The 115343-nt window shown below is 65.8% G+C and carries 59 protein-coding genes and 1 pseudogene (2 of these 60 cut by a window edge); 36 read left to right on the top strand and 24 right to left on the bottom strand.

The annotated features are described in order from the left end of the window. The 3 genes in view from ACFVMC_RS29125 to ACFVMC_RS29115 are tightly spaced (at most 10 nt apart) and all read left to right on the top strand, a layout consistent with a single transcriptional unit that may run on beyond the window. On the top strand, window positions 1-1228 hold the 3' portion of the coding sequence (locus ACFVMC_RS29125) for a cytochrome P450 (RefSeq protein WP_379215520.1). 98 nt of this gene lie to the left of the window's left edge; only the last 1228 of its 1326 coding nucleotides appear in the window; the start codon falls outside the window, past its left edge; the stop codon is at window positions 1226-1228. 10 nt (window positions 1229-1238) lie between these two features. After that, window positions 1239-4379 (top strand): amino acid adenylation domain-containing protein, encoded by a 3141-nt coding sequence (locus tag ACFVMC_RS29120; RefSeq protein ID WP_379215518.1) that lies wholly within the window; start codon window positions 1239-1241, stop codon window positions 4377-4379. Then, on the top strand, window positions 4376-10813 hold the full coding sequence (locus ACFVMC_RS29115; RefSeq protein WP_379215516.1) for an amino acid adenylation domain-containing protein: 6438 nt from the start codon (window positions 4376-4378) through the stop codon (window positions 10811-10813). The genes ACFVMC_RS29120 and ACFVMC_RS29115 overlap by 4 nt, the downstream gene beginning before the upstream one ends. Here ACFVMC_RS29115 and ACFVMC_RS29110 read toward each other — a convergent pair. After that, window positions 10763-11353: a suppressor of fused domain protein gene (locus tag ACFVMC_RS29110; protein WP_379215514.1), complete on the bottom strand. Its 591-nt coding sequence runs from the start codon at window positions 11351-11353 to the stop codon at window positions 10763-10765. The two genes, ACFVMC_RS29115 and ACFVMC_RS29110, sit on opposite strands and share 51 nt — an antisense overlap. A 44-nt stretch (window positions 11354-11397) precedes the next feature. Then, window positions 11398-12603 carry an MFS transporter gene (locus ACFVMC_RS29105; RefSeq protein ID WP_379215512.1) on the bottom strand — a complete coding sequence of 402 codons (1206 nt, stop codon included), beginning with the start codon at window positions 12601-12603 and terminating at the stop codon, window positions 11398-11400. A gap of 135 nt (window positions 12604-12738) precedes the next feature. Here ACFVMC_RS29105 and ACFVMC_RS29100 point away from each other — a divergent pair, with 135 nt between their 5' ends. From ACFVMC_RS29100 to ACFVMC_RS29085, 4 genes are all read left to right on the top strand, one after another. Next, complete coding sequence (locus ACFVMC_RS29100; RefSeq protein WP_379215510.1) at window positions 12739-13755, top strand: FecCD family ABC transporter permease; 1017 nt, start codon at window positions 12739-12741, stop codon at window positions 13753-13755. A 115-nt stretch (window positions 13756-13870) separates the two neighbouring features. Further along, the gene (locus tag ACFVMC_RS29095) at window positions 13871-14962 is read left to right on the top strand and encodes a FecCD family ABC transporter permease (RefSeq protein ID WP_379215508.1); all 1092 of its coding nucleotides are present in this window, start codon (window positions 13871-13873) and stop codon (window positions 14960-14962) included. Beyond that, window positions 14959-15819 carry an ABC transporter ATP-binding protein gene (locus ACFVMC_RS29090; RefSeq protein WP_379215507.1) on the top strand — a complete coding sequence of 287 codons (861 nt, stop codon included), beginning with the start codon at window positions 14959-14961 and terminating at the stop codon, window positions 15817-15819. Before ACFVMC_RS29095 ends, ACFVMC_RS29090 begins: the two co-directional genes overlap by 4 nt. Window positions 15820-15841: 22 nt before the next feature. Then, a complete protein-coding gene (locus ACFVMC_RS29085; protein ID WP_379215505.1) occupies window positions 15842-16834 on the top strand; it encodes an ABC transporter substrate-binding protein in 993 nt (330 codons plus the stop codon). Window positions 16835-16893: 59 nt separating this feature from the next. On the opposite strand, the gene ACFVMC_RS29080 is transcribed toward ACFVMC_RS29085, so the two are convergent. Continuing rightward, window positions 16894-18351: an MFS transporter gene (locus tag ACFVMC_RS29080; RefSeq protein WP_379215503.1), complete on the bottom strand. Its 1458-nt coding sequence runs from the start codon at window positions 18349-18351 to the stop codon at window positions 16894-16896. A 77-nt stretch (window positions 18352-18428) separates the two neighbouring features. Continuing rightward, the gene (locus ACFVMC_RS29075; protein WP_379215502.1) at window positions 18429-20771 is read right to left on the bottom strand and encodes a hypothetical protein; all 2343 of its coding nucleotides are present in this window, start codon (window positions 20769-20771) and stop codon (window positions 18429-18431) included. Between the two features lie 165 nt (window positions 20772-20936). On the opposite strand from ACFVMC_RS29075, the gene ACFVMC_RS29070 reads away from it, so the two are divergent. Together ACFVMC_RS29070 and ACFVMC_RS29065 are read left to right on the top strand one after the other, a co-directional pair. Continuing rightward, on the top strand, window positions 20937-21758 hold the full coding sequence (locus ACFVMC_RS29070) for a hypothetical protein (RefSeq protein WP_379215500.1): 822 nt from the start codon (window positions 20937-20939) through the stop codon (window positions 21756-21758). Window positions 21759-21837: 79 nt separating this feature from the next. Continuing rightward, complete coding sequence (locus ACFVMC_RS29065; protein ID WP_379215498.1) at window positions 21838-22611, top strand: hypothetical protein; 774 nt, start codon at window positions 21838-21840, stop codon at window positions 22609-22611. Between the two features lie 77 nt (window positions 22612-22688). On the opposite strand, the gene ACFVMC_RS29060 is transcribed toward ACFVMC_RS29065, so the two are convergent. Beyond that, complete coding sequence (locus ACFVMC_RS29060) at window positions 22689-23072, bottom strand: hypothetical protein (protein ID WP_379215496.1); 384 nt, start codon at window positions 23070-23072, stop codon at window positions 22689-22691. Between the two features lie 93 nt (window positions 23073-23165). Further along, the gene (locus ACFVMC_RS29055; RefSeq protein ID WP_379215494.1) at window positions 23166-24068 is read right to left on the bottom strand and encodes a MurR/RpiR family transcriptional regulator; all 903 of its coding nucleotides are present in this window, start codon (window positions 24066-24068) and stop codon (window positions 23166-23168) included. Between the two features lie 121 nt (window positions 24069-24189). Here ACFVMC_RS29055 and ACFVMC_RS29050 point away from each other — a divergent pair, with 121 nt between their 5' ends. Genes ACFVMC_RS29050 through ACFVMC_RS29020 form a run of 7 tightly spaced genes read left to right on the top strand, consistent with a single transcriptional unit; the run spans window position 24190 to window position 31157 of the window. Further along, the gene (locus tag ACFVMC_RS29050; protein ID WP_379215492.1) at window positions 24190-24945 is read left to right on the top strand and encodes an amino acid ABC transporter ATP-binding protein; all 756 of its coding nucleotides are present in this window, start codon (window positions 24190-24192) and stop codon (window positions 24943-24945) included. 12 nt (window positions 24946-24957) lie between these two features. Then, window positions 24958-25851, top strand: coding sequence for a glutamate ABC transporter substrate-binding protein (locus ACFVMC_RS29045; protein WP_379215490.1), 894 nt, complete (start codon window positions 24958-24960; stop codon window positions 25849-25851). A gap of 26 nt (window positions 25852-25877) precedes the next feature. Continuing rightward, window positions 25878-26528 carry an amino acid ABC transporter permease gene (locus ACFVMC_RS29040; RefSeq protein ID WP_379215489.1) on the top strand — a complete coding sequence of 217 codons (651 nt, stop codon included), beginning with the start codon at window positions 25878-25880 and terminating at the stop codon, window positions 26526-26528. Further along, window positions 26525-27403, top strand: a complete 879-nt coding sequence (locus ACFVMC_RS29035) for an amino acid ABC transporter permease (RefSeq protein ID WP_379215487.1) — start codon at window positions 26525-26527, stop codon at window positions 27401-27403. Before ACFVMC_RS29040 ends, ACFVMC_RS29035 begins: the two co-directional genes overlap by 4 nt. Before the next feature lie 40 nt (window positions 27404-27443). After that, window positions 27444-28238, top strand: a complete 795-nt coding sequence (locus ACFVMC_RS29030) for an enoyl-CoA hydratase/isomerase family protein (protein ID WP_379215485.1) — start codon at window positions 27444-27446, stop codon at window positions 28236-28238. Between the two features lie 43 nt (window positions 28239-28281). Then, the gene (locus ACFVMC_RS29025; RefSeq protein ID WP_379215483.1) at window positions 28282-30378 is read left to right on the top strand and encodes an acetate--CoA ligase family protein; all 2097 of its coding nucleotides are present in this window, start codon (window positions 28282-28284) and stop codon (window positions 30376-30378) included. Further along, window positions 30375-31157, top strand: a complete 783-nt coding sequence (locus ACFVMC_RS29020; RefSeq protein ID WP_379215481.1) for a crotonase/enoyl-CoA hydratase family protein — start codon at window positions 30375-30377, stop codon at window positions 31155-31157. The genes ACFVMC_RS29025 and ACFVMC_RS29020 overlap by 4 nt, the downstream gene beginning before the upstream one ends. Before the next feature lie 9 nt (window positions 31158-31166). Here the strand turns inward: ACFVMC_RS29020 and ACFVMC_RS29015 are convergent, their stop codons facing one another. Beyond that, complete coding sequence (locus tag ACFVMC_RS29015) at window positions 31167-31799, bottom strand: hypothetical protein (protein WP_379215479.1); 633 nt, start codon at window positions 31797-31799, stop codon at window positions 31167-31169. A 329-nt stretch (window positions 31800-32128) separates the two neighbouring features. On the opposite strand from ACFVMC_RS29015, the gene ACFVMC_RS29010 reads away from it, so the two are divergent. The 4 genes from ACFVMC_RS29010 (at window position 32129) to ACFVMC_RS28995 (ending at window position 36199) form a co-directional block, all read left to right on the top strand. Next, the gene (locus tag ACFVMC_RS29010) at window positions 32129-32683 is read left to right on the top strand and encodes a hypothetical protein (RefSeq protein WP_379215477.1); all 555 of its coding nucleotides are present in this window, start codon (window positions 32129-32131) and stop codon (window positions 32681-32683) included. A gap of 617 nt (window positions 32684-33300) precedes the next feature. After that, complete coding sequence (locus tag ACFVMC_RS29005; RefSeq protein WP_379215475.1) at window positions 33301-34506, top strand: MFS transporter; 1206 nt, start codon at window positions 33301-33303, stop codon at window positions 34504-34506. Continuing rightward, window positions 34503-35699, top strand: a complete 1197-nt coding sequence (locus ACFVMC_RS29000; protein ID WP_379215473.1) for a type III PLP-dependent enzyme — start codon at window positions 34503-34505, stop codon at window positions 35697-35699. Before ACFVMC_RS29005 ends, ACFVMC_RS29000 begins: the two co-directional genes overlap by 4 nt. Next, on the top strand, window positions 35696-36199 hold the full coding sequence (locus tag ACFVMC_RS28995; protein ID WP_379215472.1) for a GNAT family N-acetyltransferase: 504 nt from the start codon (window positions 35696-35698) through the stop codon (window positions 36197-36199). Before ACFVMC_RS29000 ends, ACFVMC_RS28995 begins: the two co-directional genes overlap by 4 nt. A gap of 18 nt (window positions 36200-36217) precedes the next feature. Here ACFVMC_RS28995 and ACFVMC_RS28990 read toward each other — a convergent pair whose 3' ends face one another. Beyond that, the gene (locus ACFVMC_RS28990; protein ID WP_379215470.1) at window positions 36218-36898 is read right to left on the bottom strand and encodes a hypothetical protein; all 681 of its coding nucleotides are present in this window, start codon (window positions 36896-36898) and stop codon (window positions 36218-36220) included. A 294-nt stretch (window positions 36899-37192) separates the two neighbouring features. On the opposite strand from ACFVMC_RS28990, the gene ACFVMC_RS28985 reads away from it, so the two are divergent. Further along, window positions 37193-37639 (top strand): peptidoglycan-binding protein, encoded by a 447-nt coding sequence (locus ACFVMC_RS28985; protein ID WP_379215468.1) that lies wholly within the window; start codon window positions 37193-37195, stop codon window positions 37637-37639. A gap of 158 nt (window positions 37640-37797) precedes the next feature. Here the strand turns inward: ACFVMC_RS28985 and ACFVMC_RS28980 are convergent, their stop codons facing one another. The 10 genes from ACFVMC_RS28980 to ACFVMC_RS28935 all read right to left on the bottom strand — a co-directional run bounded on the left by ACFVMC_RS28980 (window position 37798) and on the right by ACFVMC_RS28935 (window position 46404). Then, window positions 37798-38646 carry an alpha/beta fold hydrolase gene (locus tag ACFVMC_RS28980; RefSeq protein ID WP_379215466.1) on the bottom strand — a complete coding sequence of 283 codons (849 nt, stop codon included), beginning with the start codon at window positions 38644-38646 and terminating at the stop codon, window positions 37798-37800. A 16-nt stretch (window positions 38647-38662) separates the two neighbouring features. Beyond that, window positions 38663-39361, bottom strand: a complete 699-nt coding sequence (locus ACFVMC_RS28975) for a GntR family transcriptional regulator (RefSeq protein ID WP_379215464.1) — start codon at window positions 39359-39361, stop codon at window positions 38663-38665. Then, window positions 39358-40230, bottom strand: coding sequence for an alpha/beta fold hydrolase (locus ACFVMC_RS28970; protein ID WP_379215462.1), 873 nt, complete (start codon window positions 40228-40230; stop codon window positions 39358-39360). Before ACFVMC_RS28970 ends, ACFVMC_RS28975 begins: the two co-directional genes overlap by 4 nt. Next, window positions 40227-41693: an NAD-dependent succinate-semialdehyde dehydrogenase gene (locus ACFVMC_RS28965; RefSeq protein WP_379215460.1), complete on the bottom strand. Its 1467-nt coding sequence runs from the start codon at window positions 41691-41693 to the stop codon at window positions 40227-40229. The genes ACFVMC_RS28970 and ACFVMC_RS28965 overlap by 4 nt, the downstream gene beginning before the upstream one ends. A gap of 18 nt (window positions 41694-41711) precedes the next feature. Next, window positions 41712-42128 (bottom strand): carboxymuconolactone decarboxylase family protein, encoded by a 417-nt coding sequence (locus tag ACFVMC_RS28960; RefSeq protein WP_379215458.1) that lies wholly within the window; start codon window positions 42126-42128, stop codon window positions 41712-41714. A 29-nt stretch (window positions 42129-42157) separates the two neighbouring features. Next, window positions 42158-43510, bottom strand: a complete 1353-nt coding sequence (locus ACFVMC_RS28955) for an MFS transporter (protein WP_379215456.1) — start codon at window positions 43508-43510, stop codon at window positions 42158-42160. Between the two features lie 156 nt (window positions 43511-43666). Beyond that, window positions 43667-44407, bottom strand: a complete 741-nt coding sequence (locus ACFVMC_RS28950; RefSeq protein WP_379215454.1) for a hypothetical protein — start codon at window positions 44405-44407, stop codon at window positions 43667-43669. Window positions 44408-44436: 29 nt separating this feature from the next. Beyond that, window positions 44437-44889 (bottom strand): MerR family transcriptional regulator, encoded by a 453-nt coding sequence (locus tag ACFVMC_RS28945; protein ID WP_379215452.1) that lies wholly within the window; start codon window positions 44887-44889, stop codon window positions 44437-44439. Between the two features lie 113 nt (window positions 44890-45002). Next, on the bottom strand, window positions 45003-45974 hold the full coding sequence (locus ACFVMC_RS28940; RefSeq protein ID WP_379215450.1) for an alpha/beta hydrolase: 972 nt from the start codon (window positions 45972-45974) through the stop codon (window positions 45003-45005). Window positions 45975-46179: 205 nt separating this feature from the next. After that, window positions 46180-46404 (bottom strand): hypothetical protein, encoded by a 225-nt coding sequence (locus tag ACFVMC_RS28935; RefSeq protein ID WP_379215448.1) that lies wholly within the window; start codon window positions 46402-46404, stop codon window positions 46180-46182. An 85-nt stretch (window positions 46405-46489) separates the two neighbouring features. Here ACFVMC_RS28935 and ACFVMC_RS28930 point away from each other — a divergent pair, with 85 nt between their 5' ends. Further along, window positions 46490-46732 (top strand): hypothetical protein, encoded by a 243-nt coding sequence (locus ACFVMC_RS28930; protein WP_379215446.1) that lies wholly within the window; start codon window positions 46490-46492, stop codon window positions 46730-46732. 329 nt (window positions 46733-47061) lie between these two features. Here the strand turns inward: ACFVMC_RS28930 and ACFVMC_RS28925 are convergent, their stop codons facing one another. Continuing rightward, window positions 47062-47886: an SMI1/KNR4 family protein gene (locus ACFVMC_RS28925; protein ID WP_379215444.1), complete on the bottom strand. Its 825-nt coding sequence runs from the start codon at window positions 47884-47886 to the stop codon at window positions 47062-47064. Window positions 47887-48055: 169 nt separating this feature from the next. Here ACFVMC_RS28925 and ACFVMC_RS28920 point away from each other — a divergent pair, with 169 nt between their 5' ends. Both ACFVMC_RS28920 and ACFVMC_RS28915 read left to right on the top strand, forming a co-directional pair. Then, window positions 48056-50950, top strand: a complete 2895-nt coding sequence (locus tag ACFVMC_RS28920; protein ID WP_379215442.1) for a hypothetical protein — start codon at window positions 48056-48058, stop codon at window positions 50948-50950. Window positions 50951-51273: 323 nt separating this feature from the next. Beyond that, entirely contained in the window at window positions 51274-51723 is a 450-nt protein-coding gene (locus tag ACFVMC_RS28915; RefSeq protein WP_379215441.1) for a peptidoglycan-binding protein, read from the top strand. A gap of 72 nt (window positions 51724-51795) precedes the next feature. Here ACFVMC_RS28915 and ACFVMC_RS28910 read toward each other — a convergent pair whose 3' ends face one another. Next, window positions 51796-53070 carry an MFS transporter gene (locus tag ACFVMC_RS28910; protein WP_379215439.1) on the bottom strand — a complete coding sequence of 425 codons (1275 nt, stop codon included), beginning with the start codon at window positions 53068-53070 and terminating at the stop codon, window positions 51796-51798. 183 nt (window positions 53071-53253) lie between these two features. On the opposite strand from ACFVMC_RS28910, the gene ACFVMC_RS28905 reads away from it, so the two are divergent. Both ACFVMC_RS28905 and ACFVMC_RS28900 read left to right on the top strand, forming a co-directional pair. Next, entirely contained in the window at window positions 53254-53526 is a 273-nt protein-coding gene (locus ACFVMC_RS28905; RefSeq protein WP_379215437.1) for a hypothetical protein, read from the top strand. Window positions 53527-53539: 13 nt separating this feature from the next. Beyond that, complete coding sequence (locus ACFVMC_RS28900; RefSeq protein ID WP_379215435.1) at window positions 53540-54535, top strand: aKG-HExxH-type peptide beta-hydroxylase; 996 nt, start codon at window positions 53540-53542, stop codon at window positions 54533-54535. A 33-nt stretch (window positions 54536-54568) separates the two neighbouring features. Here ACFVMC_RS28900 and ACFVMC_RS28895 read toward each other — a convergent pair whose 3' ends face one another. Further along, entirely contained in the window at window positions 54569-55498 is a 930-nt protein-coding gene (locus ACFVMC_RS28895) for an oxidoreductase (protein WP_379215433.1), read from the bottom strand. Between the two features lie 228 nt (window positions 55499-55726). After that, on the bottom strand, window positions 55727-57277 hold the full coding sequence (locus tag ACFVMC_RS28890; RefSeq protein ID WP_379215431.1) for an ATP-binding protein: 1551 nt from the start codon (window positions 57275-57277) through the stop codon (window positions 55727-55729). Window positions 57278-57752: 475 nt separating this feature from the next. On the opposite strand from ACFVMC_RS28890, the gene ACFVMC_RS28885 reads away from it, so the two are divergent. The 4 genes and pseudogenes from ACFVMC_RS28885 to ACFVMC_RS28870 all read left to right on the top strand — a co-directional run bounded on the left by ACFVMC_RS28885 (window position 57753) and on the right by ACFVMC_RS28870 (window position 63111). Further along, window positions 57753-58529, top strand: a complete 777-nt coding sequence (locus ACFVMC_RS28885; protein WP_379215429.1) for an SDR family oxidoreductase — start codon at window positions 57753-57755, stop codon at window positions 58527-58529. Between the two features lie 104 nt (window positions 58530-58633). Next, window positions 58634-59362, top strand: a pseudogene (locus ACFVMC_RS28880) (cytochrome P450); the annotation flags it as partial. A gap of 100 nt (window positions 59363-59462) precedes the next feature. Next, window positions 59463-60002, top strand: coding sequence for a cytochrome P450 (locus tag ACFVMC_RS28875; RefSeq protein ID WP_379215427.1), 540 nt, complete (start codon window positions 59463-59465; stop codon window positions 60000-60002). Between the two features lie 421 nt (window positions 60003-60423). Continuing rightward, complete coding sequence (locus ACFVMC_RS28870) at window positions 60424-63111, top strand: WD40 repeat domain-containing protein (protein WP_379215425.1); 2688 nt, start codon at window positions 60424-60426, stop codon at window positions 63109-63111. Window positions 63112-63409: 298 nt separating this feature from the next. On the opposite strand, the gene ACFVMC_RS28865 is transcribed toward ACFVMC_RS28870, so the two are convergent. Continuing rightward, a complete protein-coding gene (locus ACFVMC_RS28865) occupies window positions 63410-63832 on the bottom strand; it encodes a peptidoglycan-binding protein (RefSeq protein WP_379215424.1) in 423 nt (140 codons plus the stop codon). A gap of 335 nt (window positions 63833-64167) precedes the next feature. Here ACFVMC_RS28865 and ACFVMC_RS28860 point away from each other — a divergent pair, with 335 nt between their 5' ends. The 6 genes from ACFVMC_RS28860 (at window position 64168) to ACFVMC_RS28835 (ending at window position 69913) form a co-directional block, all read left to right on the top strand. Beyond that, on the top strand, window positions 64168-64854 hold the full coding sequence (locus ACFVMC_RS28860) for a GntR family transcriptional regulator (protein ID WP_379215422.1): 687 nt from the start codon (window positions 64168-64170) through the stop codon (window positions 64852-64854). 75 nt (window positions 64855-64929) lie between these two features. Next, window positions 64930-66387, top strand: a complete 1458-nt coding sequence (locus ACFVMC_RS28855; RefSeq protein ID WP_379215420.1) for an aldehyde dehydrogenase family protein — start codon at window positions 64930-64932, stop codon at window positions 66385-66387. Further along, the gene (locus tag ACFVMC_RS28850; RefSeq protein WP_379215419.1) at window positions 66387-67259 is read left to right on the top strand and encodes a hypothetical protein; all 873 of its coding nucleotides are present in this window, start codon (window positions 66387-66389) and stop codon (window positions 67257-67259) included. The genes ACFVMC_RS28855 and ACFVMC_RS28850 overlap by 1 nt, the downstream gene beginning before the upstream one ends. A 32-nt stretch (window positions 67260-67291) precedes the next feature. Continuing rightward, on the top strand, window positions 67292-67480 hold the full coding sequence (locus tag ACFVMC_RS28845) for a 4-oxalocrotonate tautomerase family protein (RefSeq protein ID WP_379215417.1): 189 nt from the start codon (window positions 67292-67294) through the stop codon (window positions 67478-67480). A 37-nt stretch (window positions 67481-67517) separates the two neighbouring features. Further along, a complete protein-coding gene (locus tag ACFVMC_RS28840; RefSeq protein ID WP_379215415.1) occupies window positions 67518-69113 on the top strand; it encodes an L-lactate permease in 1596 nt (531 codons plus the stop codon). Between the two features lie 17 nt (window positions 69114-69130). Beyond that, on the top strand, window positions 69131-69913 hold the full coding sequence (locus ACFVMC_RS28835) for an SDR family NAD(P)-dependent oxidoreductase (RefSeq protein ID WP_379215413.1): 783 nt from the start codon (window positions 69131-69133) through the stop codon (window positions 69911-69913). A 110-nt stretch (window positions 69914-70023) separates the two neighbouring features. On the opposite strand, the gene ACFVMC_RS28830 is transcribed toward ACFVMC_RS28835, so the two are convergent. Next, on the bottom strand, window positions 70024-115343 hold the 3' portion of the coding sequence (locus ACFVMC_RS28830) for a glycerophosphodiester phosphodiesterase family protein (RefSeq protein ID WP_379215411.1). It continues 70999 nt past the right edge of the window; the window shows 45320 of its 116319 coding nt (coding positions 71000-116319); its start codon lies beyond the right edge, outside the window; it ends in the stop codon at window positions 70024-70026.

Genomic DNA, 115343 nt, shown 5'->3' with positions numbered 1-115343 from the left:
CCGGCTCGGCCGCGGGCCACTCGGGGTCTATATCGTCAGCCATCCGGATTACATTCGGCGGATCCTGGTGACCCACAGCGGGAACTACATCAAGGGCCCCTTGATGAAGCCGTTTCGGACCGCACTGGGCAACGGCCTGGTCACCAGCGAAGGCGAGCTGTGGAAACGGCAGCGGCGACTCATGCAGCCGGCCTTCCATGTCCGCCAGCTCCAGCTGATGGAGTCGGTGATCGTGGCGGCGGTCGACCGCGCCGTCGACCGCTGGGCCGCGGCCGCCGAGACCGGCCGGCCCGTCGATTTCCTGGACGACTGCATCGAACTCAACGTCGAGATCGTGCTCGGCGCATTGTTCAGCACCTCGATCGATCCGGCCCGGGCCCAGCGACTACGCGAACTCACCTCCGAGGTCTTCGCGGGACTGGCCTCCAAGGTCTGGACCTTCTTCCTGCCGAGCTGGTTTCCGCTACCGGGGGTCATCCGCTACCGCCGGGCGGTCGCGGCGCTGGACGCCGAAGTGCACGCGCTCATCGCCGAACGGCGCGCGGCGGAATCCACACCCGAGGACCTGCTCGGCCTGCTGCTGGACACCGTGGACGCCGAGACCGGCGCACACATGAGCGATCAGCAGTTGCGCGACGAGATCTTCACTCTCTTCATGTCCGGATACGAGACCACCGCCACCGGATTGACGTGGGCCGCATACGAACTCGCGCGACATCCGGAGATCGCCGCGAAACTGGCGGCCGAACTGGACGGCGCGACGGCGAGGCCGCGGCCGACCTTCGCCGAACTGCGGTCGCTGGAATACGGCAAGCGAGTCATCGACGAGGTACTCCGGCTGCATCCACCGTTCCCGATCTGGTTCCGCAGCACCGTGGCCGCCGACGACCTGGGCCCCTACCACCTGCCGGCGAATGCCAAAATCGTCCTCAATCCGCATATGACACACCGCGATCCGGCCTACTGGTCGGATCCGGAGACCTTCGACCCGGATCGATTCACGGTGGGACGATTCGGCACCGAGCAACGCCACGCCTACTACCCCTTCGGGAAGGGCAGCCGGATGTGCATCGGGGAGCGTATGTCACAGACCATCACCCAGGTCGCGCTCAGTGCCTTCACCGGCACATTCGAATTCTCCGTCGCGCCCGGCTTCGAGGTCGTACCCCAATACGTCGTGACCTGCCAACCCAAAGGCGGCCTTCCGTTGATCCTCCGTCGACGCTGAAAGGGCAGGAATGTCATCGAGTCAGGGAACCTATCCACTGACCCGCGAGCAACTCGACATCTGGATCGCACACCAACTCTCCGACACCGAATCCTGGCTGGTCAGCCAATTCCTCGTGCTCGACGGCGAGATCGACGCAGACCTCGTCGAGGCCGCCGTGCGCCAGGTGACCGAGGAGGCCGAGCCGATCCGGGTGGCGCTCACCGAGTCGAACGGCCAGGTGAAGCAGACGCCGTCGGCGTACCCGGACTGGCGGCTGCGCCGATACGACCTGCGGTCGACCGCGAAGCCGGAGATCGAGGCGCACCGGATCGCGGACGCCGAACTGCGCGAACCGCTGCCACCGGAGGGACCACTGTTCCGGTTCGCGCTGCTGCGGGTCGCCGAGCAGCGATCCCTGCTGTTCATGGGCGGACACCACGCGGTACTCGACGGAACTACACTGTCGCTGCTCGGAAACCGGATCGCCGACATCTACTCGGCCTCGATAGCGGGTGTCGCACCGCGACCGCACGGCTTCGGGACGCTGAATGATCTGATCTCGATCGAGTCGGATTACGAACAGTCCGCCGACTACCGTGCGGACGAACACTATTGGTCTGCCTGCAATGCTTTCGAGGACACCGTCGATCCCCGGGCGGCGGACGCACGACCGGCCTTCTCGACACCGGAACCACTCGGCCCCGAGGTCGAAACCGCCCTCAGCGAGCTGTCGGCGACCAGGGGCATTCGCCGGGCAGCGATCCTCGTCGCCGCATGCGCCGTACTGGCGGCCCGCAGCTCTGGCAATACCGAAGTACGGCTGCACTTTCCGGTCTCCAAGCGGAACTATCCGGCTGCCGCGCGGATCCCCGGAATGCTCGCCGGTGTCGTTCCGGTGGCGCTGACCGTCCGGCCATCACAATCCTTCGCCGACCTCTGCGAGCATGCCGATCTGAGACTCCGAGAGGCCATCGAGCACGGCCGGTATCCGGTGCGCCGGAACGGCGGCCCGGGCGGCACCCGGTCGCGCATCGAAGTAAACCTGTTTCCCCCTTTCCCGACTCGGGACTTCGGCACTGCCACGGCACACCGAGTGCTGCTCTCGGCGGGCCCGGTCCCGAGATTCGGTTTCTATTTCTTCCGAGACGACGCGCTGACGCTACGCACCATCGGCACCGGGCCGCTCTTGCCCGGCTTCCATGTCGCACGCACCCGGCGGACGCTGGCGGCGATCGTGGCGCGCTTCGACGTACCCATCGGCACGATCGATGTCCTGACCGTGCTCGAGCGCCGAGAACTCGACCTGTGGGGCAATCGCGGTGTCCGCGCCCGCGATTCGAACCCGGGGAGATCGATCCCTGAGCTGTTCGCCGAGCAAGCGGCCGCGCATCCGGACGCTGTCGCGGTGGTCTTCGAGGACCGATCACTGACCTATCGCCAACTCGAAACGCGGGCAATCCAATTCGCGTACGACCTGCTGAACTCGGGGGTCGCGCCAGGGAACCGGGTCGCGCTTCTGCTACCCCGCTCACTCGACACCGTGGTGGCCGTCCTGGCGGTCCTCCGGACCGGTGCGGCGTACGTGCCGATCGATATCGCCTACCCGGACGATCGCCTACAGTTCATCCTCGGTGACTCTGCGCCCGCCGCCGTGGTGACTACCTCGCAGCACTCGGATCGCCTGGGCACCAACGATGTACCGGTGCTGACGTTCGACGAGCCGCGGTTCTCGGCCCATCCGGCAGGCCAGCTACCGCAACCGATCCCGCAGAGCCCGGCCTACCTGATCTATACCTCCGGCACCACCGGTACGCCGAAAGGCGTGACGATCACCCACGCCGATGTGGTCGCGGTGCTGCGGGCCATCGATGGCCGAATCGCCTTCGCTGGGCAGGTCTGGGCACAGTTCCACTCGTACGCCTTCGATGTCTCCGTCCGCGAGATCTGGGGTGCGCTGTTGTTCGGCGGACGTCTGGTCGTCGTTCCCGAAGCGGTGGTTCGCTCCCCCAAGGATCTGCTCGAACTACTCAGCGCCGAACACGTCACGATGCTCAGCCAGACACCGTCCGCGTTCTACACGTTGCAAGACGTGGCGTTGCAGGACAGCTCACCCGACCTGGCGGACCTGCGTGCGGTCCTGTTCGCCGGGGAAGCACTCGAACCACCGCGTCTGCGCGACTGGTTCGCCGACCGGCGGCACACGCCACGGTTCCTCAATCTGTACGGCACCACCGAAACCACCATCGACGCGTCGTTCCACGAGCTCACCGCCCACGACGTGGCCGGCTCGACCTGCACTGCCGGTGTGCCGCTGAGCAATTCGGCCTTCTTCGTCCTCGATCGGAATCTGCGGCACGCGCCGGTGGGGGTCGACGGCGAGCTGTACATCGCCGGTCGCAGCATCGGCCTGGGCTACCACAACCGCCCGGGGCTGACCGCCGGCCGGTTCGTCGCCGACCCCTTCCACCCCCGTGGTCGCCTGTACCGCACCGGGGACATCGTGCGGTGGAACGCCGAGGGTCTGCTCGAATATCGCGGGCGCGGCGACGAACAGGTCAAGATTCGCGGCTACCGCATCGAACTCGGCGAGGTACGGGCGGCACTCGCGGTCGCCGCGGATACCGAACACACCGCCGTCCTCGTGCGCGAGGACCGCCCCGGCGACCGGCGTCTCGTCGGCTATGTCGCCGGCGCGGCCGACGAGCGCGCGGTTCGCGACCACATGCGCGAACTGGTGCCGGAGTTCATGGTGCCCGCCGCGATCGTCTCGATCGACGCACTGCCGCTCACCGCCAACGGAAAGCTCGACAAGCGCGCACTGCCCGCACCCGAATTCGGCTCGAGCACACCCTATCGGGCGCCGTCGACACCGGTGCAGACCGCGCTCGCGGCGATCTACGCCCGCGTCCTGGGTGTACCGCGAGCCGGAGTCGACGACTCCTTCTTCGAGCGCGGCGGCAATTCGCTGCTGGCCATGCGCGTCATCGCCGCTATCGGTGCCGAGCTCGGGGTCGATGTCGATATCCACGCCATCTTCCGGACACCCACCGTCGCCGGCCTCGCCGAAGTCATCGCGACACCAACCGAAGGGACAGGTCGTTTGCCCAAACCCGCGCTCAGACGGTATTCCCGAGCCGTGCCGGCCGAGACCTCAGGGGGCAGGCAGTGATTCCGCTGTCTTTCGCGCAGGGGCGGTTGTGGTTCATCCATCGGCTGGAGGGACCTTCGGCAACCTACAATCTGCCGGTCGCGGTGCGGGTGCGAGGCGAGGTGGACATCGCGGCCCTGGGCACCGCGCTGCGTGATGTCCTCGGGCGTCATGCCACGCTGCGCACCCGCTTCACCGAAGCAGACGGTGTGCCCGAGCAGGTGATCATGCCCGCCGGGGGTATCGAATTCGATTGGCGGGTAATCGATGCGAGGTCATGGTCGGCGGCCGAACTGGGGCTGGCGATCGCCGCCGAAGCGCGGCACCCATTCGACCTGGCCACCGAGATCCCGTTTCGCGCTGGGCTTTTCGCGCTCGCACCGGACGAACACATCCTCGTGATCACCATGCACCATATCGCCACCGACGGCTGGTCGCTGCGCCCGCTGTGGCGCGACCTGGGCACCGCCTATTCGGCTCGCCGGACCGGCGACCCACCGGCGTGGCACGAATTGCCGGTGGAGTATCTGGATTACGCGCTGTGGCAACGTGATTACCTCGGCGATCCGGCAGACCCCGGCAGCGTCCTCGCCGAACAGGCCGCGTTCTGGGAGACCGAACTGGTGGGAGTCACCGAACACCTGGAACTACCGGTCGATCGCCCGTATCCGCCCATCGCCGACCATCGCGGTGCCACCGTACCGATCGAGTTGAGCGCCGAGATCCACCGCGGCATCCAGGATCTGGCCCGGGCGGGCAACGCGACCACCTTCATGGTCGTCCAGGCAGCCCTGGCGGTCCTGCTGGCACGGTGGAGTGGCAGCGACGACGTCGCGGTCGGCATACCGACCGCCGGGCGCACCGACGCGGCACTCGAGGATCTGATCGGATTCTTCGTCAATACGCTGGTACTGCGGACCGACACCTCGGGCAATCCCAGCTTCCGCACCCTGCTCGACCAGGTACGCCAACGCGGACTCGACGCCTACGCGCACCAGGACATCCCCTTCGACGTGCTGGTCGACCGGCTCCGTCCCGCCCGATCGCTGACCCGTAATCCGATCGTCGGGGTGCTGCTCGCCTGGCAGAACGCCGCCGATGCCGATTACGCCTTCGACGGCTTGGCTGTCGAGGCCGTCCCGATCCACACCGGCACCGCGCGAGCCGATCTCACGATCGATCTGACGGAGCGGCGCACCGGCTCCGGACAACCGGCGGGAATCATCGGCACCATCGAATATCGCACCGACGTCTTCGACGCGGCGACGATCGAGCGCTTCGCCCGGCTGCTGTGCCGAGTGTCGCGGGCGGCGGTCACCGCACCGGACGCCTCGATCGCCACCATCGACCTGCTCACCCCCGACGAGCACGCCGCGCTCGCCGAACAGTCCAATATTGCTGCGCTGACCGCGAATTCATCGGCTGCGACCATCACCGAACGGTTCGCCGAACAGGTCGCGCGAACTCCGGACGCGGTCGCCGTCACCTTCGAGGAACAGACCTGGACCTATCGCCGCCTGGACCAGGAGGCGCGCGCCCTCGCCCACCGGCTGGTACGCGCGGGCGTCGGCACCGGCGACACCGTCGCACTACTGCTCCCCCGCTCTGCCGAAGCGATCATGGCGATCCTGGCGGTCCTCCGGGCCGGAGCAGCATATGTGCCGATCGACATCCAGCACCCCGACGAACGCATCGCCTTCGTCCTCGCCGACGCCCGCCCCGCGGCCGCGATCACCACACCCGCCCAGGCCGCACGAGTAGCCGGTCGCTGCCCGATCGTGCTGGCCATCGCCGAGGTCACGGCGGCGCACGAGAACGCGTCCGAGCCGGGGTCGCCGCTCGCGGCTGCGCTGCCCCGGGTCGCCGCGCACGATCTGGCCTATCTCATCTACACATCCGGCACAACCGGCACGCCGAAGGGCGTCGCCGTCACCCACGCGAATGTCACGCAACTGTTCGAATCCGTTCGGGCCAGCGGATTTTCGGCTGACGCCGGTCAGGTGTGGACGCAGTTCCACTCCTACGCGTTCGACTTCTCGGTGTGGGAGATCTGGGGCGCGCTGCTGCACGGCGGACGGCTGGTCGTGGTGCCGGAAGCGATCACACGATCCGCCCCCGAGTTCTACGACCTGCTCGTCCGGGAACAGGTGACGGTCCTGAATCAGACACCGTCGGCGTTTCTCGCCCTTCAGGCGGCCGAAGAGCTGCGCGACGCACCGCCGGGTCTGCACCTCGAGACGCTGATCTTCGGCGGTGAAGCGCTGGATCCGACTCGGCTGCTGCCGTGGTGGCGCCACCACTCGGATCGGCCGCGATTGATCAATATGTACGGCACGACCGAGACGACCGTGCACGCGTCCTTCCGCCCGATCGAGGCGGCCGACGCGAGCCGGGGCGGCAGCCCGATCGGCGAACCGCTGTCGAATCTCGCACTGTGCATTCTAGATTCGACGCTGCACCCGGCTCCGGCCGGTGTCGCCGGGGAGCTCTACATCGCGGGCGGGGGCGTGGCCCGGGAATATCACCGCCGACCTGATTTGACCGCGTCACGGTTCGTGGCGTGCCCGTTCGGGCCACCCGGAACGCGTATGTATCGCACCGGAGACCTGGTCCGCCGCACGACATCCGGCGCACTCGAGTATCTCGGACGTCGGGACAAACAGGTCAAGATCCGGGGCTTCCGCATAGAACTGGGAGAGATCGAAGCCACGCTGGCAGCTGTCGACGGCGTCGACCAGGCTGTCGTCCTGGTGCGCGCGGATCTGCCGGGCACGCGGCAGCTGGTCGGCTACGTGACCGGCACGGTGTCCGGTGCCGACGCCCGGGCGGCCATCGCGCTGCGACTGCCGCCGTACATGGTGCCCGTCGCGATCGTGGTCCTGGCCGCATTCCCGTTGACGGTCAACGGCAAGCTCGATGAAAAGGCTTTGCCCGCACCGGAATTCGACTCCGGCCAGACCTACCGGGCGCCGTCGACGCCGACCGAGAAGACACTCGCCGAGATCTTCGCCCGGGTACTGGGGGTGGAGCTCGTCGGGCTCGACGAGTCGTTCTTCGACCTCGGCGGCCACTCGCTGCTCGCGATGCGCGTCGTGGCCGCCGCCGAACGCGACCTCGGCACTCCGATCGCCGTCGAGTCCCTGTTCCAGCACCCGACCGTAGCCGGGTTGGCTGCGATCGTCGCCGACCCGGCCGGGCATGACATCCGACGCGGCCCGTTCGAGCGGTCTGCCCGGGAAGAACTCGGCAACGATGCCTTGCCGCTGTCGGCCGCACAGCGCAGACTGTGGTTCGTCCATCGGATGGAAGGGCCGTCGGCCACCTACAACGTGCCGATCGCGGTCCGCCTGCACGGTGAGCTGGATCTCCCCGCCCTCGGCCTGGCCTGCCGGGATGTCGTCGCACGGCACGAGAGTCTGCGAACCACGTTCACCGAGTCCGGCGGTGTGCCGAAACAGGTGATCGTCGCCGCGGAGGACGTGGACCTCGGCTGGAAGATCACCGATGCGGCGAACTGGCCGCAGGACCGGCTGGCGACGGCGATCGCCGAGCACGCGCGCCACGAGTTCGATCTGACTTCCGAAATCCCCTTTCGGGCACAGCTTTTCACGGTCGCGACAGACGAGTACCTGCTGCTGATCACCATGCACCACATCGCCACGGACGGGTGGTCACTGCGTCCCCTGTGGCGGGATCTGAGCCGCGCGTATTCGGCTCGGCGCGCTGGCCGCCCGCCGGAGTCGGACTGGTTGCCGATGCAGTACGCCGACTACGCCCTGTGGCAGCACCGCTACCTGGGCACGATCGACGATCCCGGCAGCGCGGTCGCCGAACAGCTGGCCTACTGGCAGGACATGCTGGCCGGATTGCCCGAGCGCCTGGAACTTCCGGCCGATCGCCCCTACCCGCCGGTCGCCGACCATCGCGGCGCGACGGTCCCGGTCACCCTGCCCGCCCGGCTGCACACCGACATTCGGCGGATCGCCAAGGCGCACAACGCCACCGCGTTCATGGTGGTCCACGCGGCGCTGACCGTATTGCTGGCCAAGTCCAGCGGCACCGACGATATCGTCGTCGGCGTCCCGACCGCGGGCCGGATCGACGCCGCGCTCGACGAGCTGGTCGGCTGCTTCGTGAACACGCTGGTACTGCGCACCGATCTGTCCGGCAATCCCGGCTTCGGAACCTTGCTGGACCAGGTTCGTGCCCGCGGCCTCGACGCGCTGGTGCGCCAGGACATTCCCTTCGAAGTCCTCGTCGATCGCCTTCAGCCGACCCGGTCACTCACTCATCACCCGCTCGTCCAGGTCCTGCTCACCTGGCAGAGTCAAGCCGTAGCCGAGATCGGCCTGGACGGGATCGAGGTCAGCCCGGTCCCGATCGATGCGGGTGCCGCACGCGCGGATCTGACCTTCAGTCTCGAAGAGACCTTCACCGCCGCCGGAGCTCCCGCGGGCATCGAGGGCATCGTCGAATACCGGACCGATGTCTTCGATGCGGCGACCGTCGACCGCTTCGTCCGCCGCCTCGCGCGCGTCCTCGCGAGCGCGACCGCCGACCCGGACACGCCGATCAGCACGATCGACCTGCTCGACGAACCCGAACGCCGCGCACTCGCGGTCCACGGCAACCGTACGGCCCTGGTTCGGCAGCGCAGGCGGGAGCAGTCGATCCCGGAGCGGTTCGCCGACCAGGTGGCCAGGACCCCGGACGCCACCGCCGTAGTGTGCGCGACCGACTCGCTGACCTATCGGCAGCTCGCGGCACGCGCCGACCGGCTGGCCGGCTACCTGCGCGGGCACGGCGTCGGCTCGGGTGATCGAGTCGCCCTGCTGCTGCCGCGTTCCCTGGACGCGATCGTGGCCATCCTCGCCGTCCTCCGGGCCGGTGCGGCCTATGTGCCGATCGATGTCGGCTATCCCGATCTCCGCGTCGCCTTCATCCTGCGCGACGCCGCACCCGCAGCCGTGCTGACCACCGAGCAGCTTCGGACCCGCGCGGCCGGGCACGTCGGCACGATTCTCACCGTGGACCGCCACGAGGTCGAGACCTGCTCGAATACCCCACTGCCGCAGCTCATCCCGGATGCTCCCGCCTACCTGATCTACACCTCCGGAACCACCGGTACGCCGAAGGGGGTGATCATCACCCATGCCGATGTGGCGCGGATGCTACGGGCGGTCGGCGAACGCATGGAACTCGAAGGACAGGTGTGGACGCAGTTCCATTCCTACGCGTTCGATTTCTCGGTGTGGGAGATCTGGGGTCCGCTGCTGCACGCGGGACGTCTGGTAGTCGTCCCCGAGTCGGTGGTCCGCTCGCCGGTGGACTTCGCACGACTGCTGCACACCGAGCAGGTCTCGGTGCTCAGCCAGACACCGTCGGCCTTCTACGCGCTGCAGGACGCCGCACCGCGACATGATTTCCCCGACAGCCTCACGACCGTCGTCTTCGGTGGCGAGAAGCTCGAGCCGCATCGCCTGCGGCAGTGGTTCGACGGCGAAGCCCGTTCGCCGCGCTTCGTCAATATGTACGGCACCACCGAATCGACGGTCCACGCGTCCTTCCACGAAGTCACCGCGCACGATATCCACTGTGGCGCCGGCATTGTCGGCGCACCGCTGGACAATCTCGCCTTCTTCGTCCTCGACGCCGGTCTGCGATACGCGCCGACCGGGGTGACCGGCGAACTGTATGTCGCCGGGCAGAGCCTGGCACTCGGCTACCACGACCGTCCCGGGCTCACCGCGACCCGTTTCGTCGCCAACCCGTTCGATCCGAGCGGTCGACGGCTCTACCGCACCGGTGACCTGGCGCGCTGGATGGCCGACGGCGGGCTCGAATATCTCGGCCGCCGCGACGACCAGGTCAAGATTCGCGGCTATCGGATCGAACTCGGCGAGGTCCGGGCCGCACTGGCCGCGGCCGCGCGTACGGACCGGACCGTCGTCGTCGCCCGCGAGGACCGCCCCGGCGACAAACGCCTGGTCGGCTATGTGGTCGGTCCCGCCGACGAGCGTTCGATCCGGGCGGGCATGGGCGAACGCCTGCCGGAGTTCATGGTTCCCGCGGCGGTCGTGTCTCTGGACGCCTTGCCACTGACGCCGAACGGCAAACTCGACACCGCGGCACTGCCCGCGCCGGATTTCGCCTCCGGCAAGGCATTTCGTGCGCCGAGCTCGGTCCTCGAGGCGACGCTGGCCGAACTCTTCACCCGCGTTCTCGGTGTCCCCCGGATCGGCCTCGACGACTCGTTCTTCGATCTCGGCGGGCACTCGCTGCTCGCCGTGCGCCTGGCGAGTTCGGTGCGCTCGGAACTCGACCTCGACCTCCCGATCAGAACGATCTTCGAAGCGCCGACAGTCGCCGAACTGGCGCGGCGATTCGATGACGAACAGTGCGGATCAGGCCTCGAGATCGGGCCGGGCCTCGAAGATGTCGACCTCGGCCAGTAGCTTGCCGAGAAAATCCGCTGGCGAGCTCGAACGAGCTCGCCAGCGCTCGGTATCGGTGATCGGGACCACGGTGACCAGGCGCACGGGCTCCGCATCGACGTGGACGAAATCCGGGGTGTCCTGGGTGAACGGCCTGGTGCAGAAGATCGTCCGGCATCCTGCGAATGTTGGGAAGTCCCGGTCGATTCCGATCATGTGACCCCAATTCACCTGCTGCCCGGTGCGCCACGGGTGCACCGCGATATCGGCCAGTTGCGCCGCGATCGCATATTCCGCGGCGGGGCTGAGCGGGCCCCGGCGCGCGAACCGGAGTTCCACCCGGCCGCCGCCATGCGGCCCCGGCGCGTCGGGCATCGCCGCCGCGGCCATGCCGACCGTGACAAACGATGTCATCGGGTCGGTCCCGGTCGGCCGATATACCGCGACGTCGAGCCAGCCGATCGGTGCGGGGCCGTTCTCGAAGACATAACCGGAATCCTCGGTGCCCCAGTTCTCGCGCAGCTGATGGAACACGCCGCGCAGGATCGGCGATGAGCTCATTGAGAGTCCTTTGGTCGAAACGACAGTCGGGAAATGAACAGCGGTCAGGTGGACCGCATTCCGAGATACGCACACCCGGCAGCGGCCACCGCGAGCAACCCGCACAGCGGCCAGATCCCCGGGCCGATCGCCTGCCAGCCCGCGACGCCGAGCACGGGTCCCAGAGCCAAGCCGACGCCGTGAATCGCCTGGTGCGCACCGACATAGCGGGCCTGAACCGCCGGCGGGAACCGAGCTGGATGCGCGAACATGGTGGGCCCCTGGATCATCATGCCGATCACCAGTACGACAGTGGCCGCGACGATCGCCGCGAATCCATATCCCGCCAGGAGGAATCCGGTGAATCCGAGACCGAGGACGGCGGTGCCGACCGCCCCGGCGACCGACGCCGGCCACCGCCGGACATAGCTGGTGATCTTCAATTCGGTGAGAACCAGCAGGCCCGACCCGATCGTCAGCAGCGCGCTGTAGAACGCGGGCGAATACCCCGCCGCGGCCACCGAGAGCGGCAGGGCGACCAGATACTGCACCCAGACCAGGGCCGCGACCAAGGTAGCCAGGAGAAACAGGCGGAAGCCGCGATCGCGCAGAATCGCCCGGTAGGCCGACTCGGGCTGCGCCACACCGGCTTCGGAGCGTCGCGCGGCTCCGACATGCGGCAGCCGCAGCCAGGCCAGCAGGCCGCACAGCGCGGCGGTCACCGCGTCGATCCAGAACAGTAGATTCCAGTCGAACAGAATGACCGCCCCGGCCAGCAGAGGGCCCAGTGCCGCACCGGCATTCAAGGCGATCCGCATCATCGAGAACCCCATCACCCGGTGCGTTTCCGGCATGAGTTCGTTCACCATGATCGCGGCTGCCGGGCGGTAGCACTGGGCCGCCAGCCCCGCGCCGCCCACCACCACGGCCAGCGGCACGGACAGCCCCGAAGCACTCACCAGGGGTATGAGGCCCAGCGCGAGGGCCGATCCGGTCATAGCCGTCACAATCGTGGCGCGCGCGCCGATTCGATACGCGAGTTCACCGCCGACCAGGGTGCCGGCGATCGCACCGACGCTGTAGACAGTCAAGGCGAATCCGGCCTGACCGACCGGAAATCCCCGGTGCGTCAAATACAGCACCAGAAACGGCTGCACGAACGCACCGAGCTGATTGACCATCACCCCGACGAGCAGATTCCGGACCGCCGGCGGCGTTTCCCGGATCGTTGCGCGCACACCGGGCTGCGCACGCGTCTCCACGATTGCCATCGGCTCAACTACCCTGCCGAAAACCCGTGCCCCAAAACATTTTACGATGCTATTCAGGTGCCGGAACGGCGCTCTCGCCAGCGCTGGGGATAGCGATGAGCAGGTAGCCGCGCGGGCCCATAGGGTCGAAAAACCATGCTGGATCACAGAGTCCTTCATTCGCGCACCGGCACGGCGCGACGTGCGCTACTCCTCACCTGCGGTCTGGCCGCGCTCGGATTCGTCGCGCTGCTGAGCCTCGGGCTCGGGTCCCGCTCGGTGCCGCCGGGGACTGTCCTACAGGCGCTGCTCGGCACCGTGCACGACCGGGACGCCCTGGTCATCACCGAGATGCGATTGCCGCGCACTGTCGTCGGGCTTGTGGTCGGTGCGGCGCTCGGCCTGGCCGGAGCGCTCCTGCAAGGGGTCACCCGCAACCCGCTCACCTCACCGACCACCCTCGGCATCAATGCCGGCGCCGGGTTCGCGGTGGTCACCGCCATCTACACCCTGCACCTCACCCAGCCGATCCACTACGTGTGGTTCGCCTTCGCCGGTGCGACCGCGGCGGCACTGTTCGCGCAGGCGCTCGCCCGTGGCGCCGGTGATCTCGACCCGGTCCGGCTGGCGCTCGGCGGCACCGTGCTGCAATTGGTCCTGGTGTCGTGGACCTCGGCACTCATGCTGTTCAGCGAACGCACACTGGACGAGGCCCGATTCTGGCTGGCCGGTTCCCTCGCCGGCCGCGACCTCGCCGTGCTGACACCTGTGCTGCCGATGCTGGGCATCGGCGCGTCGGCCGGACTGCTGATCATGCCCGCGCTCAACACCCTGGCGCTCGGCGACGACGCAGCGCACGCGCTCGGCGTGCCGGTCGCGCGGATCCGGGTGACCGCTCTGGTCGCGGTCGTCCTGCTCGCCGGTTCGGCGGTAGCCGTCGCCGGCCCGATCTCGTTCATCGGACTCGCCGCGCCCCATCTCGTCCGCCTGACCGTGGGCACCGACCACCGCTGGGTACTCCCCGGCTGTCTGATCGCGGGCCCGCTGCTCCTGCTCGCCGCGGATCTCGCCGGCCGCCTGCTCGCCCGCCCCGGGGAAATCGAGGTGGGCATCATCACGGCGTTCGTCGGTGCTCCACTGCTGGCAGTGCTGGCTCGAAGGGCAACCCGATGAAGCCAGGTCCTCGTTCGGCCACCGTGACCGGCCACCGTCGAACCGCGCTACACCTGATCGCCTGTGCTGCCGTGACCGGCCGGGCAGTGCCAGATTCGGTCCGGAGGGGCACACGATGACCGGGGTGACGCCGAAGCCGAGCGAGCGCGACGAACAATCCGGTACGGAGCATGATCCGCGCGGATCTGCTCGGATCGGCTCGACTGTGTGGGCGCGTCGACATCGCACTGCGCTGCTGGTGCTCGCCTGCTCGATGCTGCTTCCGGGATTGTCGGTTCTCGCCCTGACTGTCGGGGAGATACCCATGTCCGTCCGGACGGCGATGCGCGCGCTGGCCGGTGCCGGGGATCCGGGCTATGTGTATGTGGTGCAGGAGTTCCGGGCTCCCCGAGTCGCTGCCGCGTTGATCGCGGGTGCCGGGTTGGCGGTGTCGGGGGCGGTCCTGCAACGGCTGTTCCGCAATCCGCTGGCCTCGCCGGATGTCATGGGCGTCACCGGTGGCGCCTCCTTCGGGGCGGTATCGGTGCTGGCACTGGGGGCGAGTCAATCGTTGATTCCGGTGGGCGCGCTCGGCGGGGGTGCGCTCGCCGCCCTGCTGCTTGCCGTAATCGGCTGGGGCACCGGACGTTCGGTGATACGACTGGTGCTGGTCGGCTTGGCCGTTCAAGCCGGGCTGTCGGCCGCGGTGAATCTGCTCGTGGTCAGGTTCCCGAGAGAACTGGCCGGCGCCGCGTTGCAGTGGACCGCGGGCTCACTGTACGGGCGGACCTGGACAGAGGTCGCCGGCGCCGCGGCTGCCGGAATACTCATGCTCAGCGCACTTTTCGCACAGTACAGAACGCTCGCCGTACTCGATCTGGGCGATGAGATGGCAAGCACCCTCGGCATCCGGGTCGGCCGCGCGAGGTTCTGCCTGCTCGGCACCGCGATCACCCTCGCGGCGCTGGCCGCGGCCATCGCCGGCCCGGTGTCGTTCGTGGCGCTGGCGATCCCCCACATTGTCCGGCTGATCGCCGGCCCGCCGACGGCGACCGGTCTCGCCGCAACCGGATTGACCGGTGCCGCACTGCTTCTAGGCTGCGATCTGGTCGTGCAGCACGCGCTGCCGGTATCCGGGCTACCCGTCGGCGTCATCACCGCGACCGTTGGCGCCCCGTGGCTGCTGGTCCTGATGTTGCGCGAGAACACACTACGGAGGTCGGCATGACAGCGACAGCGCCGGATGGTCCTGTCGGCAACGAATTATGCACGCGGGCAGTCGATCTGCACTACGGCGGTCGCCCGGTCATCAGCGGCCTGGACCTGGCGCTGCCCGGTGGCGTGATCACCGCCATCGTCGGGCCGAACGCCTGCGGCAAATCGACCCTGCTGCGCGGCCTGGCTCGGCTGCTGCGACCGACCACCGGCACCATCACCCTGGACGGCGCCGACATTCACCGAATGCCCGCGCGCGCCTTGGCCTTACGCATGGGCCTGCTGCCACAGCAGCCGATCACCCCCGATTCGATCACGGTGGAAGCTCTGGTGCGGCTGGGCCGCCACCCCCATCAACGGCTCCTGCGACCGTGGTCGAGCCGGGATCAGGCGGCGGTCGACGCGGCGCTACACCGCACCGGAATCACCGACCTGCGTGAACGATTCGTCGATCGGCTCTCGGGCGGCCAGCGCCAGCGGGCCTGGATCGCCCTGGCTCTCGCCCAGGACACCGATCTGCTGTTACTCGACGAGCCGACCACATTCCTCGATCTCCGGCACCAACTCGATGTGCTCGATCTGGTCTGGGATCTGCATGCCGAAGCCAATCGGACCATCATCATGGTGCTCCACGATCTCGGGCAGGCCGCCCGCTACGCCGACCACCTGGTGGTGCTGCACGAGGGCCGAGTCGCCGCCGCGGGCCGGCCGGGCGATGTGCTCGACGCCGACCTCGTGCACGCGGTATTCGGAGTCGACTGCGTCGTGGTCCCCGACCCCGAGACCGAAACCCCGCTGGTGGTGCCCCGGCATCGTCGCCGACCGGCCGCACCGGGCCAGACCACGGGTCCAGCCACTAAATCCAACTGACCAGCCCGAGGAAGGCCTCAGCATGTTCAGAAGCACACGCGTCGGGGCGCTGCTGATCGCCACAACCATCGGCTTGAGCGCCACGCTGTCCTGTGCCGGTCCCGGGGACAACGGCACGCCGGCTCCCGTGAGCACGGGCATGTTTCCGCGCACCCTCGACACCACCATGGGCCCGGTCACCATCCCCGCGCCGCCCCGGCGCGTGATGGTGCTCGACACAGCGGAATTGGATTCGGTCACTCTGCTCGGCATCACTCCGATCGGAGCCGTCGTCCCGCCGACCAAGACGCGGGGCGGATACCCGGGATACCTGCATGGCAAGGCCGATACGGCGATCGACGTCGGACCGCTGCTGGAACCGAACCTGGAGCGGATCGCCTCGCTGCGGCCGGATCTGATCCTCTCCTCCAAGCTCCGGCACGAGCGGATCTACGACAAGCTCAGCCGAATCGCCCCGACCGTGTTCACCGAAACCACAGGTGGGCCGTGGAAGGCGAATCTGGCTGTGCACGCGAGCGCGCTCGGCCTGGAACAGCAGGCTGCCGCAGCACTGGCCAGCTATGAAGCGCGCGCCCGCGCCCTCGGGGCGAGCATTCGAGAGCGCAACGGCGGCACGCCACCGGTGGTATCGGTCATTCGCTTCCTCGCCGGATCCACCCGGCTCTATCTGAGCAATTCCTATAGCGGCGTCGTCCTGGCCGATATCGGCCTGCGCCGCCCGGCCGCGCAGATCGCCTCGGATCCGGACGCGAAGAATCTCCTCGAGCTCAGCCCGGAGCGCATCGACCAGGCCGACGCCGACCTCGTTTTCGTCGCGACCATCGATGATGTGGACAAGACGAAAAAGCAGGAATTCACCACCGGCCCGCTGTGGCGCGATCTGCCGGCGGTCAAGCGCGGCATGGTATTCGAGGTGGACGACGAGGTGTGGATGTCGGGGATCGGCGTCCAGGCCGCCGAGTCGATCCTGTCCGATGTCGCCGCGGCGACCGGAGCGCAGTTACCCACGCGATGACGGGCTCCTCTTCCGGCGGGCGCCGGAAGAGGAGCCGGTTCATCCGAGTACCTCCTTTCCTACTGCGGACGCGCAGGGGCCTCGATATCGGATACGGCGTCCGCCGACGAATCCGCCTTGGACAGCGGGTCGGCGATATCCTCGAGTGACTTCCCCTCGGCGTTCACCCCGAAGAACCAGGCGACCACCCCGCCGAAGATCATGAATCCGGCGCCGATCAGATAGCCGACCGTCAGTGGGAAGCGATCCGGGTTGGCGTTCTCGGCACCACCGATCAAGCGACCGAACAGGAATGGTGCGAGGACCCCACCCACGCCCTGCGAGATGGCGAAGAAGAACGAAATCGCCTGGCCGCGCAGTTCGATCGGAAAGATCTCACTGACCGTGAGGTATGCCGAGGAGGCACCGGCCGAGGCGAAGAAGAAGATGACGCACCAGAACAACGTCTGGGTGGTCGCGCCGAGAATGCCCTCGGAGAACGCCCACGCCGACAGCGCCAGCAGCACACCGGATCCCACATACGTGGTACTGATCATCTTTCGGCGGCCGATCGTATCGAACAGCGGACCCAGGATCAGCGGGCCGAGCAGGTTGCCGATGGCGAACGGGAAGAAGTAGTACCCGGTGTGATTGGCGGGAATGTCGTAGAAGTGAATGAGCACCAGGCCGACCGTGAAGAAGATCGCGTTGTAGAGGAACGCCTGGGTAGCCATCATCGTGAAGCCGAGAAACGAACGAGAAGGGTAGCGGCCGAAGAACACTCGTGCCATCTGCGTATAACTCAGGCGTTGCGCGTCGACGACGTCGAGCGCTTTGCTGTCGTCGACCGGGGCGAGCACGACACCGTCCTTGCGCAACCCGGCCTCGATCTCGTCGACGGTCCGTTCCGCCTGCTCCGCCTGTCCGTGGGTGAGTTGCCAGCGCGGGCTTTCAGGAATGTGCCGGCGCAGGAAGATGATGATGAGCCCGAGCACCGGCCCGAGGAAGAACCCGATCCGCCAGCCCCAGTGCGTCGGAATCAGATCCTCGTTGAACAGGACCAGGCTGGCTGCCGCGCCGAGTGCCGCACCGCCCCAGTAGGTTCCGTTGATCGCGATATCCACCCGGCCGCGGTAGCGCGACGGCATGAGCTCGTCGATCGCCGAGTTGATGGCCGCGTACTCACCGCCGATCCCAGCGCCTGCGATGAAGCGGAAGAAGAACAGCGACCACATATTCCAGGAGAATCCCGCCAGCCCGCTGCCGAACAGGTAGATCGCCAGTGTCAGGATGAACAGCTTCTTCCGGCCGAGCTTGTCGGTCAGCCGGCCGAAGAACAACGCGCCGAACACCTGACCGGCCAGATACCACGACGCCATCGCGCCGACCTGCCCACTGGTCAGATTCAACGTGTCGGCGCTTTGCAGCGGGCCGGCCATACTGCTGACGATCTGGATCTCGATACCATCCAGGATCCAGGACACACCCAGGCCCACGACGATGAGCCAGTGGAATCTGGTCCACGGTAGGCGGTCCATTCGAGCAGGGACCAGACTTCGGATCACTCTGGGTTGACTATCGGACATACTGGTATCACCTCTATCAAATTGTCGAATCAATTGGTGTGCGGGCCGATATTCATGCCGGCAAGCAGCATGTCGACGTGTTGCGCCCGGTTCTTCATTTTCAGAACCTCGGCCAGATCTCTTTCGTCGTTGGTGCGCAGGTACTGCTGCGCGGCCGAGTTCAGATTCCGAGCCATAGTGGCCCCGGCGTGCAGCCGATGATCTTCATTGGCTTTCTCCCACAGGTCTGACGGAAGATGCGCCTTGAACTCATCGAATGGCTTGTCCCAGTACGGCTTCAATTGGTCGAGAATCGGGTTCTTGTCTACGGGATTGAATGGACGCGGCGCCAGGAACTCGTACAGCGCCGAAGATTCCGCGAGCTCGCCGATATATGCGGACCGCATTCCCGGTGCCATTCTCGGGCTGGATGCTTCACGCGCGTTGTTCGCGAGCGAGGCCGCGGCTGCCGCCCGTGCCAGCGGCCCGTACACCGCCTTGTGGTCCTCGGCGGCCTTGGTAACCCGCATACTGGCCATCATCGATTCCGCCGTCATCGACCGGGAGAATCCGGCGACCAGCAGCGCACCCGCTGCGTCACCGAGGTCACCGCCCAGTCCCAGCACACTGGTGATCGCGGCGGCAGCACCCCGGTGGTTGTGCCCGTATTCGGTCGCCGCGGCCCTGGCGGCATCGTCATGCGCGTTCTTCCCCAGGGTCAGCCGGCCCATCCAGCTGGCATGGGTTCGCTCCGGCACCTCTCCGAGCAGCAGCATGTAGTTGAGGTAGTTCATCTCCTGCATTTCCTTCGCGAAATGCATGAACGGATTAGGCCGACGGAACAGCCAGGAGGTCACCGGGTTGGCGCTGAGCATCCCGAATGTGGCGAGGCCGCCGAACACCGCCGAAGCCACTCCGCCGGGCGTCAGGGAATGACGCAGACCGGCCTCGGCCATTCCCATTCCCGAGGATCCGCCTGCGGCTCCGGCACCGGCCGACCGGCCGGTGGCAAGCGTCGAAACGATCTGCCCGATCACTTGGTTCTGGTGTCCGAGAATCGTGTTGTCGAGACGGCGTAGCAATACGAAACTCGAGATCAACAGCATGCCGCCGACGAAGATCACCGCCATACCGCCCTGCGGCGCCGCACGAAAGACGCTGTCCAGCACCAGGACATAGCCGCCGAGAAAAATCGTGAACGAGACCATCGCGATGGCGTCACCGACCATATGCACCAGATTGCGGATCAGCAGGGTCTGGGTCGGCCCGTAGATGAACCCGCCCGCGGCGAATCCGAAGATCGCCAGAATCGCGTGGAATATCGAGGAAAGCGCCGCCAGGAATACCTTGATCGAAAGGAACGACAGGAACAGCGACAGCACCGTCCCGAAAAGCAACAGCACAATTCCGGTGCCGATCTGCCCCATGCTCGGGTCCTGGGTCTTGGCGTAGGCGTAGGCGTCACCGCACATCCGCATCCCTTGCGCGACCTGAGCCTCGTTGCCGGCGCGCACGCCCGCCGACCATGCAGCACGACATCGCGGCGAGCCGTCGACCACATGACCGAAGTTCCACACCTGCAGCGGATGCCGGACGAAATTGTCGGCCAGGGTGCCGTTCATCGTCTCGACGATCGCGCCGGCGTCCGGGGTCGAGTTCCCGTTCAGCCCCGCCGCCACCGCGATCCCGACATCGCGCCCTTGGACCAACAGCCCCTCCGACGACAGCACATCGGCCATCGGGTCCGCCAGATAGAACGCACCGAACAGGGCGACCGCCACCATCGACAGAATCTGCAGCACGGCCTTGGCGTGGTAGCCGCGAATGATGAACCAGGCCACGAAGAACGCGCCCAGCGCGGCGGCCGTGGTCATCAGGATCGGAGTGGCGACGTGATCGGTGGTTCGTTCCGCGACGAATCCGAACGGTTTGCCGAGCCAATCCAACCAGCCGAAACTCAGCACGAACGCGGCCGACCAGATCGCACTGATCACGATGACCAGGAACACCATGAATTCCAGACCGAGGACCAGCGACAACGCCGTGGACATCGGGTCGAGCGCACCGCCGCTGTCGGTGACGAAGAGGTAGTCCGACACCGGGATACCGGAGGAGTCCCGGACATCCATCCACGCGAGTCCATCGATCGCGGACATGCTGCCCGGCTGCGCGGCTGCGGCCGAACCGCTACCCGCCGCCCGGCCTCCGGTGACCCACCACAGCGCGACCAGAACCTGCGCCCCGACAACGATCCGGAGGGCGGCGCGGCGGCGCCGCAGTGCCCGTATCCAGTTGCGGCCCCGTTCGACCAGACGTCGTGGCGCGAACGATTCGGCGATCAGCAGGCCACGCAGCAGTAGGCCAGGTTCGAGCCTCGACAGGTGCTGTGACATTCGTACTCACCCCGCGGCCGACGACGTTCAGGTTCCATTCGAGTTACGCGCTTGTTGGCACGGTATTAAACGCGCCGTTAAATAACGGCACAATGTTACGTAGGGTTACGCCAACTTCTCACGAGCGGGGAGGATGGCGGGGACCGGGACTTCTAGAATCAGGCGATGGCGCAGCCAACCCCCTGGCAGGGAGCCAGCACCCCACCACAGCAACTCGGCGCGCGACGCCGTGCGGCACAGAGGGTGCGACAAGGCCGGGCCGGAGTCGCCAAAGCCGCGACGGCGCTGGCGCCCCATGCGACCGGCGCGCTGCGGGGACAGTGGGGCTATCTGCTGGCCGCGATCGGAAATATCGTCACCTTCACCGTGCTGTTCCAACCGTGGGTCAACGCCGAAACTCTCGATGGCCGAATCAAAGCCACACCGTTCGGAAAGTTCGAGATCTCGAGTTCCCTCGTCACCCTCTGGTCCGATTCCCCACTGCCGCAGGTACAGGTCAACGGGATGTGGGCAGTCAGCGCGACCATCACCATCGCCTGCACGGCATCGGCGGTGCTGGTCAACCTGTGGGCTCGCATCGAGCTGCTCCGACGGCTGACCGCGGCGGCCTCGGCCGCCACCGCGCTCTTCGTCGTCTTCGCCGTGGTCCACATGAACGGCAAAGCACCCCAGTTGCGCGACATGCTCGGCTACAGCCCCAAGGATCTGGGCGGCCAAATCGGCCTGATCATGCGCTGGGTCAACGGCAACGGCGACTATCCGATCCCCGGTCTGCGCAAGGTGAACTGGACGACGGCCGGCCTCACCGCCTGGGCATGGTTCGCGGCCGCGCTGGCTGTGATCTCCGCCGTGTCCGCCTGCTTCCAGTGGCTACGGGACCGGCCCGCGGATGCCGGGCCGATCCGGCTGCCATCATGGCGGCTGCCGATCGCCGTCACCCGCCGCGCCACGGCCCCGGAGCCACCCGACACCGCGCGAATCGACTGACAGCCGCTGATACTCGGCTCTTCCCGCGTGTGGCGAGTTCGAATCCAAGGCTCGCGGCGCCCGCCCCTACACTGGAACAATGGTGCAGCCTACGCCGTGGCACAAGACCAAACTTCTACAGGCACAAGGCATTACGGCAAGTTCGGGTCCGCCGGGCAAGCAACGAGCGCACGAGCGCGCTCTGGCCGTAGCGGCCGCGCTGCGACCACGGATGGGCGCGGCCCGCGGCAATTGGGGCTACCTGTGCGCCGCAGCGTGCAACTGCACGACCTTCTTCGCGTTGTTCCAACCGTGGATCAGCGCGTCCTCCACCGACGGCAAGGTCGAGGCCAACCCATTCGGGAAGATCGATATCTCCAATACCCTCGTCGCCCTGTGGGCCAGCAATCCGCCCCCGGCCGCGAAGGTGAACGGCACCTGGGCCGTGCTCGCCTGCGTCGCGATCGCCGTCACCGTCGTGGTCGCGGTGGTCAACCTGCGTGCCCCTACTCGCGCACTGTCGCGCGCCATGCTGATGGCATCGCTTGCCATCCCGACCTGTGTGGCGTTCTCATTGATCCACTTGAATCGCCAGGCGCCGGTCATCCGCAACATGGTCTCCAACGCCGGGCCCCGGGATCCCGGCAGCGTCGCCGGCATGCTGATCCGCTGGGCCACGGGCCAGAGCAATTACGCACTGCCCGGCGTCAAGCGATACACCTGGACGACCATCGGTCTCACCTCCTGGGCCTGGTTCGCCGGCACGATGGCGGTATTCGCGGCGGTCGCGGTCCTCGCCCAGTGGGCCCGAAACCGGTTGTCCGATCGCGCCCCCGAGCCCCCGCGGGTATCGCTGATCAAAACCGTGCCGTAGTCCGCCCGTGCCGCCGGCGGGCATTCAGTGCCGGAGTTCTGTGCGGGCGTCGGTCAGCTGATGAACAGTTCACCTGGTCAACCGCCCACTATCATTTTCGCGATCACCGACCCATCGGATTTCTTGTCGCCGAAAACTATGACCCGGTCACCGACCGCCACACTCGACACCTTCGTACCGCGCAAGACGAACACCTTGGTGGCGGTATTCGTGTGCACGACGGTCGGGCCGCCGAGTACGCCGTTGACGGTCAGCACTGCTCCGTTGTTGGCGGCGACCCGGCCGACCGCCAATCCGGTGTTGGCCTGGACTCTCGGTGTCGTCTGAGCAGGCTGCGCGGGTGCGACGGCAGCCCGTTCCGTCGGCGACGCGAACGGACCGATGTCGAACGCCATCATCCAGGCAAGCACCAGTCCGATCCCGATTCCCGCGATCACAACGAACCTGCGCTGGTTGCTCACGCGGTCAACGATATGTTCAGCGCACTACCCGACCATTACCACCGGTGGGAGTTCCTGGCCTCGACGATTCGATACAACGCCCACTTCGTATCGTCACGAGTGGTCGCGATTCGAATCCGTTGTGTACATCCGGAAATCGCGCAGCAACTGCTCCTCCTCCAACAGGGCCGCCCGCACATCACGCCCGTGTGCTCGCGCCACCTCGGCCGTGAGCGCCTGCACCAGCGCGGTGAACGCGGTCATCGACCGGAGCACCGATGCGCTGGCCGCCTCGACGAAGAACGCTTCGTGCGCGCTGGCGACCAACGGCGAGCTCGCATTGTCGGTGAGCGCGATGACATGCGCGCCCGCCGAATTCGCCCATGCCGCACCGCGCACCGTATCGGCCATGTACCGATGGATGGATACACCGACAAAACAGTCGCCGGGCCGCACCCGTCGTAGGTCGTCGGTCAGACCACCCGCCGTAGCGGTCACCAATGTGACGTCCTCCCGCAGCATGCCGAGTAGGTAGCCGAACAAATAGGCGGGCGCGTGACATTTGCGCAACCCCATGATGTGCACGCGGGGGGCCGATACGAGATGACTGACGGCCGAACGCCATTGGTCTGGATCCAGGCGCGCGAAGGTGCGGGTGAGATTCGCTTGATCGAAGGCCAGCGTCCGCTCGAGCAGCCCACCCGGGCCGGGCAGCTGCTGGAGGTTGTCGAATCGGCGCACCAGCTGGGCCTGTTCCCGTAACCGCTCACGACACAGGCCGGTCAGTGCCGGATAACCTTTGAGCCCAAGACTGTTCGCGAACCGAACCACGGTCGCCTCATTGACCGCTACGGCGGCCGCCAGCTCCGAGACCGTCATGAACGCAACGGCTTCCGGGTCGGAAGCCACCCGTTCGGCCAGCTTCCGCTGGGCCGGTGAGAGTACATCACGCCGCCCACGCAGCTCGGCGATGAGTTCGTCGAATGTCTGCGGGCCTTCGGCTTCCGGTGCTTTCACCTGCTCATTCTCCCTCGACGTGAGACCACATGAAAATTGCAGCTTTCCAAACTGATGCAAATCTGTTTGCATTGTAGACGTTGGACATGCCGCACGTACGCCACTCACAACCGGGACCGCCATGACCGCCACCACTCCCGACCCGCCTCTGATCTCGATGCGGTCGGTCACCAAAACCTTCGGCACCACAACGGTTCTGCGCGAGATCGACCTCGATATCGCCGAAGGTGAGGTGGTCGTCGTGATCGGCCCTTCCGGCTCCGGCAAGTCGACCCTGTGCCGAACCATCAACCGGCTCGAGACCATCACCTCCGGCACCATCGCGTTTCGCGGTCGATCGCTGCCCGCCGAGGGGCCCGAACTGCGGAAGGTACGCGCCGAGATCGGAATGGTCTTCCAGTCGTTCAACCTGTTCCCGCATCTGACGGTCCTCCAGAACATCACGTTCGCGCCTATCCGGGTCCGCAAGCTGCGCCGCCCCGACGCCGAGGAGCAGGCCATGGCACTGCTGGAACGAGTCGGCCTGGCCCACAAGGCCGATACCTATCCCCCGCGACTATCCGGTGGACAACAGCAGCGCGTCGCCATCGCGCGCGGCCTGGCGATGGCGCCGGAGGTGATGCTGTTCGACGAACCCACCAGCGCCCTGGACCCGGAGATGGTCAGCGAAGTGCTCGACGTCATGAGATCTCTTGCCGCCGAGGGAATGACGATGGTCGTGGTGACCCACGAGATGGGGTTCGCGCGCGCCAGCGCCGACCGCGTGGTGTTTCTCGCCGACGGAATGATCATGGAGGAGCAGGCTCCCGAGGAATTCTTCACCAACCCGGCCAGCGAGCGGGCGAAAGACTTCCTCGCCCGGGTCCTGCAACACTGAGCGGACACGGTGATGAACAGACTGATTCGCGTGGCGAGTATCGGGCTCACCACGGCTGTGCTCGCACTGACCACCGCGTGTGATTCCGGCGCACCGGCCATCGATCCGATCGACTACGCGCCACCGGTCGATACGAACGCCGTCTTCGCGCCCGGCTCGACCATGCGACAGCTACAGGAGCAGGGCCGTATCACCATCGGAACGAAGTTCGACCAGCCGCTGTTCGGCCTCAAGAATCCCGTTACCGGCCGCCCCCAGGGCTTCGACGCCGAAATGGGCAAACTGATCGCGGCCGGACTCGGTATCGCGCACGATCGGATCGACTGGGTCGAAACGGTATCGGCCAACCGCGAACCGTTCTTGCAGCAGGGTCGAGTCGACCTGGTGATCGCCACCTACACCATCAATGACAAACGCAAGGAGATCATCCACTTCGGCGGACCGTACTACGTTGCCGGACAGGCACTCATGGTGCGGGCCGGCAATCCGGATCGAGTCACCGCACCGGATGACCTCGCGGGCAAGGACGTCTGCGCCGTCGAGGGCTCGGCGTCATCGACCAATATTCGCCACCGGGTCCCGGGCGCGCGTGTGGTGCTCTTCGACTCCTACAGCAAGTGCGCGGAGGCGCTGAAGAACAGTCAGGTCGTGGCGATGACCACCGACAACACCATCCTCGGCGGGCTGCGCAGCCTCGACGCGGAGAGTTTCGAGCTGGTTCCGGGCACCTTCACCGAGGAACCCTACGGGATCGGAATCGCCAGGGAGCGCGCCGATCTCGTGCGCTTCGTCGATGACATCCTGCGCACCGCGTTCGCCGACGGCGCATGGTCGGCCGCCTGGGATCGAACAGCAGGTCGAGTCCTGGGCGCGGCCCCGCCGCCGCCCGACTTGGAACGGTACTGAGGCGCGGTGGGAGAGGACTCGATTCGATGCATGTTCTGACCGACAACGCCGGGCTGCTCGCGCGAGCGTTCGGCACCACCCTGCTGCTCAGCGCCGGGGGCGGCGGCATCGCCGCCTTCCTCGGAGTGCTCATCGGTGTCGCCCGCATGTCTCCGGTACCGTTGCTGCGACGGGTCGGCGCGATCTACGTCGAGATCATCCGCAACACACCCCTGACGGTCGTCTTCTTCGTCATCGTGTTCGTGCTTCCCCAGATCGGGCTCAGCCCACCGAGTTACGTCGTGGCCGCGATCCTCGCCCTCGGCCTCTACACCGCGGCGTTCGTCGCCGAGGCACTGCGCGCCGGGGTGTGCACGGTCGGTCGCGGCCAGGCCGAAGCCGCGCGGGCGCTGGGGGTCTCCTTCCTCGAGCAGATGCGGTTCATCATCGTCCCGCAGGCAGTCCGGGCGGTGGTGCCGCCGCTGGCCAATGTCTGGATAGCGCTGGTGAAGAACACCTCCATCGCCGCGGGCTTCGGTGTGCTCGAGCTGACCGCGTCCGGCCAGCGCATCAACTTCTCCGATCCCGCGGCTGTCATCTCCGCGCTGCTGTGGATCGCCGTGGCCTACCTCGTGATCACCCTGGGGTCCGCGTTCGGATTCCGTCGACTGGAGCACCGATTGGCGGCGGCCCGATGAATACCGACTTCCTCTACGATCCGCTCGGCCCGCGCGGCCGTCGGCGCGCCCGTCGCATCGGGATCGCGGCCGGTGCGCTCGCCGCGCTGCTCGTCGTACTGATCGCACTGCGCCTGAATGCCAACGGACAGCTCGAGCGCAAGCGCTGGGCCATTCTGCTCGATCTGGAAACCGGTGTGCCGCAGGTACTCTGGCAGGGTTACACGGCAACTCTGCACGCGGCCGCACTGGCCATGGTGATCGCGTTGGCAGCCGGGTTGATCGCCGCGTTCGGGCGGCTGTCCCGGCATCGGCCGGTCCGACTGGTCACCGGCATCGTCGTCGAAGGTTGCCGCGGCGTCCCGCTGCTGCTGCTCATGCTCTTCGCCGCACTCGGACTGCCTGGATTGGGCGTGGACCTGACGCTGCTACAGATCGTGGTGCTGGCGTTGGTCGCCTACAACTCCTCGGTCCTGTGCGAGATCTTCCGTGGCGGAATTCTCGCCATCGACCGAGGACAGACCGAGGCTGCCGAAGCAATGGGCCTCCGGCGAACCATCATTCTGTGGCGCGTCCTGCTGCCGCAGGCGGTCCCGGCCATGCTGCCGGTGATCGTCAGCCAGATGGTCATCCTGCTCAAGGACACCTCGCTCGGCTTCATCGTCGGCTACACCGAACTACTGCGCTCCGGGCGGTCGCTCGTCGAGTTCTACGGCAGCAAATATTCCTTGCCGATCTACATAGGGGTCGCGGTGATGTACATCGCCACCAATTTCGCGATCTCCCTGCTGGCTCGCCGGCTCACCAGTCGGCAGCGCGGCGGCCGCCGATCGAAATCACCATCGGTGCAAGATATTCCGCTCATCCCCACGCCCGTCGCGGGCACCGCCCGCTGATCACCCTCTCCATCCCGACGAATAGGAAAGCTCGCTTTCGATGGCAGCCTCACCCAATCCCGAACAACCCGTACTCGTATCGCGTCGTGGCCAGACCACAGTACTGACGCTGAACCGGCCGGACCGGCTCAACGCCGTGAGTGAAGCGCTCTACGACACCCTGCTCATCGCGCTGTCGGCCGCAGACAGCGACCCGGACGTGCGATGTGTCATCCTGACCGGCGCCGGACGTGCATTCTGCGTGGGCGCGGACCTCAAAGCGCACGCCGCGGGCACCCGCACCCGTGCCGACCAGGAACGGTATCTGACCCTGGCACAGGATGTCTGCCTGGAGATCCAGACCATGGATACACCGACGGTCGCCGCCGTCCACGGTTACGCGCTCGGCGCGGGCGCCGAAATGGCGGTGAGCGCCGACTTCCTCGTCATGGCCGACGACGCCCAGATGGGATTCCCCGAGGTCGGCCTCGGCACGTTCGTGGGCGGCGGGGTGACCCATCGCCTGCCGCGTCTGGTCGGCCTGCGCCGGGCCACCGATCTGCTGATCCTCGGCGAGCGATTCACCGGCACGCAGGCGGCGGAATGGGGTCTGGCACATCAGGCTGTCGCGGCCGACGATCTGATGGATTCGGCGACCGCGCTGGCCGATTCACTCGCGGCCAAAGCTCCGCTTTCACTGGCGCGTATGAAAGCCGCACTGCGCCGCGATGATTCGCTGCCCGTCGCATTCACCAGCGAGCCGCGCGAACTTCTCGCACTCATGGACACCAGCGACTGGGCCGAGGGCGTTGCGGCATTCACCGAGCGCCGCGCACCCGTCTTTCAGGGAAAGTGAGCTCGTGACAACGCAGGTCGCGAAACGCACTGCACTACAGAGATTGTTCGACCCGCGGTCGATCGCCGTCATCGGCGCCTCCGCGGACCGAGCCAAACGCGGCTATCAAGCCATCCGGGCACTCCAACAGTCGGGATACGCCCATCCGGTCTATCCGGTGAATCCGCGTACCACCGAAATCCTCGGACTCGACGTGATCGCGAGCATCGATCAACTGCCCACCGGGATCGACGTCGCTCTCATCGCACTGCCCGGCCCCGCGGTGCCACAGGCATTACGTGCCTGCGGGGCGATGGGCATAGCCGGGGCCGTGGTGTTGGCCAACGGCTTTCGCGAAATCGGCTCAGCCGGAGCCGAACTGGAAGCCGAACTGCTCGCGGCCATCGCCGACAGCGGTGTCCGGGTCATCGGCCCCAACACCTCCGGCGTACTCAACGCCGCCAGCGGCGCCAACCTGGTCGGGCTCCAGGATGTGCCGAACGGGCCCGTCAGTGTCATCACGCAGAGCGGCAATATGCTGCTGTCGCTGGTCAACGACGTTCGGGCATTGCGCGGCCCTGGTTTTCACGCCTACGTCGGGCTCGGCAACCAGTCCGATGTTCGCTACGACGAATGCGTCACCGAACTCGCCGCACAGCCGAATACCGGTGCGATCGCCGTGCACGCCGAGGGCTTGCGCGATGGACGGGCCTTCCTGATCGCAGTCGCACAATCCAGCACTCCGGTCGTCATGCTGCGGGGCGGGCGCTCCACGGCCGGTCAACGCACCGCGCTCTCGCACACCGGGTCGATCGCCGGGTCCGACGCCGTGGCCACCGCACTGCTGCGGCAGGCCGGTGTCGAACTCGTGCGGCGCTCGGACGAACTCGCGGTTGTCGCCGGCGCACTTGCCACCAGCACCCCGATGGGCCGTGGGCGTCGGGTGGCGATCCTCAGTGACGGCGGTGGTCACGCCACCCTGGCCGTCGACGCGTTGACCGAGCACGGCGTCGAACTCGCCGAACTGAGCGAGACGACCCGATCCGCACTGCGCGCGCTACTCGGACCGGCGGCCTCGGTGGTCGATCCGGTCGATGTCGCCGGCGCCACCGATGCCGATCCAACGGTGTTCGCCGCGGCGGTCGAGCTGCTGATGGCCGACCCTTCCGTAGGTCTCGTCCTTATGATCGGGCTCTTCGGGGGCTACCATCGCCGCTTCGACAGTCGACTCGAAGAGGCCGAAAATGACACCGCGGCAGTACTTCTCGCTGCCAGCGCACAGTACGGCACACCGCTACTGGTGCAGAGCTGCTTCGCCGCGGAGGACCTCGGCCCGCACCGAGCACTGCGGGCGGGCGGCATTCCGGTCGTGGCGTCGATCGACCACGCCGCGCGTATCGCGGCGGCCCTGGACAACCGCCGTATACGGCGAGAAACCGCGCTGTGGCGATCGCCCCTGCGGTTGCCGTCGGCCGCTGCACCGATCACCTCGGCCGTCGGCGTACTCACCGAACCCGAGGGACGACGGTTGCTGGAGGAGTTCGGAATCTCCACCGGCCCCTGGACTTTCGCATCGACGCCGAGCGCGGTCGCCAGGGCGATCGCCGACTACGGCCGACCGTGCGCGATCAAAGTGGTGTCGCCCCAGGCGATTCACAAATCCGATGTGGGCGGTGTCCGGCTCGGCGTCGGCCCGGACACCGCCGCTGCCAATGCCGAGGCGGTCATCGCCGCCGTCACCGCGGCCATCCCGGCGGCCCGGATCGACGGCATGGTGGTGTCCCCCATGGCCGCACCCGGCGTGGAACTGCTGGTCGGCGCCACCCGCGACCCGATCTTCGGCCCGGTGGTCGCTTTCGGAACCGGCGGCGTCCTGGTCGAAGCTCTCGCGGACGTCACGTTCCGCGCTGCTCCGTTCACCGAGCTCGAAGCGCACGAGATGATCCGCGAGACGGTCGCCTCCCGGCTGCTCGACGGATACCGCGGCCTACCGTCGGTGGATCGAGATACCCTGGCCCGCTTCCTCGTTCGCGTAGGGGAGGTCGTCGCAGCACATCCCGAGATCGCGGAATTGGATCTCAACCCGGTTATCGCCGCAGGCACCGCCGTGCTGCCGGTCGATGTCCGGATCGTCATCACACCCGTAGAGAGGATTTCATGAGAGAGCCCGTCCTGATCGACCGCACCGGCGATATCGTCGTGTGGACGCTCAACCGACCCGAGTCCCGCAATCCGGTCTCGGACGACGACGTGGTCGATGCGCTCGAGGATGCGGTGCGCGCGGTCAACCTGGACCAGACGGTACGGGTGGCGATCCTGACCGGTGCGGGCACTTCGTTCTCCGCCGGCGGGAACATCAAACACATGCGGGACCGGGTGGGCATGTTCGGCGGCACACCCGCCGAACTGCGCCAAGGCTACCGACATGGCATTCAGCGCATCCCGAAGGCGTTGTACCACTGCGAGATTCCCACCATCGCCGCGGTGAACGGTCCCGCCATCGGCGCGGGCTTCGATCTGGCCCTCATGTGCGATATGCGAATCGCCTCGGACACCGCGATATTTGCCGAAAGTTTCGTCAAAGTCGGTCTGATCCCCGGCGACGGTGGCGCCTGGCTGCTCCCACGTGCCATCGGTACGGCCCGCGCCACCCAGATGGCTTTCACCGGCGAGCACATCCAGGCCGGCACCGCCCTGGCCTGGGGCCTGGTCTCGGCCGTAGTCCCACCCGACCGCCTGCTCTCGGCCGCCGACGAGCTCGCTACCCGAGTCGCCGCCAATCCACCCGCCATTCTGCGCATGACCAAGAAGCTGTTGCGCGAAGGTCAGCATCAGAGCCTGGACAGCCATCTGGAACTGTCCGCCGCCATGCAATCACTGGCCCACCACACCGTTGAGCATCACGACGCGGTCACCGCCATGCTCAACGGTCGTTCGTAGCGTCCGCGATCACCGGGTGGCGGCACCGTCGGGATAGAACTGCTGAGCCCATGCTCGGTATCTGCCGACGAGGCCGTCGCTCGCGCCGATCACCGGGCGGTTCGGATACTTCCTGCGACTCCACATCAATTCACCGCGAGCCAACTGGGCGATCGTAGTGTGCGCGAGCGCACGATCCACGATAGCGCCCACCGGGTGCCAGGCGGCCCTGCCGATCCGGCTACGCCCCCGGCTCGGCAGACTGGTCCAGGAGTGCACGATCGTCTCCCCCACGCCGATCGGTGTGCCGACGACGAGCTGGCGCATCCGCCAACCCGCCGCGGCGGTCTCCACCATCGAAAACCCGAGCCCATCCACCGCGATGTGAATCCGGGCGTCGACCGTCCCGATTCCCGGCAGACGCGCGGCGAACCCGTAGGTCATCCGCGCGCGCGGCCCCTCGAGCACCAGCGGCTCGATGATCCGCACATCACCGAAACCGTGCAGGGCGATCACCGGGCCGATATCGACGCTGTGCTCGGTCACCTCCTGCGGGTGCGCCGACAGGACGGTTCGCCGTCGGCGCACGACCGGCCAGCCGCGGCACGGTTCCGACGTCGCGATCTCCCAGGGAGTCACACCGGGCGGGCCGTGCCAGACCATGATTACTCCGGCCACCTCACGCACTGCGAGCAGACGGAGGTGCCGGACGGCGCCTCGGCAAGGAGGTTGCGCCTCCACGGCCCGCGTCGGTCCAGAGCGACCGCGGAATACCATGACCTCTCGGTCCAGGAACCGGGCCGTCATCGATCCACCCGGCCTCAGCTCATTGGAGAACGCGACCGCATACCAGCTGTAGGGATAGGTCGATTCAGCCAATGAATCCCGATCCATGATCTTCCTTCGACTCATCCGAAAGGATCGGCTCCCGAATATCGGAGCTAACGCTGCCGCGATCGTATTCTGCAACGACCCGAGATGACGCGTATTCAATGAATAACGATCTTCTTTTACATCTTCTTGAGAACGGCCTATCGGCAGATTCCCGCCATTGGGAATATCGGCTGCCGATTTCGCTATCGAAGTCGTATTGTCGGGTGGCAATGTCGTACAGAACACAAGATTCCAGTCTCAGCACACTCGCCGCCCATGGCCCGCATATACTCCTCTGGACAGCGGCCACCCGCGCGATGTACACGATTTGCCGCGCCGACGGACAGGTCATTTGCCGCGAACCATTCGATACCGCACCGCACAATGCGGCGGCGGCGACGGAAACCGCCGCGCGACAGGCCGTCTGGATCGCCGGTTGCGTGCGCAACAATTGGGGTGCGAACGCAGCGACGCTACACCTGGTCCTGAACAATCGCCGTGGCGTCGATGTAGGACGTCTCGAGAGCTACGCCTTCACGGTCGGCCTGGTGCTCGACCTGAACGTCGCCCCCGTCCGCAACCCCGCCGTCCGGTTACGCGAGAACGGCACCTACATCGATTGGCGGCGCGCCGAACTCGGACCACTGATCCAGACCTCGCCGCCGCGTCTCTGAGCGTCTTTCATTCGTATTACCCGATACGCCACCTGCGCGGCCACAACATCCCCTTGAGCAGCTCGCCGAGCAGCTTCCCAGGATCTATATACCCCGGCTGCGATGACATCTCATCGTCGACGGCGTGGTCATCGTCTCGACGTTCGGGCTTTGCCTCACCGCCACCGTCGCCGGAAACACTGGTACGCAACGCATTCCTTACTCGCTCGCGCCGATTGAATTGCACACAGGCAATTCTAGGATGCCCGCGAAACTTCCCAGCAGCGGTAATGCCGCCTACGTCGACCAGTCGGCGCAGCCCCGGGACGCGATCCGACCCACCATCATGACATGAACGCCTGCCAGGATTGGGAACATCGATTTGCAATTCGGCGGAATTCATGCCGCCGACCTGCATATATCAAAGCATCGTAAAATCGCGGAATCCGAACCGCTGAATCTGTAACGACGGCGCATGCTCTGTGCACCGGGACATCCTCTACCGCCGAATTGCACCAGCGCCGAGGAACATCCCGCCCCGAGAGCTCATCACAAGTGGGAACGGAATCGTCGTGCAATACGCAATTGATATACATTCGGGAGTACATCGATCGGGTCTGTGGCGGAGTCCGGACCGCGTGCTACAGCCGGCTCAGCCGCGTGCACAGCTCTCCTCCCGCCACACCTTCACACTCGCCGCGTCACTGATCGTCTCCGCCCTCGCCTCCACCAGCGCACCGACCCCGATCTATCCCATCTACCAGGATCTTTGGGGATTCACACCGGTCACGGTAACCGTCGTCTTCGGCACGTACGCGGTATCGGTGTTGCTCGCGCTGCTGACCGTCGGCACCCTGTCCGATCATGTCGGCCGACGACCGGTGCTGATCGCGGCGGTATCAGGGCAGATCCTGGCGATGGTCGTCTTCGCGTTCGCGCAGGGCCTGATCGAGCTGCTGGCGGCCAGAACCATCCAGGGCTTGGCGACCGGCGCGATCCTGAGCGCGGTGGGCGCGACACTGATCGACATCGACCGGGATCGCAGCGCACTCACCAACGCCGTGGTGCCGACCCTGGGCTGCGCTACCGGATTGCTGGCCTCGGCACTCGCGGTCCAGCACCTCCCGCAACCCACGCAATCGATCTACCTGATTCTCATCGCGGTGTTCGCCGCGCAACTGCTCGGCGTGCTGGCGATGCGCGAGACCGGTTCGCACCGGCCCGGCGGCCTGGCCTCGCTCCGTCCCAGCTTCAGCATGCCGGTGTCGGTTCGCCGGCCGTTGTTCACCGCGATCCCCGTGGTCATCGCGACCTGGGCGCTCGCCGGTTTCTACGGTTCGCTCGGCCCCACCCTTATTTCCGCGCTGAGCGGCTCCACCTCGGCACTGATGGCCGCGTCTCCCATGTTCCTGCTGACGGCCACCGGCACGCTCACGGTTATCGCACTCCGCAAGGTGACGCCGGAGACGTTGTTCGGCGTCGGCATCGTCGCACTCATCATCGGGCTCGTGATGACACTGGCCGCGATCGACGCAGGTTCGGTCACCGGCTTCTACCTCGGCACGCTGGCAGCGGGTGTGGGTTTCGGCGGCGGCTTCCAGGGCGGCATCCGCATCGTGGTCCCGCACGCCGAGCCGCATAACCGAGCCGGTGTGATCTCTGTGCTGTACAGCTGCTGCTACCTGGGCTTCGGGGCGCCCACGGTAGTTGCGGGCTATCTGCTGACCCACCACGATGTTCCGCTGTTCATCGCCCGGGAGTACGGCCTGGCACTGGTCGCGCTCACGGCGCTGACCATCATCGGGTTCATCCGCCGCGCGCCTGTCTCGGTTCGAGAGCAGTGAGCGGTTTACCGGGGGACCACGACACCGCGGCGATCCGTGCCGCGCTTGCCGCCGCGACCGAGGACCTGATCGTCTACGACCTCGACGAGATCGCGGCCCGGTACACGTCGCTGCTGGCGGAACTGCCGGGCATATCGGTCCGTTTCGCCATGAAGGCGTGCTCGGTGGACCAGGTGCTGACCAGCCTGGCCGCGCTGGGTGCCGGTTTCGACGCCGCGAGCCCACAGGAGATCGAACAGGCTCTGCGGACCGGGGTGCCGCCGAACCGGATCCACTACGGCAATCCCATCAAGTCCGACCGGAACATCGCGGCGGCCTGGCAGCTCGGCATCCGCGACTTCGCGACGGACAGCTTGGCCGACGTGGCGGCGATAGCCACCCACGCGCCCGGCGCCCGCGTGTTCTGCCGGCTCGCCACCAGCGGCGACGGTGCCCTGTGGGGTCTGAGCCGCAAGTTCGGGTGCTCGGGCGAGGACGCGGTCCTGGTACTGGAGGCCGCCCGGGCCGCCGGCCTCACCCCGGCCGGCCTCTCTGTGCACGTGGGCTCACAACAGATGACCTCCGAGGCATGGCACACCGCGCTGGAACAGCTTGCCGTGGTGCTCGATTCCCTTCAGCTGCGCGGAATCACACTGGATCACATCAACCTCGGTGGCGGGTTGCCGGCCACCGGCTGCCTCGACCGCCATGGACATCCACTGCACCCACCGTTGGACAAGATGTTCATCGTGATCCGGGAAGGGATGGACCGGCTGCGTGAAATGTCGACCGTGCCACTGCGTTTCCTGATGGAACCGGGGCGATACCTGGTGGCGGACGCCGGCGCCGTGCGCGCCCAGGTGGCCAGGCTGACCTCCCGGCGCCAGTCCGGCGATGATCGGGAGACCTGGCTGTTCCTGAGTTGCGGAAAGTTCAACGGCCTCTATGAAGTAGACGAGTTGCAGTATCGACTGGAGTTCCCCGGCCGGGGCGACTCCGAGCGTGTCCCGGCCAGGATCGCCGGGCCGACGTGTGACAGCGACGACGCCTTCGGCACCGAGGGCATGGTCCAGGTACCCCGTGACCTCGCCTCCGGGGATCCGGTCTGGATCTTCTCCTGCGGCGCCTACGCCACCGCGTATACGACGCGCGGATTCAACGGCTTCGAGCCGCTTCCCGTTCTCTGCGTCGATCGGCAGGAGTCGCGGACATGACCGAAGACATCCGGATCAGACGACTGGCCGAGCACGACTGGGACGCGATCGTCGCCCTGGAGTGCCGGGCGTACTCCGCGAGCGGACTCTCCGAGGGACGAGACGCCCTGCGCGCCAAAGGGCACATCTCCCCCGGCACCTGCTTCGTCCTGGAATATCGAGGACTGTTCGGCGGCTATCTACTGGCCCTGCCCTACCCGCGCTTGCGCTGTCCGGATCTGGGCAGCGCCGAGAATCCCGGGACCGGCTATCGCAACCTGCACACCCACGACATGGTGATCTCGGAACAGGCTCGTGGCCGTGGACTCTCCGCCACGCTGTTGAATCATGTCGCGGATACCGCGCGACGATCGCCCGACTTCGACACTGTCTCCCTGGTGGCGGTGCACGATACCGAAACGCGCTGGGCTGCATTGGGTTACCGAGCGCATCCCGAGATCGAACTACCGGAGAACTACGGTATCGGCGCGGTCTACATGTCGATGACCCTCGACGCCTGAAACCGAACCTCGATCACCTCAACCTGTTATCTTTCCCAGCGCTATGGCCGACATCTCCATCAACGGCTGGGTGAACTTGTTCTCCCCCAACCGCTCGTAGTGGTAGGTGATACCGATCAGCACATTGTGATAGGTGAACCAGATGTCACCGGAGCTGATGTTGTTGTTGCTGCTCTTGATCTCACGAAAGCGATCATCGTCGGTCCCGGGAACCCCTACCGCGTTCCCCGGCTTGCGCCCCAGCTCCCGCTTGGCCTTCTCCACCCCGGATTGGCTCTGATTCGCCTTGAGCAGCTTGGTCGTCACGATGACCCAGGCAGCCGGCCGCCCCTGGGCGGTGTGGCTCTTCTGATTGGAGAAGTTGCACTGCGCGGACTTCTCGTAATCGCGATCGCCGCCGATGATGTCGGTCGGTTCTGTGGTGAATGTGCCCGGAATGAACGGCGCGAGTTCGGCTTCGGTGAATATCCCGCACCCCATGGGAGCGTCGGCGAGATCCAGCGAGGTGTCGACCGCGGGCCGTTTGCTCGAATCTTCCTGGAAGAACAGGAAATAGGCGCCCGCACCGGCGCCGGCCAGCGCCACCAGCCCGAACACCAGCACGAGTGCGATCACGCCGCCGCGCCCCCGGCGCGGTGGCTGCTGGTACGGCGGCCACTGCGGACCGGGCTGGGGATACTGCGCCCCTGGGTCGTACATCAATTCTCCGCTCGTGAGATCCGCTGAATGCGTGCGACAGGCGATTCTAAGCGGGCCCAACACTATTCCCACCGGCGGTAATCCGGCAACAGCTGCGATTCGGCCGAACCTCAAAGGACTGTCAAAATCGCCGCGTCCCCGAAATCCTCCGGGCGCCCACCAGGTTGCAAGCTCAACTTAATCGATCGTCAAATATCCGCGATATGAACGAAATCCAGTTTCGCCAGGTGCGCTGGTGTCGATATCTCAGTGACGACAGCAATGTCGGCATCCACCAAAGGAAAGAGGATTCGAATGAAGCGAAAGCTCGCCCGAGCACTACCCGTCACCGCCGTTGTCGGTGGAATCACCTGCGCGATAGCCGGGCTGGGCACGGTCACCGCCGGTTCCGCGGCGGCCGCTACGCCGACCTGCGACGGAACCGGTATCCATGCCGCCGGCAACTATTCCGTCGCCTACATACCCCACTACCGCGGCGGGGGCGGCACGTGGAATTGCCAGCTCGCCGAAGGCAGCTCCGGCAAAGCTGTCACGTCATTACAGACCGCGTTGAAGCGCTGCTACGGCGCCGATATCAGCGTCGACGGACAGTTCGGGCCCAGAACGAAATCCGCCTTGAAAAGCGCCCAGCGTACGGCAGGCGCCGGGTCCGATGGGATCTACGGTCCGGAAACCCGGGAAAAGCTGAAATGGCCTTCGCAGATGCAGGACACCGACAAGGGCTGTAACCGGCTCACCTGACCGTGAGCGGTGATGAGCCTGCGCGGGGTCGGCTCATCACGCTCAGTCAGCCGATTTCGAGTGCGCCGGCGATCGTCGGCCACCAGCGAGCGGCGCACAGCAGAGCCCCGGCCCGGTTTCGTCGATGCACGACCAGCCAGGCCGGGCTCGCCCGCAGATCACTGCGTGAATCGTCCGTTGCGCACCGATTCGATGAAGTCGACGACCGCCGCGGTGATGAGCTCCGGCGCCTCGATGAACGGAATGTGCCCGCCACCGGGGATTTCCACGAACGTCGACTGCGGTATGGCGTCGTGTATGACCCTGCTGAGTTCGGCCGGAATGAAGTGATCGTTGTCGGCGCAGGCCACCAGCGTGGGGGCCGTGACTTTTTCCAAGGCAGCGGTGAGCGCTCGCGGCCCATCGCCGGGCTCCCGGCGCCCGAGGCGCAGGATCGCGTCGAGGAAAGCAACATAGGTCTCGGGTGAATTGCGCTGCACGCCGGCTCGGATGTTCGCCTCCACCTGCCGGCCGTGTTCGGATTCCAAGAACTGCGGTGTCATGATCCACAGCGCGATGAAATCCGCCATCTCCGCACCCATCCCGAGCTTGGCGATAAGGCGTTGGCGGAGCGCGTAATTCAATTCCACCGAGCGGTTGAGTTCGGTGAACGCGCCGACCGCGATCAGCGAGCGAACCCGGTTCGGATGCCGTACGGCGAGCGCGCACGCGATGGATCCGCCCAGTGAGGTGCCCAGAATATGCGCGTCGTCGTAGCCCAGCGCGGCGATCAGCTCGGCGATATCGTCGGCCCAGGTTTCGACCGAGTATTCACCGCTGTCGTCCCGGTCCGACCGGCCGACGCCACGCGGGTCGATGGCGATGGTGCGGGTGGCAGCGGACAGCGCGGGCACGCCGAGCTGATAGTAGGTGTGGTCGAGCCCGAGGCCCGGGATCAGGATGAGCGGTTCTCCGTCACCTTCGATCCGGTAGTACAGCTGGGTTCCGTTGACGTCGGCGAATGGCATTGTCGTTTCTCCAATTTCAGCTACTGGTCATGGCGTCCAGCGCGGTGCGCCCGGCCTGACGCACATGTCGTGCGCAGGCATCGGCGGCACGTTGCGCGTCGCGCGCTTCGACGGCTTCCACGATTTCGCGCATCTCGGCCACGCTGCGTGGCGCGCGGTCCGGTTGCGACAGGGACAGAGCCCGCAGCACGGTGACCCGCGCCTGCAGACCTTCGACGATTTCCTGGATGGTGACGTTTCGCGACCCGGTGAGGAGCGTGTCGTAGAAACTCTTCTTGGCCTCGAGCAACTCGACCGCCGCGCCCTGGCCCGCGGCGTGGGTGGCGATCGCGTCGAAAGCGGCCCGCAGCTGCCGGACTTCGTCTTCGGATGCGTTCTCGACGAACTGGCGGCCCGCCATCCCCTCGAGTACCGCACGCACCTCGTACAGCTCGGCGGCACGTTGCGGCGTCACCGAGGAGACCACGATCCCCTTGTTGGGAATGCTGCTGACCAGACCCTCCGCCGTCAGCTCCCGCAGGACCTCGCGGATGGTCGTGCGCGAGACCCCGGTCTGCTCGATCAGCTCCCGCTCGATCAGGCGCTGTCCCGGCCGCAGCCGCATCTCCACGATCGCCTGCCGTAACTGGTCGGCAACCTGCTCCCGGATCGGCGCCGCCACCCGGTGCACCTGCATCGAGAGCCCGTCCAATGGCTTCGCTTCTCGCGCTGTCATTTGTCCGACAGTACTACGAATGGCGGCTCCCGAGCAGGCACCACTGCTCCATAATCGCCTGAATTCCGTTCGAGAAAGTCCGCGAACGCGGCGACGAAGCGCTTGGGATCCTCGAATACGCCCATATGCCAGGCACCGGGCACGATGACCAGGCGGGCATCGGGCAGCGCGCGGGCCAGGGCTTCGGCTGCCGTGGGCGCAGTGGTGATATCGGCGGAGCCGGTGATCACCAGCGCCGGAATATCCAGCGCGCCGAGTCGATCCAGGGTCGCCAGTTCCGCGATCGCCGCCCAGCACGCTGCCCAGCTGCCCGGATCGGCAGCCGCGAGCGTGCGCGCGCAGTCCTGGCCGACGGCGGCGGCCCGGGCCCGAGGCGGAAACCAGCGCTCCAGCGTCGGCTCGATGACTGCCGCCATACCTGCGCGCGCGGCCATACCGCGTTCGCGCAGCAGCGGCCGTACGTCGTCGGCGAAGCTGCCCGCGGTAGCGCACAGGATCATCGAGGCCACCTTCCGCGGCTGCCGCAATGCCAGGTGCTGGGCGACCATGCCACCCATGGACACACCGACGACGTGTGCGGGCCCGGCCTTCTCGGCCTCCAGCACCGCGGCCACGTCGCGGGCCATTCCGTCGAGGGTGATCGGCCCGCGAACCGGGCTGGACGCACCGTGCCCGGGCAGGTCGACCGCGATGACCCGGAACCGTTCCGAGAAGAGCTCGATGTAGGTACTCCACCAACTGCCATCCAGCCCGATCGGGTGCAGGAGCAGCAGGGGTTCGCCTGTTCCGCTGGTCCGGTAACCGAGCTGCCGCGGCTCGCCGGAATGCCCCAGCCGGAGGAACTTTCGCAGTGTGGAACGCCGGCTCATGCCATGCCACCGAAGTTGAGGTACTTCATTTCGGTGTACTCCTCGATGCCGTGGTGAGACCCCTCACGTCCGAGGCCGGACTGTTTCACACCGCCGAACGGCGCCACCTCCACCGACAGGAAGCCGGTATTGATGCCGACCATTCCCGACTCCAATTGCTCGGCGACCCGCCAGACCCGACGCAGGTCCTGGCTGTAGAAGTAAGCCGCGAGCCCGAATTCGGTGGCATTGGCCAGGGCGATCGCCTCGGCTTCGGTCTGGAACCGGAAGAGTGCGGCGACCGGCCCGAAGGTCTCCTCGGCGGCGATGCGCATGGTGGTGGTCGCGTTGCCGAGGACGGTGGGTGCGAAGAAGGTACCGCCCTCGATCTCCGACCCGCCGACGAGCAGGTCGGCGCCCTGGGCCAGCGCGTCGGCCACGTGTTCACGCACCTTGCCCAGTGCCTGCTGGTTGATCAACGGCCCGATGTCGGTGCCCGCCGTCAACCCGTTGCCGACGGTGAGCCCGCGTACTCGGGCGGCGAAATGCGCGGCGAAGGTCTCGTAGACGCTGTCGTGGACAAGGAATCGGTTGGTACCGACGCAGCTCTGACCACTCTGCCGGAACTTCGAGATGACAGCCCCTTCCACCGCGGCATCCAGGTCGGCGTCGTCGAAGACGATGAAGGGTGCGTTGCCGCCGAGTTCGAGCGTCAGCTTCTTCACGGTGGCCGCGCATCGGGTGGCGAGCAGCCGTCCGACCTCGGTGGAGCCGGTGAAGGACAACGCGCGGACCACCGGGTTCGCACAGAGTTCGGCTCCGATCGATTCCGGCTGTCCGGTAACGATATTGAGCACACCGGCCGGGAGCCCGGCCTTCTCGGCGAGAGCGGCGAGCGCGAGCGCCGACAGCGGAGTCTCCTCGGCGGGTTTGATCACCACGGCGCAGCCCGCGGCGATCGCAGGTGCCGCCTTGCGGGTGATCATCGCGGCGGGAAAGTTCCACGGGGTGATGCAGGCGACGACGCCGATCGGTTCGCGCAGCACCATGATCCGGGTGTCGGCGGAGTTCGACGGGATGATCTCGCCGTGGATGCGGCGGGCTTCCTCGGCATACAGCCGCAGAAATGAAGCCGCGTAGGCAATCTCGCCGCGTGCCTCGGCCAGTGGCTTGCCCTGTTCCATGGTGAGCAGCCGGGCGAGGTCGTCCCGGGACTCTTCCACGAGATCCCGCCAGCGCAGCAGGGTCTCGGCGCGTTCGCCAGCGGTTCGGGCCGCCCATTCACGCTGGGCTTTGCGGGCTGCCTCGATGGCGCCCTTGGTCTCGGTCTGTCCCATGGCCGGAACGCGACCCACCGTATCGCCGGTGGCGGGGTTCCGGACGGCCAGGTATTCGCCGCTGTCAGCGGCCGTCCACACACCGCCGATGAGGCAGTGCTCGCGACGGAGTTCAGCGGAGATCGGCTGATCGTATGCGATGTCCATGATTGCGCTTCTCCTTGCTCAGCTCGGCTCGCCGAGGTCGTATCCCTGTTCGATCAGTACTTTCTCGGTGGTTCGGTAGGCGTCCATACCCGCCGGTACCCCGGAATAGATGCAGGCCTGCAGCAGGACCTCCCGCAGCTCGGCGGGCGTGACGCCATTGTTCAGCGCTCCGCGCACGTGCAGTGCGAGTTCATGGGGCCGGTTCAATGCGGTGAGCATGGCCACGTTGAGCAAGCTGCGGTCGCGGCGGCTCAGGCCGGGCCGGGACCAGACCGCACCCCAGCAGTATTCCGTCACCAGTTCCTGCATCGGCCGGGAGAACTCGGTGGCCTGGGCGAGGGAGCGGTCCACATGCTGCGCGCCGAGTACCGCGCGGCGGGTATCGATCCCGGCTGCCAATCTGCCGCTGTGGGTGTTGTTGCCGTTGACGGTCATTCGTCACTCCTGTTTCTGTGGTGTCGGTGTCAGTCGGTTACGGAGGCCGGCGATCGCGTCTCCCATGTGGCTTCCGCCTGTGAGTGAAGATCGCGGCCCTTGGTCTCTGGGAGCAGGAAGTACAGTCCGGCCAGCGTCATCGTGGCGACGGCGGTCATGTAGAAGCCGCCGGCGCCGGAGAATTCGAAGCCGGTGGCCGATGCCGCGACGATCACCGCGGCGGGGCCGCCGAGCAGTGCTCCGGCCAAGTTGAAGCCCAGGCTGCAACCGGTCATGCGGGTACGGGCGGGGAACAGTTCGATCAGCAGGACCACCATCGTGACGTTCACCATGGCTTCGAAGAGCGCGAACACCGACATGGCCAGGACGGCGATCACAATATTGCCGCTGTTCAACAGCCAGAAGGCCGGAACCGAGAACAGCATGAGGCCGGCGGCACCGAGCAGGATGGTGGGGCGCCGTCCGATTCTGTCGGAGATGATCCCGGCGACCGGGCACAACGCCGTGTACACCGCGAGGATGGCTCCCGTTGCCGACAGCGCGGACATCCGGCTCGTGCCCACCTCGTCCGACATCAGCGTGTTCGGCGTGGAAGTGACCAGGTAGTAGTAGCCGACGGTTGCCGAGGCAGTCGCGAAGAAGCACAGCGCGATCGCTCGCCGGTTGTGCCGCAGCGCCTCCCGGGTCGGCGCCTGTGCGAGGTCCCCCTCGGCCTGCATCGCGGTGAAGATCGGAGTGTCCTCGAGCTTCAGCCGGATGTAGACGGCGGCGAGACCCAGGGGTGCGGCGAGCAGGAACGGTACCCGCCAGCCCCAGTCGAGCATGTGGTTCTCACTCAGCACATTGGTCAGCAGCAGCGCGACCGCGACCCCGCCGAGCCCACCCGCGCCGGCCGTGGCGGGCACCACACTTCCCGCCAGCGCCCGGCGGTGCTGCGGGGCCTGTTCCACGAGAAAGGCTGCGGCACCGGCCCACTCGCCACCGACCGAGGCGCCCTGCAACATTCGCAGCACGACCAGCACGATCGGGGCGAGAACCCCGATCGAGGCATAGGTGGGCAGCAGGGCGATCAGCGTCGTCGAGACCGCCATCAGGACCACCGAACCGGTGAGCGACGCACGCCGGCCCAGGCGGTCGCCGACGATACCGAAGACCACGCCACCGAGCGGCCGCATGACCAGCGCGACGCCGAACGCGCTCAGCGACAGCAGCAACTCGGTGGCCGGGTCGTCACTGGGAAAGAACAGCTGCCCGATCGTCACGGCGAAGAACCCGTACACCGCGAAGTCGAACCATTCCATGAAGCTGCCGCAGGCGGCGGCCACGCCGATGCGTCGTTGCTCGGCCGTCGAGGTGCGCACCTCGTCTGTCGTCGTTGACATTGGACGCCTCCATGCGTGCGGGGTGTGAGTCTGCCGGATTTCACGGTAACTGTATGCCCGTACGATTGCAAGACAATCTCTGAGAATAGAGAAGGTCTTTGAACTGGCATTTCAGTCCTGTACTGGGTCTAACCAGGCACTATGATTGTCAGACAATCATGCGCGAGCGTACGGCGAAGATGGCTGCGGACCGCTGCCTTCCCGAGCGGCGATCCACTTGTCGTGCATCCACATCTCGGTGCCGCGCCGGCCCGCACCGCTGTCCCAGCGGATATCGCGCTCGTAGGTGATCACCTGGCCGTCGCCATCGACGATCGTCCAGGCGTACAGGCCACTCGCATGGTGCGACTTGACCTTGAGCCCGGTGATCGTTCGCGTGACGCCCGTCGAATCCCGGATCTGCTCCTCGTGCGGTTCCACGAATTGCAGATCGAGGCCGGCGGCATAGTCGGCGGCGAAGCCATTCAGCCAAGTTGCGGCGGCGGTGCGCGCCGCAACCCGGTCGGTGGCCGCCGGCCCGGACGCGGCGGAGGCGGTCATCCGGGTGTAGCCCAGTAGTGTCCCGTCGGCACCGACGACGGTGGTGATGTGCTCCCCGCCCAGATCGCGCCGCGCGTCCTGCTCGTAGCGGACTACGGTAACGCTCTGCTGATCATGGCCGGCGGCCTGCACCCAGGCGGGCAACCAGCCGTCCGGCAGCGTGAGACCCGCTGTGGCCAGGGCATTGCGGGACTGCGTGAGCGCGGCGGTGTGGTCGTCGCCGGTCAACGGAACGGTCGGGACCTGCTGGGCATGCGCGGTGCCGACTGCCGAGGGGCTGCCGTCCGTGACGGCGAACGCGGCGGTACCGACGGCTCCGGCGAGGGCCAGGGCCGCGAGGTAGGAACGATGACGCATGGAAATCAACCTCCTGAATTGTCCTGTGACTATGCGTGTTCGGCTTGGGTTGCGTGCAACGCGCGAACGGTCCGCCAATCGGTGAGCGGCTCACCTTCGTAGAGTTCGATCTTGCGATCGAGAACGACCACGGTCTCCTGGAGTTCCGCGATGCGGTCCAGTACGTCCTCGCGGGTGCGGCGCAGCATCTCGAGCCGATGCGGATAGGTGGCAGCGCCCGCCCGGACCAGTTCCGCGTAGCGGACCATGTCGGCCACCGACATGCCGGTCCGCCGCAGCGTCCCGATCAGCGACAGCCAGTCCAGATCTCGATCACTGAACCGCCGCTGCCCGGCATGATCCCGGCCGATGTAGTCCATCAACCCGACCCGCTCGTACCAGCGCAGCGTGTCCCGGGACAGGCCCGACCGCTCCGACACCTCACCGATCGAATAGCGGGGCCGCTCGTAATTCGCCTCGTCGTCGACAACTGTCACGATCACTGTTGGCGCTCCTTTCGTCGAACGCCGTCGACGCTAGTGAGCTGGAGAGCACTCCAAGCAAGACCGCGACCGGACAACTTCTCGAATGGGACGCAGCCCGGTCACCGGCAAGGTCATCGAATTTCGAGCGCGGTCGCGATGGTCGGCCAGGACCGTGCCAATTCGTCGGCCCAGTACGGCCAGGAGTGGGTTCCGGTGGCTCGCAGATTGACTGTCGCCGGAATACCCAGCCGGGCAAGCCGATCCACCAGGGCCAGCGTGCAGGTGAAGGCGCCGGCTTCCAGTGGACCGCCGACCGTGATCGCGTCCGGGAGGTCGGTGCGCCCCGCCAGGTCGTGTTCGCCGGGGATTCCAGTGCCGCTGGACAGGTAGATCGCGGTGCCGCGCAACGCTTCCGCATGTGCGATGACATCATGGGCGAGCCAGTCCGGGTCACCCGGCGGGCCGAACATATTGTCGGGATTGCCGCCGTAGCTGGCCACGATCCCGCGCGCGTGGGCCTGTCCGGCGCCGCGCGCAATGGTGTAGCAGCTGCTGTGCGCCGCGACGGCCGCATACCGCCCCGGGTTCCGGAACGCGAGCATCATCGCCGCCTCCGCCCCCATCGAGACACCCTGAATCGCGTTGCGCCCGTTACCCTCGAACGCCTCCTCGATCAGCGGCGGCAGCTCACGGGTAAGGAAGGTCTCCCATTTGTTGACGCCGAGCACCGGATCACGTCGTTGCCAATCGGTATAGAGATTGGCCGGACCACCCGTGGTCAGCACCACAGTGACGTCCTTCGAGGCGAAGAACTCCACCGCACCGGCGTGCAACGTCCAACTGCTCTCGTGTTCCGGAGCCCCCCGGCCGTCGAGCAGATACACCGTCGGCCGCGGCTTGCCGCGGTCGGCCGGCAGCAGCACCTGTACCTGCACGACACGTTTCATCGCGGGTGAACGCACGAAGACCCGCAGCCAGCGGTCGGTGATGGGCTCGATCCGGTCGATCATCGACCGCACCGGCCGATCCAAACCCTCCGAGGGGCCCTGATATCCGGAGGATCCCGTGTCGGGCGGTGCGGCTACGGCCGGTACGGATGTCATTCCGACCGTCACGGCGGTCAACACAGCGGATGTGACCAACTCGGCGAGGCACCGCCGCCCACGAGTACGGCGGACAACCCGGTAATTCTGTTTCACACTCGAACCCAATTTGCCGTACGGGAACCGATATCGGACCACTGATCGGCTCGCTCACCCTCGACAGTAACGCTCGAGCTAACCCCAGGTCTGCCTGGTGGAACGACATTTACAGCGATTTTAGAGTCGCGGTCCCGAGCCGTTCCGGGGGTTCGCCGGGTATGGCGCGCAAGCGGCGGACAGGTGAGCGAAGCATCGGCACGGCAGCCAGCAGACCACCCGCGGCGGCCAGCATCAGCACCGTGCGCGGCCCGATCGATCCGGCCAGCGCACCACCGAGCAGAGCGCCGATCGGAATGGCACCCCAGTTGATGACCCGGAAAGTCGCCGTCATTCGGCCACGCAACTCCGGCCAGCACCGCACCGAGACCGGCCGGTGAAAGCCTCAGCTCACGAACGCAATACAACACCAGTACCGCTTGACCGATGCCACCGATCCCGAACAGATTGCCCAAGCCGCCCGCCAGCGCCACCGGGCGCAGCAGCGGGTCGGCGAAGACAGTCCGCAACCCCATGGCGATCTCGCCGGTCACGGCGGTGCCGCCGCGCGGCGGTGGAGCGGGCTCCCGCTGCTGGATCGACAGCAACGTCAGCCCGGAGATCGCGAAACTCGCCGCGTCGGCCAGGATCGCGAACGGCGCGGTGGCCCACTGCACCAGTAGCCCGCCGAGACCGGGCCCGGCCAGTTCGCCTGTAGTGCGCGACAACTGCATTCTGGTGTTCGCCCCCCACCAGGTTATGGATCCCGACCAGCGTCGGGAGGTAGGACTGTGCCGCGAGATCGTAGAGGACACCCATCGCGCCGATCGCGACCGCGACCGGAAACAGCAGCCACAATCCCAGCACCCCGCCGGCGGCCGCCAACGGAATCACCAGCAGCACACCACATCGCACCGCGTCGGCGGCGATCATGAGCGGCCGCCGGCGCATCCGGTCGACCCACGCTCCAGCACTCCGCCGATTCGATGGGCGCAGGCGACGACGCAGGCTTCTAGCGCGGGAGGTCCTCGAACCAGTGCCCCCGGGCGTTCTCGGCCGCGATGTGGAACGGGTGGTGTGGATCGGTCATCTGCCGGTACAGGAATTCGGTTGCCGTGCAGTCGAAGCGGGTGCCCTCATCGAGGCTGTCCACCGCGTAGACCGGCCACCGGCCGGGATCGGATCCTTCGGTGATCCAGAAGTATGTCTGCTCGTGCTCGTTTTTCGACCAGGGGATCAACCCGCCCCTGGCCGGGAACGCCGGATATTCCTCGCCGGGCATCAGATCGTCACCGGCGTAGTACTCGGTGTGCCAGATGAGTTCGCCCGTATCGAATACGTCGAAGAACCCGTTGAAACGACCGGCGCAACCGAACGCCTCGACCAACTGCTTGTAGTCGGTCGGCAGCGGCGTGCCGAGCCTCGCCTCGACCGCAGCCCAATCAGGTTGCGGGACAGGCGAGGACGGCCCGTCCGTGATCGCGACCAATCGCTGCACCCAGGACAGCTCCTCGGGCGGCTCGACCGGCTCCGGGATGGTCCGCTGCGCCACCGCGACAACCAGACGCCCCTCGGCGTCCTGGCCGTCGAGCACCGCCCGCATGCCGTGCACCCAGGCTTGGTCCCAGTCATGCTCGTCCGGAACCGCCATGGGCGGCTCGCCCCGCCAGTACGCCTTGACGTACCGGCTGTCGAACGCGTCGTCCACAGCCACACCGTCGTCGGAAACCGACACGCAGGTGTGCCCGCCGGCATGCCCCGGCTGGTCACACGTCAGCGCACCACTCTCGACCTCCATCAGATGAAATACGGCAGCCATCAGCTGTTCACGATCCATGAGCGCAATCCAAACACCAGTCGGCGCACCGGTCCACCACAGCACCTTCGCACCCGGAACATCATCATCACGGGGATGCGGGCACTATCCGGCTGATCGTGGCCGATGTTCCCAGCCGCGGGTACCGGTACCTCTGTGTGGCGCCGTGATCGGCAATTACGATCGCACGGTGGCAGCGAATGCGCGGTTCGACGCGAATTTCATTGCCGGTGCGTTGAACAGCGCACGGCGCCGACTGGACGAGGCGGCGGCCATTCGGGTCGAGGTCAGCCAGCGGCTGATCCTGACCTCGTTCGAGATCACCGCCGACCACCTCGCCCATGGGGAAATCACCGCCGACTCATGGCGGGTAGCGGCGATCGCCACACCCGACACCATCGTTGTCAACGCGGATTCGATGGCGTGGCTCGATCCCGCCTACGAATCGGCAGGCGCGCGATTGGTCGGTAACTGGATGCGCCCTGTACCCGGCTGGGACTGGTGTGGCACAGTGCTCGAGCCGGGATTGCGCTGGCACCGCACCGGACAGTCCCAGAAGTTCCCCTATCTGCTGGACGCACTGCGCCCGGCAACCCTGGTGCGGGCGATCGATCGCCTGCTCGCGGATTTGCGCCGCACCTCGGGGCGCGACGAGCACGGCCGGGCGCTGCGGCGCACCGTCTCGATCGATCCGGATCGGGGTGTGTTGCGCGTCCGGGGCCGCGGTGTCCGTGGCCGGTTCGCACTCGATACCCCGCACGATCCACTCTCGCTGACCATGCGGTGGCGGGACCGAGACCTCACGGTTCACATCGTGTCGACAACCGTCGACGCACAGGCCGTGCGCGCCAAGGTTTTCGACGTCCTCCGGCCCGTCGGATCACATGCCCGAGTGGCAGCTCCGGTAGTGCGCCGACCGCCCAGCGAGCGGGCCGGCGAGCAGGAGTGGATACCGCCGGCCGAATGGCGGCAACACCCGATACCGTTCCGCGGCGACGGCTCGGCGCTCAGCGCGATTCCGCACGCCGCCACGGCGCAGCGAGTGACCGGCAGCCCGGTACCCGCCGTCGGCGAGGCCGTTCCGGCCACCCTCCATTGGAACCTCACCGTGCATCCGCCCGGATCCGTGGTCGAGTCCCCGGCGTTGAGTCCGCTGGGATCGGCGATGTTGCATGCGCTGATCCGCCCCGATCCGTGGATCGGCGATCCCCCCGAGGCGACGGTCGACGATTGGGTGACCGCCTACGGGCTGCCGACCGCGTGCGAGGCGGCGGTCCGCCTACTCGGCCTGCAACCCATCGGGCGCGCCGAGGCCGGCGGGATCGTGATATCCCAGCAGGTGCGGGAGATGTGCGACGACCACCCCGGCATTCTGGCCTGGTTCGGCGTGCTGGACCGGGTCCGCGAACATCTCGCGGTCGCCGAGCACCTCACCTACCGCGACTCGGTGGATCGGCTGGCCGCGATCCGGGCACGATCGAACCACCTCTGGATTCATATCGCGGCCGCCTACCTGATCCCGGAGCGACAGGACTGGGTGGACGCGGTCCTGGCACGCACCCCGGGTCACGGCACCGACCCGAATCCCTATGCCATGCTCGGCAATTCGATCAGTACCCGGGCGCAACTCGACCGGCTGCTCGAGGTGTGCGGCCATCAGGTAGCCGATGCCTGTATGCCCGCGCTGATCGCCCGGCTCGGCCCGGACGCGGCCGTCGCCGTTGCCTGGCTGCTCGACACCTTGCTCGACGATCCGGCAGTGCAACGACCATGGGCCAGACTCACGTGCATCGTGGAGGATCTCGCCGGGCTGCTCGCGCTCATGCCCACCGACGAGGCCTTCGAACTCCTACTGGACCGCATCGACCAGCAACCCGTCCACGACGCGATACACCGCGCGACGGCCAGATTCCCGCACCGAGCGGCGCGATTGCTCGCGCAGCGGCTCGCAGCAAAACCCGATCCGACCCTCGAAACCCTGCTGCGCACGCACCTTCGAACCCACCCCGATCTCACCACCGCAATCGAGCCGATCCAGACGGACCTGGGCATCGGTCTCCCGATCGCCGAAGCCGCCGCGCTGCCGCCGATCCTGGTCGCACCGCCGTGGACCCGACCCCGGCCCCGACGGCAACCGCCGGTACCGGGGCTCGAACGGCGGCGTCCGCTGGCACTGCGCTGGACCCCGGGTGAGCGAGCCGAGTGGGCGGAGTCCACGGACACACTGCCCTATCGGCGCATGCTCGGCACCTTCGAAACGGACGTACTCGACGAGGTGTTCGCCGCGGCATCGAAGCAGCCGATCACGCTCGCCGCGACACTGGCGCCGGTGCACGGCACCGCAGTCACAGAGTTGTTCCTGGACATCGTCGTCCGGACGCGGGCATCGGGGGTGGCTCGAACCTGGTTCCAGCGCCACGCCGACACGGCTGTCCATGATCTGATCCCGATCGCCCTGGGTACCACACGACGCCGGCGACCGGCGGAAACCGTGCTACGGCTGCTCTACGACCGGGGCCATGCCTCGGCCATAGCGGTTACGGCCGCGGAATTCGGTACCGAAGCCGCGGGCGCGGTGCACGCGATTGTCCGAGGCGACCGAACCCTGCTCCTGCCCAAGCGAATTCCACCGGTCCCCGACTGGCTCGACCTCGACCGCCTGCCCCGGATCCGACTATACGATCACTCGGCGGTATTCCCGGATACCGCCGCCTGCACATTGATACGCATGCTGCGGCTATGCGATCCGGACACCGACTATCCCGGTATCCGCACCGCACTCGCCGCCGCCGACCCGGTGTCCCTGGCCGAATTCGGACGCGATCTATTCGACATGTGGCGCAGGAACGACTATCCGGGCTCGCCGTTCTGGCCGGCGCACGCCCAGGCCCTGCTCGGCGACGACGAGACCGCGCGCAGGCTCGGCAAGCTCACCCCCGCATCCACACCGCCGGCGGTGACGCACCGCGTCCTCGAAGCGCTGGCCCGAATGAACACCGAAACCGCACGGCAGCAGATCAGCCGGGTCGTCGTCTCGACCGAATCCGAGCGGATCCGCCGACATGGCGAGCTGCTGCTTCAGTAGGGCCGCATGGCGATACCGGCCCGAGCGCCCGGGTCAACCCGCGCTGCGCCCGAGACGAATCCGGAACCAGCAGCGCCACAATCTCTTTCTCGACGCACGTCTCAGAACTGGGAAACCCGTTGTGGCGCAACGTCGAATAACCGAAACTCATAGACCGAATCTCCACCTGAGAGGCCGCCTTTTACAGGAATTTGATAATTCTTCGAAGACCGTTTCCATTCTCAACAGCGTGTAAAAACCAGTTCGTAACTCGCCCAGAAGTGTTTCGTTCCCCCGAAGCCGGACGATCTAATCATCGGATCCGATCTAACAAATTCGGAGCCATGACCCACGTCGAACGGAGAAACACCATGGGGAAATTACGAACAAGGGCCGCGTTATCCGCCGCTGCTGTCATCCTGGCCGGCGTCGGCACGGGAGTCCTTACCGCCGCACCGGCGAACGCGGCCAGCACCTGTTCCGGCACCTACAAGCACGAAGACCGCAGCGGCCGGATCGCCACCATGCCATCAACCGGCAGCTATGGCTGCATGATGCGCAACGGCGACTCGAGCGATGCAGTGAAGGCCCTGCAGATGGCTCTGCGGCACTGCTACGGTCAAAACATCTCCGTCGATGGCCAGTTCGGCCCCAGAACCGAATCCGCATTGAAATACGCTCAGCGAGAAGCGGGTGCATCCGCCGATGGCATCTACGGCCCCGATACCCGAAGCAAGATCAAGTGGCCTTACTGGGCCGAAGCCGTCCCCACTTGCCACAAGTACGGCGTCTGAGCAGCCGCCCGCGAGTCGCCTACAAGTGTCGACTCGCGGGCGCAACCAAACGTACTGCCCACTGGTGACCGATCAATCAGTCACGAGCACACCAGCAGACTCGGGTGTATCGGCGGGTTGTTGCGGCATCTCGACCAAGGCACGCACCGGGGAGAGTAGCAGGGGCACGGTGGCCAGCAGTGTGCCCGCGGCGGCCACCACGAGCACCGCGCGCAGGCCGATCAGTCCTGCCAGCGTGCCACCGAGCAGTGCACCGATGGGTACGGCACCCCAGTTGACGAAACGCACGGTCGCGTTCATCCGTCCGAGCAGTTCGGGCCGGGTCACCGACTGGCGCAGGCTGACCTGATTGATATTGAACGCGGCAATGCCCATGCCGAGGCAGAGCAGGCCGACCACGATTGTGCCGCCCGCCATGATCACCGACCCCCGTGCCAGCGGCAGGATCGCGATACCGACGCCCACCACGAGAATCGCGCCGACCATGACCGGCCCGACGCCGAAACGGCGCGTCAATCGGCGATTGAACAGCGAGCCGACGAAGAACCCCGCATTGCCGACGGCCAGCACCAAACCGAGCGTGGCCGGCGAAAAATCCAGTTCCCGAACGCAATAGAACACCAGTACGGCCTGCACCATGCCGCTGAGCCCGAACAGGTTGCCCATCGCCCCGGTCAATGCCACGGCCCGCAGCAGCGGGTTGCCGAAGACGGCGCGCAGTCCGGCGCCGATCTCGGCGGACAGCTTGGAGTCGGCAGCGCGCGCCGGCGGCGGTGGCTCCGGCCGGCGAATGAGTAGCAGCGCGAGCGCCGAGATCGCGAAGCTCACCGCGTCGACGAGTATCGCCAGCGGCGCGGTCACCCAGTGCACGAGCAAACCACCGATCCCGGGACCACCGAGTTCGCCCGCGGTACGCGACATCTCGAATTTCGTGTTGCCCTCGATCAGATTCTGTCTTCCGATCAAGGTCGGCAGGTAGGACTGCGCCGCGAGGTCGAAGAACACGCCCATCACGCCTATCACCACGGCGACCGGGAACAGCACCCACAGCCGCAGCAACCCGGCAGCCGCGCTGAGCGGGATGACGAGCAGCGTGACGCAGCGGACCACATCGGTGAGGATCATCACCGGCCGCCGAGGCAGCCGATCGACCCAGGCACCCGCGGGCAGGCCGATGACGAGGAACGGAACATACTGTGCCGCAACGAGTAAGCCGACTTCGAAGGCCGAGGCGCCGAGCAGGCCGATAGCGGTGAGCGGCAGCGCGAGTTCGGTGACCCGATTGCCGAAAATGCTGACGGTCTGCGCGCCCCACAGTTTCAGGAAGTCGGGATTTCGATGCAGCAAGTTGTTCTCCTGACACGGCGCCGTCCGCGGGATTCTAGACATCATCCGGCGGGCTTCTCAGAATTGGGAATCCCTTGTGGCACAAGCTCAAATACTTGCAAACTCGTCGACAACCCCGCGCCGGAGCCGCTCGAGTGTGGTCACAATTCGTATCGCTGGTAATCAGCTTTCTTGGAGGTATATATGAGCACACCATTCGCCGTTCTCCCCGACGCTGACCTGGACACGATCCAGCACTCCGCACAGGCCGGGGTCGTCCGCTTCACCGAGTCGACACTGGACACAATCCAGCATTCGGCCCAAGCGGGATTCGTCCGCTTCTACGGATCGGAACTGGATACCATCCAGACTTCGGCTCAGGCCGGCATCGTCCGCTTCGACGATTCGGCACTGGACACGATCCAGCACTCCGCGCAGGCGGGGATGACGCGTACGACCGAACCGCGCGGTGCGTAGTCCGGAAAGCGCAGTGGAGCCCGAGCCGGGCATTTTCGAGGCACAACCGAGCCCGGCCCGGGCTCATCTGCTGCGCACAAGAGTCAATTCCCTACTCCGCGAAGGTCTTCGCCGATCGATCGCCATCGCCCGATCGGCGATTCCCGACCACGCGGCGGCCGCCGAACCCGTTCTGGACGAGCTCGATATCGATCGCCGGATCGCGCCCGCTGTTTTCAGTCTGCACCGGCAGATCTCCTCGGGCATGCGCGAGCAGGATGTCACCCAGGTGGTCATAGGATTGGCCCGGTTGCGGGCATGCCATGATCGCGGCGAATTGTTCACCGACGAGATCGAAGTGTCGACCCTGCGCTGGGACGTATGCGACCACGAGACCGCGCACTACATCTACAGCTCGACCGGGCCGCGCGGTCCGAACGACGAGCTACCCACCATGCTGCCGGTTCCGGACTTCGAGCAGCACGCCGTCGCCGTCCGCCGCGCACAGGACCTCCTACGAGTTGCGTCCCCGGATATGCACGGTGAGGTAACCGCCCTCGTCTCCAGCATCCGGCTCTACGATCAGCGGCACATCGGCTCGGTCTCCACCCCGCGCAGTTTCGGCCTGATGCACCTGCACCTGCCTACCTCGCCGCCCGAGATCGACGACCCCACCGTGTGTTTCGTCGATCGGATCACCCACGAAACCTCCCACATCGCACTCAACGCGGTCATGACCCAGGACAAGCTGGTACTCAACGACCCGGCCGATCGCTTCCGCTCCCCCTTACGCGCCGACCCGCGCCCGATCGCCGGTATCTACCACGGGACCTTCGTCCTCAGCCGAGTCATTCATGTGCTGAGCCGAGCTCGCGCACACCACGACTCACCTGCGCTGCCCACCATCCTCGAACAATTGACCACCGCTTTCGACGATGCCCACGACACCGTGGCGAAGCACGGACAACTGTCCGAAGCCGGTCAGCAGATCCTGGACTCCTGCCGAGAACTGGTCACCAGAGCTACTTGACGCTCCGCACCTCGGCGGCCGCCACCGGTGAAGTCACGTCGAATACCGAACGCCGGTCAGCGATTCCGACTCCCGCCACAGACGCAGCTGAGCCTCCCGATCCAGGGCCGACGCCCCGGCCGCCACCCGAACAGGAGCTCCTTTGAGCCCGAAAAACCCTGCGGGACCGTAGTATTCACCACCCTGAACAGTAGGATCGACGGCGGCACGGACGGTCGGCAAGGCGCCGGCCGCAGCCGGCTGCTGAAGCAGTCGGCTCACCGGCTTCACCAGCGTGGCATTGTTGAACTGCCGGATCCGCTTGCCCATATTCTCCACGAGGCCGGTCTGCGCCGCGCCCGGATGCGCCGCCACGGCGATGGCCGCGGCTCCAGCCGAGGCCAGACGTCGCTGCAATTCGAAGGTGAACAGCAGGTTCGCGAGCTTGGACTGCGAGTAGGCCACCATGTACCGATATTCGCGGCGCACGTTGTCCAGGTCATCGAATTCGATGGTCGCGCGCTTATGCGTCACGCTGCTGACCGTGACTATGCGCCCTCCGGGCACGGCGGCGATCCGGTCGAGCAGCAGCCCGGTGAATGCGAACGGGCCCAGATGGTTCGTGGCGAAAGTGGTCTCGAAACCGTCTACGGTGCGGCGGTATTCGACACTCGGCGCCCCGGCGTTGTTGACCAGCAAGTCGATTCGGTCGTGGTCGGCCCGCAGCTTCTCGGCGGCCGTGCGCACCGAATCCAGGGATGCCAAATTCAGCCAGACCGTGCGCAATTCCGCGTCCGGGGCGGTGGCTCGGATGCGTTCGGCAGCGGCATCGGCGTTGTTCAGACTGCGACAGGCGAGTACGACGGTCGCGCCACGCTTGGCCAGCATTCGCGCTGTCTGGAATCCCAGGCCGCTATTGGCGCCGGTGACAACAGCCGTACGGCCGGTCAGATCCGGGATGTCAGCGGCGGTCCACGGCGCCATTTCACCCCTCCGGCAACGGCTGCGCGAATCCGCGTTGCCGGAGCAACCTGCCGAAGTAGCTCCGTGCGATATCCAAAGTCGTCTCCTGTGTCGTGCCCCTCCGCGCGATACTAGGTGGCGGACAGCACACTTCCCAGGATTGGAAAGCCGGCCTGCGCGAATTTCATTGCCGGAGTCGAATACACAATCAATCGGTTCCCGCGACCGGCTGAAAGTGTTGTGCCGCAGTCACGCTCGCAAGAGCACCACTGTGCGCCCGGCGGGCGTGGTTGCCTCGGAGAACTCGGTTCGCTCGGTGATCGGCGCGGCGTCGGTACGGCGATCGAAGATGACCAGGACACCGGTAGGCAGGTCGATACGGTCGAGGTAGCGGTCGAGCTGGGCCAAGCCCTCGCCGAGCGGGTCCTTCTGTTTGTCACGCCAGACCTTCAGCTCGAGGGCTTCGCGTTGTTCGGCGCGTCGGCCCTCCGGGTCCGCATATGGCTGGCGAATGAGCAGATCGATGCGCCCACGACCCACGCCGTACTCGCGGTCGATGTAGCCGCCACCATTGACGATGCGATGCAGAAACGCCATCAGCACCAATTGCGGAGCAACCTCGTGATAGCTCTGGTCAGCAGTCAGAACCTCGCCATTCAATTTCCAGAACGCCATGAACTCGGTGAGCAGATGCATGAAGTCGAGGCGGCCATCGGGCAGGCGGAAACCGGCCGGCTCCGAAGTGATGACATGTTCGATACCGCTCCCGAGAACACGCAGGATGACCTCTGCGTAGATCGGGTTGGCGACACGCACCGGGTTGGTCGCCGCGATGAGACCGAGAGCCGCACAGTAGGAAACACCATCATTGAAGCTGAAATCGGCGGCAGGCAGCGCACCGGCGATCAGCGGTTCGATGACCTGTTGCACCCTCGATTCGGTGAGCTTGACGACCAGCGAGTCCAAATGTGTTGCGCGGGCGGCGATCAGGCGTTCCTTGGCCATATCGATATGGTCATCGGTAATCACGGTATCGATCCCCATATTGTCGATGACCTCAACCGCCAGCGCGTTGACCAGCCAGGGCTGGCCTTGCGTGTAGTGGTAGGCCAGATCGACAGCACGTGGATCGAATTCCTGTCCGGTGGCAGCGGTGTGCTGCGCATAGAGTTCAGCGACCTCGGCTCGGGTGAAGTCACCGACGCGCATCGACTCGACCTTGATATTGAACGGACTGGCACTGGCGAGCCTAGTCGGGTCGCCGCCGGAAGCAGCCTTGTAGTCCCGGACATCACGCAAACCGCACAGCGCGACCGAGTGTACGAAACCTCGCCGGTTCGTCGTGTAGCCGTCGCGAAGCTGGCGCAGCACATTCAGCAATGTGGAGCCACTCAGCGAGTCGATCTCGTCGAAGAACAGCACCAGTGGGCGCGGGCACCGCCCAGCCCACTCGGTGAGCGCCTCGACCACCGCGGTGCCGGCCGCTGCGTCCGGCCAGCGTGACGGCGGCAATAACTCCGACGGCAGGTCAGCGGCTTTGGCGGCCGATCGAATCCGTTGCAGGATGACCGGCTCCGCGCTCGCGATGTCATCGCCAAAGGGAGACGCCGCTTCACAGCTGAAATGCAATGCCAGATACGCACCCTCGGCGGTGAGCTGGCGGGCGAGCTCGGCCAGACTGGTGGTCTTGCCGTCTGCCTCGGCGCGTGCACAACAAAGTACTGGCCGCGTTCGATATACCGCCGAGCGTCCCGCAGCCGTCCTGCTGCCGACAGCATGTAGTGCATCTCCGGATCGCATGGCCCGGTGGTGTTGAAGTACTTCACGCCACTCCCCGCTCGTCGTCACGACAGAGCCCGGCGCGGACTCGCGCCACAGCCTACCTTCGACCAGCGTTCCCACTTTCGGGGACAGCCGATACTCGACTTATGCCGAGGGCGAGCGCCTACGCCGCCGGGCTGCTGGGGTCGGGCGAAACCGCCGAGGCGCCCGATCTGCGTCAACTGCTACAAGCCCACGGAATCAGCGAATTCGAGAGCCAGGCCCTCGAAGCGGCACAGAATATCAGCGAAGACAAGCCGAATTCCACCATCGCTTCGAACAACAAACTACGGCGACTACACCGGGCACACGCAGTAGGCCTTGGACTCGGGTGGTTCGATGGGGACTGCGGCGAATAGACCTCAAATAGCTGTAAAATCAATCGGCTCACGGTCCATTCCCAACCGAGGGGATATGTACAGCGCGGGAATTCGGGATCGATTAGTTTCATCCGATGTTGTTGCGTAACAAAGTCGTGGTCGTGTCAGGTGTCGGTCCAGGGCTGGGCCAGTCGATCGCCGTACAGAGTGCCCGTGCCGGGGCAGCGGTGGTGCTCGCCGCGCGAACGGCAAGTCGGCTCGCGGAGGTCTCGAAGGAGATCGCGGAGATCGGCGGGCAGGCATGTGCCGTGCCGACCGATATCGACAGCGACGAATCGGCTGCGCAGCTCGTCGAAACCACGCTCGAGACATTCGGCCGGGTCGATGTTCTGGTGAACAACGCGTTCGCAATGCCACCGATGGCCGATTTGACCGAGGCGGACTTGGACGCGGTCGCGGCCGGGTTTCACACCAATGTCGTTTCGACACTGCGGCTTACCCGACTGTTCACGCCGGCACTAACGGAATCTCATGGCAATGTGGTGATGATCAACTCGTCGGTACTGCGCCATTCACGGCAACCGTTCGGGCCCTACAAGATGACGAAGGCCGCCCTGCTGGCGCTGGCACAGAGCCTGGCCACCGAACTCGGCCCGCGCGGCATCCGCGTGAATTCGGTTGCACCGGGTTACATCTGGGCCGACAGCGTCAAGTTCTATTTCGCCTACCTCGCGCAGGAGCGGGGCGTCTCGCCGGAGCAGATATACGACGAAGTCGCGGCTGGTCTGGATCTCCGCAAGCTGCCCGAACCGGACGAGATCGCCGACGCCGTGCTGTTCCTCGCCTCCGACCTGGCCCGCGCGATCACCGGCGTCTGTCTGGATGTCAACGGCGGCGAGTTCCATCACTGACCACGGCGCCGACGCGATTTCCGTGGATACCCAAGAAGGACAGGTTCGTGAAGAGTTCACTTCCACCGGGACCGAAGCACTCCCCGCTCCGGCAGCTCATCGAGATGGGCGCTCAGCCCTACGGCTTCCTGGACCGCTGCCGCGCCGAATTCGGTGACGTCTTCACCATCCGACCGCTCGGGCTGCCTCCGATGGTGTTCTTCGGCGACCCGGAATCGATTCATTGGATCTTCACCCGCACCCGAGACGTGCTCGCACACCAGAACGATCAGGCGGGATTGTTCATCGGCGACCGTTCGGTTCTGTTCCTCGATGGCGAGGCACACCGCCTGGAACGGCGACTGCTGACGCCACCGTTTCACGGCGACCGGATGCGCGCTTTCGGCGACATCATGCGCGACGCCGCCCTCCAGGTCGGCGACGACTGGGCCGATGGCACCGCGGTGGAGATTCGCCCGCATCTGCAACGTGTCACCTTCGACGTCATCTGCCGGTGCCTTTTCGGTGACGCGGACGGCCCCCGGCTCGCACAGTTGCGAAACGCCGTCGAGAACTTCGTCGAAGCGGCCTGGACCCCCGGCCTTTTCGTGGCATCCAGCATTGTTCCGCCGCAGCGGATCCGCCGGTACTTCGACCGCCGGAGCGCGGCACCACACTCGGGCCCGCTGGCCGCGATCGCCGATCGTCTGCTTCCCCACCGTCGGCTCGCCCGGCATCGCACCGAGATCAGGCGGGCGTTGTACGAGGAGATCGCAACCCGGCGCGCGGATTCCGCCGAGCCCGGCCGCGATGTACTGTCCCTGCTGATGTCTGCCCGTGACCAGGACGGGGCCGCGCTGGATGATCGAGCACTCCACGACGAGATCCTCACCTTGCTGATCGCCGGGCGACGAAACCACAGCCACCACCCTGGCGTGGGGCTTGCACCATCTGATGTGTGCCCCGGCGGTCGGCGAACGGCTCTATCAGGAATTGCTGGCCGCTTTTCCCGACGGCCGGGTCCAGACAGAACGGATCCAGCATCTCGAGTATCTCCAGGCGGTGGTGAACGAGATCCTGCGAGTAACCCCGATCGCGCTGGCGGTGCCGCGGCGGCTGAATCAATCCGCGCAGCTCGCCGGGTACGACCTGCCGTCGGGCACAGTGGTCGCTGCCAGCGCCTACCTCGCCCACCGCAGCGCGCGAAACTGGTCCGCCCCCAACGACTTCGATCCCGAACGCTTCCTCGCCGAGCACCCCTCGTCGTTCACGTTCCTGCCGTTCGGCGGCGGTACGCGCCGCTGCCTGGGTGCGGCATTTGCCCGTTATCAGATCGCCATCGTGCTGGCGCAGCTGTGGTCGAACTGGCGGCTCGAGTCGGTGGCCGGATTCCAGGTGCGGCCGATCATGCGCGGGATCACTGTTTCTCCGCCGCCCCGAATGCCCGCACGTACCCATCGCCGGGTAGAGCGCCGGGTTGCGAGTACAACCTGAGCCGGGCCCGAATACGGCCATGAGTGCGCCCCGGTGAACCGCAGATTCGCGTTCGCCGGAATCCCCAGCGGCGCTATCCGTTCGACGAATTCCGCTCGTCGAATCCAGTTCGCCGCCTGCCTTTTACAACCGCTCGAGACACCGAAACTCCGCCGGCGAAGAATGTGATGGTGAATTGCCCATGACAGACGGTCTTGTGTCCCAGATACTCCGATCCGGCGTGCGATGGGCCGATCTGCCGCCGGCGGCCGTGGCGCTGCTGGGTACCCGACACCGACTGGCCGGCCGGTCCGAGCCGGAACAAGCCCTCCTCCAGGCCCTGGCCATGGCGCGGTTCGCCGGCAGCATCCCGGGTCGTACATCGCGGGGGCCCCTGCGCCTTCGCTGGGCGCGGCTGCGGCGCGATCAACCACACCTGACAATGGATGAACTTCCGGCGCCGGTACGGCAACTGACGACCGTGCGGCTGGCCGACAACCGGGTGCTGCTGGCCGGGGCAAGCGCCGACGCTGTCCGGTTGTGGGATCCGTGGAACAGCGATTTCGCCGCACGGGCGATCATGCTGGACGAGCCGATCGCGTCCATGACGGTTGTGCCCTGGCCGGACGGGCGCACCGTGCTCGCCGTCGCCGGAGGGAACACCGTGACGTTCTGGGATCCGGCGTCAGCGGATTCCGCGGCCGAGCCGCTTGTCTTCGACCATGAGATCGGCGGCCTGGCCACGGTGTCCCTGCCCACGCCACGCACCGTGCTCGCGGTCGCGAATGGGTCGAAATGGGGTCTGGTCCAGCTGATCGTCCCGGATACCGGTGCCTGCGTCGCCGAGCCGGTGCAGCGAGGATACGGGGTGACCGCGGTGGCGGCGGTCCGGCAGCACGGGCGCATCCTGCTGGCCTGCCGGGAAAGGAATGAGCGAGTGTCCCCACTGTGCGACCCGATGACCGGGCAAGCGGTGAGCACCGCGGTGTGGGAGGACATCGACACGGTGGAGGTGCCGGGACCCGGCGGTGCCAATCTGCTGGCCCGCCCCCTCCACAATGCACGACACGTGATCCTCCTTTCCGATGCCCACACCGGTGCACGTGCCGGAGTCCTGAGCGGGCATCTGTCCGATGTGACAGCGCTGGCTACGCTGCCGCTGCCGGACGGACGAGTTCTGCTCGCGTCCGCTGCTGCCGATTCGACAGTGCGCCTATGGGATCCGGGCTCCGGATACTCCACCCACCCCGATTCCAGGTTCGCCGGCTTTCCCCCTGCCGCAGGCCGATTGGTATCGGCTCCCCTCGGTGGCGGCACAGTGGTGGCGGTCGGCACACGAACCGCGAGGGCGGTTCATCTCTACGACGGCGACACCGGCGCTGACGTGGGCCAGCTGCCGGGGGGCACCGAGGAGATCACCCCGCAGACGGTGGTACCGATCGCCGACGGCCGCACACTCGTCGGCACCGGCCACCAGGACTATGCGATGCGGCTGTGGGATCCGGCGACCGCGCAGGTGATCTACCGAGTACCGCCGCGGCACGGCACTGTCTCGGTGATGGCCACGGCGCCACTTCCGAACGGACGCACCGTGCTCGCCACCGGCCATCGCCATCCGATTGTCTGGGATGACCTCGACACCTCGACCGTGCGGCAACTTCCGGCCAGCGGCACCACCGGCATCATGGGCGCCATGACCGCTGTGCCGCTCCCGGACGGCGGCTCCCTGCTCGCGGCCAGCGTGGGATGGAAGAAAATGACGAACACCCGGATTGCACGATGGGATCCGGTCACCGGTGACTACCTCGGAGACCTCCACGGTTACGGGAGCAGCCTGGTGCACGCACTGACACCTGTACCGGACGGGAACGGCCGATACCTGCTGGCCGCCGGCGACGATCGTGGCTTCCTGCGCATCTGGGAACCGGTCTCCGGGAAGTTGCTCGTCGGCCCCTTCACCGGCGGAACCCGCCGCGTGTCCGCGCTGGCCGGGATCCGGCTACCGGACGGACGCGGCGTGCTGGCCTGCGCCAGCAATGCTCATCGCATTCGCCTGTGGGACACCGCGGGTCACGCCGCCGGGAAACCGCTGTCCGGTCACGGCGCCCCGGTGGGGGCGCTGGCGGCGCTGCCGGATGGACTCCTGGCCAGCTGGGGCGAGGACCGCACGCTCCGTCTCTGGGACGTCGCCTCCGGAACTCAGGTCGGCGCGCCGGTGGCCACCGGCGCCAGCGCGGTCACAGCGCTCGCCTCGATCGAGGACCGGCGCGTGGTCAGCGGCGCAGCCGACGGGACGGTCCAGATCTGGGACCTGGCGACCGGCTCGGCGGTGGGTGCTCCGCTGCGAGGTCACACCGGCTCGATCACCACGATCGCGTCGATGCCGGGCACGGCGGGTGCGACTCGGATCGTCAGCGGCGACCGCTGGGGCATGATCTGGGAATGGGATCCCGCCACCGGCGCCGGCCACCGGCGCACAGGTGATCTCGGCGCCTCGCCCACTGCCGTTCCCGCTCCGGGAGGAGCACTGATCGCGTCCATCCAGCTCTCGGCGATCCAGCTCTGGGATCCCGCCACCGGTAAGTCGGCGAGAACGATATCCGCTCGGCTCGCCCATGACTCCCTGATGGTCGCGCTGGCCGGGCCCTCGGGCCGACCGTTGCTCGCCTGTGGCTCCGGCCATGCGAACGCGAGCCCGCAGGCGTTCGTCTACGACGCCACCACGGGTGCGCGATGCCCCGGCGTCTTCTCCGTTCCGCGCGATCACATCACCCAGCTCGCCGCCGTCCCCGGCCCCGACGGCCACGACCTGCTGGCCTGTGGCGGGCGCGCGGGCGCGATCCAGCTGTGGGATCCCGTCTCCGGCACAGCAGTCGGCGAACCACTGATCGGCCACGGTTCGCTCAGCGCGCTGGCAGCGCCGCGCCTCTTCGGCACGACCGTGCTCGCATCGGCGGGCACCCGGCGATACGGCGAGCTCGACGACGCACTTCGCCTGTGGAACATCACGACCGGCGCGTGCCTGCTCGCACTCGATCTCGACATGTCGATCCTCGCGCTGGCGGCCTGGGGCAACCGGCTGGCCGTGCACTGCGACAACGGAATCTTCGTGGTGGAATTCGCGGGCTGACGAACTTGCGTTGGCGACTGCTCAGCAGTACGGCCGTATGGGAATATCGCCCTGTTCCGCCAATGCCTCCAGCTCCCTGAGATCTTCCTGCTCGACGAAGCCTATATAGATGCCCCCGCACACCCAGAAGCCGATCAATCCGTAACCGACAGCCGGCACCGCGATCAACCGACGCCTGGGGTCTCGTTGTTGCAGTGCGGCTCGTCCGCACCGGCGACTACACCGCGTTGTAGCCCGAACGCACGGCGACCTGCGAAATACTGGATTTCGCAGGTCGCGGGACATCCGTTACTGCCGGCTAGCGGCCGTAACGATGGCACTGCACGTCGGTGCCGTTGGACTTGAAGTAGGCCCATTTCAACTTCCCGAAGGTTTCGGGACCGAAGATTCCGTCCGCGCCGGCGCCGGCCTCGCGCTGCGCGTGGATCAAGGCGGCCTTCGTCCTGGGGCCGAACTGCCCGTCACGAGAAACGTTCTGGCCGTAGCATTTCCACAATGTCGACTGGAGGGCCTTGACGGCATCGCCCGAGTTACCCTCGCGCAGGGTGCAATTGCCGGTGGGCGCCGGCACTCGTCCGACCAGCGCGCCTCCGTCCCGCTCGGACCTGACGCTGTAGTCACAAGTCCTTCCGGACGCATTCGCCGGTGCGGCGGTCACCATGCCCAAACCGGTACCGATAAGCACGGTGGCGATAACGGTCCCGGCCGCCTTGATACGCATGCTCTCCATTGCAGCCATCTCTCCATTCATTCGCCCTCACATGACGAGTTGGACAGTAATATGGAGATATTCGCCGAATCCAGTTCGCCGACATGCTTTTACATCTGTTTGATATGTTTCGAACGCCTGAATATTTTCGCGGATGGGATTCATCGAAAATCGGGAGGCGTTGCGCCTCAACACGAATCGACGATAACCGGGTTGGATACACCGCGAATATCCCGATATCCGTCGCCGCGCCGCGGGCACCTGTTCGGCGAACTGCGGCGACGGCGAACGCCTGTGTCCAGGCTTGTACACTATGACCGCAGCCTCACCCCTCCGGAGGGATGTCCATGTCGAACGCAGCTCGAGTTACCCGCCCGACCGGGCGTCCCCCGATCGGAACCGGGCGTTCCCTCAGCGATCAGGCCTACGAACGAGTCAAAGCGTTGATCCTGGACGGCACGTTCCGGCCGAACCAGAAGCTCACCGAAGACGATCTGGCGGGCGATCTGGAGATCAGCCGGACCCCGATCCGAACCGCCCTGCTGCGATTGGTCGATCAGGGTCTGGTCCGCCGCGCAAAACACGGCTGGGTGGTGCACGAGCCGACACCGGCGGAGGTGCAGGACATCTACGAGGTGCGCTGTGCGCTCGAAGGAATGGCGACCGGACTCGCCGCCGTGCGCGCGAGCGCGCAACAGCTCACCGATATCGCGGCCCTGTACGACCGGCCGATGGACGAGCTGCTCGATCTTCCGTCGAGCGTGCTCGGCGAGATGAATCGCGAGTTCCACGAGGCGATCGTCACCGCCTGCGGCAACCAGCGTCTGATCGCCGACTGGCGGCGCAGCCGGGAATTCAATATCACCTACGGCATGGCGCGCTCGTTCACGCGCGAGGAACTCGCCATGTGCATTCGCGGCCACTGGGCCATCGTCGAGGCCCTGCGCGCCCGCGATCAGGTCGTCGCCGAGGAGTCCGCGCGTCGTCACGTCCTCGAGGTGCAAGGCACAGCTCTGCCCAAACTGACGGCCTAGCATCGACCTGAATCCCGTGAATCCGCAGGTAGATTCAGCTTCCAAAATTGGATACTAAGTTGTACGCTACGTTGCATGCCGACCACAGCACGTTTTCAGGCACACAACCCATACGACGGAACGCCGGGGCCTTGGCACCCCGAGAGCGCACCCGAGGCGATCGCCGAGGCGACCCGGAACGCGAGCAAGGCCTTCCGCGCATGGCGCGGGACGGACCCCACCGGACTACTTCTCGAAATCGCGACCCGTCTCGCCGCCGTCGGCGACGAGCTGATCGACACGGCGGACGGCGAGACCGGAATCGGACCGGACCGCCTGGCCGGCGAGCTGGATCGCACTGTCTACCAATTGCGTTCCTATGCCGAGCAGGCGAGCGAATATCTGGACACGGTGCGGGACAAGCCGAGGGGAACCACCCCGGATCTCCGCAGGACGAACATCCCCGTCGGCCCGGTGGCCATCTTCACCGCCAGCAACTTCCCGTTCGCCTTCGGTGTCGCGGGTACCGATACCGCGGCCGCTCTCGCCGTCGGCTGCCCGGTCGTCGTCAAAGGCCACCCGCTGCATCCCGCCACCAATGCACTCACCGCGCGATTGATCACCGAGGCGGTCGCCGCTGTCGGCGCCCCCGCCGGGGTCTTCGCGCTGGTGCAGGGCAAAACCATCGAAACCGGTGCCGCGCTGGTCACCGCGCCCGAAGTCGCGGCAGTCGCGTTCACCGGCTCCTTCGGCGGCGGGCGCGCGCTGCACGAACTGGCGGCCGCCCGCCCGCGCCCGATTCCGGTGTATGCCGAGATGGGCAGCCTGAACCCCGTATACCTCTCTCCCGCAACGGTTTCCAGCCTTCGTGACCAGACCGTCGCGGACTTCGTGACCTCGGCCACCGCGCTCAACGGCCAGTTGTGCACCAATCCCGGGCTGGTCTTCGTCCCCACCGGCGCCGATGGTGATCAGTGGATCGCCGAAGTGGTGGCGCGGATGAGCACCATCGAACCCGCGACCATGTTGTCGGAGGGCATGCGCACCGCACTGTCACGAGCCATCGCCACGGTGAAACAACTGCCCGATGTCCGAATTCGCCTGGAAGGACGGAGCGGCAAGGGCTTTCGGCAGTCTCCTACCGTGGTGGAAACCGACGTTCCCGGGTTCCTGGCCGGCGCGGTGCTGCGCGAGGAACACTTCGGCCCCTTCACCGCACTTGTGCGCTACCACGATACTTCTGAACTACTCACCGCCGCCGAGGCGCTGGAGCCGGCACTCACCGCCACCATCCACGCGCTGCCGTCCGAATCCGATTGGACCGCAGCCGTGTGCCGCCATGCCGAATTGTCCTCCGGGCGAGTGATTTTCGATGGCTGGCCCACCGGCGTCGCGGTCTCCGCCGCACAGCACCACGGCGGCCCCTGGCCGGCGACCAGCTCCGCCGCGCACACCTCGGTCGGCCCCGCGGCCGTGCGCCGCTTTCTGCGCCCGCTCGCCTACCAGAACGCCCCTACCGATCAGTTACCCCCGTACCTCGGAGATCCGCAGTAATGCCATTCGCACAAGAAGCCGCCGACGCCGCCCTCGGCTCGATCCTCGTACCCGAGCTGCCGGCACTGCGCACGCCACATCCAGAGGTGGAACGAATCCTCGCCGAGGTGCCCGATTTTCTCGGTGTCCCCTTCGTCAGCCCGATCTTCCAGGCCCTGGCACACTATCCGGATCATTTGACCGCACTGTGGCTTCCGACGCGCGGACTGCTCACGCGGCCCGGCTTCGGTGAACAGGTACGGGCGGTCCTGGCCGGTCTGCCCGCACCCGATGCTGCCGGCATCGATTGGGCCGACGTGGGTGATATCCCGGCCATCACCGGCTACACCGAGACCTTCGCCTGGCCTTTACCCAAACTGCTCACCCTGGTAACCATCTGGTACGGTGCGGTCCTCGGCGAACCCGAGGCATCGTCCGCGCCGAGCTTTCCCGAGGGCGCGCCGCTGGGAGTCCACCCCGGTGCCAGAAACCTCCCGATACCGACCGAGCCGCCGACACCCGATCTTGCCTCTGTATTCGCGGAGATCCGTGCGGAACACGAGCTTCCGCGGGTGCTCAGCTACTATCGGGCGCTCGGGCACTGGCCCGAATTCCTGCCCGCCGCATGGGAACGTCTGCGCCCCATCGCAACGGGCGACATGTACGCGAGCATTCGGAACTCCGCGCTGCGCACCGCCGAGCAACTGGCCGCCGATTTCCCGTTGCGCATCCCCGCGATGCCGGGTGATGCCGACGTCCGAGCCATCCTCGCCATATTCCGAAGCCGGATGATCCCGGCACTGCTCCTCGACACCGCATTGATCAAGGGGTTGCTGGTGGATCGAGAAGCTATGGCCACCAGCGCTATTCACCCAGACGGCACCTGCGCGTAGTCCCCTTCCCACTCACCGACAGGCGGTCCCCAATGCCCAACATCACCGTCGAAATACTCCCTGGCCGCACCGACGAACAGATTCGCGAATTCACCACCGTGGTCACCGACGCCGTCGTCGAGATCCTGAATACCGAACGCGGCCGGGTTCGCGTCCAGTTCACCGAAATACCGCCGAACCGCCTCGCCCTGGGCGGAACCTTGATCGCCGACCAGGCGTGATCAGTCTCTGATTCCCTTCACCGTCGAAGGACGCTCCATGTACGTTCAAACCTTTGATCCGCTCGGCAATCTCGGCTGGTCCGCACTGCTCGCCGCGCTCCCCCTGCTCACCCTGTTCGTCCTGCTCGGCATCGTTCGGGCCAAAGCCCAGTGGGCCGGCCTCGCCGCCCTGGGCGTCTCCCTGGTGATCGCCGTCGCGGCCTATCACATGCCGATCGGACAGGCTTTCAGTGCGGCCGGATACGGCGCCGCATTCAGTTTCCTGAACGTACTGTGGATCGTCGCCAACGCGCTGTGGATCTTCAAACTCACCGAGGCCAGCGGACACTTCATGGTGTTGCGGCGTTCCTTCGCCTCGATCAGCCCGGACTTGCGGGTACAGACTCTATTGGTAGCCTTCGCCTTCGGCGCGCTGCTCGAGGCACTGGCCGGCGCGGGCACCCCCGTCGCGATCAGCGCGCTCATGCTCATCTCACTGGGCATGAAACCGATGCGCGCCGCGATAGCAGCGCTGGTCGCCAATACCGCGCCGGTGGCATTTGGCGCCCTGGCGGTCCCGGTGGTGACCCTGGCCAAGGTAACCTCCCTGGACTTCGAAGAGCTGGGTGCGATCATCGGCCGGCAGACCTCACTGGTCGCGGCCTTCGTCCCGCTGGTCCTGGTGTTCATCGTCGACGGCCGACACGGCTTGAAACAGACTTGGGCGCATGCGCTGGTGGCCGGAATCGCCTTCGGGCTGGGGCAATTCGTGTCCTCCAACTACGTCTCGGTCGAACTCGCCGATATCGTCTCCGCGCTCTGCTGCGCACTCGCACTGGTCGTGATGCAGCGCGTCCGCCCTATTCGGCAGCCCTTCGTGGCCGAGACCGATTCCGGCGACGAGGCGAAGCAGGACAGTCGCGGGCAGGTCTTCCTGGCCTACGCGCCCTATCTGATCGTGATCGCCATGTTCGTCGTGGTGCAGATCCCGGCGATCAAATCGGCTCTGAACCGAACCGCGATCACCTTCGCCTGGCCCGGCCTGTCCTACAGCTCGCCGTCCGGCAAACTCGCGAATACCGCGTTCACCTTCAATTTCGTACCGTCCACGGGAACACTGCTGCTCGTCGCCGGGGTGCTGACAGCGGCCCTGTTGCGCATCACCGCGGTCGATGCGGCCCGCATCTGGGGCAGCACAGTCCATCAATTGCGCTGGACCATCGTCACCGTATTGGCCGTTCTCGCACTGGCTTTCGTGATGAACTACTCCGGACAGACCGGAACTCTGGGCACCAGCCTGGCCCAGCTCGGCTCGCTGTTCGCCTTCGTCTCGCCGATCATCGGCTGGATCGGTGTGGCGATCACCGGCTCCGACAACTCCGCCAACGCGCTGTTCGGCGCGGTACAGACCACGGCGGCACAGCAGACCGGCCTGTCACCCGAGCTCATGGCGGCGGCCAACTCCTCCGGCGGCGTGGTCGGAAAGATGCTGTCACCGCAGAGCTTGGCCATCGCGGCCGCGGTGGTGGGTCTAGCGGGCAGAGAAGGCGATATCTTCCGGAAGGTGCTGGGCTACAGCCTCGGCCTGCTGCTGGTCCTGTGCGTGCTCGTCTATCTCCAGTCCACACCGGTCCTGTCCTGGATGCTTCCCTGAATCACCGAGGAGTAATGATGAACCTGTTCGACCTGACCGACCGGGTCAGCATCGTGTTCGGGGCCGGCTCCGGCATCGGCGCGGCCAGCGCGCAGGCGCTGGCCACGCTCGGCTCACACGTACTGTGCGCGGACTTCGACGCCGATGCCGCTGAGCGCACCGCCGACGACATTCGCGCCGCCGGCGGTTCGGCGACCGCCCACGGCGCGGATCTGACCAGCCGCGCGGACGTGGATCGTGTTGTCGCCGCGGCGATTACCGAACACGGCCGCCTGGATGTGGGAGTCACGACCCCCGGCATCAATATCCGCAAGCGCCTGTTCGACTACACCGAGGACGACTTCGACCGCGTCATCGCACTCAATCTCAAAGGCACCCTGTTCTTCCTGCAAGCGGCCGGCCGGGTGATGGCCGAACAGGGGTCGGGCAGTCTCGTCGCCTGCTCGTCCATGCGGGCGACCATGGTCGAACCGGGCCTCGGCGTCTACGGCGGCACCAAAGCCGCCATCGTGCAGATGGTCCGCAGCCTCGCCGCCGAGATCGGCCCCGCCGGAGTACGCGTCAACGCTATCGCCCCCGGCGTGATCGACACCCCGCTCACCCGCCCGATCAAGGACGACACCGCACGCTATGAATCCTATGCCGCCCACACGGTTTTCAACCGCTGGGGCACCGCGGAGGAAGTCGCCGGGGCGGTCGCGTTCCTGGCCTGCGACGCGTCCACGTATGTGTCAGGAGCCAATCTCGCGGTGGATGGCGGATGGACCGCCATCGACGGGCGGTCCGAGGGATTCCGGTAGGCGAGCGCGCCGGACGCATCCGTGATGATGTCGGCGCGCACGCTCAGGCGCGGCGAACGGCTGAATCCGCGTAGCGGCGCGATCTCCAGAAGAGCATCAGAACTCCAGCTTTACGGCTCGGAGCGGCGAGACGGCACGGCGTTCGCCTCCGGCATACATTCCGGTTCTCCCGCGTCGGTGAATACGATCGCGTAGAAACCTGAGTCCATCTCGGGCCAGCGCCGATCCGCGTACGGATACTCATAAGCTCCGTCGCCGAGATCATCAGCCGTGTCCGGGATCTGCGCCGAATCTGCGGTCCATTCGCGCACCCGGACCACACGGTCCGGCCCGGCCCCTTCGGCGAACACCGACCACGCAAGCCGGCTCGACGGGTCACCGATCACGTTCACCAGTCCACCGTGTGTCAGCACCCACGCTTCGACTGCGTCGAACGAGTCGAATCCACCCGGATGCGTCCCGGCGCCGAATACGGTCGATAGCCAGGCACTGAACTCGGCTCGAGGCGACATACGATCCAGCAACCACGGTGCGAGACCACGCCATCCAGTGCGCTGCGCGGTGCACCGCAGCAATTCGGTCAGGGGTCCGGCAGGCAGGTTCGCCAGCGCCGACTCGATTCGCTGGGTCAGCGCGTACCAGGAATAATCGCGACTCGTCAGTCCGGGAAACGCCAACGTTGGCAGATCACCGAGCGAGCGGGCCTCCTCGGGTCGGGGACTGCGTTCGCGACGGGGAGGCGCACCCGGGCGAAAGACAGTCATGCGAGTCTGCTTGCTCAGTACTTGACGTTTGACCGCCTTGTCCGGCGGAGTCCGCGCGTCCCACCCGCCGGTGGCTCCGTGTTTGACCAGACCCAGTTCGTTCAGAAGCAGGATCGCCGCCTCGTAGCTGACCGGATCGATGTCGCCGTCGGCCCCGTCGACCAGCTTCAATTCGGCGGGGTCGATGTCGGAGACGATCGGCAACCACTCGTCATCGTCGTTGCACATGTACAGCACCCGGTCCGGGCCGATCACCACATCCGCGGGTACCGGTGGCGGAGATTCGAGCCACATGACGTACTCCCCGCGCCGAACCTCGGCGCGTTTCTCCAGTGCCGCCCACTGGTCCGGCGTCACGAATGGCCGCAACCACATCGGCAGCCGCGGCAGGTAGATCCCGAGCTTGCCCAGATGCTGCCGTGCGGCCCCCAGCACCCAGTCCAGCCGATCCAGGGTCTTCATGTATATGCCGGCAGGTTTCGGTATGCACCGGCCTCCGACACGCCATCGCGCGGCGTCCGGATTGGCATCCCACACAGCAAGCTGATACCGGCCGAGACGGTCCAGGAGTTCTTGGATCTGCTGCTGTTCTTCGATCGCGATACCGTATTCGGTCTCCAGCTTGTGGGACCCCACCAATCCCAGGTAATCGTGGGCGCGCCGGTCGAAGAACAGGTCCAGCACACCGCGTATCTCGTCGAGTTCCCTCGGTGTCCGCTCGGCACTTCCGGTCGAGTCATCCGCGCCTGTCTCGGAATCCTGGTCGGGGTGGACCACGAGCACCGTGCCCCGCACCGGGAACGGCCACCGACGGGCGGTGGTGTCGGGGCCGATCAGGACCTCCGAGCGTGGTATCGGATCGTGCTCCGTTACCGGGTGCGTCAGAGTGCCGTCGCCGCTGGCGACGATCGCCGCCAGCCATTCGATCTCGGGCAACTGGTCAGGGCGGTAGGGACGTATCCGCATCGCGGTCCCAGCGGAACTTATCCGAACAATCCCCTCCTGAACGGTCATGCACATCACGTGGCCTGCACCGCGCGCGTCTTGCCCGGCCAGCAGGGCGGACGCACGCCGCAACGAATTGCCCTTCCGATCCGATTCGGCCAGTGCCAGTAGGTGTTCGATCACGCTACTGTAGGAATCGAATGGGCGCAGTCGTCCGCCCACCACCTCCTCCAACTCGGCTTCGTCGACAGCGGACATCCCGATTTCTCGGTCGAACCGCAACTCCCGACCGATCATCACGCCGAATTGATACACCGCCATCGGCACCACATAGTTGGGCGGAAAGACTTCCGCCGTACCGTCTTCGGTCGGCAGGCGGAACGGTTCGACGAACGCGATCTCTTTCCCACCCGTGGCTGCGTGCGCACCGGCTCCGACTATGCGCGAAAGCAGCGCCTGCGTCGGCTCGAGGACACGGGATTCGCTGTCGGTGTACCCGAAGGGGTCGGCCATGGCACGCGCCCACTTCGACCTGTCTCCGGCTTCGACACCCATGGGCCCAGAGCTGTCGATCAGATGAACGTTGTCCATCTTGCGGACCGCCCGCCGAACCAGCGGTCCCGCATCGAGGAAGATCGCCTTCTCACACAACGTATTTCGCGCCGCGCCAAGGCGGCGCAGGGCGGCGTGGACGACCGCGGCACCGGCCCCCCGGCCCAGCCAGTAGGTCTTCGGCAGACTCACACCGAGGGTACGAATCGCCATGATTTCCTGGACCTGACGAATCAATCCCGCAGCTATGCGATTGCGCGCGTGGACCGCGCCGAGGTCGCGGGTGTCGACCAGTATCAGCGTGGCCGCGGTCAGATCGGACTCGAGCGGAAGAAGTCTGCCGGGCGGCATCGCGGTGAGAACAGTCGCCTCGATATGCCGTTGGGCATCGTCGACCGTTCTGCCGACTGCCAGCTCGGTGGTCAGGTTCGACGGGAGGTAACACGTCAACGACTGGGCGTCGAGACTTCCGGTGAGTATCACCATCCAATCGCCGGTGTCGTCACTCAGGTACGACATCAGATACGCCGAAGTCGGCAGCCGTCCGGTGTTCGCACCGATTCTGTCTCGCAACGTCAGGATCGCCATCAGCAGGTCGGCCTGCCTTTTCAGGAGCTTCGATTGAATAATCGGGGAGCGCTGCAGCGCTTCGAGGAATCGAGCGTCGACCTCCGTGTGCCTCCGGCACAGCTGCGCGAAGTTCACGTCGTGGCGAATGGGAACAGGCACGCCCGGGAGGTTTCCGATCAAGACCGGGTGCTTCTCGATCAGCAGGGCCTGTTCCGCGTCGTCGAGTTGCTCCCACCACGACTCAACGATCCGCACAATCTCGGCGGAAATCGGTTCGGGATCGACGTTCAGGCGCCCCGGATCGATCAGACCATGTATCCAGTCCCGATCGGGCAAGCGAATCAGCAGCCGCTCCAGCACGAGCTCCGGGTCAGGAGAACTCGCCGGCATCGTTCTCGTCGCCGCACCCTCATCGGGCTCAGGCTGCGGCGGTGCCGGATGGACTCGCCGACTCGCCCGCTGATCACCCGGATGGCTCTCGGCCGCACCGGAATCAGCGATCCGCCGCCACTCCCGCGCGCGATATTCGTATCGAGCCGGCAGTGCCGCCCACGTCTCCTCCCACTCCATCTCCGACATCCAGCAGGGCCGGACCGGGCGCTTCGGCACCGCAGGCTGAAATGGCACGACCAGCCCCAGATGGGCCGGATCAGCGCCCAGCAGCACATCGACCATGGACACGGCGTCCTCGATGCCCCCGCCATCGCTGGATTCGTCGCCGAGGGTGCACAGCACATCGACAACCACCCGATCCGAGAGCTCGAGCTCACGAGTCTCCGACGGTGGGCCGACTTCGACGAATTCGCCGAAATCCTCGACAAAGACACGGACAGCCTCGTTTTCGAGGTGCTCGACGACCGACGCCGGTATCTCCAGCCAGGTCCCGGTCTCCTCGATCGAGAATCCGTACCGCAGTCGCAGCCGCAGGATTTCCCGCTGAATCGGTGTGCCCGAAAAATTCGCCAGGGCGTCGCGCAGCTGGGGCTCGTCGGCGTGGAATACGCTGCGCAGCAATCTATGCCCGGTGCCGACACGGGCCGAAGTCGCGTATCTGACTCCAGCCTGACGACGGAAGTTCCGCCAGCCGAAGTGATCTCGCAGGCGCCGCACGACAATGCCGCTCAACCAGCTTTCGACGGGTTCCTGCCGGGACCGGTCCGGGATGTCGCGGCGGCAGTTCTCCCGAATGTCCGCGAGCAGTGCGCGCAGGCCTCGTTCGTCGCCACCACTGAGGTCGTTGCCCAAACGGCGATACAGGCACTCGTACACCTGAGTTACGACACCGGCCCACCAATGCTCGAACGCCTGCTCGTCCCCCTGCCCCGCCGCGTCAGCCAGTGCTGTCCGCTCGGGATTCCCGCCGATGGAGATACCCCAATCACCGTCCGGTCCCTCGCCGCTGGAGCCGAAACGCGGCTCGGCGTCATCGGAAACCGGAGCGTATTCCATCCCCTCCGCAGCCGCTGTCGCCACCACATCGTCCGCCAACCGGAGCACCGATCGATACACCAGCTGCTGACCTTGCGCATCGGGGATTCCCAGGAAGTCAGCGATATTCACTGAGCGCGGCCCCGACACAAGCAGTTCCACGGCACCAGGATACAGCGAATTCAGCGCCAGCGACCGGGTCGGGCAGCGCCGCACCGCACGCTTCCACTGGGCCAGAGTCAGCCGCCGCACCCACCGCACGCGCGGGTCTTCCGTGCCCAACTGCACAATATCGGTGAGGAATTCGCCGAGCGCGAGACGGCAGCACCAGAAGTCGTGATAGTCGGCCAGCAGATCTTCGATGAGCGCGTCGATCCAGCCCGAGTCGTCCAGCAATACCGGATTGCGGGCGACCTTCGCACGCGCCCGCTCGGTGATCAACTCGACGATCTCGTTCACGGTGTCGGTGGCGCTCGCACGGACAGGATCGGCGTCGGGCCACAGGTCCAGCCAGTCGGCGACGACCGTGCTCACCTGACCGCGAACTATGCGCTTGAAGCGAATCCACGGATACCGCAGAGCCCGGTCCATTTCTGAATCCTGGGCGGGCCGCGAATCATCCCGCGACGCTGCGAGTTCGGTCCAGCCGTTCAATACCTCAGCGGCGGTCCAGTGCCTGCGCCGAGTCGAAATACTCGGATTCACAGAGAATCTCGGCACACCGTCATAGTCGGATTCGACAACCAGCGACGCCATCACCGCCCTGGACGCCGGCAGACCCCGCACCCCGGTGGGCGGTTCGCCCGGCGCGACTCGCAACAGGTGCTCACCATCTCGGTCATACTTCCGATCCAGGGCTTGCCGCTCACGAGACTCCTTCTGGGTCAGGGCATCCCAGTCTTGAATTCCACCGTGCTGGATCAGACCGCGTTCGGCGAGAAGGTTCAGGCAGAATGCCAGCAGAATTGGATCGTCGACATCGGCGCCACCGCGGTAGAAGATCCCGTACAGGTCGGCATCGAGGCGCTGCGACCGCAGCGCCCCGTCCTGCCCGATGACGAACACTTCGCCGCGCGGGCCCAGCGACACATCCGTGCGTTCTTCCGCGTCGCGCCGATCCCGACGGCGTTCTTCTTGCCGACGCCGCAGGATCTCCGCATATTCCCCGTCGAGTCCCTCGGGCATCGAGCTACGTTCGTAGCAGAAGACCTTGCCGAGATCCGCACGGGTCAGATCGGGGCACAACAGCAGATCGAGATAATCCAGGCTCTTGTACTTGATATCGCGTTCCTTCGCGTACCCGGCCTCGGCCCGCAACGTCGCGAATCCATCCACATTTGCCGGGCACAACCAAGCTTCGATCGGCTTCCCGATGATCCGCGACAGATCAGCACACGCTGTTTCCCATTGGTTCCGCAGGTCTTTGGGAATGCCATAGCTTTCCTCGGACTCGGCGTCGGTCAGCGGTCCGAGCGGCCGCTCCGGCCGGGCCACACGATCGATGATCCGCTTCATCTCCTCGAGATCCCCCCGAGGCGATGCCGATGGGACAGGCAGCAGGCGCAGGAATTCCGGCCACGCGTCGATAGTGATCATGCCGTTCCGAAGCACGGAATCCAGTCGCTCGACGGCTAGTTCGATGGCGGACTGCTCCACCGGTTCGATACCGGCGGTGCGGATCGCAGCCAATCTGCTCGCCAGTTCCGCCCGCAGTACGCGGCCCGCTGTCAGCGTGGCGCGATCCATCGGCCGGCCGATGGCGTCGGCGACGAAATCCGATCGCACCCCGGGCAGCGAATCCAGCGGAAACCCCGCGGGGGGCAAGCACATACCGCGGCCGTGCGGGCCGATCAGCAGTCCGGCTACGAAGTCTCCCAGTGCCCTGGCATTGCAGTACTCGACCGGGAATTCCCACACTTTACGGTCATCGACGTCGTCCGGGATTTCGGTGAACGACCCCAAGCCGTTCTCCGAGTCCCACAGCGTACTGACCGGAATGCCGGTGTATGCGGGTGCGAGTTCGGCGAGGCGGTCATGGATCCACGAGTAGCAGGCATCGCGAACGGCTAGAACAAGTCCGGGGACGCCGTCATCCGCACGCCTCACAGCCCCCGCCGGGCGGAATATGTAGGTGCTCCGGTCGGGAAATTGATACAGATACCCATGCGGCTCCGGACCGCTGCTGGCCTCGAGCGACCGGTCTCGCCATGGACCGAACGCCGGTGTGCCTTTGTCGTGGATCGCCTGTTCCCGGCGCGTCAGCGGATAGCCCGGCGCCAAACGCCCGGATCGGGGCCGCACGACTGTGATCTGTTGCGGCACAACGACCGACAGGACCTCGTCTGCGGGCCGACCCGCAGGTGGCTCCGGTATCAGAAAGGTCTGGCGTCCGGGTGCGAAGTGCACCATAGGTCGACGATCGCTCCGATATACGGGCCGGCGCACGACGCCCAGCTCGTTATCGTCGAACGGCCCGGTCGTCGTCGACTGCACGAACGCACCGTTCGCCGGAATGCCCACGCTGGACATATCCTCGAGTACCCGCCGAACGGTCTTCAGGTCCTGCAACGGCTTTCCGTCGGATCGGGTCAGATCGACCAGTTCGGGGCCCCGACCGATCGGCCGACGCCGCCCCTGCGGATCTGTGCCGTGCAGGATGAAGTTCTCATCGAAATCCAGGTAGACCTGACTTGCCTCCGGGTAGCCAGGGCTCTCGTCCAGGTAGCCGTTGTGATGCAGCAACCACTCCCGCCTCCGATAGTCGAGTCGCCCATGAAGTAACCGCAATATCCGTGACCGCTCTTCCGCGCCGAGCCCTTCCGGCAGGACGGGTTCGCGTGGTTCGAATATCCCGACCAGCCCCAGACTCCACCGCGGTGCACCGAGCAGGCAGTCGATATCGGTGATCTCCTCGATATCCACACCGGCGGGCCTGGCATGAACGAGACCGGCCCGGAACCGCTCGCTGCTCGCGAGTGAGCCGGGAAGCCATACACTCCCGATTCCGTGTTTGTCCATCACCCATTGAATGGCGATCTGCTGTTCGGGTGCGAATCCGAGCTGTTCCAGCTGCGCGGCGCTGGTCGCCGTCGACGTACTACGGTCGGCGCTGCCACGTTGTTCCAGGATCGTCAAGATCTCATCCAGCTCGACGACCACCTCGTCATCCAGAGATGCACCGCTCATCGCATCTTCGTCAGGCGGCTCGGCATTTCCCTCGGCAAGCAGGACATGCATTCGCACAATGGCCTCGTCCAGGATTCGACGCACCTCCTGGATGTCCAGCCCGGTCTGCCTCGCTATCTCCCGGTGCAGCAGATGACCGACGGCCCACTGCTCGAGCAGACTCGCGTGCGTCGGATGGGTGTCGCCGAGCTTCCGCAGGGACGCGTCCCACAGATGCGGCCACCACACCGGCCCCTGCACGACATCGATCCATTTGTCGCGCCGTGGTGGCGACGGCATCGCCCCACCGGACAGCTCGAGGTACAGCCGCGTCACCGCGTTGCGCCGGAATTCCCACAGTTCCCGGTCCCGGAACACCGCTGTTTCCGATTCCCAGGTATCGGGGTTGTACGGGAACAGGATCCGATTCTCGATCCAGTCTCTGGCCTGTTCGGGATAGTGCTCGTAAGTAGAACGGAAGGCATCGAATCCGACTCGGAGCGCGACTTCGCGCAATGCCAGTTCCTGCCCGGCCAGCTCGAGCAGCGGCACCCATTCGGCCAGCCGAATGGCCACGATATGCGCGCCCGCGTCCTCCGACCAGCCGGCCCGACCCGGATCCACCAGCCGCAGCACGCTCTCCCGGACGTCGATGTCGAAATGCGCTATCGCCAGCTCGAACGCGTCCGGATCCGCGTGATAGGCCCGAACCAGAACGGCCGCGCGCACCGAAGTCTCGTCGACTATGTCGAATCTGTCGTTCTGCCAGAGGAACCCCCGCAGCCAGTGCACAGCCGCACGGCGCTCCGCGACCACGGCTTCCAATTCCGCGCCGAGTTGCTCCAGGTTCTCGGCACGCTCCGGCGGGCCATCGGATCCCCCTTGCACGGCGGCCGCTGATCCAATCCGGGTGATCGGGAAGTCCCTGCGCGCCTTGGCCTCCGAGACCTGGCCGGAGCGCAGCGGGCGCTCCGGAACACCGCTGTCTTGGTAGACCATCCCGCCGAGAACGCAGATCTTCTCCTCCGTCGCGGGATCCACCTCGGGCACCCCGACATCGGGCCAGCGCTTACGTTCGCTGTACGGATATCGGTAGACGTTTCCGCCCAGGTGCTCTGCGACTGCGGGAAGTTGGCCCGGGTCGTCGGTGTATTCACGCACCCAGACCACTCGTTCGCCACCTGAGACCTCGAGGTAAACCGACCAGCCGTGGCCTTCTTGCTGATCCGCCCGGATTGCGCCCGGCCGTCCGGCAACGACGTTCACCAACCCACCGCGCGTCTGTACCCACTCAGCGACATCATCGAAGGAGTCGAATCCGCCCGGATGCCAGTCGGCACCGAAAACCGTTGGTAGCCAACCGGAATAGTGCCCCTCGAGCCCGACCGGCGAATCGAACAACAGCCACGGTCTCAATTCGGCGGACTTCGTGCGCCACGCGGTGAATCGCAGCATTTCCGCGACGCAGCCCGGGGGCAGATCCGCCAAAGCCGTCTCGATTCGCCGGATGGTCGATGCTCCACCGTCCTGGTCATCGGTGGTGTGCTCGGGTTCTGGAAGGTCGTTATCGCCGTGCTCGACTTCGCCTTCGGACGGTTGATCGTCAAGTTGAGCGGGGGAAGTGCCGGACGATGGTCCGGCCTCGCTCGGCTCGGGCTCACGCAGGCACGGAAGTGTGTGCGGCCGCAGACACAGCAACGGTCCCGATTCACCCGGTGCCGCTGTACCAGCGTCGGCTACGACGTGCGATCCCGCCGACCGCCGTTCCTCCGAACGGAATCGATAACGAGTAACCAGCCGATCCCACGCTACGTCCCATTCCGCGTCGGACACCCACGCCGGCGGCGACGGGCGCTGTGGCATAACCGGTTCGAACGGGCGAACGAGTCCGAGCTCGGCAGGCGGGGCACCGAGCAGAACGTCGAGCATGGTGATGCGGTCGTCTGTTTCTCGGGCGGTATCGGGTATCCGAATCTCGGTTCCCGTACCGCGGGCGTCGATCTCGCGCTGCCGTGCGGCGAGATCAGCGACCGGAATTCCGGTCAACCACTCGACATCACCGGGCGTCAACGGAACCCCGAGTATCGCCTGCGCGGACAGCTGTGCGGAAGACCGTGTCAATACCTCAGTGACCACTCGGTCGGTCAGTTCCCAGCCAGCGCCGGGCAGACGCGGTGTGACGCCTGCAAAGCCCTCGACGAATGCCCGGATGGCCTCGTCCTCGATCGCCTCGATCACCTTGGCCGGAATCCCCAGCCAGCGCGCTGTCTCGTCGACCGAGAACCGATGGCGCAATCGCATGCGCAGCACCTCGCCCAGGATCGGACGTTCAGTGAATTCATCCAGTGCGGAACGCAATTCGCGTTCACCGGCCTGATGCAACGCGCGCACGGCCGGATCCGGGCTTCCGGCCTGCGTGCCGACCACGTACTGGACCGCGACCTGTCGTTGGAATTCCAGTATTCCCGCGTAGTCGCGCAGCCGGCGCACTGTGATCCCGCCGACCCACGCATCGACGGTCATCCCATCCGGGATCGTCGCGATATCGCGGCGGCAGATTTCACGGATCTCGGAGACCAGTTCTCGGACGACCCGGCCACCGTCGTCGGCGGCATCGTCGCTGTCCAAGCCGTAACCGCGAACAAACCCGTAGATCTCGCCTTCGACAGCGGCCCACCAGAGATCGAACGGCTCGTCACCGGCGGCGGCCGAAACCGCCAGTTCTCGTCGCCATGTGTCCCCGGCTCCGAAACCGGTCTCCCACAAATCATCCGACGCGGTTCCTGACCCCAGGAAGCGCATCGGCTCGGATTGCGCCACCGCAGGCTCGACGGCCGCCACAATATGATCGACCAGCCGCTGCAGCACCTGATAGATCGCAGTTGCCGCCTGGCCACATGGCACGCCCACCAGATCCGCGAGATTCGCGATGTGTCGCTCAGGAAGGTCCGGCTCGAAGGCGCCCGGGTGCAGCACGTTCAGTGCCGGTGCCACACCGGGGCAACGGTTCGTCGCAATCCGCCACTCGCGCAATGTCATCCGCTGCACCGAGCGCACTCGATGGTCGGAGGTATCGAGGTGCGCGGTGTGAGTGAGGAATTCGATCAGGGCCGCACGATAGAACCAGAAGTCCCGATACTCGGCGAGCACCTCCTCGGTCAGCCCGTCGATCCAGCCACTGTCGTCGAGCAGTACGGTTCGGCCGCCGTTCTCGCGGCGCGACCGGGTACTGGTCAGCTCGACGATCTCCGTGATACTGGCCTTGCAGATCTCCGGCCCGGGATCGGTCGCCGGCCACAGGGCCAGCCAGTCATCCACGACAGCTCGCACCTGGCTGCGCACCTGCTTGCCGAAGGAAACCCACAGGTCGTGGAAGACGAGTTCACTGTCGGCAGTCGTATGCGACACCGGATTCCGGCTGGAGCTACTCGAACCAGCATGGTAGGCAACGAATCTCGGAATGCCATCGAAGTCGATCTCGGCGACATAGGAAATCCACTCATCGGGCGGCAGGCCGACCATTCCACAGGGAGCCGTACCGGGCGCCAGGCGCAGCAACCGGTCACCATCGGGCCCGAGCTTCACCATGAGGGCCTGGCGGACCGCGTGTTGCTTCGGTGAGTCCGCCCACATGTCGACAACACCGCCGTGCTGGATCAGACCGCGTTCGGCGAAAAAGTTCAAACAGTGCGCCAGGAAGACGGGATCGGTGATCGGCTCGCCGCCACGGTAGAAGATGCCGTAGAGGTCGGCGTCGATCCGCTGCCGCCGGAGTTCGCCACGTTCACCGACGACGTACACCTCGCCGCGGGGCCCCAGCCGCAGATCGCTGCGCCGCCTCGCGTCGCGCAGATCCCTGCGCCGTTCCTCGCTGCGGCGTTCGAGGATTCGGCGGCTCCGCTGAGTCAACCCGGTCGGCACCGGTCCGGGTTCGTAGCAGAGCACCTCGCCGAGATCGGCCGGAGTCAGGTCGGGACACAGGATCAGATCGATCTCGTCGATGCTCTTGTATTTGACGGGGCGTTCCTTGGCATGCCCGGCTCCTGACCGCAGCGTCTCGATTCCCGCTGTTCGCGCGGGGCACAGCCAGGTTTCGATCTGACGTCCGGTCTCCTGCGCGAGATCGGCACATGCCTGTTCCCACTCCTGCTGTAGTTGCATCGGAATGCCGTAATAGGTCTCGGCGTCGTCCGGAGTCAGATCGCCGACCGGACGTGCGCGATGCATGACCGTGTCGATGATCCGCTCGATCAGTGTCGCCTCGCTCACTGTCCGCTGTGCCGGCACCACGGGTGGTGGAAGCACCTCGATGAACTCCGGCCACGCGGCCCCGCTGATCATGCCGTCCCGCAAGATTTCGTCACACCGCGCCACAGCGTGGGCGATGGCCGACGCTTCGATGGGTGCGACACCGTCGGCCCGGATCGCGGAGAGGAGACCGTCGAGCTCTTGCCGCAGCGCGTGTACCGCATCCAGGGTGCCGGAATCCAATGGTCTGCCGAGTGCGTCGGCGACGAAATCCGAACGGACATCGGGGATGGACGCCACCGAGATATCGGCCGGCAAAAGACACCATCCGGAGCCGTGCGGGCCACGCACCAAGCCGGCGATGTAGTCACCCACCGCCCGCGCATTGCGGTACTCGATCGAGTGATCACCGATCGGGCGTTCGTCGGCAGGGTCGGACTCCTCGGTCAGCGAACCCCAGCCCACCAGCGAATACCAGAGGGTGCTGGCCGGGCCACTCGAATACCCGGCTATCCGTTCCGCCAGGAATTCGTGGATCCGTGAATAGCCGACATCACGCACTGCCAGCGCCAGTGGGGGTGCGTCGCGGTATGGGCGCGACAGCGCGGACGCCGGGCGCAAGATGCACCGGCTCTGGTCGGCGAATAGGCAGGTCGATCCGTGCGGAACCGGGCCGTCACTATCGTCGTGGTCACGGTTGCTCCACGGCTGTTCGATCGGATATCCCTTCGCATGCAGCGACAATTCCCCGGGGCTCAGCGCGTAGCCGGGAAGAAGCCGTGCGGAACGAGGTTTCACGACTCTGATCCGCTGTGCGTCGATCGGCCGGTGATCGAAGACGCTGGGCCACCCACCGCTCGGCCGGACCGCAGCCGAGAAGGTCGGTTTCTTCCCGGCGGCGAACAGCGCTATCCGCTGGTTCCCGCCCCGGCCATAGGGGTGGAATTCGGTGTTCTTCGCATCGTCTTCGCGACGGCCCGACTGCCGCGACTGCATCCGAGCGCCACCGTTCGCCAGCCCGTGGCGCGACAGATCGGCGAGGATCCTGCGCAGCATCGCCGGGTCGCGGATCAGCTCCCCGCCCTTGTGCGCCAATCCGGCCAGTTCCGGGAAGCGGGCGAGCGGGCGGCGTCGTCCCGTGGCGTCGGTGCCGTGCAGGATATAGTGCTCGTCGAAATCCAGGTAGCTGCGCTCGCGATACTCCAGCCACTCCTGCCTGCGATACTCGAATCGCTCCCAGAGCAGCCGGCCGATCCGGGATTGTTCCCCGAGCGTCAGGCCATCGGGAAGGGCCGGCATCCGCGGCTCGAACGGCCCGACCAAACCGAGGCTCCACCACGGCGCACCCAGCAACCAATCCAGGATCGTGCGTTCTCGGATATCGATATCGGCAGGACACGGGTGTGCGATGCCGGCCCGGATCCACCGATTTCCCTCGGAACTGCCTGGCAACCACCAGCTCTCGACGCCGTGCGCATCCACTACCTGCTGAATCGCTTCTTGATGCTCCGGTAGCAGACCGCGCTGCTCCAGCTGCTCCGGCATCGCCCGTCGTGCGAAGTCCTGATGGTCGGCGAATTCACGGGCGAGCAGTGCGTGGATAGCATCGAGAGCTCCCGGTTCGACCGGCCCCTCCCAACGCTGGATCGCGTCGTCGGCCGGATCATCACCGAACAGGTCCCGTTCCGCAGCCATCTGGATGTCCCCGTCGGCGAGCAGGACATGCATCCGCACGACCGCCTCGTCCAACAGGTGGCGTACTTCGATCAGGTCGAGTCCGGCGCGCTCAGCGATTTCCCGATGCAGCAGGTGTCCGACCGCCCATTGCTCCAGGAGCCGAGCCTGCAGCGGATGGTTTTCGGCCAGGCGCTGCAACGCGGGCTCCCATTTGCCCTTGTCGTAGGACGAGCGCATCGGTGCTCGCAGGACGTCGTCCCATTTGGCGTATCGCTCCGGAGCCGGCATCCGCCCACCGGACAGCTCGAGGAACAGCCGCGTGACCGGCTCAGCCACTCTCAGTTTCGCCCACATCTGCTCGTTGCTGGACAATATGCGGTCGATATCATCGGCGCCCGGCTCGTTCGCATACGACCGCAGCACCCGATGCTCGATCCAGAAGCGTGCTTGTTCGGGATAGTGCGCGTAGGCAAGCCGGAATGCCTCCGGCCCCACTCGAACCGCGACTTTGCGCAGCGCCGATTCGACAGTCCGGACGTCCGCGAGCGGAGCCCAATCCCGCAGTCGGTTCCACACCACGAGTCCGGCGATGTAATCCGGCCATGGTTCGCCCGACTCTCGATCCTGGTTTTCCGGTGGCAGCGCGCCGTCGCGCACGTCGGCGTCCAGATGACCGAGTGCCAGCCGGACCGCCACCGGATCCGTTTCGTACGCACGGTCCAGCAGATAGGCATACGCATCTTCGTCGGCCATCCCATCGGAAGCGTGCTGCCGTAGGAACCCTTGCAACCAGTGCACCGCGGCTCGGTGCTCCGCGACGGCACGCTCGAGTTCTTCCTCGAGCAATGCCAGCACACGCTCCCGATCCGGCCCGGCGGACTCGGACGTGTCGTCGCGTTCGGTTTCGTGGTCGTAGGGCGGTACGGCCGACAACGCCAGTTCGGCGGGTGGCAGCGTCCCGAATCCCGCACTCGTCAACTCCTGAAGCAACCGTCGCAAGGGGGGCATATCGGATCGGGAAGCCTCCGACAACTGGGTCCGGTCCAGTGGACTCTGCCCCGATGTGGGCTGGTCGGTCGCCGCGACGTACTCGACGAATTCCCGGATCGCCGCGCGTTCGGCCTCGTCGCCGTCGGCCATCGGAATACCCATCAGCACAGCGGATTCGAAGGGTAGGGCCCGATGGTGGAAACGCAGCCGCAGCGCCATCCACTTCGGGTTCGAATCGGTGAATGCCCGCAGGAGCCGATCGTCACGGGCCCGCAGCAACGTTCGAACCCGTGGATCCGATCGATCAACGCCCGTCAGCCGCATGAACCCGACCGCGATCGGCTCCCGGCATGCGAGGAAGCTCCGGTATTCGTCCGCGCGTTCCGCGGCGAGTTTTCCGATCCAGGTCCAGAAGGTCGTGCTTTCCGGCAGCAGCGGCAGTTCGCGCAGGGCCCGCTCACGCAATTCGGTGGTCATGTGCCAGGCGAGGATGTGGATATCGGAAACCGAGACTTCCTCGTCCGTCACCACGTTACGCAGATACTCGAAGACTCTGCTCTCGACGTTCTCCCACAGTTCGTGAAATGCTTCCGCGGCGCCGGATTTCGCGGCCTGCAGCAATTCCCATTCGGCGGCGTCACCGATGCCCAGGACGGGACCGGCGAATACCGTCGGTGCTCCCGCCCACCACGGCTGGACCGCACCTGGCGGCATATCGCCGACCAGCGGCAGCCCGTCGGTCGGTATCGGCCCCCAGACTCGCCGTGGTCGCCGATTCGGCTCGAATCTGATCAGCGGCGTACCGCCACGGCAGTGCTGACCCAGCACCGCCTTCTTGAGATGATGCTCCGCCGGAGTATTCGTCAGCCACTGCAGGGTGGCACCGTGCTCGACCCGAATTCCGAACTCCTGCCGCAATGTCCGGAGAATCTGTTCGAACAGTGGCCTGGACGTGATCACCGAGCCGTCACTGTGCCGGACTGCGAACAGGTCGTAATCCGACCCGTACGGGAGTCGGCGTCCATGGAGATCTCGTCCGTACACGATGCCGTCCTCGCCGATGTCGAGGTCGGTCTGATTATGCGTCGTGTACCACTCGCGCCGACGGTATTCGTAGCGTTGCAGAAGCGCGTCCCACCTCTGCGCCCAGTCCGATTCGGACATATCCGGTGGACAGTCCGGTCGCGGTGGAAGCACCGGCCGGAAGATCCCGACCAATCCGATATGCGACGGGTGCGCACCGAGCAATCGATCGAGATCGGTGAGGGTCTTGGTTTTGATCGTTTCCGGTTTCGGCAATGCCAGCCCTTGTTCGACCCAGCGCACGCCGCGCGGGTTCGCCGGCCGGACATCGAGAATGATGCCCAAGGTCTCCGCCGCCCGCTGCAGGTCGTCCTGGTGAGCGACCGAAATGCCGCATCGTGCTTCTATCTCCGCAGCTGTGGTCGGCGGCAGGATGTCCAGGTCCGACGGTGTCGTATCGGTTTCGCCGAGAACGCCGATGATCTCGCCGGGAGTAACCGTCGAGGAGCGTAACGGCGACTCGCTGTCCGGCGTACCCGAGTCTGCGATCCGCACACCTACGTCCGACGCCTCGGGTACCTCGATTCCCAGCAGCTCGAATACGCTCGGAACCAGGCAAAATACCAGATCCTGCACATACCCCGGCTGCACGCCGAGCGCACTGGCAAGGGGGTCCACATGCGGCCATGCCGACAGTGCCAGGCGCAGCACCAGGGCCGGCCACTCTTGATCGGAGATGGCGGACAAGGCATTCCGAAGCGCGGACCAGGTCAGGTTGTCCAGCACCTCGCTCGGCCCCGGATCCGAACCTCGATTTGCCATGTCAACGCGGATCGTGCGCAGGGCCGCCCGCATCCGGAAGAAGGCGAGTTCGTCGATGACCTCCTCCGCCGCGATCCTCTCCAGCCAGGCCGCCACATCGTTCCCCACCGGCGCCTGGCCCCACATCCGCCGAGCACGCTCGAAAACCCGGTCGATCACCTCCTGACTGCTTTCACCATCGTCATTGCCGATGGAGAACTCCACGTGGTCGTTAGCGTCCTGGCTGTAGCGATCCCACAGTTCTCGAAAACCATCGGACCCGGGTCGCCGACTCGCGCGAAGGATCACCTGCTCCAGCATCGATTCCAGTTCGGCCGCAGTCCGATCCCAGGTACGGCCCTGCGCCCGCAACCGCTGCTGGACGTCCAGGGCGCGCGCCCAGGCGCCGGGCAGGTTTCGCAGGTACATCTCGATCTGGTCAGTCCACGCCATCACCGGCGGCGCGGCCTCGTATCCCTGTTCCACACAGTAGATTTCGGCGAGATCGGGGAACTCGTCGCGGAACCAGCGTCCGACACCGCTCGAGGACGACATGAGGACCGGGATACCCGCGGCCATCGCCTCCAGGTCGAACGGTTCGGCAATCGAGGGCAGGAGCACCAGGTGTGCCGAGGTGTACTCGGCCAGCAGTTCGGCGCGGACGGCGATGGGCTCGGCCACCGCCTTGTCACCGAGCATCTTCTGCAACCGAGCCGCCGTCTTCGGTGAGGCACCGCGCACCACCAGCCGCACATCGAGGCCACGCTGGTTGAGCAGCCAGACCATGCGAGCGGCTTCGTCCACCCCCTCGACCGACGCGTCCGCCCGCCCGCACAGCAGCAATTTGAACGGCCCGTCGGGCGCGGACAGCGGTGGCTGTTCGGTGAACTCGCAGCCCGGAATCAGCATGTGCGTGACCGGCTGATCCGATCGGCCCGACAGCGCTACATGTTCCACGGCATTCTCGTAGTTGACGGGCCCGACCCCCACAACTCCCGCCACCATCTGCACGGTCTCGCAGTCCGCGTGTGTGAAATGCACTAAGGGAAGCCCGAATTCGGACGCAGCGGCAGCCGATGCCGCACCGAGATCGTTCGAATGACCCAGCACCACATCGAATTCGTCAGCGGCCGACAGCGCACTCTGTGCCGCTGCCAACCGCTCAGGCACCGAACTGGCCGGCTCATGCGCCGGCAGACCCACCACCCGCACCCCGCTGGGGTCGACCACCATGCCGCCCGGCACTTCCTCGGCGACCACCACGGTCACCTCATGTCCCCGTTTCGCCAGCGCGCGAAGCAGATTGGTATTCAGCGACCGAACACCGCCGGCGGCGAAATCCAGGGCGTCAGCGAAAGCCAGGATCCTGCGCGGATTCTCGGCGACCCCGGTTCCGGTGCCCGGCACGAGGAGAGGGGCCGGATAATCCGGCCCCTCTCCATCCTCGACGCGCTGGGCGTCAGGAGATGGATCGGGGGGCGGAGCCGTTAGCCGAGTATGTCGTGGATCGGCGCCGCCGGACGCAGGATCGGCTGGTAATACCTCGTCGTCCGACGTCGATGCGCTGGGTCCACTTCCGTCCGGTCCCGGTGCCGGTGGCGCCGGTCCGTCTCCTACCGCGGGCCTGATCGCAGATTCATCGATGTCACCGGTGCCACGCGCCGCACGAATGTCCTCCGGGGCCCCAGCATCCGGAGTGGTACGTCGAGGCGAACTGGGATGCTCGCCACCACGCATCTGCCGTGGCACGATCCGCGAACCGCCCGGCACTGCCCAGAACGCACCGCGTGCCTGACCGAACGGATCATCGGTCATCGAAAGGGGCCGGGAACCCCCGCCGCCCGCCGGGCTCTTGTCCTCCGGACGGAATATGGCAGTGGTTACGCCGGTTCCGTGCCCGAACTCGTCGACGTGCCGCTCGAACGCAGTGCGGTCCGCGTGGTCGACGATCCATCGCTGCTCGTCGCGGGTGAGCGTCTGCCCCCGCAGCTCACAGCGGATACGGAGCACTTGCTGTCCATCCTCGATGGCGAGATCGGCGATGATCCGCATCTGGTCGCGGACAGCCAGCCCCTCCAGCATGACCGCGGCGCGATGGGCCGCGGAATGGAGCTCGGCGGGCGTCACCATGGCCACCCACACCGCGAGTTGTTCGGCCGGCACCGGCTGTCCCCGGTGCAGATGCATCCACTCGGCGGTCGAACCGGACATCGGGTAACGGAACCGGACATCGATCGAATCGGACCGAGGTTTACGGCCGAGATGTCCCGTATCGTCCCAGGCGACTTCGATCGCGTCGCCGGTGTACCGTGCCCTCAGGCCCAGAAGCTGACGTCCGTTCAGGAACTCGGTGATTCGCGCCATCCCGAAACACTGCTGTAGCAACGACTTCGGCCAGCCCAGGACAGCCCAGTGTTCCTCGACCACTCCGGTGTAATCGTGTGGGTCCGCGATCGTCCACCACATCTGCCAGGACCGGGCGGAGTCGGTGCCGGACACCTTGGCGGCCCACAGGCTTCGCGGGCCGTCGGTACACCCGGCGTGCAACGAATCGCCGTGGTACTTCCACCACAGATTCGCCCCTCCTTCGACCTCGACCAGCTTCGCCAAGGTCACGAAGTCGTCGTTGCCGGGGTCGTCCGCACCGACAAGCTGGGCTATCCGCCGCTCCCGCGCCGCCGGGTCGCGGATCTCGTCGAGTGAATCGGACTGCGCGGAACCACTTTTCGACACCCTCGAACGCGCCGTGACGCTCGCCGTCTTCGCCGTCTTGTCCAGCTGCCATCGCACTCGAGCCGTATCCGGTCCGTCCTCGGGGATATTCAGTGCTTCGCCGAAGTAGCAGACGAACCGTGGACGCGGACCGCTGATGTACTGGACGGTCAGTGATGTGCCGAATGGTGCGATAATCGGCACCTTCGAGAGCAGTGCCTGGACCAGCTCCGGTACTACGTCGCTGTCTTCCGTCCAGCCGTCGGCCACCATGCGCGCGCGGGCCCAGTCGGCAACCTGCTGGGCTCGCACTCGAACCCCCTCGGAACCGCAGGAGTTCACATCCAGCCAGTCCGCTCCGGACAGACCGTCGCGATAGTGGCCGAGTTTCTCATCCCAGTGTTTGACAGCGATCGCGCTGATGCCCAAGCGGGCCAGCTCTCTGGTCAGGCGCAGATCTGCGGGTTCGACCAGCACCACGGTGTGGCCCGCCTTGCGGGCCGCACGCGTGTCCGATTCCAGGTAGTAGTCGGCGCTCCGGAGTATCACCGGGCCACTTCGCTTGGGATTTCGCGGAAGGTTGCCCACCCGAGGGTAGCCGCCGAACCGGGTGGCCAGGTTGCCGTCCGAAACGCCGAGGACGGCCCCGATCTTCCTGGCTTCGGCCTGTACCCGTTCGTCACCGATGATGCGATAGTTCGCGCCGGATCGCTGCAGGACCGCCATTGTCGCGGCCGTGGCCGCCGCACCGGCGAGCTCACTTCCGCCGTAGCCGACATTCACCCAGAGGGCCACACCGTGTCTGTGCGCGAGAGCCGCGGCTTCGGCCAGGGGCAGCGCATCCATGTCCTCCAGTCGAGTATTGCGACCGGGATCGCGATTCGTGAGGAACGGCACCCCTTCGACGACATGAACATCGATGTGGACAGCCGACGCACCCGACCGCAGTCCCCGAAGGAAGTCCGCGCTCGTGCTGGACTCGCACACATAGTGGAATTCGATCGCTTCGCTGTTGCCATTCTGCCGCACCGGCGGGAGCGTCTCGCGTACCACGGGCTCGGTAATGACCTGGCTCGGTACCAGGTCCGGGCGAGGGGTTTGGACGATGTCGACACCGAGCCCCGCGATCCGAGTCAGGTCCTCGGTCCGGTCGGCGCCTCGCACGATCACCGGCAGTTCGGGATGGTCCAGCAGCAGCTGTGCGGTCAGGTCCCGGAAGTCGAACGAGATCGTCGTCGCGTCGGCAAGCAGGCCGATGGCGGGCTTGGCCCCTGGCGGAACCACAGCGGTGAGCTCGAGGGCAGGCTGCTTACCGCGCCGCTTCCCGGTCCGGCGTGCGTGAATCTGCTTCAACTTGCTCAGGGCACGGGGATCCGAGCTACCCAATCGCGTGCGACCGAGGTCGGGCAGCTCGAATTCCAGCACATTCGTCAGGAAGGCGTCAAGTTCCGACTTCGACATGTGTCCGGTCAGGAGTTCGATCGAAACCGTACCGTCCCAGCCACTTTCGGCGATCGCCGCCAGCGCGTCGCGCAGCGCGAACACTCCGGAATCGTGCAGATCGTCGAGTGATGGACTGGTGCCGGTGTCGAAGTTACCGGGGACCACGACCACCGCACGATCGGCAGTCCACCCCACGCGCAGGCACACCGTAGCCACACTCGGTTGCAGCGCTCGTCGAAAGCCTTCTATCCCGTCAGCTGTGGGGGTCACTTGGATTTCGATGTCATCTCGGCGTGGGACCGCGTGCCGAGGTACACCGGTCCTCCGGACCGATTCCGGCAAGCCGCCCGCCTCGATCAGGACATCCCGCATTCGCTCCGGATGCTCGGTGCCGATACCGACGATTCCGGCTTTCCTCAGTTCCCGTGCCGCGGTGGCGCTGACGACGTCACGCACCACGACCGGAGTCTGCGAGATGCCGATGCGGCTCCTCGAGTAGGCGGCGAACTTCCGAGCGAACGCTCGGTCCCGCACGGTAATCATCGTCACGCCATGCGCACGCGCACGGCCTGCCACCGCTTTGGGGTCTTCTTTGAAGTCATCACGACCGATCGCACGCCCCACCGGCACTTTCGAGCGCGCGATGCTGTGGAGCACGGCCCAGCTGTCGCTCTCCCAACGGTGCGCGATACGCCGCCGCGACAACACCGCCGCACTGCGATACACGAGTTCCTCGTCGATCTCTTCCGCTTCGTGTTCGGTGTCGAACCGCAACACCAAGCCGACACCGAGCCCCTCGATCAGCTCGGCCAGCACATCCAGCGCAATCGATCCGCCGGCTTCGGCCATAGGCACGCCATCGACGAGTCGGACATCGACGCCCAGCACGTTGACATCCGAATCCACCGCGGCGGCGATCGCTTCGGGGGTCACCGCGGTCAAGTCACGCCGGACTTCGAATCTCGCCAGCCGACCGGTCGCGATCTGCTCCGGCGGCATCGACCCTGCCGCAGGGCCTTTCAGCGATGTTCGCGCGAGCGGAACCGCACCGCGCGAGTCCGCTGACGCATCGGCGGCCGCAACCTGTGCCACCGCGATCGCCTCCACGCCGAGTGCCTCGAGTCGTCGGACACTCTCGGCGCCACCGGCCATGCCGATGACCGTCAGGCCGTCGCGATCCATTTCGTCATCCGGATCCCGGCTCGGCACAGACAGGGTTCGGGCCTGCCACAGCATGCGACCGATCTCCGGCGCGTCGCCGAAACGAATTGCGGTCGCGCCTCGTTCGTACGCTGTCTGCGGCAGATTCTCCGCTTCCGCCGCGGTCAGCCAGCCCGAACGATCCGGATCGCAGTAGGCGACCTGTTCCCGCGCCAGCGGAGCGCTCTGGCGCAAGGCTCTCAGCGCCGGCCAGTACGAGGTGCCGAACCCGTATGCCGCATCGGACCCGTCGATGGCCAGGAGTGCCGCACCGAGCACGCCGCGAAGACGCATTTCCACGTCCTCGGCCGGCCAGTGCGACTCCGGCTCGACCCGAATCGACACCGTAGTCCCGTGCATTGCGGCGGCGGCCGCCAATTCGGGCAGCGGCGGGATCCCAGGCTCGGTGACCACCACACCGTCCTGCATCCGAACCATGACCTCGAGCACGTCGATGGAGTCCAAATCCGGCATTTCCGATGCCGACGCACTGGTCAGCGTCCATCGAATCTGCTTGTCGCGCTTCGGCTTCGATGGGTGGTCCGGCGCACTCGGCGGTGGTTGCGCATCGTTCGGCCCGGCCGGTATATGCATCGGCCCGTAGATACTTTTCGGATCGTAGGCATACACCGGGAGCTTGGTTTCCGCGTCGTACGGAATCAGCGACACCCAACCGGTACCACTGCCCTCCGCCAGCTCGTTCGCCACCTCCGGACGCATGTCCAGGTAGGTGTCGAACTCGATCTCCCACTCGCCCAGGTCCGTTCGGCCCGCCAACAGCGCACGCTCCAGCTCGGCCGCCGCCGCGGCGTCGATGACCTCGAACGCCACCTCGGCCCGGAAACCCACCGGCTGATGCCGAATCGACGCCATCAGCTCGGCCAGTGATCCGTACGTTTGCGGCGCCCACCCCGCATTCACCTGCGCCGCAAAGTGTTCGCCCCACCGACCGACCGGGCCGGCCTCGGGCAGCTCCCGGCCCGGCACCCCCGCCGCCCGCAACCTGGACAGCAATGCTGTCAACCGCGCGCACCGCTCCAAACCCACGTTGTCTGCTGTCGCCGGGCGAGCACGGCGAGCTGAGCGCGAACTCGCGGTGTGGGAACTCGTGAACTTCTTCCAGGAAGACCGGACTATCCGGCCGTCCTGGTCGACTTCGACTTTCGGCCCGAGCCCTTTCCCGGGCACGACGCCGTACACAGTCGTCGGTGCGTACACGTCGAAATGAAATCCAGCGGCGCGCAACGCCGCAACTGCCGATGGAGCAGCACTCCCCGCCGCCGCTTCACAACCGTTCAACAGCAGTATCGGGCTGTCCTTGCCCCGAATCGCAGCTTTCAAGTGTTCGTTCGCTGCCAATATCCCGCCGAATGTCCATCCCTTGACACGCAGGAACTCCCGCACACCGGTCCGCTTCGGCCGAACGGCGATCAGGAACTCATCCGGGAAGGCATGCGCGATCACGCCGACAATCGGATGATCGACGGCGTCATCCGCGTATGGTGCGCGCACCGGTTCTCCGGGGTCGAGCACTTCTGGATCCTCCAGCCGCTCCGACCGAGTCCGGCTCCCTCCCAGGGCATCTCGAGGATGAAATGGCGTGTAGCTGTCTTTGTTGAACAGCCCCGAGGCAACCGCTGTCCGAACTCGATTCTTCTCGACCGGGTCGACGAGGAAGCAGGGTCCGATAATTCGACCATCGGGATCGAGAAGTGCCCAGCTTTCGACTTCATCGGCCTGGAACGAGTGCCACAGCCCCAGCTGGCTCCTCCCCCACAGACGTGTCGGCTTCCCCGCGTTCCAGGCCTCGATCTTCGAGCGGATACGAGATGGCCCGGTAGATATCTCCACGACATCAGCCTCCGACCCGGCAGACGGGAAATCGGCCACGTCATGCGGATCGTCGGGGTTCGCCGGATTGGACGAATTCGGCAACCCGTGCGTCTGCGGGTACACCCGCGTCACAGTGCCGCCCGCATCGATCACGATCACTTCCTCGAGGCCAACCGGTGGGTTCTCCACCAATCGCGCGGCGATGTCCCGCACAGTGCACGGGGAGTCGGACAGGTTGACGATGAACCTGACAGCCTGCCCGCGGGATATCTTCTGTGACAGCTTTTTCAGGACATTCGCCAGTGGTGTGCCCGGTTGGGGCGCGTAGTGGTCGAACGATCGGCCTTCGATCGTGAAATCCGGTTGGAGCTTTCCGCTCCGAAGATTGCGCTCATGATCGATCGCGTATCCCGCCCGGGCCAGAATCAGCGCCGACTCGAATTCCAGCCATGTTCCGCGATCGACGTCGTCCGGGTTCTGCGGCGTCCGCCGCCCGCCGCCGGGCCTCGCCTCGGGATCTGGATCGCCCGATGGCTCCGTGAGCCAATCCTGGCTGCCGGAAGTCGCCTCGCCGTTCGACGCGGCGGGATCACCCGGCAAGATGAAGTGCGCGTTCGGCGGCACGGCGCGCCCGATCGGTTGAGCACGGATTACGGGGTCGTAGTCCTGCCACATCGGCTCACGACGCACCGCCCTGCGAAGAACCTGTTCGAGGCCGGCCACGGCATGGGGCCAGGTCCGCTCGAGGGCGACCATTTCCGCCCGCAGTTCCAGTGCGCCGACCTGATAGGCATCGAAGTTCTCGTAGACGTCGACGAGCTTGTCGAGCCAGGCCACCTTGTTCACCGGCCCGTCGAAAGCCTGTGGCACCACGAACATTCGAGAGCTGTCGCCGAGCTCCAGGAGGTCCACCCCGAAACCGCTGGTGTCGGCGACGAGCACCACTTTGCCCGCGTCGAGGGCTTCGATGGCGACCAGACCATAGCCTTCGGCCGGGCCGCCCAATACCACGACATCGGATTCCTTCTTGTCGTCGGCCAGCTTCTCGGGGTCGGTGGTGTGTTCGCGGGCTTCGACTTCACAGTGCGGGCCGGCTTTTCCATCAAGAAGCCGCTGCATGTCCTCCTGTTCGTCCTTCGGAACACCGCGGACGATGAGCTTGACCTTCCGGCCTTTGCCGCGGAACCGTTCGCCGAGCTGTCCGGAGATCTCGGCCAGTTCCTCCGCGCCCTTCTGCTTGTCACCGGTACGACCGAACAGCAGAATCGTGAACGGTTTGTCGTCGTCCCGTGGCTCCGGCGGCGTCGGGTTCGGTAGCACCAATCCCGGATCCATCTGGTAGACAACGGCATCGCTGCCGGTGACATCGTGCATCCGAACCGAATCCTGGTAGATGACCGGCCCGATCCCGACCACCACGTCCGCGACGCTCACCAGGTCCCGCACCATCCGATCGTTGAGCAGACCTTCCTCAGGAACCTCCCGAACCCGCCCCAGCGGCTCCGGCACGAAGTGGGTGAACACCACCAATTTCGCTGCCGCGCAATGCTTGTTGCGGAAGTCGCGGGCCTGGAATCCGGTCAGGCGATCGTGCCCGATGATGATGTCGGCATCGTCCGGCAGATCGGTCTTCCAGTCCGACCACAGCTGCTTGGCTTCCTTCAAGCTCGCGTCCGGTTGCCGCGGACCGACCAGTTTCACGTTCTCGTGATGATCCTTCCCGGTCACGTCATGCCCCACCCGCACAATCACCTGATGGCCGGCCGCCGCGAGTTGCTCGGCCACGATCTTGTTGATCGCGGTCAATCCGCCCTTGTCCGGATCCCACTCCGGAGCGAACATGACGATCTTCAAAGGCTTTTCGGAATCGAGAGCAGCGGCCAGCCCGCCGGAAACTACGTCCGTCGCATCGTCGAGTCCCGCCAGAGTACGTTCCCGTCTCCGACGCACCTGTGGGTCAGTCGGCTCACCGCCAGAGACAAACCTGACCATCTTGCGAATCGCCCGATGCAACACCTCCGATGCGGATATTTCGTCGTCAACCTCCTGTTCGGCGACGACATCGGACAGCTTCCGTCGACGCACGAAACATGCCGTAAACCAATGCGATTCACGAGTGGTCAAATATTGCGAACAGCCTTCGAACGCAGCTGAATCATGTTGAGCGTCGATCAGCGTGGGGACCTGCGTCAACAACTCGATCAACAGGCGGATAGTGCGATAACGCAAGCCGCGAATCTGCTCGGCGCTGCCGCCGAGTTCCTGCCGTACCTGGAACAGAGTCCCATTCTCGAGGAACAAGATGGTGGCGCAGCGGCGATGATCCGGGCCGAGCAAGCCGATACAGCGTTCCAACAGATCGAGATCAGTCGATCTTGCCGCCCATACCGTGGCGTCGACCCCTGAGGACTCCGGTAGCGCATCACCGGACAATGCCTCAGCGAACTCCGGAAGCGCTCGACGCAGCTGCGCGCCCACCTTGTCTTCGGAACGGCCGCCTGCACGCGCGACCTCCGCCACAGTCTTCCCTCCGAGCCAACCCCGCAAGCACTCCTGTTTGCGCTGCTCGAACTGCGTCAGATGACTCTCGTAGAACACCGAATCGACCACGCACTCCTCAATGCGAGTCAGCGCGTCAAGCATCACCGCGAATTCTCGCACGGCTCGGCGATACATCGTTCGGACTGTATCTTCAGTGGCTCCCAAGTCCGTCTTCGCTGCTTCGATGTCGTAGCCGGGCAGCAGCAAGAGCTTGACACAAGCCTGGTAGCGAGACCCCAGCGTCGCGTAACAACGTCCGAATAGCGATTCCTCCTCCCGGAACGCTTCATCGAAGTCGCTCGGCGCCAGTTCGACAATCTTCTCCTCGGCTCGGCCCAGCGCGATCTTCTTGCTCGGCGCGGGACGTGCCGGAGCGGGCCTTGTCCCCCCAGAATTGCTGCCGCCCATCCGTTCACCCAGCACACGCAAGAGTCCCGCTTGCCACTGCTTGACCTCGGCTACGGTCACCCCCAGGGTCACAGCGACTCGCACCAACGAGGATCGCTGCAAGAATCGATGTTCGATGAACCTCTGCATCCTCTTCGCAGACATCCCACGGATCAGATCGCGCAGTTCCTCGGGATCGGCGGACCAAACCCTCTGCTCGTCGACGGTGAGGTCTGCGCCGGGCCCTGGTAGCAATAACTCAGTCAGATCACGAACGGCACCTGCACGCCATATCCCATTGCCCTCGACATGACCTGACAACGCTCGACGTTGATCCTGTCCGAGGGCTGAAAAAGCCAGCGCCAATTCTGAAACGGTTGCCACCGATAGACCGCGGATTCTGGAATCGGCATCGTCGAGTCCCTGACGCCGCAGCATCGACAAAGCATTTCGACGGACCTTCTCCAGGAACGCTGTGTCAGCAGCCGAAATCGGCCTTTTCTGAGCGCCCTCTGCGCTAACCCTCGGGTCTCCGATATGCCGCCCACCCCGACGCGGAATCTGCCGACGCGAACTCTTGCCGGCACCGCCGAAAGCCATCGATGGACCCATATCCAGGGAATCATGGTCGGTGTACGGCACAGTACTGCGCGCACCGCCGGTGGGCGCCCACACCGCCTTGCCCTTCCACTGACCCGGCCCCGTCATCTGCTGAACCAGCTGATTGATCAGGTCCGACAGTGCGGCATGGGCGAACGAGGGTGCATTGTTGAGCCACTCGCTGTCGGCTGGGTCACCCCATAGGCCGAAGAGAACCCAATCCTGGTGTTCTGGTGCGAGTTTCGTGAGCGCTTTCTGAAGGGTCGACTCGGACGCCAGAGTGAGCAGACCGCGATCGTCCACGGCGAAGGTTGCGAGAGCGGCCAGCAGATTCGCTCGAAGTTGTTGCAGCGCGGTTAATTCCATGGCTCTGAGCGGCGGCGCCGATGCGAACGCCGCCAGGCGCGCCGCCATCACACCGGCGGCGTCGTAGGATCGCAGTTCTGCGCGGAGCGCATCGATTGCCGTTTGCCCAGCGGTGTCGGAATCGACCATACTTCGCGCCGTCGCCAGCAGCTCGTTGTCACTCATCGTATTCGTCTGCACGACATCCACTTTCACGAGAAGACCCCGCAGCTGCCCGATGACGTCGCGTTGCCGGCGGCGCTCTTCATCGGCCTGTGCGAGCAGATGGTCGACTCTGCGCGACCACGACCCGGAGCGATTCGGCTCAGGTCGGCCGCGTTCGGCCAGCACCTCCGCGAGGAGTTCGGGATTGTCGGTGGTGATGGCGTAGACGCCGAGATCCACCAGCCGTTCCATCTCGGCGCGGGTGTTGACCGTCCAGGCCACTACCGGCAGCCCGGCGGCGTCGGCCTGGCGCAGGAACTTCTCGGTCACCATCGTGTAGTGAACCGACAGCATGGTGGCGCCCCGGTCCCGGGCCGCGGCCGGAAGGTCGCCACCGGGCGTATGCGGCTTGCGCAGGAGGTAAGCAGCTCCCATGCGCAGTTGAGCGAGGAGCGTCGCGCCCCGTTGCCCCATCCATTTCTTGTTCGCAGTCCCTGGGGCGATCAAAGCCACTCGCTCGACATCGGGGGCCAGTTCCTCGGCGTAGGACCAGACGCGTCCGTCGAAGCCGAGTATCCGGTATGCCACCTGATTCCGCTTGAGAATCTCGATGTAGCGCTGCATCCCCGCGCGGACCTGCTCGTCCGACCAGGCGGGAATCGCCTTGTATTCGACAGCCAGTGTGCCGTCCCAGCGCATATCCCGCACATAGGTCGCGAGGTCTTCCAGGAATGCGATCGGCTCGCCCTTGACCCGCAATGACCGCAGCTCAGCGTCGGTCATCGTGTTGATCGCCCGGCCGTGATAGCGCGGATCGCTGACGTCCGCGCTCAGCGTGGGATCGTGGTAGATGATCGGCGTGCCGTCGGCGGAGATATGCAGATCCAGTTCGATGACCTTCGCGCCGCCTTCGATGGCTGCGATGAACGCCGACATCGTATTGTCCACTCGGCGTGAATGACCGCGATGCCATTGGCTTTCCGGCCCGACCGGCTCGGCATCCATACCGCGTTCGCGGTCGGCTGCTCCAGAAGAATGCCCGCGTGTGGACTCTTCCGTCGACGCGTCGTCGGAAGCTATGCCGGTGAATCCCGCACGGTGCTTGGGGTATTCACTGGGCCCGACGCTCTCGTCACCGAAGATGATCGCGTGCACGGCGACGACCTTGCCCAGTTTCGGGTGGCCGTGCGCGCGTTCCAGCCGTTCGAACTGGTCGAGGGTGTACCAGGCGCGATGTGTGGTGTCGTAGATCCAGACGACGTCGCCGATCCTGGTCATGACGCGAGCATGCGCGCCGATTCCCGTACCGTCGCCGGGGTTCTCGTCACCGTCGGAGTTCTCGTGATCATCGATCACCAGAGCGAACTGACCGGCACGCAACCGGTCGCCGACACGGCGACGGGTGATTCGCCCGTGTTTATCCTGCTCAGTGAAGTTCTGCATGCGGCCGTGGAAGGCCCGCTCGATGCTGTCACCGAAGAACCCGGGCAGGCCGCCATCGCGTTCCAGCTCATCTGATTCGATCCCGGCGGAACGCAATACCCTCTGGCACTCCGGCACGCAATCGTCCACGAGGACACCTGCGATCAGGTCGGAGGACGGGGAACCCACGGCCCCATCGTCCGGCCTCACAGCAGGAATCCGCGCCATCCATTCGGTCGGGTGCGCCGCGTCGGAACCGGAATTCACCGGTACGCCAAGGGAATACAGCGTGCCGTAAGTGGCCCGCACTCCCTCTGCAGGACCTGGCTTGTAGGGGCGGCGCTTATTCGTCCTCGGGTCGTAGAGGTACAAACCTTTGCTTTGCTTTTCCAACACCCAGAACCGCAGGGCGCCGTTCTCGAGCTCGCTCACACCGGCGATCCGCGATCCTGGCGGCCATTTGTCCGTGCCCGAATTCTCGTGCCGGGCAGCGAGTTCCGTCGCCGCCGCGTCCCGGCTGGCGAACTGCCGCATATTGTCGCTCGCCGCGGCGATTCGCAGGTCCGGGACCTGTGGATTCGCGAACGGCTGTACCTCGTGCAGGCACTTCGTGTAGAGCAACTGATCGAGGGTCGGCCAGGTCCCGGGCAGGTTCGTGGCCCACCTGGCCTGCTGCTTGCGCTGCCGCAAGCCCAGACGCCAGGCGGCCGGGTCCACGAATCGGTTCACCATTCGATCCGCGAGCGTGGGATGGTGCACCTTCGGTCGATGATCCTCACGCTCCGGAAGCACGCCCACGAAGAATTTCGCCGAGTTCCGAAGTGGCTCGGACGGACTGCCGTCCGGGGTGTATTCGTAGTACCCCTCGTGAACATCGAGGAAGTTCAGGTGCTCCATATTGGCAGGCGCTCTGAAGAATTCTGCGATCGAGTCCGGGGCGGGGCCGTGTCCGATGCCGAGTATCGAACCGTCACTGCCCGAGATCCGCGCGCCCAACCGAGTGATCGGATCACGCGGCTCGGCCAGGACGAGAACCCGATCCGGTGGCAGACCAGCGTCCGCGGCCGAGATCAACGGGGTTCCCGGTGAACCGACGAAGGCGATCCCCCACACCGCGTTCGGCAGCATGCCGTTCTTGGCGGCGTGCCCGAGAACCGCCGAACCGTAACTGTGCCCGAACAGCACGAATTCCGCATCGGCGACCGGCTGGCCACGGTCTACAGCCGGTGGGGTGCGCTCGGCTTCGAGTGCGTACAGGTCGCGCAGCAGCAGCGGCGCCCCGCGGCGGGCCTTGTCCTGCTGGGCCGCCTCGAGCAGCAGCGCCGGCGGCTCCGTCGGCGCGTCGTAGCCGATCCAGGTGAGCGTGGCGTGCTCGATACCGGGTGCTTGCCGCCTGGCCTCGTCGTACAGATTGCCCATCCACTCCAGATTCTTCGGCACGTGCCGAAGCTGAGTTCGAATGATGCCGGGGATGTGGACGGCGATCCGCTTCGCGGTAGCAAACTCGCCCTGGGCGACCACAGCCTTACCCGAGCCGTTGAACGCGAGACTGTCGTAGTCGACCAAATACACTGGCACGTCCGGGAACCGGCGGCCGGCTTCATCGAGGCCCCGGCTGGCCTCCAGCATGTTCTTCAGCCGCTGCTGCGCGGCCGTATCGAACAGCGAACTGAACGTAAAACCCGGGCCGTCGCCGGACAACAGGCCGCCGATACCGCTCTGCTGGAGGCCGCGCGCCATGAGCTCGGCGATCTCCCGCGCGAGGACAGTGCGATTCGCGCCATCGCGGACAGCGACCGGAATTCCGTAGGCCCGGCCGACATGCTCGGGGAGATGCCGGGCGACCACTTCGCGCGCATCGCCGAGGCCGGCCCACCAGCTCTGCACCCTGCGAACGTGTGCGGCCGTGAACAGCGCCGCTTCCTCACACGTAGCATAGTCCGGGAGTACGATGCGTTCGGCGACCTCCGACCAGTCCACGTCGTCGATCCCGGCCAGTTCCTCCTCGGTCAGCCAAGAAACCAGCGCTCGCCGCACCTCCTCGGGGTACTCCCCCGCCACGACGGGTGGAAAGGCAACCTCGATCGTTTTGGAGGGGTCCTGGATGTATTCCCGCAGCAGGATTTCCAGGTCGGAGTCCTCGGCGGCGGGCAGGAAGCCGACCTCGGGAACATCAGCGGGTTCCTCCACATACGGTGCGGTGGCGTCGGATTCATCGACCTTTCCGGCACTGATGCGTGCCAGCCGGGCGATCGCGTCGCGGTCGCGAAGCGATCCGTCGGAATGCTCGAAGTTCGGGCGGTCAGGAATCTCACCATGCAGCACCGACCGAAGCAGGCGAACAAGCTGCACGAGGAATTGGCGCGCCCCGGATTTCGCCGCGTGATCCGAAGCTGCCGTGCCCCGCGCCGCGAACGACGCGACGAGGTTCCCACTCGACACATCGAGCACCGACACCCCCGAAGCGCCCCCCGACTCGAGCACGACAGTATCCACAACCCCCTCCAGCCGTGCCCGCCGCCGATCATCCCGCCGAGCCGCCGCCCGCCGAGCTATCTCACCGCCGCGCCCCGCGCCGACGACAGTGAAATGGGGGCTCGTTTGCGCGCGATCACCCCGATTTCGCTGTCCACGCCAAAATTCGATGCCCGCCCGCAGTCCCGCGAGGTCGCGGGTCAGCAGGCGGACGGCGGTACCCATGGCCTGTGCCCGCGCTGCGGTCGACTTTCTCGGCGCGTGGTAGCCCTGCCAGTGCAGGATCGACAGCGAACCGTCCATTTCCTGTGCGGCAGCGTCCGACACCCCGGCATCGAAGCGAGCGGTCTCGTCGGCATTTTCCGAGTCGACGTCCGGTACCCGCACAAGCACCGCCGCCGTGTCGTCGGCTTCCGGGTCACGCCTGGCGGTGACGAGTCGACCAGCCCCGTCGAACTCCTCTGTATCGCAAACGATCGCGAACACTTCGGGCGGTTCACTCGCGGTCGAGGTTTCGGCGGCCTCGGTGCGCTGGGCCGCGATCGCGACCTGCATCCGACGCACCCGCTCCAGCCGATCCCGGTCGGCCTGGGTAGCGCGCCCGTCGGCGATCAGGGCCTGCAACCGGTTCTCATCCTGCTTCAGACCGAGTTCGTTCGCCCAGGAACGAAAGCACACCGGAATACCGTCCGCGTTGCCGACGAAATGCGGATATGCGGCACAGATATCCCGAATCTGGCTCTTGGACAACAGATTCCACCGCTCGGCGTTGGCCCGCGCATGCTGTGCCGCCTCCACGGCCACCCGTGTCTCGTGGTATCTGTGGTGCCGCATCCGAGCGGCCACCTTGTCCCAGCGCGCGGTCTCGTGCGGGGCCGGCGGCGCCTCGCCGGGATGCAACCAGTACACCAACGCGTCGCGCACAGATTTGGGCAGGATTTCGGACACCGTCGCACCCGCCACGTCGTCGACAACCTCGGGTGTCAGCGCATCCGTCGCCTCGCCGCGTGGACGAGATTGTTCGGTCGCCGAACCGGTGTCGGAGACCGTCTGCGAGGTCGTGCCGTCTACCTCCCTGGCCATCCACCGGCCAATCTCCTCGTGCCCCTGTTCGATTTCGGTCGTGAGCTCGGCAGCTCGCTGCCTCACCCGTTCTTCCGCGGCCTCGAAACGAGCGCGGGTGTATTCGGTCAACGCCCCTGCGCTGTTCTGATCCGGATGCGGGACACTGCCGTCCGGCTCCCCCGCGAGACGCCGTTCTATCGCGGCGTGGCGCTTGTGTAGATCGGAGTCGATCGCCGCGAACCGGTTCTCCAGATTCTGCTGCGCTTCGGTGAAACGAGCGCGCGTTCGCTGTGTCAGTGATTCCGATCCACCGGTGCCCGCATCGGGAAGCCCGGAAGTGGTATCACCCGATGGTTCACGCTCGGTTCGCGATCTGGTGCCATCCGAATCTGGATGGGCAGTGGTGCCTTCCGATGGTTCGCCGTCGTCACGGGCACCTCGCGGCGGGTTCAACGGTCCCGGTTCCGGTTGCTGTCCAGGGGCGAGCCTGTACACCGGCAGGCCGTCGAGACCGTACGAAACCACCGTTATCCATTGCTTGCGCAGCTTGGGCAGCGGGAACAGCCTGGTGTACTCGCTCAGTTCGAGCTCATGGTGGCTCAGATCGACCGGATTGCCGGTCGTCATACCGGCCCGGATCGCCGCCCGCTCGGCGTCGGTGACGAACCGCGAATCCAACACCACGAAGCGATCCCGTCCGGGCACACCGACATTGCGGATTTCGATCATGTGAGAGAAACCACCAGCGGCGAGCGTTTCGTCCACGGTGTCGAGCGCCAGCTCCAGACGGGCGCCGGGTTTGCCCCGCAGCAGATCGATCGCGGAGGCGAACGAATGGACTCGCGGATCCCAATCACCTCGAACGCGTGCGGCGTAACGCTCACCCCACGAACTGGAATCCACCGCACCGTCGATGATCGCCGCTGCTCGCGCTGCGTGCTCGGCGGCCAGCGTGGCGAACCGTTCGGCCTCGAAGGCGTTTCCGGCACGGGCATACTCTTCCGACTTCGCCTCGGCCCGCTTCTGCTCCTCGACCGCGCGGACCCACGACACGAGCGCCATGGTCTCGGCGCACTCTGCCAACCCGTCTTCAGCCCGCGTGGACGTGGGCGCAAGTTTGTCGGCGATATCGTCGAGTCCGAAGTTCTCTGAACGCTCGAAATGCACCTCGACGAATTCATAGTCGCCGGGGTTGCCGTCCGTTTCCACGATCGTCGCCGTGGTGAAGCCGTGTTCTCGCGCCATCTTGCCGGTGAAAGTGTGCAGGGCGGCATACTTTTCGGAGAAACCCTCGCGTACCAGCCTGTTGAAGGTCTTCAGATTCGATTGTCCGAGCATGTCCTGCCACAGGCCGCGTATCACACGCACACGGCCTTCGAACGCCGACATCATTTCCTGGAACATCGCACGCCCGGACGGGGTGTCGATTCCCCTGCTGATCTTGAAACCGACGACGCCATCTGGATGAGCCGTACCGCTGGCGCCTTCGGCTTCGAACTCCAGCCGACGCTGCCCTGTCGTTCCGGAGGCGACCAGACCGAGTCGGCGTGCCCGGCGAGTAGCACTCTCCTCGCGGCTGACGTCGATTCGCAGCTTGCCGTCGGGCAACACTTCCGCATGTACCCGGCCGGTGCTGTCGCCGAATACTTCGCTCAACCACCGCACTATCCACAGTGGCCGATCGGTCGTGCCCGGATCGGCATCCGGACCACAGGCTATGTCACCGAAGTTCGTGCGATCCAAGAAGTCCAGCAATTTCTCGAGCCCAGCATCGTCGGGCACGTCGATATCCACGGCGTGCTCGTCGACAGCGTCGAGCGAATCGACGCCTGTGGAGGGTGATCCAGGTGCGGAGCCGGACTCTTCGGTCCAGCCGCGGTCACGCAGCTCTTGCGCCAGGATTCCCAGTGTGCGAGTCCGTAGCGCGGACACCGCGCCCGTGGTGATTCCGAGTTCACTCGCGATCAGGTGATAGCGCAGTGGGCCTGCCTCCCGCAGCAAGCCCATCCTCAGGTATCCCAGCTCATTGCCGTTCAAATGACCGGAATCCGCGAGTTCGCCGACTACCTGTCGCACTCCGGCCCGATCCACCGCGATCGCGTGATCGACCAGGATCGAATTCCGGCGTCCCGGCGTGGTGCGCTGTGGCTCGGTTTCTTCGGGCGGTTGTTCTGCCGAGGCTGTCGCCGACGCGCTCTCCGATGGGTCCGTCAGCCTGCCCGCCAAATAATCGAGTGCGTGTCGCAGCCGGGTCTGGAGCGCGGACTTGCTGATATCGAGTTCCTCGATCGTCTGCTTGGTCGATTTGCCGGCGAGGTATCGATATTCGAACGCCGCACGGGCGGAACTCTGGAGCGAGGCCGGTGAGGCGTGCTCGATCAGGCGCTCGACCAGCTGCCGGTCGTGCCGCAGATACCAATTGATCTTCGCCTGCTTGTCCCGCGTCTCGGGGTGTTCTCCAGTGGTGAGCTCCGTGACCATCATGGTGATCGCGTCGGCCAGCAGGCCCGACACGGCTCGATCACTCAGCCTGGTAGCTGTGACGGTCGCCGCGGCCGGAATCCGGTCCAGATAGCGCGCACGGAACACATCCGACTCGTCCGGCGTGAGCAGGTCCATCGCACACCGGAACCGCTCAGGGTCATCGCGGCGGACATCCTCGAAAAGACCTTGGGCAGCAAGCGATTTCGCCAACAGGTCAGGAATCCTCCCCCGATAGCTGACTACCTTGGACAGCGGAATACCGTACGTCTCGGCAATGTCGGCATTCGTCATCCCACGCAGATGAGCGGCTTCGGCCACCACAGCGTGTACCGGTGACAGCAACGCGATCGCACTGCGCACCGATTCCACGCTGTCGGCCTCAGGCCATATCTCGTGCAGAGTCTCCAGATCCACTGTCGCGGTGGCGGGTTCCGCCCAGTGCCCGGTCCGATCATCGTCGACTTCGGTGAGCGTTCGAGCGCTCGGATCATTCCCGTCGGCGGCGGTCACCGCCACGTCGTCCCAGACACGCGATGATCGTGGACGCGGCGCATCCTCGGTGCGCTTGGTGAATCTCGGCTTGCCGACGCCGAGGCTCGGCACCCGTGAAACCTCCAGGTGCCCGCTCGCCACGGTCAGTCCCGTAGCGGCCGATTCCGCGAGCAGATTGCTCAACTGCTCGACAGCATCACCGATTTCGTCAGAATCCAGCTGCTGAGCGTGGAGCCACTCCTCGACCACCCGGCTCAGCGCGCGGCGGTCGACCTCGAGAACTGTCGGGTCGATCACGATTCGCACAGTTCGGAATTCCCCGACTCGGTCGGTCGTCAGCTTCAGCCACCCCGGGAGACCGGGACGATCGGCGCAGGTAATCGCAACATTGTGATATCCGTCGTTGGAGGGCGCCATGGTCAGCCGGCCGCCGTCGGCCACCCGCAGGACCTGCGCGAGCAGGCTGTCGAGTCGAAGTCGCATCTCACTCGAGGGCTCGAGCCACCCGTGCAGGGCGTCGGCATCGACGTCATCGGCCGACCAGGCGACGAATTCGTCTGGCTCCCCGGACAATCGGCTGATCCAACGCGAATTCCGTGCCCATCCCTTGCCGACGGTCTCTGCCCCGGCCACGACCGTGACCGCGCGATCCGAATCGGGTCCGGTCACCCGAATCTCGATCGCGCCGGACTCCGCTCGCCCACGCGGCAGGTAGTGCACGCCGCCTTCGACCTGGAGCCTGGCGAACCGGCCGAACTCGGCGGCTGACTCTGCGGCGGCGGACAGGTACTCGGCCACGTCACCGGCGATATAGGCCGCCACATTCACATCATCGATCGACACCGAGGATTCCAGCGAATCCGCCAGTGCGACAGTGGTCACCACCCGAATCTCGCGGGCATCGGCAGGCCCGGAAGCGGTCAGCACGACTCGCGACTGTGTCCCCTCGACCGCCACCACCAGCGTCGCTCCGTCACCGCTCACCTCGACACGCGGGGCCTCGTCACCGGACCAGCCGTCCGTGATCGCGCGATACGCGACCTTGTGGACCAGATCCTTCAAATTCTCGAAACCATCAGCACTGATCAGTCTTCCGACAGCAAGCGCCCTCTCGACGGTGTATCCCTCGGGACATCGGACGCGCCGCGAGCCGTCGTCAGTGAGATCTTCAGGAACGTCTTCGTCGGATTCCACGGCATCGGCGTCCGACAGCGCCTCGACCAGGGCGGCCTGACCATCGAATGCCCTTGTACCGTCTTCGGATTCGTTCGATGCACGTGACGTTCCGTCGAGGCCACGGATCTGATAGTGCGGTCCGAGTTCGCTCAGCGCGCCGGGGGATTTGCCGGGGATAGGCGCACCTGGAGCACCATCTGGACGATCGATACGGTAGGTGGCGCGGGAGACATCCTCGGCCCAGGCAGGCAATCCGTCACGGTCGTAGTCGGTTTCGTAGCGGCGCAGGTCTACCGACCGGCCCACCATCAGACGGGCGATGTCGGTGTCGCTGATCGCCAGCGGCTCGAGCAGTTTGATCCGGCCGCGCTTGTCTTTGCGGGCTTCGATGATATGGGTTCCGACGACCCAGTCGCCGTTGGCGTTTCGCTGGACCAAGTCGACGGCGACTTCCATGCGCGCGCCGCGCGGTTGCGTGCGGCGGAAGTCTTCGATGAGGGTGGCGAGGCCTTCGCGTCGGTAGTAGACCGCTGTCGCCCAGGGGTGGCCGTCCTGTTCGACGTAACTGTCGGCATCGTAGTCGGCCAGGCGTGGCGGAATCGTGCCGAGTGGAACGGGGTGGGGTGAGCGCATGCGATTGATCAGCATCATTCGCCATGCACAGTCTTGGTCTACCGACCGCGCCCGCTCGGCAAACAGCTTCGGGGATCCGAGCGCCTCGATATCGAGCCAGGAGTAGGGGCGCTGCTCCGCGCCAACAGACCAGCCCCATCGCACACCGTCGCCGTCGACAACGGCTCGCACCCGCAGGGGCGACGAACTATGTGCTGCACGGATATTCGCCAGTATCGGCAGCAGGGCAGCAGACCGTCCGCGTACGACCTCACGGAGAGTATGTGGCAGATGACCGGCGAGTGCGTCCAGCTGATCGGCCGCGACATCGAGTGCGTCCGGATCGGCCGGCGCCATAGCCCATTCCAGATTCCACTCGCCTGTGTTCGTCGCGATCACTTCGAGGAACGAACCGCTCCCCCGTGACATCACCAGCTGCGTGAATTCCTGTGTAGTCTGTGCGTCTTCATCGGCGAGTTTGTGCCTTGCCAGGACATCGCCGGTGGTATCGACGAGGCCGATGCGGGTCAGGTCTGCGGCAACCTGGACAACACGATGGTCGGGCCCGGGCAGGCCGCGAACTTTCGCCACAGCCGATTCGACACCGACGCCACTCTCGACATGCGCGCTCGTGGACCACACTCCATCGACTGAACGCTTCGTACCGGGTCGTGAGAACACGGGCGCGACAAGTTGATACTCGGACTCCGGGAATGCAGACTCACCGTAGTAGTGTTTGAAACGCCAGTACTTGTCAAGGTCCTTGTGATATTCACCGGTTGGCATGTCCGGAACTGGGCCCTCCAGCTCGGCGAGACCAACCTCTGTGAACCCGAGCACCGTGCCGACGACTCGCCCGGTGAAGGTGGTGCGCGCCGAGTTCTCCGGGGTGAGGTCCGTTTGCAATCCAGCGTTGAAACTGTTTCGATTATCGGGATAGTCACTGCGCCACTCTCCGAGGAACGCCCGCGCCCAAGGTCGCAGAGCGGCCGCCATCTCCTCGAACATCTCCAGTCCGGTCGGCGTTCCGTCACCAGCGATAATCGTGACCTCGAGAATACCGTCGCGCCGGACCTTGCCGGAAACTCCCTGGAATTTTCCGCTGGTTTCGTACCGGTTCAGATAGGTCGCGAGATACTTGCGGGTGGGTTCTTCGTCGAATACCTCTCTGCTGGGTTCGTCGAATACCTCGAACCACGCGAAACCATTGCTAGTCCCCCCCGACAGCTCGGTGCTCTCGATCATTGCCCGCAGCTCGGACTGGTCATCAAAGGACAGTGGCCCTACCGGTATCTCCACACGCAGCCGGGTTGGCTCCCCGGAGGTTTCGACAGCGAAATCGCCGACAGCACTGCGGTCGTGCACACGTCCGGTCAACCGATTCGCCAATGAAACTGCAACCGCAACCTTTCGGCGGTCGATCCACCCGGCCATCCGGGTTTCCATCTGCGCCTCGAGTAGCTGTGATCCTGCGATTTCGACACGTTCGACAGCCTGGAGCGGGTGTCCAATATCCGATTCTCGATATTCCTGCTGCGATGTGCGTCCAATTCTTCCCAACACCATCGTCCGCGCCGACGCCCGGCCCGAGATCCCGATCGACAGCGAGGTGAACTTGGTCCGCGCCTCGAGCCACCGGCTCGCGTCCACTGCCTGAACCGGGTTCCGCCAGGTGGCGAGCACGTCGCGCCACAGCCCTCGGAGTGCGGTCAACCTGGCCGACGGCAAGTCGGGCCCATCGGCACGCAGCCACGTGTTGTGGAACACGAAGCGAACGTCGTCACCCCTGGCCTTCACCTCGAGCATCAGCTCAGCGGAGGCACCGTGCTCGATTTCCAGCGTCCAATCCCTCGAACCAATGCTCGGCTGCACCCTCAGTCTGCCGCCGACCAACAGCGCCTGGGCAACAACACTCGGCACAGTCGACGATTTCCAGTCATCGAGACCATCACCGAGTATTCGAATCAGTTGTTCGCGCATGCGCGCCGCAGCGACCACGTCGCCGGATGCCACGCTCGCCTCGAAATATCCCGGGATATGAGCCGACTCTTCAAGGCCCCGATTGGCTTCGCCCAGCACAGGATGGAATCCCGGTGGACGGAACTCGAATTGAGTCTCACGACCTCGTTGGCGCAGACTGCTGCGCAGTTCCGTTGGTTCCCTCTCACCGAGTTCGGCCACGAGAGCAACCGAACCGGCCGCGACGGGATAGGACGGTGCTTGGCGGCCCAACCATGCCCTATGTTCCTTCGGCCGATCTGCGGACAACCAGACATCCAGGTGGGCATTGACGACGTTCTCCCAGCCATTCTCGCCGACCCGCGCCTCATAACGCACTCGGGGAACACCCGGTTTTCCGGACAACGTCACGACATATGCTGCGCCGCTACGCTCGTTGATCACCTCGACGCTCAGCCCCCAGGCATCAACCTCCGCAACCACCTGGAACGCCGCCATGTCTTTGACACCATCCGGGGTCTGCATCGCCTCGCGTAGCATCGTCCCGACCCGATCTACGAGGTCATCGTCATGCTGCTCGCGAATATCCGATTCGACGAATTCCCAGTCCGCCAGCAGGATTCGCAGGTGGTCGGTGAACCGGGTGCGATCGTCGCGATTGTCCTCCACGCCGGGTTGGTCGTGCCGGAGAACAGGATTGGCGGCAGTATTCCGTTCTTCGAGATCATCAGGATGACGCAGGCAAGCCGTGAGACGGCGTGTCGCACCAGATTCGGAACGCGCAGGCCCGATCGGCTCAGCGGCGGACTCGGGCGAACTAGAGAAGTCCCAGACCACGGCATCGGTGACAGAAGTATCCACCACATCGGCCGTCGGCTCCTCAGCGGCCGGATCCCGCTGGAACCGGAACAGCGTGTCGCTGGAGACCATGGGCTCACCCCAGGCCAGGAAGTCGGCACGCACGCGGTGGTACACCGGGGCGGGGAACGGATTCGCCTGTGCTGCAACTACATCGATGGTCAGTAGCGGCGCATCAGCACTCTCGGTCCGGCGAACGGTAACCGTGTATTGGCCGGGCCGCCCGCCGACCAGATCCAGGATCTGGCGAACGGTCGCGGACAACCCTGGACCGCGACAGGCAGACGGGATCAAGCCACCGATCTTCTCGTGAGCCACCTCGTCGGTCAGGTCCGCGCCGTCGAAACGGCCGTCCTCGATATCGAAGACCACTTCGGCGGCACCCTCCGAGGCGAGCTCGCCGACACCGGAATCGGCTGGGCCGAGCCGGTCATCGATCCCCGTGGGCGGCGATTCGGCGGCCGCGGATTCGGGATCGAGTGTGTCGGTGGCGTCGCCCAGATGGCGAATCAAGGTCACTCGCAGGACATCCGGCTGGTCGAAGGCACCGGCGACGAGGTTGTCCACGTCGGTTTCGCTCAGGTCGAGGACATGTGAACCGACCGCATGGGGACGACCGATCACCAATTGCACACCGGGATCGCCGGTTCCACGTAGCTCGACGACGTGGACGTGGAGATCGCGCGGTCCGCTGGCGTGTTGACCGCCCTGTTCGACGATTCTCGAGATCGCGCCACCGACGCGTTCGGCCTCGGCGGCTGCCCGGCCGAAGCTCGTGAGCGCCGCTTGGATCAGTGCACCGGCGTTCGCCGCTCGGGTAGTCCGGTCACGGAACGGGACGACCAGGCCGACGCCGGTGAGATTGCGGGCCGCGGGATGATCGAAAACGGTGACCTCGATGTCGAAGTCGGCACGCAGTCGCTCTGCCCGCTCGATGCCGGTCATCGACGGTGCGGCACTCTCGCTCTCCGCGGACGCCATAGCACGCTGGACGGCGGCGGCCTCGTAGAGACCTCGGACGAGCTTGGAGTCGTCGAGGATGATGTGGTTCGCGGCCTCGCCGGTGATCTTCCCATTGTCTCGCATCTCCGCGAGCCGATTCCGGATGCCAGCGATCTGCGAGTCGTTGAATCCGCATCGCTGCCGAAGATCTCGCTCCAGCTTCGGGAAGTCCAGTGTTTCCAAAGCCGCTCGGACCGCTTCCGGCAACTGCACGTCGAAGAATTCGACGACGAACGGCGAGGAGATCCCAGCCAGGTTCGCTGGGAAAGCGTTTCCGTTGTCGATCAGGAATTCGCCGAACACGTTGTCCCGATGCCGGTCCCACGCACCCATGAGGTAGTCGATGACAGCCTGCCAGGCCGGCACGAGTTCAGGTTCGGCTCCGTCGGGGTCGAAATCGGCCCACGCCTGTTCCGATCCGGTAACCGTTCGTCCATCCGGCAACGTGAGGGTGGTCCATCTGGTCTCCGGAACACACTTGGCGCCCAGTGCCTTGTCGAGGATCGACGCCCCGACTTCACACGCCGCCGCCTCCGGGCAATGCTCGCAGTCATCGGGTTTGAAGATGGACTGTCGGCCCCCGGCGCGGGTAACGATGTAGGAATCATGTACCCCGTGATTGGGGTTCGGCTCCACCGACACGATGTCGTCGGCCGGCGGTTCGGTTGCCTCCGCGCGCCCCGGCACGAAGTCCGCCAATTCGAAGACTTTCTCGGACCCCGCACCACGTGAGCGCACACGCGCGACGGCATTCACATCACCATCGAACTGGTTCCTTCCCGCAACGATGGCGAGTGCAGCACCAGCCGGCCCACGGGATATCGCTTGCATCCAGGCAGCGATGCCGGCGTGTATCCCGGCCGGTGCCAGGGCGGTCAGCTGGGCCGCGATCGTGTGATGGTCGCTGGGGCGAGGATCGGCAATGCGCCACTCGGCGACCACCCGACCGGTCGATATACCCAGCTCGAAGAAATGCGTCCCGCGCGGATCGATCACGCTTACTTTCAGCGAATCCGATTCGCGGTCTTCGTACACCGAGATTTCCGCACGTTCGGCGGTGAGCGCCGCCCTGATCAGATCTGCGGCCCGAACTGCAACCGTGGCGCTGTCGGAGTCGGCATGTGCGTCGACCCAATTCTGGAGATAGACGTCGACGCCGGCGGGATCGCACTCGAATTCCGTGTAGTTGCCGACGCCCTGTGCGCTGAATATTCGGCCGACGGCCTTTCCCGATTCGATCGTGACGAGGAAGCCGCCGCGCTCGGCCAAATCCTGCCACCGCAACTCGATTTCGTACTCGGCCGGCGGCATGGACTCGGCGTAGAACGGACTCCACTGCGCATTGATCTCGCCCGGGACAGCCAGTGCCTCGAGGTCGTCTGGCAGCGTTGATCCGTCGGCCGACGCATGGCCAGCAGTCGAATCTCCGCTGTCCGAGACCGACGGGTCAGCCTCGGAAAGCGACTCCGGGGTGGGCGATTGCCGGATTCGCTCGGCGCCAGTACCAGGTGTAACGGCAGAATCGGTATCCGTCGAGTGCTGGCCGTTCGGCTGTTCGTACAGCGGATTGGCACCTGCCGCGGCCAGCTCCAGATCGCGAATGATCCGCAGCGATTGCAGCCGACGCCGTACGTGGCGACTGGAATCGCTGCCGGGCAGGGCCGGAAGATTCTCGTGCACACGAACGCGGTAGGGCATGAGGCCCGACCGGGTGCAATCGAGCCCCAACCGCTCGGTGCCGGTAAACCACAGGTCATATTCGGTCTGGCGCTGTGACCGCAGATCGTCGCCTTCGGCTTTCAACGACCTGATACGTACACCGCGTTCCTGGTTCGCGTTCTGGTTCCGCTTCCCGCGTCGGCGGGGCTCGGAATTCAACCGACCGAGCTCATGATCGATATCGGCCAGCCGGATATCGATCTCGTCGATTCTCTCGTTGTGCCCGAACAACTCCACGATGTCGTCGACAGCTGCCTCGGCATCGTCGACATCGAGCCACTGCCGCGTCAGAACTCTCGCGACAGCCCGCAGCACCTCTCGCCGTCGCGGCAGAACACGGGATTCACTCGGTGGGTGCTCGTTGTCCTCGATGCCGTCGGGCGCGCGAACGATCCCTTCGGGGTGCGCACGCCAGATCCAATCCTCTCGCCGTTCCTCGACCAGGTAGCTGGCGCCCGATTCGTGGATCAAACGCACACGCCACCGCTCCACCGGGACACCGCGCAGCTCCTCCCCGAGAGCATGCAGTACTCGCTCGTCGAGTATGGGATCGATCGCGCCATCCGGAGCGATGACGATAATTCGGTTGTTGACCAAGCGGGCCCACGCACCCAGCGGAATGCCACCGAGCAGTTGGAGTTCTGCTGCGGCGAGCCTGGCTGCGTCCTTGTCCACGAACCCGCCGTCGCCATCGCTGTTGGGCCCGTCCGCCCCAGGGACCTCTTTCCCACCACCGGCCCGGAAAACCGGACGGGCGGACGAAGACAGGTCGTACCGGAAGCCTTTGTGATAGATCCAGGCCCGGCCGTTGTTGTCGCGGCTGTCGGATAGTCCTTCGTAGAACGCCGTGATCCCCCGGGTCAGCGGGAAGGGCTGGTCATCGGCCCCCTGCTGCGAGTTCAACGTGTTGTCGTGGCTCACGTTGACGGATATTTCCCCTGCCTCCGCCCCATCGAAGCTTCGCGACACCTCCAGCCGCACTGCGGTGCCGCCACGGCGGCCGAGCAGCGTGTCGAGCACTTCGTCCAGCATCAGCCGGAACACCTCGACACGCTCCCGAGGGGCGGAGCTAGCCAACGCCACCGCGGCGGCGATCGCGACCGGGATATCGTCGGCAGTGTCGATAGTGCAGCCGATACTGGATACCGTGCCGTCGGATACCTCGGCAAGCAGGTCCTCGACCTGATCCAGCTCGGTGATCTCACGGAACTCGCCCCGCGCCCGGCGCTCCGAATCACGGGATTGTTCGCTGGTCTCGATCCGCGAATCCATCTCCCGCAGTTCACGAATCTGCCGCGCGCGCCGACCGGTGACGGGTCCGTCGTAGTCCGGGTGCAGTTCCTCCGGCAGCACCCCGAGCCGACGGGCATCCGCTGCCACCCCGGCCCAGGTGGAGGCGATGGCACCGCGGGCGAACTCTTCGGTTTCGACGAGGATGCGGTCCGCGTCCAGGGCGCGTCTGATGCGCGCGGCTCGGCGCGGCCCATAGTCTTCCGGTTCGGGGCCGTCATTCGCGGTCTGGTGCTCGCGCTTGATGCGCTCGAGTGCGCGTTCGATGCGATCGATCCGGCGCAGACCCGTCAGCACGGATTCCAGCAGGGCGGTCGTGCCCTGCGACTCCGGCGCTCGCGCAAGTCCCTGCGGGGTACTGATCAGCGCTTCCCTGGCTCGGCTCGTCCCGTCGAATACCGTTGCAGCCGTGGCGCTTTCCATGCTTGACGCGGGCAGATCCAGACCGAATTCGAGCAGTACGGCGCGCAGTACATCCGGGCGGTCGGTGACGATACCCGTCACGCCCAGGATGATCAGCTCGCGCATCCGCTCGGCGTCGTCCGTCCACGCGTTGACATCGATGCCGGCGTCACGCGCCTGCGCCATGAACACCGCATCGATCTGTGCTTCGTGAGCCGAGATCACGTCCGCTCCGGCTTCTTTCGCGGCGAGCGGCAGGTTGTCGAGATCGGCACGCGGATCGTTCATCCAGCCGCGAGTGTCGTCGGGAGTGCGTTTGCGGGTCAGGGCGACCAGCGCCTGAGGCGGGTTGTCGGCACGGCCGGCCGACAACTCCCGGGCGATCTGTATTCCGCGCCAATCGAAGTCGAGCAGCCGGTACCGGCGATTGCCCTGGGCGAACGCGTCCATGATCTTGCCGAGCACAGTGCGCGCGTCCGACTCCGACCAGGAGTTCCGCCGATCGGCGGCCTCGAGCCCGGTCACGACCCACCGATTCGATTCGACGAGGAACGTACCGAGCCAGCCGAGCCGGTCCGCGAGGTCGAGCAATTCGGTCAGGGTGGGGATCGAGGACCAGCCCACCGGACGCTGGTCGCCGTGTGTGGGATTCACGATGGCGGCGTTGATTTCGCGGATGTCGGCCAGTGTCATCTCGTCGATCCGGCGGCCGACATATCGCGCCGGCACCGTGCCGGGCTGCAGCGTTTCATCGTGATAGATCACGACTTCGCCGTCGGCGGTGATCTGAATGTCGAGCTCGATGGAGTGCACGCCCAGCACCATGGCCCGCGCGAAAGCCGGGAGCACACCCTCGGGCCACAGCCCCCGGGCAGCTCGGTGCCCCTGGGATTCCACCGTCGGCGGTGTCGCCGTGGCACTCGACCACCCGTCGGGGTTCGACAGGTGGTGATCGATGAAGCGATGGGCGACGGCCTGGGATTCGTCGACCTGGGTGCCGTCGGCCCGGGTACCGTAATAGGCGAACTTGTATGCGTTTTCGGCACCGATATCGTGCACGATATCGATGCGTGCACCACGTACCA

The sequence above is a fragment of the Nocardia sp. NPDC127579 genome, from assembly GCF_042672005.1.
Classification (GTDB): domain Bacteria; phylum Actinomycetota; class Actinomycetes; order Mycobacteriales; family Mycobacteriaceae; genus Nocardia.
The sequence above is the reverse complement of the archived record's forward strand: the minus strand, read 5'-3'. Positions and strand labels throughout refer to the sequence as shown.

Bases quoted from the DNA above. Each gene is read 5' to 3' on its own strand.
- ACFVMC_RS29120 (WP_379215518.1), top strand. From the start codon at position 1,239: ATGTCATCGAGTCAGGGAACCTATCCACTGACCCGCGAGCAACTCGAC.
- ACFVMC_RS29110 (WP_379215514.1), bottom strand. From the start codon at position 11,353: ATGAGCTCATCGCCGATCCTGCGCGGCGTGTTCCATCAGCTGCGCGAG.
- ACFVMC_RS29105 (WP_379215512.1), bottom strand. From the start codon at position 12,603: ATGGCAATCGTGGAGACGCGTGCGCAGCCCGGTGTGCGCGCAACGATC.
- ACFVMC_RS29100 (WP_379215510.1), top strand. From the start codon at position 12,739: ATGCTGGATCACAGAGTCCTTCATTCGCGCACCGGCACGGCGCGACGT.
- ACFVMC_RS29095 (WP_379215508.1), top strand. From the start codon at position 13,871: ATGACCGGGGTGACGCCGAAGCCGAGCGAGCGCGACGAACAATCCGGT.
- ACFVMC_RS29090 (WP_379215507.1), top strand. From the start codon at position 14,959: ATGACAGCGACAGCGCCGGATGGTCCTGTCGGCAACGAATTATGCACG.
- ACFVMC_RS29085 (WP_379215505.1), top strand. From the start codon at position 15,842: ATGTTCAGAAGCACACGCGTCGGGGCGCTGCTGATCGCCACAACCATC.
- ACFVMC_RS29080 (WP_379215503.1), bottom strand. From the start codon at position 18,351: ATGGACCGCCTACCGTGGACCAGATTCCACTGGCTCATCGTCGTGGGC.
- ACFVMC_RS29075 (WP_379215502.1), bottom strand. From the start codon at position 20,771: ATGTCACAGCACCTGTCGAGGCTCGAACCTGGCCTACTGCTGCGTGGC.
- ACFVMC_RS29070 (WP_379215500.1), top strand. From the start codon at position 20,937: ATGGCGCAGCCAACCCCCTGGCAGGGAGCCAGCACCCCACCACAGCAA.
- ACFVMC_RS29065 (WP_379215498.1), top strand. From the start codon at position 21,838: ATGGTGCAGCCTACGCCGTGGCACAAGACCAAACTTCTACAGGCACAA.
- ACFVMC_RS29050 (WP_379215492.1), top strand. From the start codon at position 24,190: ATGACCGCCACCACTCCCGACCCGCCTCTGATCTCGATGCGGTCGGTC.
- ACFVMC_RS29045 (WP_379215490.1), top strand. From the start codon at position 24,958: ATGAACAGACTGATTCGCGTGGCGAGTATCGGGCTCACCACGGCTGTG.
- ACFVMC_RS29040 (WP_379215489.1), top strand. From the start codon at position 25,878: ATGCATGTTCTGACCGACAACGCCGGGCTGCTCGCGCGAGCGTTCGGC.
- ACFVMC_RS29035 (WP_379215487.1), top strand. From the start codon at position 26,525: ATGAATACCGACTTCCTCTACGATCCGCTCGGCCCGCGCGGCCGTCGG.
- ACFVMC_RS29030 (WP_379215485.1), top strand. From the start codon at position 27,444: ATGGCAGCCTCACCCAATCCCGAACAACCCGTACTCGTATCGCGTCGT.
- ACFVMC_RS29020 (WP_379215481.1), top strand. From the start codon at position 30,375: ATGAGAGAGCCCGTCCTGATCGACCGCACCGGCGATATCGTCGTGTGG.
- ACFVMC_RS29015 (WP_379215479.1), bottom strand. From the start codon at position 31,799: ATGGTCTGGCACGGCCCGCCCGGTGTGACTCCCTGGGAGATCGCGACG.
- ACFVMC_RS29010 (WP_379215477.1), top strand. From the start codon at position 32,129: ATGAATAACGATCTTCTTTTACATCTTCTTGAGAACGGCCTATCGGCA.
- ACFVMC_RS28995 (WP_379215472.1), top strand. From the start codon at position 35,696: ATGACCGAAGACATCCGGATCAGACGACTGGCCGAGCACGACTGGGAC.
- ACFVMC_RS28990 (WP_379215470.1), bottom strand. From the start codon at position 36,898: ATGTACGACCCAGGGGCGCAGTATCCCCAGCCCGGTCCGCAGTGGCCG.
- ACFVMC_RS28985 (WP_379215468.1), top strand. From the start codon at position 37,193: ATGAAGCGAAAGCTCGCCCGAGCACTACCCGTCACCGCCGTTGTCGGT.
- ACFVMC_RS28980 (WP_379215466.1), bottom strand. From the start codon at position 38,646: ATGCCATTCGCCGACGTCAACGGAACCCAGCTGTACTACCGGATCGAA.
- ACFVMC_RS28975 (WP_379215464.1), bottom strand. From the start codon at position 39,361: ATGACAGCGCGAGAAGCGAAGCCATTGGACGGGCTCTCGATGCAGGTG.
- ACFVMC_RS28970 (WP_379215462.1), bottom strand. From the start codon at position 40,230: ATGAGCCGGCGTTCCACACTGCGAAAGTTCCTCCGGCTGGGGCATTCC.
- ACFVMC_RS28965 (WP_379215460.1), bottom strand. From the start codon at position 41,693: ATGGACATCGCATACGATCAGCCGATCTCCGCTGAACTCCGTCGCGAG.
- ACFVMC_RS28960 (WP_379215458.1), bottom strand. From the start codon at position 42,128: ATGACCGTCAACGGCAACAACACCCACAGCGGCAGATTGGCAGCCGGG.
- ACFVMC_RS28955 (WP_379215456.1), bottom strand. From the start codon at position 43,510: ATGTCAACGACGACAGACGAGGTGCGCACCTCGACGGCCGAGCAACGA.
- ACFVMC_RS28950 (WP_379215454.1), bottom strand. From the start codon at position 44,407: ATGCGTCATCGTTCCTACCTCGCGGCCCTGGCCCTCGCCGGAGCCGTC.
- ACFVMC_RS28940 (WP_379215450.1), bottom strand. From the start codon at position 45,974: ATGACATCCGTACCGGCCGTAGCCGCACCGCCCGACACGGGATCCTCC.
- ACFVMC_RS28935 (WP_379215448.1), bottom strand. From the start codon at position 46,404: ATGACGGCGACTTTCCGGGTCATCAACTGGGGTGCCATTCCGATCGGC.
- ACFVMC_RS28925 (WP_379215444.1), bottom strand. From the start codon at position 47,886: ATGGATCGTGAACAGCTGATGGCTGCCGTATTTCATCTGATGGAGGTC.
- ACFVMC_RS28915 (WP_379215441.1), top strand. From the start codon at position 51,274: ATGACCCACGTCGAACGGAGAAACACCATGGGGAAATTACGAACAAGG.
- ACFVMC_RS28905 (WP_379215437.1), top strand. From the start codon at position 53,254: ATGAGCACACCATTCGCCGTTCTCCCCGACGCTGACCTGGACACGATC.
- ACFVMC_RS28895 (WP_379215433.1), bottom strand. From the start codon at position 55,498: ATGGCGCCGTGGACCGCCGCTGACATCCCGGATCTGACCGGCCGTACG.
- ACFVMC_RS28890 (WP_379215431.1), bottom strand. From the start codon at position 57,277: ATGCGATCCGGAGATGCACTACATGCTGTCGGCAGCAGGACGGCTGCG.
- ACFVMC_RS28885 (WP_379215429.1), top strand. From the start codon at position 57,753: ATGTTGTTGCGTAACAAAGTCGTGGTCGTGTCAGGTGTCGGTCCAGGG.
- ACFVMC_RS28875 (WP_379215427.1), top strand. From the start codon at position 59,463: ATGTGTGCCCCGGCGGTCGGCGAACGGCTCTATCAGGAATTGCTGGCC.
- ACFVMC_RS28870 (WP_379215425.1), top strand. From the start codon at position 60,424: ATGGATGAACTTCCGGCGCCGGTACGGCAACTGACGACCGTGCGGCTG.
- ACFVMC_RS28865 (WP_379215424.1), bottom strand. From the start codon at position 63,832: ATGCGTATCAAGGCGGCCGGGACCGTTATCGCCACCGTGCTTATCGGT.
- ACFVMC_RS28860 (WP_379215422.1), top strand. From the start codon at position 64,168: ATGTCGAACGCAGCTCGAGTTACCCGCCCGACCGGGCGTCCCCCGATC.
- ACFVMC_RS28855 (WP_379215420.1), top strand. From the start codon at position 64,930: ATGCCGACCACAGCACGTTTTCAGGCACACAACCCATACGACGGAACG.
- ACFVMC_RS28850 (WP_379215419.1), top strand. From the start codon at position 66,387: ATGCCATTCGCACAAGAAGCCGCCGACGCCGCCCTCGGCTCGATCCTC.
- ACFVMC_RS28845 (WP_379215417.1), top strand. From the start codon at position 67,292: ATGCCCAACATCACCGTCGAAATACTCCCTGGCCGCACCGACGAACAG.
- ACFVMC_RS28840 (WP_379215415.1), top strand. From the start codon at position 67,518: ATGTACGTTCAAACCTTTGATCCGCTCGGCAATCTCGGCTGGTCCGCA.
- ACFVMC_RS28835 (WP_379215413.1), top strand. From the start codon at position 69,131: ATGAACCTGTTCGACCTGACCGACCGGGTCAGCATCGTGTTCGGGGCC.